This is a genomic window from Gemmatimonadaceae bacterium (assembly GCA_035533755.1).
Classification (GTDB): domain Bacteria; phylum Gemmatimonadota; class Gemmatimonadetes; order Gemmatimonadales; family Gemmatimonadaceae; genus JAGWRI01.
The window spans coordinates 57672-146320 of the sequence record DATLTC010000067.1; the positions used below are offsets into that span (position 1 = coordinate 57672).

68 protein-coding genes and 1 tRNA gene are annotated in these 88649 nt (G+C 70.6%); 28 read left to right on the forward strand and 41 right to left on the reverse strand.

Translation table 11 applies throughout. From position 1 onward, the window contains the following. Positions 1–3: 3 nt before the first annotated feature. Positions 4–174, reverse strand: a complete 171-nt coding sequence (locus tag VNE60_10640) for a hypothetical protein (GenBank protein HVB31972.1) — start codon at positions 172–174, stop codon at positions 4–6. 420 nt (positions 175–594) lie between these two features. Between VNE60_10640 and VNE60_10645 the strand changes: the two genes are divergently transcribed. The 4 genes from VNE60_10645 to galA all read left to right on the forward strand — a co-directional run bounded on the left by VNE60_10645 (position 595) and on the right by galA (position 7974). Then, positions 595–1134 (forward strand): Ig-like domain-containing protein, encoded by a 540-nt coding sequence (locus tag VNE60_10645; GenBank protein ID HVB31973.1) that lies wholly within the window; start codon positions 595–597, stop codon positions 1132–1134. Between the two features lie 106 nt (positions 1135–1240). Next, the gene (locus VNE60_10650; GenBank protein ID HVB31974.1) at positions 1241–3490 is read left to right on the forward strand and encodes a bifunctional alpha,alpha-trehalose-phosphate synthase (UDP-forming)/trehalose-phosphatase; all 2250 of its coding nucleotides are present in this window, start codon (positions 1241–1243) and stop codon (positions 3488–3490) included. A gap of 14 nt (positions 3491–3504) precedes the next feature. Beyond that, the gene (locus tag VNE60_10655; GenBank protein HVB31975.1) at positions 3505–5352 is read left to right on the forward strand and encodes a glycoside hydrolase family 15 protein; all 1848 of its coding nucleotides are present in this window, start codon (positions 3505–3507) and stop codon (positions 5350–5352) included. Positions 5353–5448: 96 nt separating this feature from the next. After that, the gene (gene galA / locus VNE60_10660) at positions 5449–7974 is read left to right on the forward strand and encodes a beta-galactosidase GalA (GenBank protein HVB31976.1); all 2526 of its coding nucleotides are present in this window, start codon (positions 5449–5451) and stop codon (positions 7972–7974) included. Positions 7975–7997: 23 nt separating this feature from the next. Here galA and acpA read toward each other — a convergent pair whose 3' ends face one another. The 3 genes from acpA to VNE60_10675 form a co-directional block, all read right to left on the reverse strand. After that, positions 7998–9323 (reverse strand): acid phosphatase, encoded by a 1326-nt coding sequence (acpA, locus tag VNE60_10665; protein ID HVB31977.1) that lies wholly within the window; start codon positions 9321–9323, stop codon positions 7998–8000. An 80-nt stretch (positions 9324–9403) separates the two neighbouring features. Beyond that, a complete protein-coding gene (locus VNE60_10670) occupies positions 9404–9847 on the reverse strand; it encodes a hypothetical protein (GenBank protein ID HVB31978.1) in 444 nt (147 codons plus the stop codon). A gap of 121 nt (positions 9848–9968) precedes the next feature. Next, a complete protein-coding gene (locus VNE60_10675) occupies positions 9969–11381 on the reverse strand; it encodes a pyridoxal-dependent decarboxylase (GenBank protein HVB31979.1) in 1413 nt (470 codons plus the stop codon). A gap of 95 nt (positions 11382–11476) precedes the next feature. On the opposite strand from VNE60_10675, the gene VNE60_10680 reads away from it, so the two are divergent. Next, entirely contained in the window at positions 11477–12034 is a 558-nt protein-coding gene (locus VNE60_10680; protein ID HVB31980.1) for a Uma2 family endonuclease, read from the forward strand. Positions 12035–12068: 34 nt separating this feature from the next. On the opposite strand, the gene VNE60_10685 is transcribed toward VNE60_10680, so the two are convergent. The 4 genes from VNE60_10685 to VNE60_10700 all read right to left on the reverse strand — a co-directional run bounded on the left by VNE60_10685 (position 12069) and on the right by VNE60_10700 (position 18069). Continuing rightward, on the reverse strand, positions 12069–13442 hold the full coding sequence (locus tag VNE60_10685; GenBank protein HVB31981.1) for an aminotransferase class V-fold PLP-dependent enzyme: 1374 nt from the start codon (positions 13440–13442) through the stop codon (positions 12069–12071). Positions 13443–13550: 108 nt separating this feature from the next. Then, entirely contained in the window at positions 13551–15044 is a 1494-nt protein-coding gene (locus tag VNE60_10690; GenBank protein ID HVB31982.1) for an Ig-like domain-containing protein, read from the reverse strand. 139 nt (positions 15045–15183) lie between these two features. Next, positions 15184–16641, reverse strand: a complete 1458-nt coding sequence (locus VNE60_10695) for a DUF2779 domain-containing protein (protein ID HVB31983.1) — start codon at positions 16639–16641, stop codon at positions 15184–15186. 15 nt (positions 16642–16656) lie between these two features. Beyond that, complete coding sequence (locus VNE60_10700) at positions 16657–18069, reverse strand: phospholipid carrier-dependent glycosyltransferase (GenBank protein HVB31984.1); 1413 nt, start codon at positions 18067–18069, stop codon at positions 16657–16659. A gap of 119 nt (positions 18070–18188) precedes the next feature. Between VNE60_10700 and VNE60_10705 the strand changes: the two genes are divergently transcribed. Together VNE60_10705 and VNE60_10710 are read left to right on the forward strand one after the other, a co-directional pair. Further along, positions 18189–20336 (forward strand): prolyl oligopeptidase family serine peptidase, encoded by a 2148-nt coding sequence (locus VNE60_10705; protein ID HVB31985.1) that lies wholly within the window; start codon positions 18189–18191, stop codon positions 20334–20336. 48 nt (positions 20337–20384) lie between these two features. Further along, a complete protein-coding gene (locus VNE60_10710) occupies positions 20385–23327 on the forward strand; it encodes a PAS domain S-box protein (GenBank protein ID HVB31986.1) in 2943 nt (980 codons plus the stop codon). A 9-nt stretch (positions 23328–23336) separates the two neighbouring features. Here VNE60_10710 and VNE60_10715 read toward each other — a convergent pair whose 3' ends face one another. Both VNE60_10715 and VNE60_10720 read right to left on the reverse strand, forming a co-directional pair. Then, entirely contained in the window at positions 23337–23735 is a 399-nt protein-coding gene (locus tag VNE60_10715) for a plastocyanin/azurin family copper-binding protein (GenBank protein ID HVB31987.1), read from the reverse strand. A gap of 82 nt (positions 23736–23817) precedes the next feature. Beyond that, entirely contained in the window at positions 23818–24282 is a 465-nt protein-coding gene (locus VNE60_10720) for a CHRD domain-containing protein (GenBank protein HVB31988.1), read from the reverse strand. A 249-nt stretch (positions 24283–24531) separates the two neighbouring features. On the opposite strand from VNE60_10720, the gene VNE60_10725 reads away from it, so the two are divergent. Then, a complete protein-coding gene (locus VNE60_10725; GenBank protein ID HVB31989.1) occupies positions 24532–26208 on the forward strand; it encodes an AarF/UbiB family protein in 1677 nt (558 codons plus the stop codon). A gap of 12 nt (positions 26209–26220) precedes the next feature. Here VNE60_10725 and VNE60_10730 read toward each other — a convergent pair whose 3' ends face one another. The 8 genes from VNE60_10730 to VNE60_10765 all read right to left on the reverse strand — a co-directional run bounded on the left by VNE60_10730 (position 26221) and on the right by VNE60_10765 (position 35045). Further along, positions 26221–26700: a CYTH domain-containing protein gene (locus VNE60_10730; protein HVB31990.1), complete on the reverse strand. Its 480-nt coding sequence runs from the start codon at positions 26698–26700 to the stop codon at positions 26221–26223. 141 nt (positions 26701–26841) lie between these two features. After that, complete coding sequence (locus tag VNE60_10735) at positions 26842–27519, reverse strand: hypothetical protein (GenBank protein HVB31991.1); 678 nt, start codon at positions 27517–27519, stop codon at positions 26842–26844. A 145-nt stretch (positions 27520–27664) separates the two neighbouring features. Further along, on the reverse strand, positions 27665–28966 hold the full coding sequence (locus tag VNE60_10740) for an MgtC/SapB family protein (protein ID HVB31992.1): 1302 nt from the start codon (positions 28964–28966) through the stop codon (positions 27665–27667). 35 nt (positions 28967–29001) lie between these two features. Next, positions 29002–30360 carry a sigma-54 dependent transcriptional regulator gene (locus VNE60_10745; protein ID HVB31993.1) on the reverse strand — a complete coding sequence of 453 codons (1359 nt, stop codon included), beginning with the start codon at positions 30358–30360 and terminating at the stop codon, positions 29002–29004. An 8-nt stretch (positions 30361–30368) separates the two neighbouring features. Further along, on the reverse strand, positions 30369–31622 hold the full coding sequence (locus VNE60_10750; protein HVB31994.1) for an ATP-binding protein: 1254 nt from the start codon (positions 31620–31622) through the stop codon (positions 30369–30371). A gap of 127 nt (positions 31623–31749) precedes the next feature. Next, positions 31750–32967 carry an ABC transporter permease gene (locus VNE60_10755; protein ID HVB31995.1) on the reverse strand — a complete coding sequence of 406 codons (1218 nt, stop codon included), beginning with the start codon at positions 32965–32967 and terminating at the stop codon, positions 31750–31752. Between the two features lie 3 nt (positions 32968–32970). Further along, a complete protein-coding gene (locus tag VNE60_10760) occupies positions 32971–33729 on the reverse strand; it encodes an ABC transporter ATP-binding protein (GenBank protein ID HVB31996.1) in 759 nt (252 codons plus the stop codon). 2 nt (positions 33730–33731) lie between these two features. Next, positions 33732–35045, reverse strand: coding sequence for an efflux RND transporter periplasmic adaptor subunit (locus VNE60_10765; protein HVB31997.1), 1314 nt, complete (start codon positions 35043–35045; stop codon positions 33732–33734). A 236-nt stretch (positions 35046–35281) separates the two neighbouring features. Between VNE60_10765 and VNE60_10770 the strand changes: the two genes are divergently transcribed. Together VNE60_10770 and VNE60_10775 are read left to right on the forward strand one after the other, a co-directional pair. Further along, complete coding sequence (locus VNE60_10770) at positions 35282–35779, forward strand: (2Fe-2S)-binding protein (protein ID HVB31998.1); 498 nt, start codon at positions 35282–35284, stop codon at positions 35777–35779. Continuing rightward, on the forward strand, positions 35776–37911 hold the full coding sequence (locus VNE60_10775) for a molybdopterin cofactor-binding domain-containing protein (GenBank protein HVB31999.1): 2136 nt from the start codon (positions 35776–35778) through the stop codon (positions 37909–37911). The genes VNE60_10770 and VNE60_10775 overlap by 4 nt, the downstream gene beginning before the upstream one ends. Positions 37912–37936: 25 nt before the next feature. On the opposite strand, the gene VNE60_10780 is transcribed toward VNE60_10775, so the two are convergent. Next, entirely contained in the window at positions 37937–39118 is a 1182-nt protein-coding gene (locus VNE60_10780) for a hypothetical protein (GenBank protein ID HVB32000.1), read from the reverse strand. 143 nt (positions 39119–39261) lie between these two features. Between VNE60_10780 and VNE60_10785 the strand changes: the two genes are divergently transcribed. From VNE60_10785 to VNE60_10795, 3 genes are read left to right on the forward strand one after another with little or no spacing between them, the layout of a single operon-like run. Continuing rightward, complete coding sequence (locus VNE60_10785) at positions 39262–39999, forward strand: DUF969 domain-containing protein (protein ID HVB32001.1); 738 nt, start codon at positions 39262–39264, stop codon at positions 39997–39999. Next, on the forward strand, positions 39996–40952 hold the full coding sequence (locus VNE60_10790; GenBank protein ID HVB32002.1) for a DUF979 domain-containing protein: 957 nt from the start codon (positions 39996–39998) through the stop codon (positions 40950–40952). The genes VNE60_10785 and VNE60_10790 overlap by 4 nt, the downstream gene beginning before the upstream one ends. A 2-nt stretch (positions 40953–40954) precedes the next feature. After that, positions 40955–41989 (forward strand): DUF2891 domain-containing protein, encoded by a 1035-nt coding sequence (locus tag VNE60_10795; GenBank protein ID HVB32003.1) that lies wholly within the window; start codon positions 40955–40957, stop codon positions 41987–41989. 30 nt (positions 41990–42019) lie between these two features. Here the strand turns inward: VNE60_10795 and VNE60_10800 are convergent, their stop codons facing one another. Then, positions 42020–44590: an Ig-like domain-containing protein gene (locus VNE60_10800; GenBank protein HVB32004.1), complete on the reverse strand. Its 2571-nt coding sequence runs from the start codon at positions 44588–44590 to the stop codon at positions 42020–42022. A 107-nt stretch (positions 44591–44697) separates the two neighbouring features. On the opposite strand from VNE60_10800, the gene VNE60_10805 reads away from it, so the two are divergent. Then, a complete protein-coding gene (locus VNE60_10805) occupies positions 44698–46152 on the forward strand; it encodes a hypothetical protein (protein HVB32005.1) in 1455 nt (484 codons plus the stop codon). Positions 46153–46192: 40 nt separating this feature from the next. Here VNE60_10805 and VNE60_10810 read toward each other — a convergent pair whose 3' ends face one another. Beyond that, positions 46193–48139 carry a CocE/NonD family hydrolase gene (locus VNE60_10810; GenBank protein HVB32006.1) on the reverse strand — a complete coding sequence of 649 codons (1947 nt, stop codon included), beginning with the start codon at positions 48137–48139 and terminating at the stop codon, positions 46193–46195. Positions 48140–48278: 139 nt separating this feature from the next. On the opposite strand from VNE60_10810, the gene VNE60_10815 reads away from it, so the two are divergent. The 10 genes from VNE60_10815 to VNE60_10860 are packed head-to-tail and all read left to right on the forward strand — an operon-like array spanning position 48279 to position 60841. Continuing rightward, entirely contained in the window at positions 48279–50138 is a 1860-nt protein-coding gene (locus tag VNE60_10815; GenBank protein ID HVB32007.1) for a hypothetical protein, read from the forward strand. Between the two features lie 43 nt (positions 50139–50181). Further along, positions 50182–50898: a helix-turn-helix domain-containing protein gene (locus tag VNE60_10820; GenBank protein HVB32008.1), complete on the forward strand. Its 717-nt coding sequence runs from the start codon at positions 50182–50184 to the stop codon at positions 50896–50898. 20 nt (positions 50899–50918) lie between these two features. Further along, positions 50919–51614: a PTS sugar transporter subunit IIA gene (locus VNE60_10825; GenBank protein ID HVB32009.1), complete on the forward strand. Its 696-nt coding sequence runs from the start codon at positions 50919–50921 to the stop codon at positions 51612–51614. Between the two features lie 4 nt (positions 51615–51618). Next, positions 51619–53619: a proton-conducting transporter membrane subunit gene (locus VNE60_10830; GenBank protein HVB32010.1), complete on the forward strand. Its 2001-nt coding sequence runs from the start codon at positions 51619–51621 to the stop codon at positions 53617–53619. Continuing rightward, positions 53616–55580 (forward strand): proton-conducting transporter membrane subunit, encoded by a 1965-nt coding sequence (locus VNE60_10835; protein HVB32011.1) that lies wholly within the window; start codon positions 53616–53618, stop codon positions 55578–55580. The genes VNE60_10830 and VNE60_10835 overlap by 4 nt, the downstream gene beginning before the upstream one ends. Continuing rightward, positions 55577–56500: an NADH-quinone oxidoreductase subunit H gene (locus VNE60_10840; GenBank protein HVB32012.1), complete on the forward strand. Its 924-nt coding sequence runs from the start codon at positions 55577–55579 to the stop codon at positions 56498–56500. Before VNE60_10835 ends, VNE60_10840 begins: the two co-directional genes overlap by 4 nt. Positions 56501–56502: 2 nt before the next feature. Continuing rightward, positions 56503–57141 (forward strand): NADH-quinone oxidoreductase subunit K, encoded by a 639-nt coding sequence (locus VNE60_10845; GenBank protein ID HVB32013.1) that lies wholly within the window; start codon positions 56503–56505, stop codon positions 57139–57141. Next, positions 57141–58580 carry a proton-conducting transporter membrane subunit gene (locus VNE60_10850; protein ID HVB32014.1) on the forward strand — a complete coding sequence of 480 codons (1440 nt, stop codon included), beginning with the start codon at positions 57141–57143 and terminating at the stop codon, positions 58578–58580. The genes VNE60_10845 and VNE60_10850 overlap by 1 nt, the downstream gene beginning before the upstream one ends. Further along, the gene (locus VNE60_10855) at positions 58577–60088 is read left to right on the forward strand and encodes a hypothetical protein (protein ID HVB32015.1); all 1512 of its coding nucleotides are present in this window, start codon (positions 58577–58579) and stop codon (positions 60086–60088) included. Before VNE60_10850 ends, VNE60_10855 begins: the two co-directional genes overlap by 4 nt. Before the next feature lie 33 nt (positions 60089–60121). Further along, positions 60122–60841, forward strand: coding sequence for a hypothetical protein (locus VNE60_10860; protein ID HVB32016.1), 720 nt, complete (start codon positions 60122–60124; stop codon positions 60839–60841). Here VNE60_10860 and VNE60_10865 read toward each other — a convergent pair. From VNE60_10865 to VNE60_10885, 5 genes are read right to left on the reverse strand one after another with little or no spacing between them, the layout of a single operon-like run. Further along, positions 60813–61439: a DedA family protein gene (locus VNE60_10865; GenBank protein HVB32017.1), complete on the reverse strand. Its 627-nt coding sequence runs from the start codon at positions 61437–61439 to the stop codon at positions 60813–60815. The two genes, VNE60_10860 and VNE60_10865, sit on opposite strands and share 29 nt — an antisense overlap. Further along, on the reverse strand, positions 61436–62122 hold the full coding sequence (locus VNE60_10870) for a metallophosphoesterase (protein HVB32018.1): 687 nt from the start codon (positions 62120–62122) through the stop codon (positions 61436–61438). Before VNE60_10870 ends, VNE60_10865 begins: the two co-directional genes overlap by 4 nt. Then, complete coding sequence (locus tag VNE60_10875) at positions 62119–62871, reverse strand: lysophospholipid acyltransferase family protein (protein HVB32019.1); 753 nt, start codon at positions 62869–62871, stop codon at positions 62119–62121. The genes VNE60_10870 and VNE60_10875 overlap by 4 nt, the downstream gene beginning before the upstream one ends. Next, positions 62864–63574 (reverse strand): 1-acyl-sn-glycerol-3-phosphate acyltransferase, encoded by a 711-nt coding sequence (locus VNE60_10880; GenBank protein HVB32020.1) that lies wholly within the window; start codon positions 63572–63574, stop codon positions 62864–62866. Before VNE60_10880 ends, VNE60_10875 begins: the two co-directional genes overlap by 8 nt. Next, positions 63571–64713 (reverse strand): glycosyltransferase family 4 protein, encoded by a 1143-nt coding sequence (locus VNE60_10885; protein HVB32021.1) that lies wholly within the window; start codon positions 64711–64713, stop codon positions 63571–63573. Before VNE60_10885 ends, VNE60_10880 begins: the two co-directional genes overlap by 4 nt. 332 nt (positions 64714–65045) lie before the next feature. On the opposite strand from VNE60_10885, the gene VNE60_10890 reads away from it, so the two are divergent. After that, positions 65046–67526, forward strand: coding sequence for an ABC transporter permease (locus tag VNE60_10890; protein HVB32022.1), 2481 nt, complete (start codon positions 65046–65048; stop codon positions 67524–67526). A gap of 10 nt (positions 67527–67536) precedes the next feature. Here VNE60_10890 and VNE60_10895 read toward each other — a convergent pair whose 3' ends face one another. Next, complete coding sequence (locus tag VNE60_10895; GenBank protein ID HVB32023.1) at positions 67537–68706, reverse strand: alkaline phosphatase family protein; 1170 nt, start codon at positions 68704–68706, stop codon at positions 67537–67539. A 348-nt stretch (positions 68707–69054) separates the two neighbouring features. Between VNE60_10895 and VNE60_10900 the strand changes: the two genes are divergently transcribed. Next, positions 69055–70677: a DUF6600 domain-containing protein gene (locus VNE60_10900; protein ID HVB32024.1), complete on the forward strand. Its 1623-nt coding sequence runs from the start codon at positions 69055–69057 to the stop codon at positions 70675–70677. A gap of 18 nt (positions 70678–70695) precedes the next feature. Here the strand turns inward: VNE60_10900 and VNE60_10905 are convergent, their stop codons facing one another. From VNE60_10905 to VNE60_10915, 3 genes are all read right to left on the reverse strand, one after another. Next, positions 70696–72423 (reverse strand): hypothetical protein, encoded by a 1728-nt coding sequence (locus tag VNE60_10905; protein ID HVB32025.1) that lies wholly within the window; start codon positions 72421–72423, stop codon positions 70696–70698. After that, positions 72414–73667 carry an MgtC/SapB family protein gene (locus VNE60_10910; GenBank protein HVB32026.1) on the reverse strand — a complete coding sequence of 418 codons (1254 nt, stop codon included), beginning with the start codon at positions 73665–73667 and terminating at the stop codon, positions 72414–72416. The genes VNE60_10905 and VNE60_10910 overlap by 10 nt, the downstream gene beginning before the upstream one ends. 184 nt (positions 73668–73851) lie before the next feature. Beyond that, the gene (locus VNE60_10915; protein ID HVB32027.1) at positions 73852–74391 is read right to left on the reverse strand and encodes a hypothetical protein; all 540 of its coding nucleotides are present in this window, start codon (positions 74389–74391) and stop codon (positions 73852–73854) included. 167 nt (positions 74392–74558) lie between these two features. Between VNE60_10915 and VNE60_10920 the strand changes: the two genes are divergently transcribed. Next, positions 74559–76616 (forward strand): prolyl oligopeptidase family serine peptidase, encoded by a 2058-nt coding sequence (locus VNE60_10920; protein ID HVB32028.1) that lies wholly within the window; start codon positions 74559–74561, stop codon positions 76614–76616. A 62-nt stretch (positions 76617–76678) separates the two neighbouring features. On the opposite strand, the gene VNE60_10925 is transcribed toward VNE60_10920, so the two are convergent. From VNE60_10925 to VNE60_10940, 4 genes are all read right to left on the reverse strand, one after another. Continuing rightward, positions 76679–76752: transfer RNA gene (locus VNE60_10925), tRNA-Pro, on the reverse strand. 258 nt (positions 76753–77010) lie between these two features. Then, entirely contained in the window at positions 77011–77289 is a 279-nt protein-coding gene (locus VNE60_10930; protein HVB32029.1) for a hypothetical protein, read from the reverse strand. A 66-nt stretch (positions 77290–77355) separates the two neighbouring features. After that, positions 77356–77865, reverse strand: a complete 510-nt coding sequence (locus VNE60_10935; protein HVB32030.1) for a GNAT family N-acetyltransferase — start codon at positions 77863–77865, stop codon at positions 77356–77358. A gap of 128 nt (positions 77866–77993) precedes the next feature. Continuing rightward, positions 77994–78509: a plastocyanin/azurin family copper-binding protein gene (locus tag VNE60_10940; protein HVB32031.1), complete on the reverse strand. Its 516-nt coding sequence runs from the start codon at positions 78507–78509 to the stop codon at positions 77994–77996. Positions 78510–78740: 231 nt separating this feature from the next. On the opposite strand from VNE60_10940, the gene VNE60_10945 reads away from it, so the two are divergent. Continuing rightward, positions 78741–80504, forward strand: coding sequence for a chloride channel protein (locus VNE60_10945; GenBank protein HVB32032.1), 1764 nt, complete (start codon positions 78741–78743; stop codon positions 80502–80504). Here the strand turns inward: VNE60_10945 and hemQ are convergent. The 7 genes from hemQ to VNE60_10980 form a co-directional block, all read right to left on the reverse strand. After that, the gene (gene hemQ / locus VNE60_10950) at positions 80501–81334 is read right to left on the reverse strand and encodes a hydrogen peroxide-dependent heme synthase (protein HVB32033.1); all 834 of its coding nucleotides are present in this window, start codon (positions 81332–81334) and stop codon (positions 80501–80503) included. The two genes, VNE60_10945 and hemQ, sit on opposite strands and share 4 nt — an antisense overlap. Next, complete coding sequence (locus tag VNE60_10955) at positions 81334–82596, reverse strand: aminotransferase class I/II-fold pyridoxal phosphate-dependent enzyme (GenBank protein HVB32034.1); 1263 nt, start codon at positions 82594–82596, stop codon at positions 81334–81336. Before VNE60_10955 ends, hemQ begins: the two co-directional genes overlap by 1 nt. After that, the gene (locus tag VNE60_10960; protein HVB32035.1) at positions 82593–84113 is read right to left on the reverse strand and encodes an amidohydrolase family protein; all 1521 of its coding nucleotides are present in this window, start codon (positions 84111–84113) and stop codon (positions 82593–82595) included. The genes VNE60_10955 and VNE60_10960 overlap by 4 nt, the downstream gene beginning before the upstream one ends. A gap of 93 nt (positions 84114–84206) precedes the next feature. Next, entirely contained in the window at positions 84207–85079 is an 873-nt protein-coding gene (locus VNE60_10965; protein ID HVB32036.1) for an FkbM family methyltransferase, read from the reverse strand. Between the two features lie 25 nt (positions 85080–85104). Then, positions 85105–85578, reverse strand: coding sequence for a cupredoxin domain-containing protein (locus tag VNE60_10970; GenBank protein HVB32037.1), 474 nt, complete (start codon positions 85576–85578; stop codon positions 85105–85107). A gap of 78 nt (positions 85579–85656) precedes the next feature. Beyond that, positions 85657–88257: a magnesium-translocating P-type ATPase gene (gene mgtA / locus VNE60_10975; protein ID HVB32038.1), complete on the reverse strand. Its 2601-nt coding sequence runs from the start codon at positions 88255–88257 to the stop codon at positions 85657–85659. A gap of 88 nt (positions 88258–88345) precedes the next feature. Beyond that, the coding region (locus VNE60_10980) for a hypothetical protein (GenBank protein ID HVB32039.1) at positions 88346–88649 on the reverse strand (304 nt) is incomplete at its 5' end.

Here is an 88649-nt window from a genome sequence, read left to right on the forward strand (position 1 = left end):
GGATCAGGCGCGCGGAGGGGGAGGCTCGGGAGCGCGCACGATGCTCCGCAGCGTCTGCACGCGCATCACCTGCGCGCCGTTCACGACGGGCCACAGGGGCGACGGGGCAGCGACCGACGACGCGAGCGCGGTGACGCCGCACACGCCCATCGCGGCGCAGGCGCCGCAGGGCATGGACGACGGACATGGCGCGCCGTGCGATCCGCCCGGGACCGTCGCGGCCGGGCTACCGGGCGCCGGGGCCATTCCGCCCATCGCGCCCATGTCATTCGCGTTCATCGGACACGCACACGGCCCCGCCGCCGCCAACCCAAGACCCTGGGTGCAGGCGAAGACGAGCATGAGTGCAATGGCACGGCGAACGCGGCGTGGATGCATGGCTGACAATCAATATGGTGGATCCGCGTGCGCGATGTCAGGGAATCTCCGGTGGATGGTCGGGGAGTTTCCGCGACGCCCGACGCCCCGATCCCCGACTGCGCCCGGATCGCCCATGTCCATACGTGCTGGCAACTGATCGTCCATCGGTTGCATGGGACTCGCGGGCCGGCGTCGGCTCCTCCGATCCCGCCACCACTCGAGAGGATGAATTCGATGCCTCGCTCGTCCGTATCGTTCCTGATTGCCGTCGCCGCGGTGGTGGCTTCCGCGTGCAGCGGGGGTTCGTCGTCCACGTCCACCACCGCGCCGCCGAGCGCGACGGCCACCGAAGTCCGCGCCGTGGTTCCGGCCGGCGGCGCCACCGGGGTGAACCCCTCGGCGCCGATCGTGCTCTCGTTCACGCATGCCATGCAGACCGGCATGGCGGCATACGTGTCGCTTCATGAGGGCACGCTCACCGGCGCGACGGTAGCGGGAGTGGCCACCTGGTCCACCGACCGGATGACCCTGACCTTCACCCCCACCACGGCCCTCAAGGCGCACACCACGTACGTGCTACATATGGGCGGCGGGATGGTGGACGCGAACGGCAAGACGGTGGACCTGAGCACCTGTCCGCAGTTCGGCGGCCAGCTCGCGACCGGGCAGATGATGGGTGGCGGCGGGATGATGAACGGCGGCGAGATGGGTCAGGGGTGGCAGACGCCCGGCGGGGCCGGCTATGGCATGGAGTTCACGTTCACCACGGCGTAGCGCGCTGGGGGGAAGGCGCCGGACGAGGGGTCGGCGACCGGCTGAACGACAAAGACTAGGCCCGGCGGGTGCCGGGCCGCCGCCGGATGGTCTAGCTTGGGACGGCATGGACCATGAATCCCGATCTCGGACACGGGACAGGCGGGAGGTCGCCGTCGACCGGCTCGTGTTGGTGAGCAACCGGCTGCCGTTCCGCGCCGAGCGCCGTGGCAATGCGGTGACGCTCACGCGGTCGCCGGGCGGGCTGGTGAGCGCCATCGAGCCGGTGCTCCACGAACGCGGCGGGGTATGGATCGGGTGGCCCGGAATCGGCCGGGAGGAGCTGGAAGCCGCAGGCGGGCTGAGCCTGCCGCGAGCCAAGGGCGTGCGTTACGAGGCGGTGCCGCTCACCGCTCATGAGGTGTCGCTCTACTACGCCGGATTCTCCAACCGCACGCTGTGGCCGCTGTTCCACTACTTCGTGGGGCGCACGGCGATCGACGCGAGCACGTGGCGCGTGTACGACGCGATCAACCAGCGATTCGCGGAGACGGCGGCGCCGTTCGCCAGGGCCGGCGAGCTGGTGTGGGTGCAGGATTACCAGTTGCTGCGCACGCCGCACCACCTGCGGCAACTCGTACCCGGCGCGCGCATCGCGTCGTTCCTTCACATCCCATTCCCGGCGACCGACGTGTTCCGCGTCCTCCCGTGGTCGCGGGATCTGCTCCGCGGCATGCTGGCCGCCGACGTGGTGGGCTTCCAGGTGGACAGCTACGCCGATCACTTCCTGACGAGCGCGGCGCGTCTGCTCGGGTGTGAAACGGACCGCAACGCGCGCCTCGTGCGCTTCGAGGGGCGCACCGTGACCGTGGTCGCGAATCCGATCAGCATCGACGCGGATCTCGTGGCCTCGCTCGCTCAGGCCACCGGTCCTCGGACCAGGAACGCCGCGCGGGTACGCGACATCCTCGGCGTGGACCGGCTGGACTACACCAAGGGCGTGCACGAGCGGCTGCTCGCGGTGGAGCGGCTGCTCGAGCGGTGGCCCGAATACCGCGGCCGGATCGTGTTCACGCAGCTCCTCGTGCCGAGCCGAGAACGCGTGGCCGAGTACTCGCAGCTCAAGCGGGAGATCGACGAGACCGTAGGCCGCATCAACGGCCGCTTCTCGCAGGCCGGCTGGACGCCGATCCGCTATCTGGTGCGGTCGTTGCCGCCCGAGGAGTTGGTGCCGCTGTATCGCGCCGCCGACGTGGCGCTGGTGACGCCGCTCCGGGACGGCATGAATCTGGTGGCCAAGGAATACGTGATGGCGCAGGCCACGCTGAGCGGCGTGCTCGTGCTGTCGGAGATGGCGGGGGCGGCCGAGGAGTTGCAGGAAGCGGTGGTGGTGAATCCGTTCGACGTCGACGCGGTGGCGGAGGGGCTGCACCGGGCCCTCTCGATGCACGAGCACGAGCGGCGCTCGCGCATGTCGGCGTTGCGTGACCGCGTGCGCACGCACGACGTGCACGCGTGGCTGCGCGGGTTCCTGGCCTCGGCCGACGGCGCCGCCGGCCGCGAGGCATCGCAGGAGTCGCCGGTGGACCAGGTGCGCAGGAGCCTCGCCCCGTGGCTCGCCGCGCGGCCGGCCACCGTGCTCTTCCTGGACTATGACGGCACCCTCACACCGATCGTCGACCGGCCGGAGGATGCCGATCTGTCGGCGCGCACCCGCGCCGTGCTGCTGCGCGCGGCGCGCAATCCAGCCCTGGAGGTGGTGATCGTATCCGGACGCGCGCTCGAAGACGTGCGTGAGCGCGTGGGCGTGCCGGGCATCACCTACGTGGGCGACCACGGATTCCAGATCGACGGCCCGGGGCTGTCGCTGCACCACGAGGGGCTGGAGCGGTATCGTGACGCGCTGGATCGCACGGTGGTGGAACTCGAGGGCCTGGGCGTGCCCGGCTCTCAGATCAAGCGCAAGCCGGCCACGATCAGCTACCACGTACGCCACGTGGCCGTGGACGACCGCGACGACGCCGAGCAGGCCGCGGTGCGGATCATGCGCCGGTACCGGCTGCGGGTCACGCGCGGCAAGCGGGTGGTGGAAGCTCGCCCGCCCGTGGATTGGCACAAAGGCCAGGCGGTGCTGTACGTCCTCATGCACCGCTACGGCGCCGACTGGCCGGCCCGCGTACGGGCCCTCTACATCGGAGACGACGTGACGGACGAGGACGCTTTCGCGTCGCTGCGCGGCATCGGCCGCTCGATTCGCGTGGGGGCGGGCGCGACTCCCGGCCCGACGAACGCGGAGTACCGCCTGCCCGACCCCGCCGACGTGGTGCAGCTCGTGCGATGGCTCGCGGCGGGTGGATTCGGCGGCACGCGTTCCTGACCCACCCCCGACGCATGCACGAGATCCGCATCGGCGACCACGGCATCATCGGCGACCTGCACACGGCGGCGCTGGTCGGCCTCGACGGCACGATCGACTGGTGGTGCACGCCGCGCTTCGATTCGCCGAGCATCTTTGCCGCGCTGCTCGACGCCGAACGCGGCGGACACTGGCGCATCGCGCCGGACGCCGGGCTCGCGCCGTGGACGGCCGGCCAGCGCTACGTGCCACGCACGAATGTGCTGGTGACCACGTTCCAGTCGGACCAGGGCACCGTCGAGCTCACCGACTTCATGCCCGTGGGGCCGGCGCGCGGACCGGCCCCGGAGATCCACCGGCGCGTGCGGTGCGTGCGCGGCTCGGCCCGCATGGACGTGTCGTACGCGCCGCGGTTCGGCTACGCGCAACGACAACCCGTGTTCGTCCTTCGGCGCCACGGGCTCATGGCCTGGGATGGCTACGACGACGTGCTGTCGCTTTCGGGGCCCGCCGACGTCGAGTGGAACATGGACGGGCACACGGCGACGATGGCGCTCGACCTGCGGGCCGGGATGTCGGCCTGGTTCGTCCTTCGGGCCGACGACGACGAGGTGCATCCCGTGAGGGACTACCGTCCGTCGCAGAAACTCGAGATGACCAAGCGCTGGTGGACGCAGTGGGCGTCGCAACTCGTGTACGACGGCCCCTACGGCGACGCGGTGGAGCGGAGTGCGCTGGCGCTCAAGCTCTGCTCGTACCATCCGTCGGGGGCGATCGTGGCCGCGCCAACCACCTCGCTCCCGGAATCGCATGGTGGGCACCGCAACTGGGACTACCGTTACGCCTGGCTGCGCGACTCGGCGTTCGTGGTGTACGCGCTGGACCGGCTGGGATTCGACGGCGAGGTGGTGGCGTTTCTCGATTTCCTCAAGCGCGTGGCACGCCGCCGCACGAGCCAGCACATCCAGATCATGTACGGCATCGACGGCCGGCGCGACCTGCCCGAGTCGACCCTCGCTCACTTGCGCGGCTACCACGGCGCGTCACCGGTCCGCATCGGCAATGCGGCGGCCACGCAGTTTCAGCTCGACGTGTACGGGGAGCTGCTCGAGACCGCGAGCATCTGGGCCCGCCATCACCCGCTGAGCGAGGGCCTGTGGAAGGTCCTGCGCGATCTCGTCGACTGGACGGCGCATCACTGGCGCGAACCGGATTTCAGCATCTGGGAGGCGCGGCAGGTACCCAAGCACTACGTGTACAGCAAGGTCATGGCGTGGACCGCGGTGGACCGCGGGATCAGCATCGCCCGGACGTGCGGACTCACCGCCGACGTCGACGGCTGGCGGAAGGCCGCCGACGAGATCCACGCCGACGTGCTGGAGCGCGGGTGGGATGCCGAACGGCAGACGTTCGTGCAGGCGTACGGCGAGCGCCAGCTCGACGCCGCGCTGCTCGTGATTCCTAAAGTGCGCTTCCTCCCCGCCGACGACCCCCGCGTGCGCAGCACGGTGCAGGCGGTGCGGCGCGAGTTGGGGGCGGGCGCGCCCGATCTGCTCTACCGCTATCGCTCGGAGGACGGACTGTCGGGCGACGAGGGCGCATTCATCGTCTGCTCGTTCTGGCTTGCCCAGGACCTGGCGCTTGGCGGAGATCTGGACGCCGGCGAGCAACTGTTCCGCGACCTGTTGCGGCGAGTGAACCACGTCGGCCTGATGGCCGAGGAGATCGATCCGCACACCGGAGAGCAGCTGGGCAACTTTCCACAGGCCCTGTCCCACGCCGCGCTTCTCAACACGGCATACATCCTCGAGCGCATGCGGGCCAGACTCGGCGCCGCGGCGCCGGTGCGTGACGCGCCACCGGACCAGGGAACCATTGTCTGACGCCGGACTTTGCGTTATACCCGGTGAGCGGGATGAGCGTCCGCAGATGCATTTCCACTCCTCACCAGGCGCGGCGCGGCCGCGCGGAGCAGCACCATGCGCAAGTGGAGCCGGCGGGACGTACTGAAAAGTGGCGTGATCGCCGCCGGCGGCGCGTTGCTCGGCGGCAAGGTGGGCCGGTTGGACGGAATGACGGTGGACGCCGATCCGCCGTTGTCGGTCTTGTCCTCCAACCCCCCTACCGCCCTACCGTCCTACCCCCCAAACACCCGCGACCGCCTGCTCCTCGACTTCGACTGGCGCTTTCACCTGGGGCACGCCAACGACCCAACGCAGGACTTCGGGTTCGGCGAGGGCGACGATGGCATCTTCGCCAAGACCGGCCGCATGTTCGCGCCGGCGCGCCCCAACTTCGACGCCAGCGCGTGGACCACCGTGGATCTGCCGCACGACTGGGCGGTGGAGCTGCCGTTCGTGGACGCGCCGACGCTCATGTCGCACGGGTTCAAGCCGCTCGGCCGCGACTACCCGGCCACGAGCATCGGATGGTATCGCAAGGTGTTCGCGATCCCGGCGGCCGACCAGGGGCGCCGGCTGTCGCTGGAGTTCGACGGCGTGTATCGCAACGCCATCGTCACGCTCAACGGGGCGTATCTCACCACCGCATTCAGCGGCTACGCGCCGTTCCGCGTGGACATCACCGACTTCGCCAACGTCGGCGGCGACAACGTGCTCGTGGTGCGCGTGGACGCCACCGAGAACGAGGGCTGGTTCTACGAGGGCGCGGGCATCTACCGGCACGTGTGGCTGGTGAAGACGCACCCGGTGCACGTGCCGCAGTGGGGCACGTACGTGACCAGCGACGTGAAGGGCGCGCGGGCGCGCGTGCGGCTGGAGACCGAGGTCGCCAACGAGAGCGACGCCGACGCGACCTGCCGCGTGGTGTCGCGCATCGTCGACGCGTCGGGCGCCGTGCGCGCCACCGTCGCCACGGACGGCGTCGTGGTGCCGGCGTGGAGCGCCGCCACCGTGACGCAGTCGGCGACGGTGACCGATCCTACGCTCTGGTCGCCGGAGACGCCGTACCTGTACCGCGTGGTCACCACGATCGAGATGGCCGGCGCCGCGGTGGACGCGTACGAGACGCCGCTCGGCATCCGCACGATGCGATTCGACGCCGACCAGGGCTTCTCGATCAACGGCAAGCGCGTGGAGCTCAAGGGCACGTGCAACCACCAGGACCACGCCGGGGTGGGCTCGGCCCTGCCCGACGCGCTGCAGGACTTCCGCATCGCCAGACTCAAGGACATGGGCAGCAACGCCTATCGGACGTCGCACAATCCGCCCACGCCCGAACTGCTCGACGCCTGTGACCGGCTGGGCATGCTGGTGCTGGACGAGACGCGCATGCTGTCGTCGAGCCCCGAGGCGCTGTCGCAATTCGAGCGGCTGCTCCGGCGCGACCGCAATCACCCGAGCGTGTTCTGCTGGTCGATCGGCAACGAGGAGCCCGTCCAGGGCACCAGCGAGGGCGCGCGCATCGCGACGTCCATGAAGCGGCTGGCGCGCCGGCTCGATCCGTCGCGTCCGATCACCGAGGCGATGAACGGCGCCTGGGGCACGGGGCTCTCGGCCGTGGTGGACGTGCAGGGCTTCAACTACGGCGACGGCGCGCGCATCGACGCCTTCCACACGCAGTTCCCCAAGCACTGGACGATGGGCACCGAGGTGGCGAGCACGGTGTCCACGCGAGGCATCTACGCCAACGACAAGACCCGCGGTTACGTGGAGGCCTACGACACCCAGAAGCCCCCCTGGGGCGCGACCGCCGAGGCGTGGTGGAGCACGTACTCGACGCGCGCGTTCCTGGCCGGTGGGTTCGTGTGGACGGGCTTCGACTATCGCGGCGAGCCCACGCCCTACGCGTGGCCGTGCATCAATTCGCACTTCGGGATCATGGACACGTGCGGATTCCCCAAGGACAACTTCTTCTATTACCAGGCATGGTGGGGCGCCAATCCCGTGCTGCACCTCTTTCCGCACTGGAACTGGGCGGGCCGCGAGGGCCAGGAGATCGAGGTGTGGGTGCACAGCAACCTCGATCGCGTGGAGTTGCTGCTCGACGGCAAGAGCCTGGGCGTCCAGACCGTGGCGCGCAACGCGCACCTGGCGTGGAAGGTGCCGTATCGCGCCGGCACGTTGGAGGCCCGCGGGTTCGCCAACGGCCGTCAGGTGCTGCGCACGACGCGCGAGACCACCGGCGCGCCGGCGGCGATCGCGCTCGTGCCCCATCGCGCGGGGATCGCTGCCGACGGCGAGGACGTTGGCGTGGTGGCCGTGCACGTGGTGGATGCGCAGGGGCGGGTGGTACCGGTGGCCGACAACGAGATCACGTTCGCCGTGTCGGGCACCGGGCGCCTGATCGGCCTGGGCAACGGCGACCCGAGCGATCATGGGGCGGACAAGGGCGCCGCTCGCCGCGCGTTCAACGGCGTCTGCATGGCCATCGTGCAGGCGTCGAAGACGCCCGGCGCGCTGCGCGTGGACGCCACGTCGCCGGGCCTCACCGGTGCGTCGCTCGTCATTCAATGCCATGCCGCGATGCCGCGCCCCTCGGCGTGAGCGCGTGGCGTGCCGCCTATTGCCTACCGTCCAAATGCATTTGCCAGATCCATCGCCTTGCCGTCGCGCGCCGTGAGCGGCGCCAGCTTCCATCGGTGCTCGATGGTGGCGAGGATCGACGCGGTCTCGTAGGTGGTGTGGTCCACGTAGCCCTTGCGGGCGAGCGGCGAGATCACGATCGCCGGCACGCGCGTGCCCGGCCCCCAGCGATCGATCTTCGGCGGCGACACCTGGTCCCAGAACCCGCCGTTCTCGTCGTAGGTCACGATGATCGCCGTGTCGTGCCAGTCGGGTCCGTTGCGCACGGCGTCGATGAGCGCCATCGCGTGCTGCTCGCCGCGCAGGAGGTTGGTGTATCCCGGATGTTCGTCGTCCGCGCCCGACGGTTTCACGAACGACACCGCGGGCAGCGTGCCGGCCCTGGCGGCGGCGATGAAGTCGTTCTCGTCCAGCAGATGCTCCGCTCGGGCCTTGGTGCCCGGCGCATACGCCGCGAAGTACGCGAACGGCTGGTGATGGTACTGGAAGTCATCCGGCGGATGCCCCGCCTCGGCGGCCTTCCAGCCCCCCGCATACCACGCCCATGAGAGCCCGGCGTTGGTGAGCCGGTCGCCGATCGTCGCCATGGTCTGCGCCGGCACGAGTTGATCGGCGGGCACCGACCTGGGATACGGCCCGCCGGCCGGGAAGGCCGTGTTCACCACGTATCCATCGGGCGTCACGGCGCCGTCGCGCCGCAGGCGTCCCGCCGAATCGACCGCGGCGATCATGGCCTCGGGCGCGTGCGGGAACACCGGCGTGGCGGCGGCCACGAGCCATACGTGGTTGAGAAAGGATCCACCGAACGCCGAGTGGAAGAACCGGTCGCAGAGCGTGTACTGCGCGGCGAGTCTGGCCAGCGGCAGGCTGTCGGTGCGGTAGTAGCCCATGGCCAGCCCCTTGGCGTCGCTCACCTGGGCAAAGCGGTCCATCGTGCCGCGGTCGATCTGCTCCTGCTCCTGGTAGAACCGGTGCACGAGATCGAGCGTTGGCTGGTCGCGGGCAATGAACCGCTCGATGGCGAACGGCGCGTTGGGCAGCGTGTCGGGGAGGCCCGAGTTGGCCGCCTGCGGCAGCGTGGTGTACACGTGACCCTGGGCGTCCACCTGCGGCGGCGCGTACGTGGCGTCGGCCAGTCCGATCGCGCCGGGAAACTGCCCGTACAGGTTGTCGAAGCTGCGATTCTCGAGGTAGATGACGACGAAGTGATTGACGCGCCCGAGGGCCGCATGGCGGTCGACCGGAGCCTTGGACCGGCAGGCGGTCGCGGCCACGGCGAGGGCGAGGATGACGAGTGTGGTCTTGCGCACGAGCACATCTCCAAGAAGCGCGGGCCGGGAAGCGAGGTGCGCCGCCCGGCCCGCGTGTGTGTTCCCCGGAAGGGGCGCTGCTAGGCGGCGGCGCCGTCTTCGGAATACATGCGGCATCCGATGTAGCCCGCAATGAGAAACTCGATGAGCGCGGCGATGGCTGCGACGCAGACGAGTTCGATGGACATCAGCCGGTCGAGATAGAACGAGCCGTACGCCAGCGAGGACACGAACCAGACGAACGCGGCCGCGCACATCCCCGTCTGGGCGCCGGCCCCGTACCGGGGGCGGATGGCCGCGTAGCACCAGACGATGCTGATGCCGAACAGAAGGTCCGTGCCGAGGCTGCCCACCATGGCCCGCTTGGAGTTCATGACGTCGGCCAGCACCCCGCTCATGGCGCCCGCCGTGCCGGCGGCCCACGGGCCAAGGACGTACGTCCATACGGCGTAGTCGAGCACCATCAGCACGATACCAGCCACCACACCGCCCACGATCACCTTCTGTCGGTTCATGGATGCCATGACCCCCTCCGGCCTCGGGTGGACTGCTCGGCACTGCAGACTCGTGATCCTGACGCGCCTCTACAGTAGGCCCAACCGGCCGTTGGGGCCAGAGGACGCCATCCGGGCGCCCCGGCGCCGCTCAGCCGTCCACGGCCTCGCGCATCACGTGCCAGAGCGCGGCCACGTGCTCGTACTCCGTGGCCTCGGCGCCGATGGACACCCGGGCCATCCACCGGCCGTCGAGCATGGACGGCGTGAGGTACGCTTCGCCCGACCGGTTGATCCGGTCCACCCAGCCCAGCGTGTGCTGGTCCAGCGCCTGGCCCGAGAGTCCGGGAGGCTCGTGTCGCACGCACACCGTCTGGAGCACCACCGGGGCGAGCACGCGCCAGTGCGACTCGGCGCGCACCTGGGCTTCGAGCCACTTCGCGTTGTCCATGTCCCGCCGGATGCGCGCCTGCAGCCCGCGCACCCCCTGGTCGCGGATGAGGAACCAGAGCTTGAGCGCGCGGAACCGGCGGCCCAGCGGAACGCCCCAATCGCGATAGTTCTTCACGCGGCCGTCCGCGGCGCTCTGCAGATAGCTGGGGTTGGTGGACATCACGCGCACCAGATGCTCGGGGTCGCGCACGTAGTACAGCGAGCAGTCGAACACCGCGCCCAGCCATTTGTGCGGATTGAGCACCAGCGAGTCGGCGGCCTCGACGCCGTCCCACATCCAGCGCAGCTCGGGCACGATCATCGCCGAACCCGCCATCGCGGCGTCCACGTGCAGCCACATGCCGTGCGCACGGGCCACGCGGGCGATGTCGCGCACCGGGTCCAGCGCCGTGGTCCCGGTGGCGCCCGTGGTGGCCACCACGGCGCACGGCACCCGGCCGGCGGCGAGGTCCTGGGCGACCAGATCGCGTAGCGCGTCGGCGCGCATCGCGTAGGCGTCGTCGTGCGGCACGATGCGCACGTTGTCGCGCCCGAATCCGGCGAGCAGCGCCGCCTTGTCCACCGAGCTGTGCGCGTGGGCCGACACGTACACCACGAGCGGCGCCGGTTGCCCCTGCAGGCCGCCGTGCGCGAGCGAGTAGTCGGTGGCGCGCTCGCGGGCGCAGACCAGCGCCACCAGGGTGCTCGTGGACGCCGTGTCCTGGATGACGCCGCTCCAGGCGTCGGAGAGGCCCACCATCTGGCGCATCCAGTCGGTGACCACTTCCTCGAGTTCGGTGACGGCCGGGCTCGCCTGCCACGACAGCCCGACCACGGCGAGCCCGCTGCTCAGGTAGTCGCCGAGCACGCCGGCCAGGGAGCCGGCGCTGGGGAAGTAGCCGAAGAATCTCGGCGACTGCCAGTGCGAGATGCCGGGCATGATGATGTCGTCGAAGTCGCGGAGCATGGCATCGAACGGCTCGCCCTGCTCGGGCGGCGCCGGCGGGAGCTTGGCTCTGATCTCCCCCGGCGCCGTCTGCGCCATCACGGGACGGTCGGCGATGCGCGCGCGATACTCGGCGACCCAGTCGGCGACGGCCTTGGCATGGGCGCTGAAATCGGAAGGATTCATGGGGCGTGCCAATGATGCCGGGGAACGCGGGCGGGCGCGCACCGTTCCCGCATGTGGACTTGCACTCTCGCCGCCGAGGGAAACATAGTATGGGCATGCCCGCCACAACGAGCCACTGGACCGTGGAGATGCGCAACGCGCTGCCCGACGACGGCCAGCGCTACGAGGTCATCGACGGGGAGCTGTTCGTGACGCCGGCGCCCCGGTGGGCGCATCAGGAGGCGGTGGGCCGCCTGCACTTGCTCCTCGCGCCGTACGTGGCCGCGCAGGCGGTGGGCCACGTCATCCTTTCTCCCGCCGACGTCGAGTTCGCGCGCGACACCGTGGTGGAGCCCGATCTGTTCGTGGTGCCGTTGGTGGACGGGCGCCGCCCGCGCGATTGGCGTGAAGCGGGGCACATGCTGCTGGCCATCGAGGTCCTGTCACCGACCACGGCGCGGCTGGACCAGGGACGCAAGCGCGCGCTGTATCAGCGGCAAGGCGTGGACGAATACTGGATCGTGGATGTGGACGGCCGGGTGATGCAGCGTTGGCGGCCGGGGGACGACCGTCCCGAGGTCCTGAGCGAGCGGTTGACCTGGGCGCCGCCGGGCGCCGAGTCGGCGCTGGCGATCGACCTGGCAACATTCTTCGCGGACATCGCGGGGGAGTAGGCCGGCGGCGGGACGTATGCCGCGGGCGTCCGCCCTACTCCGCAAACTCCTGCATCACCGCCACGCACCGGCGCACGTCGTCGGCGTTGCTGGCCATGCCCACCGACGCACGCAGCGCGCCCACGGCGACGTCGGGGCCCATGCACTGCGCGAATCGCTCCAGCGTGAACCCCTGGGCCGTGTCGCGCATGCAGCGCGCGGCGTCGGTTGCCGCGAAGCCGAACGCCCACTCGCCCGCGCCCGGATTGCAGAAGCAGCCGCCGCGCACCGAGACGCCGGCCTCGCGGGCCCGCCGCTCCACGATACCGTACGGGATGGGCCGGCCGGCCGCGTCGAGCAGATTGAACGCCACGGTGCCGCCTCGCGCGTCCATGGTCCGCGGACCGTAGATCACCACCACGGGCGCGCCGTTGCCGTGGGCCAGGCTCTGCAGGCCGTGCAGCATCTCACTGGTGAGCACGCGCACGTGCGCCGACAGGCGGTCGATGTCGATCTCGCGCATGAATGCGAGGCCGGGGGCGATCCCCGCCACGCTCAGGAAGTCGGGTGTGCCGTCCTCGAACCGCTCCGGACCGGCGCGGAGTTGGTGCATGTCGTTCTGCACCGAGACAAAATCCACCGTCCCACCGGCAAACCACGGACGGCGCAACCTGGCCAGCGCGTCGTGCCGCGCCACCAGCGCGCCGACGCCGGTGGGGTAGCCGAAGACCTTGTAGAACGACACCGCCACGAAGTCCGCCGGTACGGCGCGCAGGCTCAACCGATTGGCGGGCACGTACGCCGCGGCATCGAGCAGCACGTCGTAGCCAAGGCCGCGCGCGCGCTCCACCAGATCCAGCGGGTGTTTGACGCCCGAGAAGTTGGACTGCGCGGAATAGGCGAACAGCCGGGGGCCGGTGCCGAGGCGCGCCGCCGCGTCGAGCGCCTGGTCCACGCCGGGCATCCGCAACTCCTCGTCCAGCGGCAGGTAGGTCACCCGCGCGCCGGCGCGGCGCGCGAATTCGCGCACGCCGTTCACGGCATTGTGGTTGTCGGCCGACAGGACGTAGGCGCCGGCGCTCGTGAACGGGTAGCTCTCCGCCACGAGCTTGATGGCCGCGCTGGCGTTGGCCGTGAAGACCACGGCGTAGTCTGCGGGATCGGCGTCGAGGAAAGCCCGCACCGAAGCCCGGGCCTCCTCGATGATGGCCGTACTCGCCAGCGATGGGTCGTGCGCGGAGTGCGGATTGCCGAACACGCCGTCGCGCAGCCGCTCGAAGTGCGCGCGCACCAGCCGCTCGGGATAGAGCCCGCTCCCCGTATAGTCGAGATACGCCTGCTGCCGGCGCTCCAGACGCGCGAATTCGCGGCGGCGCAGTTCCGCGAAGAACGTTTCGGTCTGGACGGTGGCTTCGGCGAGGGTGAGCATCTCCTCGGGAATATACGACGCGCGGGCGTGTGTGGCGTGCCCGGGCAACACGAAGCGAGGGGCGGCCCCGCAGGACCGCCCCTCGCCACCTCGGCTACCCCACCCCGGCTATTGCGTGGGCACCACCACTTCTTGCGGCGTCACGCTGTAGCCGCCGGGAATGGCATCGCCCAACTCGCCGCTGTCGTTGTAGCCCCAGCAGTATGCGTTGCCGCTCGGCGTGCGACCGCACGTGTGGAACGAGAGGCCGGCGCTCACCGAGGTGAACGTCAGCCCACCGCTCACCGGCACCGGGGTATTGCTGCCGGCCGTGGATCCCGCGCCCAGATCGCCGAAGCCGCCGTCGCCCCAACAGTAGGCGATGCCGGCGGGAGTGAGCGCGCACGTGTGGATCTCGCCCGTGGTGATCTGGGCAAAGGTGTGCCCTCCGGCCACGGCCACCGGCACCGAACTGCTCAGCGACGTCACCCCGTTGCCGAGCTGCCCGTTGGCGGCGTCGCCCCAGCAGTACGCGGCGCCGCTCGTGGTAACTCCGCAGGCGTGAGACACGCCGGCGCTGATCGCCGCGAGGTCGAGCCCGCCTACCACGGCCACGGGCGTCGCGCGATCGGTGGTCGTGCCGTCACCGAGCGCGCCGTACGCGTTGGATCCCCAGCAGTACGCGGCGCCGCTCGTGGTGATGCCACACGTGGCCACCCCGCCCGCGCTGATCGACGCGAACGTGAGGCCGCCGGACACGAGCACGGGCGTCGGGCTATCCTGCCCCACCGCGCCGTTGCCCAGTTCGCCGCTCTCGTTGGCTCCCCAGCAGTACGCGGCGCCGGCCGTGGTGACGCCGCAGGTGTGCGAATAACCCGCGCTCAGCACGGCGAAGGCGAGGCCGCCGGCCACGGGCACCGGCGTGGAACTGGTCGTTCCCGACGTGGCATTGCCCAGCTCGCCGGATTCGTTGTCGCCCCAGCAGTAGGCCGCGCCCGCGGCGGTGAGGCCGCAGCTGTGCGAATAGCCCAGGGCGAGCGAGGCGAAGGTGAACCCGCCCGACACCCGCTGCGGAAACACCGACTGCGTCGTGCTGTCCACGCCGAGCTGTCCGGAGGCGTTGCTGCCCCAGCAGTACGCCACGCCGCCGGCCACCAGCCCGCAGCTATGGCTGAACCCAGCGCTGACCGCGCTCACCGACGCCATCGCGGTGGTGAGCGGGAGCTTCACCGTGACCGTCGCGGTTCCGGAAATCGCGCCGCTCGTGGCGGTGATGGTGGTCGAGCCCGTGTCCTTGGCCGTGACGAGGCCCGAGTCGCTCACCGTGGCGACGGTGGAATCCGTGCTCTTCCACGTCAGCGAAACGGTCGTGTAGATGACGTTGCCTTTGGAGTCGTAGGCGTTGGTGGAAAATCGGATCGTGTCGCCCACGATCATCGGCACAACTGAGGGCACCATGGTGATCGAGGCCACGGGGCCGGTCGTGGGCGCCGTGGAAGTCGCCGACCGTTTGCTGCAGGCGCCGACGACGACGGAGGCCAGGAGCAGCGCGAGGATCGCGCGCGACCGCGCCGAACGGCCCTCGGCTCCGCTCGCGGACTGAGGGGGGATCTGGACGGACATGGGGGACCGGTTGTGGCGCGCCCTTGGGGGGGATCGTGCCGTCCGGCGCTGCAGCCGGACCCAGAATTTACACGCGGGACCAGCCGGCGTTCCGTGCCCGCCGCAGGACGTGGCCCGGCCGACGCCGCCCCCCTTGGGGTCAGCCCGCGAGGCCGGCCAGCGCGTCGTGCAGCCGCACCATGGCCAGCGTGTCCACCTTGCAGTACTCCAGCAGGTGGCGGCGATGCAGCGCCCATTCCGCGTCGTCGATCCGCCCCATGGCCCGCAGCCCGCTGATGCCCGTGGCGTCGTCGCCGTTGCCGATGGCGAGGTCGTCGTAGCGCAGTTCGGGCACCAGCACCGGGAGCACCCGCTTGATGGACAGGCTGCCGTGGAATTCGGGGTGCGCCACCGACGCCTGGACGATGGGCAACAGGTCCACCAGACGATCCGCAACCCGGTCGAGCGCGCGCGTCATGGCCGGAAGCCGCGCCGACAGCCAGAGCAGGCGATGGCGCTCGAACGACGAGTAGACCACGATCGATTCCAGGCCGTCGAGGCTCTGGAGCAGGTGCCGCGCGAACTCCTCGATATCCGGCGCGCGCGGGTCGAGCAGCAGCTCGCGATGCTCGGCGTCGCCCTGGCGCATGCGCCGGTGGAGCGAGTACTGGATGGGAATCACGTCGTACGGCGCCATGCCGGGAAAGGGCGGCAGGGCCAGCGACAGGGTCTCGAAATCCAGATAGCCCGTGGGCGCGCGCACCTGGGCAAGCTGCGCCAGCCCGGCAGCCTCGGTGACCAATCCGCCGGCGATCACGGCGCGCCGATGCAGCTGCTGGATGGGCGTGAGCTTCTCCCCTTCGGGCACGTGGGCGATGCGCGCGATGCCGCCGGCGATGAGGGCGTCGGCCTTCCTGCCGAGGATGCGCGGCAGCTCGAACACCGGGTCGCTGGGTCCGTCCAGATGGCAGGGCGACCGCAGGAACTCACAGTTCTTGCACACCGACTTGAGCACGGCGAGCGGCGCCGTGGGCGCCGACACGGCCCGATGCACCGGCTCGAACAGCGGCGCGAACTCGGTCGCCCGCGCCAGCGCGGCGTCGGTAACGTCGTGGGCGAGCAGCGCCGGCAGGTCGTTGTCCACCCGCCAGTCGGGATTGACCAGCGCGAGCGAGGCTCGCACCACGGCCAGGCCGGCGCCGCACACCACCGCCACGGTGTAGGCGAGGTCGTCCACATCTTCGGCCTTCACCTGCTTGGCCGATTTCACCTCGATCACGTGCCAGCCGCCGGGCTCGCGCACCAGGATGTCGGGACGCGCGATGGCGTGCTGGGCCACCAGCGGCACCTCGAACGCCGTGGACGTGGCCGGATCGGCGACCACAGTGCGGCCCTGCGCCAGCCATTCGGCGGTGGAGGGGCCGCGCAGGTCGAGGCCCGGCGCATACATCTGGCGGGCGAGGTCGCCGATCGCATTGCCCTGCGTGAACCGGAACTGCTGGGCGAAGCTGCGCGAGCCGGCGGGTTGGTCGGGATTGTGCAGTAGCCAGCCGCGCCGCTCGCACGCGAGCGCCTCGAGAAACACCTGCTTGGTGAGCGGGCGGTCGCGTGGCGTCATCGGCGTCTCGTCCATCTAGAAGTGCCGCTGTACGAGCCAGAACCGCATCTGGAACGCCTGCGGCGTGAGCGGCCAGCCATACGTGATGGGGGCGTAGTAGAGGAAGCTGACCGCCGCCAGCGCGATCAGGCCCCAGTACAGCGCCGCCGACCGCCGCGACGGGAACGCCCATGGCCGGGAGTCGTCGCCGTCCGCGGCCCAGCCGGCCACGATGCCCACACCGAGCACGGCGAACGCCAGGCTGTACACGAACGCCATGAAATACGAGTACTGGTACATCACGCGCTGGATGAGCGCGAACGGCAGGAAGTTGGCCACGTAGGCCACGGCGGTGAGCGCCAGCGGCGCGCGCCAGGCGGCAAACCGGTCGCGCCGTCGCAGCCAGGCCACCCCGATCACCCCGAAGCCGACGAGAATGCCGTACCACACGACCGGATTCCCGGCCAGGAAGATCGTGGCCCGCCGCCCATCGGGCTGTGGCGCGCCCGCCCAGAACGTCATCGCGTGCTTGATCACCGGCCAGCTGTACCAGGGCGACGCGCCGACGTTGGCGGTGCCCACGAGGGCCGCATCGGACCGCCGCATGGCGCGATTGACCTCGAAGAACTTGTCCAGGAACGCCATGTGCGCGCCCGGCGTGTACTTCGCGTCTCCCTGGAGCGTGGCGCGGAATGCCGCCGACATCCACATGTCGCCCGGGCCGCCGCGCGTCATGCGCGCAAAGTGGACGGCGAATACCGACAGGTAGACCGCCACCGGAATGACCAGGAGCATCGCGCCCTCGGCGGCCAGCCGCCGCCATGGCGTGCGGCGCCGGATGCCTTCCACGCCCCACGCCAGCGCGATCAATCCCAGCGCTGAGAGGCCCGTCCACTTGATGCTCACGGCGAGTCCGGCGCACAGCGCCGCGGCGGCCAGCACCAGCCACCGCGCGGCGCCGGTGCGGCGCCGCGCCGCGAGGTATACCGTGAGCGCCGTGAGCGCGAACAGCACGAGCATGCTGTCGGGCACGATCACCCGCGATTCCGCGAGCAGCGCGTTGTCGAGCAGAAGCAGGGCGCCGCCGAGCGTGGCCAGGCGGCGCGGCGCGCCGAGGCGCCGCAGGAAGAGGTAGAACACCGGGATGATGAGGGTGCCGGCCAGCGCCGGCACGATCCGCAGCAGCGGCTCCGGTTCGGGACGCCCGAGGCTCAGGTACGGGATGCCGAACAGCCGGGCCGTGAGCGCGAAGATCTGATTGGCGAGCGGCGGGTGCACGTCCAGGTAGAACACGCGCGCCAGGTACTCGGCGGTGAACTTCTCGTAGTGCACTTCGTCGAACACCACGGCGTGCGGCTGGAACAGCCCCCAGAAGCGCGTGAACGCCGAGAGTGCGGTGAGGATGAGCAGTTCGGGCCGCCGGGGCCACGAGCGAACGCGCGCCAGCATGCAGCAATTCTAGCCCAGTCGCGACCGGGCCACATGCCCCCGGACCGGCGGGGTGACTGGCGCCGCGCGTTCGGGGTCACGACTTTATGGTAGGAACCCCAACCCACGGGAGTCTAAGGATGTCGCTTACGGTCCATCGCCAGCTCACGCTCGCCGTTTCACTCCTCGCGCTCTGCCTGACCTCCGCGGCCGCGGCCGCCCAGCAGGCGCCCCGCTATCCCGTCACGCGCAAGGACACGGTGGTGGACGACTACTTCGGCACCAAGGTGCCCGATCCCTATCGCTGGCTCGAAGACCAGAACTCGCCCGAAGTGGCGAGATGGGTGGAGGCGCAGAACGCGGTGACATTCGCGTATCTGGACAAGATCCCGCTCCGCGAGGTGTTCAGGCAACGGCTCACCGAGCTCTGGAACACGCCGAGCGTGGGCGTGCCGAGCCGCGTCGCGGGCCGGCTGTTCTACCGCATGAACACCGGCCTGCAGAATCAGTCGGTGCTCTACGAGCAGGCCGGGCTGGCCACCGCGCCCACCGTGCTCATCGATCCCAACACCCTCTCGGCCGACGGATCGGTGGACCTGGCCTCGTCGTCGCCGTCCCCGGACGGCAAGTACCTCGCCTTCGGGCTGTCGGTGGGCGGATCGGACTGGGAGGAGTTGCATGTTCGCGATCTGGCCACCGGCCGCGCCACCGCCGACACCGTGCACTGGGTGAAGTATTCCGGCATCGCGTGGACGCGGGACGGCAAGGGATTCTTCTACACGCGGTTCCCCGCCCCACCCAAGGATCAGGTGCTCACCGCCGCCGCGGTGAACGGCAAGATCTACTATCACGTGGTGGGCACGCCCGACTCGCAGGACCGCATGATCTACGAGCGCCCCGACCGGCCCACCTGGTACGTGGGCGCGTCGGTGACCGACGACGGCCGGTATCTGTTCATCACGCTCCACCACGGGACGAATCCCGAGAACCTGCTCTACTACGCCGACCTCGCCGATCCGATGCACCCGAACATCGGCGCCGCGATCGAACCCGTGAACACGTCCAACGACGCCGAGTACGCGGTGATCGGCAACCTCGGACGCACCGTGTTCATCCAGACCACCAACCATGCGCCCAATCGGCGGATCATCGCCGTCGTGCTGCCCGACACGGCGCACTGGCGCACCGTGGTGCCCGAGACGAAGAACAACATCGAGGCCGCGCTCGTGGCCGGCGATCGCGTGGTGGTGCAGACGCTGGAGGACGTGCAGAGCCACGTGCGGATGTACGACGCCGCCGGCAAGCTGCTGGACACCGTGAAGCTCCCGGGCATCGGCGCCGTGGAGGGCTTGAGCGGGCGCGCCGGCACCCCGGAGCTGTTCTACAGCTTCGCGTCGTACCTCGCGCCCACGATCGTCTACCACTACGACTTCGCGTCCCGGCGGACGACCGTGTTCGGCCCGCCGCGGCCCAAGCCCCCGTTCGACGCCGCGCCGTACGAGACCCGGCAGGTGTTCTATCGGTCCAAGGACGGCACGCGCGTGCCGATGTTCATCACCGCCAGGAAGGGCGTGACGCTCGACGGCTCGCACCCCACCATTCTCTACGCGTACGGCGGGTTCGACATCGCCACGCTGCCCAGCTACAGTCCCACGGTCGCGATGTGGCTGGAGCATGGCGGCATCTATGCCGTGGCCAACATCCGCGGCGGCAGCGAATACGGCGAGGCATGGCATCATGCCGGCCGGCTGGACAAGAAGCAGAACGTGTTCGACGATTTCGCGGCCGCCGCCGAGTACCTGATCAAGCAGAAGTACACGTCGCCCAAGCACCTGGCCATCCACGGCTATTCGAATGGCGGCTTGCTCGTGGGCGCCACGGAGGAGCAGCACCCCGAGCTGCTCGCGGCGGCGTATCCCGGCGCCGGCGTCATGGACATGCTGCGGTATCAGAAATTCAGCGCCGGCATCGGCTGGGTGCCCGAATACGGGTCGTCCGACAACCCCGAACAGTTCAAGTATCTGATCAAATATTCGCCCGTGCACAACGCCAGGGCGGGCACCTGTTACCCGGCCACGATCGTGACCACGGCCGACCACGACGACCGCGTGGTGCCCGGGCACTCGTTCAAGTTCACGGCGGCGATGCAGGCCGCCCAGGGGTGCGACCGGCCGATCCTGATCCGCGTGGAAACCAAGACCAGCCATGGGTACATGCCCACCGACAAGCGGATCGCGCAGCTGGCGGACGTGTGGGCATTCACGGGCTGGAATACCGGGATGCGGTAGCCGGTGAAGCCGGTAGCCACTGCGGCAGCGCCAGGGCTCTCCCTTGGCGTGAAGTTGCCGCTGCTCATCGGCGCGTTGCTCGTCGTCGTCATCGGGGTGAACACCTGGGGCGACTACCGCAATCACACGCGCGCCGAAGAATTGATCACCGAGACTCGGCTGGGCCAGGTGGCAGAGGAGCTGAGCCTCGCGTTCGATCGCACGAGCGGGCAGCTGCTCCAATCCACCGCTGCCGCCGCCCGCGCCAGCGCCGTCCGGGCGTATCTGGAACACCCCGCCACGCGCCTGCGGGAGGCGGCGCTCGGCGCGCTGTTTCGCGCGGAATCCGGCCCGCAGACGGTCACCGTGCAACTCTGGGATACCGCCGGCCACGTGCTGTTGAGCACCGAGCCGGACCGTCGTGCCCGCGCGCCCCAGGATGAAGCCCCGCTGCTCCGCCGCGCCGCGATCTCCCCCGCGGGCGCCGTGGGGCGTTTCCATGTGATCGGCGATTCGGTGGTCTTCGCCGTGGTGTCGCGCGTGCGCCTGCAGCGTCGCGTGGCCGGGTACGTGGTGCACTGGCGCATGATCTCCTCGTCGCCCGACGCGCGCCGCGCGGCCAGCCTGCTCATCGGCGCCGGCGGGCGCATCCTCGTCGGCAATGCCACCGACAGCGTGTGGAGCGACCTCCAGACGGCCACCGCCGCGCCGCCGGTCAACCTGTCGCGGACTCGCGGCGTGGTCACGTACCAGCGTCCGCGCATCGGGCGCGTGCTCGCCATGCCGCGGCGCGTGGCCGGCACGCCGTGGACCGTCGTCGTGGAGTTCCCGTACGACTCGATCATGGCCCCCGTGCGGGACGACGTGTCGCGACTCCTGCTCATGGACGCGCTCGTGCTGCTCCTGGGGCTGGCGGGGGCGTGGGCCCTGAGCCGGGCGCTCACGGCGCGCCTCTCGCGGCTCACCGCCACCGTGGAATCGACGGCCGCCGGCGGAACGCCGTCCCGCTCCCCGCATCCCGCCGGCGGCGACGAGCTGGTCCGCCTCGGCCACGCGTTCGACGCGATGGTGGCCCGCGTGGATGACGCGCTTGGCGCGCGGACGGCATCGGAGGAGCAGTACCGCCGGCTGTTCGAATCGGTGCCGCTCCCGGTCTATGTGTTCGACGTCGAGACCCTGCGCTTCCTGGAGGTGAACGGCGCCGCCGTTCGGCACTACGGATATTCCCGTGAAGCATTTCTCACGATGACGCTGCGGGACATCCGATCCGCCGAGGACATTCCGCGCATGGAGGCCGACGTCCACACCCTGAACGATCGCCCGCAGGCGCGAGGCATCTGGCGCCACCTCAAGCACGACGGCACGCCGATCGACGTCGAGGTGGTCTCCCACATGATCAACTTCAACGGCCGGCACGCGGCGCTCACCGTGGTCACCGACGTCACCGAACGCAACGTCGCCGCCGAAGCGCTCCGGCGCTCGGAGGAGCGGTATCGCTCGCTGTTCCGCGAGGCCCCGTTCGGCATCGCGCTGTCGTCGGTCGAGGGACGCATCGTCGATGCCAATCCGGCGCTGGCGTCGATGCTCGGCTACCCCTCGGAGCGCGAGATCGTGGGACGACACGTGGCCGAGCTGTACGCCAATCCCGACGATCGCGGCGAGATCTTTGCCGAGCTGCAGCGCGCCGGGCACTGCCGGCGCGAAGCGCTCCAGTGGATGCGCCAGGACGGACGACCGATCACGGCGCGGTTCACGGCCCGCGTCGTCTCCGACGCGCGCCACCCCAACGCCTACGTGGAAGCGATCGTCGAGAACGTGACCGAGCGCGTGCGCCTGGAGGAGCAGTTCCGCCAAGCCCAGAAGATGGAAGCCATCGGCCGGCTCGCCGGCGGCATCGCGCACGACTTCAACAACCTCCTCACGGTGATCCTCGCCACCACGGAACTCCTGCTCGACCGCAGCCCCCCGGCGGGACCGGAGCACGCCGAGCTGGAAGACGTGTATCGCAGCGCGCAGCGCGGGGCCGATCTCACCCGGCAACTGCTCGCCTTCAGCCGGCGCCAGATGCTGTCGGTGCGGCCGTTGAGCGCGAACACGCTCGTCCGCGGCACCGAGAGCCTCCTGCGACGGCTGATCGGCGAGGACGTACGCCTCAACGTCATCCCGGCCGCCGGCCACGACACGGTGCTCGCCGACGCGGGACAGCTCGAACAGGTGCTCATGAACCTCGCCGTGAACGCGCGCGACGCGATGCCCGACGGCGGCGCGCTCACGATCGAAACCCAGGCCGTGGAACTCACCGAGGACCAGACCGAGCACAGCGTGACCATGCCCCCGGGGGCCTACCTGGTGATCGCCGTGAGCGACACCGGCGTGGGCATGGACGCCGCCGTGCGCGCGCACATCTTCGAGCCCTTCTTCACCACCAAGGACAAGGACAAGGGCACGGGGCTCGGCCTGGCGACCGTGTACGGCATCGTGAAGCAGATGGGCGGGTACATCTGGGTGTACAGCGAGGTGGGCGTCGGCACCACGTTCAAGATCTACCTGCCGCGCGTGGCCGAAGCCCCCCGCGCGCGGGCCGCCGAGCCGTCGGGCGGCCGCGCCCACACCGGCACCGAGACGTTGCTCGTGGCCGAGGACGAGCCCGGCATTCGCAACCTCCTGGTGCGCGTGCTCACCGCCAGCGGCTACACCGTGCTCGCCGCGGCGAGCGGCGAGGAAGCCACCGAACTCGCGCGGGGCCACGCGTTGCCCATCCATCTGCTCGTGACCGACGTCGTGATGGCCGGCATGCACGGGCCCGACCTGGCCCGCCACGTGGCCGAGCTGCACCCGGAGGCGGCGGTGCTCTTCCTGTCCGGCTACACCGACGAAGCGGTGGTCCAGCACGGCGTGGACACCGGACGGGCCGCGTTTCTCCAGAAGCCGTTCACGCACCACGAATTCCTGGCCAAGGTGCGGGACGTCCTCCACGCCGCGGCCGGCGGGGAACACCGCCGGCCGGAGTAGCGCGCGCGCCTACTGCGTGACGACCACCGTGCCCACGAATCCGGGATACCGCGCCGGTGGATGGAGGGTGCAGTGATAGCGGTACGTGCCCGGCTGGTCGAAGGTGTGCTGGAACGCCCCGCCCTTGGTGGACCCGGCGGCCGGCGGCGAGAGCGTTCCGCTGTCCCAGATGCCGTCGTCGCTGGTGGTCGTGTGCGGCACCGCGCCCTGGTTCGTCCACCGCACCGTGCCACCCACCCGCACGGTGACCGTGAAGGGCGTGAACACGAAGTCCTTGATCTGCACGTCGGTGACCACGCCGCCCCCACCGCCACCGCCGCCTCCACCGCCGTCGCTCAGCGGCGCCGTGGCACTGCAGCCGGCGGTCATCGTCATGGCCGCCAGCAAGAGAATGGTCGGAACGCGCACGAGTGTGGAATGCAGAGGGTGAACCGGTGGATCGGTGGGTCGATGCGCCGGACCCCGCGCATCGACCCACCGGCGCACCACGTTACTGTTTCTCGATCTGTCCGCGGATCTCCCCGCCCTTGTTCGCCGCCGTATGGACGTTCACGTACGCGTCGCCGCCGTTGATCAGCGCCATCAACGAATCGCCGGAGACTCCCTTGCTCACTTCCTTGGCGAGATCGATGAACCCGGACGCCAGCCCGCCGGACGCCACGTGCTTGATCGTGAACGAGTACACCGGCGGCCCGCCCACGCCCACCTTGCCCACGTGGATGTGCGCCATCGTCGCCGCGCCCGTGAGGCCCTTGACGGTGATCGCGTAGCGCAGGCGCATGCCCACCAGCGTGAAGTGGGCCGTGCCGGTGCCGGTGGTGGTGTTGGCCGGCGTCTCCGCGGCGCCGGTCATCTGGGCCACGTACTTGACCGCCTGCGGGCGCGGGGCCGACGGGCCGGTCCAGCCCGCGACCAGCGCGACGGATGCTGCGATGCCGAGGATACGGAAATGCATGGGACGATCTCCAAGGTGTGAGACGGGGTGCGTCACCTGCCGACCGGATGCCGGCCTCGGCTCCGATCGCCCTGCCATGGGGAAAACACTCACCACAATACGGGAAAACCGCTCGCCGCGCTGCGGCGGGGGCCCGACAGACCGGCGATCGCGGGTCGCGTAGGATGCGGCATTGGCCCTTGTCGGCCACGCCGCCCCCCGGAACCCGAGACCCGGACGGCGCGCGATCCGTCATCCCGGGAGCTCCGGATGCCGACGTCCACCGTGCCCAGTACCCCGTCCGTCCCGTCAGGTGCCGCCGGCACCGCGGGGGCGCCGCCGCGGCACCTGCTCGCGTTCGGGCCCGGCGCCGTGGCGCGCCGGACGCCGCGAATGTTCGGCATCCTGCGCGTGCTGCGCCGTCACGGCATTCTGGGCGCCCTCCGCGGACGCCGCCACTGGCCCGAGCCCACCGAGGTGCGTGCGGCCCTCGAGGAACTGGGCGTGGTGTTCCTCAAGTTCGGCCAGGTGCTGGCGGTGCGCCGCGACATCCTGCCCGACGAGTACACGCGCGAACTCGAACGCCTGCACGACCGGCTGCCGCCGATGCCGTTCGCCGACGTCGTGGCCACCATCGAGCACGATCTGGGAGGCACGCTGCGCGACCACTTCGCGTCGGTGGACGAGCGCCCGATCGCCGCCGCCACCATCGCGCAGGTGCACCGGGCCACCCTCCCCGACGGTCGCCAGATCGTGCTCAAGGTGCGACGCGCGGGCCTCGAGTCGCGCGTGGCCGAGGACACCGCCATTCTCGCGTACCTCGCGGCGCTGGCCGAGCGGTATGTGCCCCGCCTGCAGACGTTCGACCTCGTGGGGATGATTCAGGAATTCCGATACGCCCTGCAGCGCGAGATGGACTTCCGCCTCGAGGCGCGCACCATCCGCCGGTTCCGCGAGGCCCTGCGCGACGTGGACGGCGTATGGACCCCGGACATCGTGCCCGAGTACTGCGGCCCGGCCGTGATCGCGATGGAGTATTTCAGCGGCGTGCGCGTGGATCGGTACGCCGTGAGCCATCCCGACGAGCGCCCCCGCCTGGCCCGCGGCATCGCCACCCTGCTGCTGCACCAGATCTTCGAGAACGGGCTGTTCCAGGCCGACCCGCACCCCGGCAACATCGCCGTGCTCGCCGACGGCCGCCTGTGCCTGCACGATTTCGGCATGGTGGGCGAACTCGACGCGGCCATGCGCGACAGCCTCACGTCGCTGCTCGACGCGGTGGTGCGCGGCGACGTGCGCGACACCGCCGACGCGTATCTGGAGTTGGGCCTCGTGGGCGCCGATGTGGACCGTCCCGCCCTCGAAGCCGACCTCAGTGCCCTGCTCCGCCGCATCCACGAGCAGGACATCGCCGAGATCTCGGTGGGCGACGCCCTGCAATCGTTGCTGCGGGTGGGCACGAGCCATCGCATCCGCAATCCGGGCGCCGTCCTGCTGCTCACCCGCGCCTTCCTGCTCGCCGAAGCGGTCATGCGCGACCTCGACCCCGCGCTCAGCGTGGCCGCGGCGTTCCAGGACGAGATGCAGCGCGTGGCGATGCGACGGTTCACGCCGTCGCGGCTTCTGGACGACGCGCGCCGCGCACAGCGGGAGATCGAGAAGCTCCTGGGCAGCGCGCCCGCGGATATGCGGCGCACCCTGCACCGGCTCTCCGAGGGCGAGTTGGGCCAGGTGCGCATTCCTGCGCTCGAGAGCACCGAACGCCGCGCCAGCCGCGGCATCGAGCGCCTCACCGGCGCCGTGGCGTCGGCGGCCCTGTTGATCGCCGGCGCCCTGCTCGTCGTGGCCGGCGGCTGGCACCGTTATCTGGGCGACGTGCTGCTCGCGTTCGGCGCCGTGGACACGGCGATGGTCGGGATCGGCGCCTGGCGGGGCCGCGCCCGGTAGCGGCCGCGCGCCTCAGTGGGCGTCGGGCCAACGCGTGTACGGGAGTCGCGCGAGGTTGGAATTGAAGTACCGCGGGTCGTCCGACACCTCCAACCCCACCCACGGCGGAAGCTTCACCACCGCGTTGGCCGCCGGCAGTTCCACCTCGGCGAGGACGAGTCCCGCATTCTCCCCCTCGAACACATCCACCTCCCATACCCGCCCGTCGAAGGCCACGCGGTGCCGCACCTTCTCGATCAGCGGCGCCGGACACAGCCGGTCGAGCATCACGTCGGCGTCGGCCACGGGGATCGGATATTCGAACTCCAGCCGCTCGATTCCCACCGTCGCGCCCTTGATCGTCAGAAAGCCCTGATCGCCCACGGCGCGCACGCGCACCACGTGCGCCGCCTCGGTGGACAGGTACCCCTGGCGGAACCGCTTGCCCGCCGCCGCATCCGGGCGCCACATGTCGTGCTTGACCAGGAACTTCCGTTCGATCTCGATCGCCACGGGATCCTCAGCGTGCCGGTATGAACCGCATCTGGAAGATGTTGAACTTGCCGCCAGGAACGAATGGCGCCACCCCCAGGACTGGCCATGCATTGTGGTCGTCGATCATCCATGCGGGGTTGAGCGCCCTGCGTGTGCGGCCTACCACGCGCTCTCCATGGACGGGGAGGACGAGTGATCGTGCAGCCCGAGAATGCGCTTCAGCGCCCGCGGGCAATTCTCATTCGCGGTCGGATCGAGCTTGAGCTGTTCGAGCGCCCCCAGCACTCGCATCGGATCGGCGTCCGCGAAGGACACCGTGTTCCAGCGGTGCGTACCCATCGTGATCTGCGCGCGCTCGCCGCGACACCCCGCCACGGTCATCGGCCGGCGGCGCTTGGTGAGCGTGACGATGCGGAGGTCGCGGTGCGGCACGACCACGTTGCGGAGCAGGTCGGCCAGCGAGTGCGGGGGCGTGCCGGGAGCCGGCGCCGGGAGGGCCCAGGCGTCGAACGCCGCCGACAGCGCGTCGGCGGCCAGGGGGAATTCTGCCGTGATATCCGGCCGCCAGAACTCGAGGTCGCCCGCGCCGGCCCGCTCCAGCCGCTCGATGTGGAGCCGGCCGTCGCAGATCTTCACGTTGTGCGGCGACAGCAGCGAGAGCACATGCGTTTCCTCGCGCTCCGCAACGTCCGGCGCCTCGGTTACCTCGCCGCCGCCCGGCGGGGCAACGAACGTACGCTCGAACGCCCGCCATTCCCACCGCGGAACGCCGGCGGCGTGCCCCCCGGCTCCCCCGTCGGCGATCGCCGGATTGCTGACCCGCCCCGCAAATTCCACCGCTCCAACTCCTCGTGCAGACTCGCGAAGAATCGGCGTTCGGGGAGAGCCGCCCTATCGGGAAAACCCTCGCCTCGGGTCGGGCGAAGCGCGTACGTGCCCGCCCGCTTTGCCCACAGATCCGTACGGGAACCCAACGGACCGGCTAGACGCGCCCGCCGAGCCAGAGCCCCAGCACGGCTGCCGCCGCCAGCGCGAGAAACCCGGGCGCCACGGCGCGCCGGAACCTGGGCGATCCGAGCCCCAGCGCCACGCCAAGCTTGAGCAACGTATTCGAGAGCACTCCCACCACGATGCCTTGCGCCGCCAGCCCGCTGCTGGCGCCGTCGGCCACCGACCGGCACATCGACACGGTCAGCGCGTCCACGTCGGTGAGACCGAGTACCGCCGCCGAGCCGAGCACGCCCACGGAGCCCCACAGCTCGCTGGCCACCGACAGCGCCATCATCGCCAGTTGGAACACCAGCGCCAGTTGGATGGCCGACCAGAGACGCAGCGGACTCTGCCGTTCCGGCTTCACCTCGCTCGACGCGGCCGGCGAGGGACGCCGCAGCAAGATGGCCACCAGCCCTGCCCCCACGATGGCCGACGGGAGCAGCATCGGAACCAGCGCCCGCGCCACACCCACATTGAGGATCGCCGACGTGGTGAATACCCGCGCCACGAGCACGGTGCACGCCCCGATGACGCCGAGCGCCAGCGGGCCGCTCAATTCCGCGCCGTTCCGGCTCAGCCGCGAGAACTGGAACGTGACGGCCGTGGACGAGACGAGGCCGCCGATTATTCCCGTGACGCCATACCCGCGCTCCGCGCCCACGGCGTGGCGGGCCACGTGCCCCGCGAAGTTGAGCCCGGAGAACAGGAGCACGATCGTCCACAGCATGCGCGGCCGGATGCCACCCAGCGGTCCGAACGGACCTTCGGGCAACAGTGGCAGCACCACCAGCGCCAGCACCGCGAACTGCAGCGCGGCGCGCATCTCGCCCTCGCCGATCTTCCGCACCAGCCAGTGCAGCCGCTCCTTCTCGCCCAGCGCCAGAACCACCACGGCCACGGCGCCCGCAGCCAGCGCCATCTGTCCGATTCCCGCCAGGGCGCCCAGCGCGAGGACCACGAGCGCCGCCGCCTCGGTGGTGCCATCCAGGTCCATGCCGGGCCGGCGCACCGCCATGGCGTAGGCAATGGCCACAAACACCACGCCGCCGGCCAGCAGCACGGCGGTGGCAGCAACGTAGCCCCACCAGAGCAGCAGCCCCGCCGCGCCGCCGAGGATGCCCAGGAGCAGAAAGGTGCGCACCCCCGCGAAGCGCGCTTGCGGTCCCGACGCGTGTCCCGACCACTCCCGCTCCGTGCCCACGGCCAGCCCCACCAGCGCGGCCATGCTCAGCCGGACGGCAGCTTCGAGGGCGGGCGGCACACCCGGGAACAGTTCAATGATCGTTGTCATGACCATGCAGGATCGCACCGCCGAACCCCGCAGCGCTAGTCGTCGCCGTACCCGTCGCCGATCCGGTACCGCTTGAGCTTGTCGTACAGGGTGCGCAGTCCGATGCCCAGCCGGTCGGCGGCCTCGCGGCGGTTGCCGCCGGTGGCGGTGAGCACCTCCTCGATCGCGTTGCGCTCCAGATCGGCGAGCGTGTGTGGGGCCTCGAGCTTGGGGCGGAGGCCGTTGCGCAGCGCGCCGTCGCCCGCCGGCTGGATATCGGCGGCCCGGATGCGATGCCCGGTGGCGAGAATGGCCGCGCGCTCGAGCGCATTGGCCAGCTCCCGCACGTTGCCCGGCCACGCCGCCTCCTGGATGCGGCGCTTGGCGTCGTCGTCGAGGGTCAGATGCGACCGTCCGACATCGGCCCCGATGCGCAGCAGCAGGTTCTCGGCCAGAGGCAGGATGTCCCCGCGCCGCTCGCGCAGCGGCGGCAGACGGATGGGGAACACGGCCAACCGGTGATAGAGATCCTCGCGCAGTCCGCCCGACGCCAGCAGGTCGGCGGGCTCGCGATTCGTGGCGGCCACCCACCGCACGTCGGCTTCGATGGTGCGCGTGCCGCCCACGCGCTCGAACCGGCGGTCCTGCAGCACGCGGAGCAGCTTGGCCTGGACCTCGGGCTTCATCTCGCCAATCTCGTCGAGAAAGAACGTGCCGCCGTCGGCCAGTTCGATGCGTCCGCGCCGCGCCGCCGTGGCGCCCGTGAACGCGCCCTTCTCGTGCCCGAACAGCTCGCTCTCGAGCAGCGTCTCGGGAAGCGCGGCGCAGTTCACGGCCACGAACGGCCCGTGGGCGCGGGCGCTCCAGGCGTGCAGCGTGCGGGCCGCCACCTCCTTGCCCGTGCCGCTCTCGCCGATCAGGAGCACCGTGGAGTTGGTGGGCGCCACGCGGCGCAGCCCGTCCACCACCGCCGCCATCGCCGGGTCGCCGTACGTGAGCGGCGGCAGCGGCGGCGCCTCGCGCGCCGCGCGATCGCGCGCCGCGAGCAGCGTGCGCCGCTCCAGGGCCCGCGACGCCAGCAGTCGCAGTTCGCGCGGACTGCTGATCGGCTTTTCCAGATAGTCGAACGCGCCGAGCTTCATCGCTTCCACGGCCGATTCCACCGATCCGTGCGCCGTGAGCAGGATGACCTCCATCTCCGGTTGCTCGGCGCGGGCCCGCCGCAGCAGCTCCAGCCCGTCCATTCGCGGCATCCGGAGATCGGTGATCAGCAGATCGAAGCTCTCGCGGGCCAACCGCCGCGCCGCCTCTTCGCCGTCGGCGGCCGAGGCCACCGAGTGCCCGTCGTCTTCCAGGGCCTCGGCGATGAACTCGCGCAGCCCCTGCTCGTCGTCCGCCACCAGGATGCGTGCCATGGCCGGGTTCAGCCCGCGGGAATCGAGATGCGGAACACCGCGCCGCCGCCGGCGTGATTGACGGCCGTCACCGTGCCGCCGTGCATCTGCGTCACGCGCTGCGCCACCGCGAGCCCGAGGCCGGTGCCCGTGGTGCGCGTGGTGTAGAACGGCGCGAAGATCTTCTCCTCGTCGCCCGGGGAGATGCCGTCGCCGAAGTCGCGCACGGCGATCTCCAGCGCGCCCCCGCGCTGGCGCACCGTCACTTCGGGACGCGTGCCGGCCGCCGTGGCCTGGAGCGCGTTGCGCAGCACGTTGGTGATCGCCTGGCGCATCCGCGCGTCGTCCAGCGGCCAGCTGCGCGGCGCGTCGTCCAGCGCCAGCGAGAACCGGCCCGGCGCCACCTCGTCGGCGCCGGCGCGCACCAGCGCCACCGGGTCGGTGGGCCGGATGTCGATCGGGCCCGAGCGCACGAAGTCGAGCAGGTCGCTGGTGAGCGCCTCCAGGCGCTCGGCCTCCTGCACCACGCGCTCGGCCTTGCGATGGTCGGCTTCGCGCGACGTGAGCCGCTCGGCCAGCAGCTGCGCGTGCCCCTTGAGCGACGCCAGGGGATTGCGGATCTCGTGCGCCATCACGCCGGCCATCTCGCCGAGGGCGCTGAGGCGCCGCTGTTCCTCCATCCGCCGCTCGGCCAGCTCCTGCTGCGCCGACAGCCGCCAGAAGATGAACGCGGCGGCCAGCAGCGCGGCGGCGACGAGCGCCGAGAGGATGAACGTGCTCAACGATTCGGCGGCCATCTGCTCGGCGGCCACCGGTTCGAACTCGATGGCGAGCAGCCGGCGCGGCCCTTCTTCGGCCCCGTCGGGCGTGCCGCGGGAGAGCGGCGCCATGGCCGTGATCCGGATGCGCGATCCGACCGTCTCGACCACCGGCGGCCGCCGCATCACGCGCGTGGAGTCGAGCGCGGCGGTGTCGGCGGCCGTCCCCGCCTGCGCCAGCGCGTGCCCGCCGGCGTCGAACAGGCCGACGTACCGCAGCCCCGCGTCCTCGCGCATCCGCAACAGCGAGTCGAGCTGCTGCGCGGTGGGCACCGTGGGCAGCGCGCGCACCAGCTGGCGGGCCGATTCGAACAGCACGCCGGCCTGCCCACGGTTGAGCGTGGACGTGGCGCGCACCACGCGGCGATGGCTCATCCAGGACATGGCGAGCAGCGCAGCGGCCATGGCGACCGTCGTGGCCAGCCATCCCCAGCGCGCCCAGCGGCCAATTCGAGCAGTGCGCATGACGTCCCCGGCAACGTGGGCCCGAACGCGAGTGTTCGGGTCCGTGTCGCGAATATACGAGGCCGGCGGAAGCGGGGCGACCAAGGTGTCCGCCGGAGCCAACCGCCGGGGCATGGCGCGATCTCCCCTATTCGTATCGCAGGGCTTGGATGGGATCCAGCGCCGCCGCCTTGCGCGCCGGATAGTAGCCGAAGAAGATCCCCACCGCCGCCGAGAACCCGATCGCGATGCCCACCATGGCCGGCGCGATGGCCGTCTGCCACCCCGTGGCCTGTTGCAGCACCGCCGAGCCCGCGTAGCCGAGCGCCACGCCGAAGAAGCCGCCGATCACGCTCATCACGATCGCCTCGACCAGGAACTGGGTGAGCACGTCGCTGCCGCGGGCCCCGATCGCCATGCGAATGCCGATCTCGCGCGTGCGCTCGGTGACCGACACGAGCATGATGTTCATGATGCCGATGCCGCCCACGAGCAGCGAGATGCTGGCGATCGCCGCCAGCAGCAGCGTCATCACCTGCGTCGTGCCCGACGCCGCCTGCGCGAGATCGGTCTGGTTACGCACGGTGAAGTCGTCGGGATCATACGGCGCCAGCTTGTGCGTATCGCGCAGGATCTGCGTGATCTCCTGCTCGGCCGCCGGGATCTCGTCCTTGGTGGACGTGCTGACCAGGATCTGGGCGATGAACTGGTGGTTCGAGAGCCGCGTCTGGACCGTGGTGTACGGCACGAGGATCACGTCGTCCTGGTCGTTGCCTTCGGCCGTCTGGCCCTTGGCCGCCAGCACGCCGATGATCTTGAACGGCACGTTGCGGATGCGGATCGGCTGGCCCACCGGATCCTGCCCGGGCCAGAGGTTGTCGGCCACCGTCTTGCCGATCACGGCCACGCGGGCATTGGACCGCTGGTCGGTGATGTCGAAAAAGCGCCCCGAGGTGGTCTTCCAGTCGCGGATGGTGGGGTACTGGACCGACACGCCCTGCACGCCCGTGCGCCAGTTGCCGGTGCCGCCCACGATCTGTCCGAACGCGATGATCACCGGCGACGTGTTGGTGAGCAGCAGCCCCTGCTGGGCCAGCGTCTCGTAATCCTTGATCGTCAGCCGATTGGACGTGCCGGCGCCCTGGCTCACGCCGCCGGTCTTGAACGCGCCCTGCGTGATCACCAGCATGTTCGTGCCCAGATTGTCGATGCGGTGCTGGATCTCCGACTTCGCGCCCTGCCCCACCGCCACCATCACGATCACGGCCCCCACGCCGATGATGATGCCGAGCATGGTGAGCAGCGTGCGCATCTTGTTCTTCAGGATGCTCTTGGTGGCGATGTTGATGAGTCGTGAGGATTTCATGGGTCAGTCCGCCACCGGTTCGGGTTCCAGATGCATCAGGTCCTCGGCGGCGACGTGCCGGTCCACCACCGCCTCGTCCCGGATGATGTGCCCGTCGCGCAGTTCGATCACCCGTTTCGTGTACCCCGCGATGTCGTGCTCGTGCGTCACGAGCACCACCGTGATGCCCTGCTCGTTCAATTCCTGGAACAGCGCCAGCACTTCCACCGACGTCTGCGAGTCCAGGTTGCCCGTGGGTTCGTCGGCCAGCACCATCGCCGGCCGCGTGACCAGGGCCCGCGCGATCGCCACGCGCTGCTGCTGGCCGCCCGACAGCTCGCTCGGCTCGTGGTCCAGCCGTTCACCCAGCCCCACGCGCTCCAGGGCTTCCCTGGCCAGCTGCTTGGTGTCGAGCTTGCGGTTGCTGCGATCGTAGAGCAGCGGAAGTTCCACGTTCTCCAGCGCCGACGTGCGCGCCAGCAGGTTGAACCCCTGGAACACGAACCCGATCTTGGCGTTCCGGATGTCGGCCAGTTCGTTCTTGCTCAATCCGTCCACGCGGACCCCGTCCAGCATGTAGCTGCCGTGCGTGGGCTGATCCAGGCAACCGAGGATGTTCATGAGCGTGGACTTTCCCGAGCCCGACGCGCCCATGATCGCGATCATCTCGCCGCGCTCCACGGTGAAGTCCACGCCGCGCAGGGCGTGCACCTGGGTCTTGCCCGTGGCGTACACCTTCTTGAGCCCTTCCACGCGGATGACGACGTCCTTGACCTCGGCCATGGCTAGAACCCTCCGCGGAATCCGCCTCTACCACCCTGCGTGTTGCCCTGGAACGGATTCGCCGTCGCCGAGCCCGATGTGGAGCCGCCCGTGACCGCGGCGATGATCTGCATCCCTTCCTTGATCGTGGGACCGGTGATCTCCGTTTCCTGGCCGTCGGTGAGCCCGGTATGCACGCGCGCTATGGCAAGCTTGCCGCTGCTGTCCAGGTACCAGAGCGCCGCCACGTCCGGCAGGCGCTGAGCACCCGCTCCCCCTCGGCCGCCAGGACCGCCCCGGCCGCCGCCACCGCCGCCGCGCTGGAACCCACCGCCGCGGCGACCGCGCGCCGCGGAGTCCGCGCCGCCGCTCCGCCGCCCGGAGTCACCGGACGAAGCGTACTGCTGGCGCATCTGCGCGATCATCGCCTGCGTGGGCCGGAAGCGAATCGCCGCATCCGGGATCTTGAGAACGGCGGTCGCCTTGGCGATCTCGAAGTTCACCGTGGCCGTCATGCCGGGACGCAGCGCGCCGTCGGGATTGGGCACGTTCACCACCACGGGATAGTCCACCACGTTGTCCACCGTCGTCGACTGCAGCCGCACCTGCCGGACGATGCCGTGGAACACGCGATCGGGGTATGCTTCGACCGTGAAGTCCGCGATCTGTCCGTCGTGGATCTGCCCGATGTCGGCCTCGTCCACCGACGCGATGATCTGCATGTTCTTGAGATCGCCGGCGATGAGGAACAGCTCGGGCGCCGAGAAGCTGGCGGCCACCGTCTGTCCGGGATCCACCGTGCGCTTGATGACGATGCCGTCGATGGGCGAGTAGATGAACGCGTAGGCCAGGTTCTGTTCCGCCTCGGTGAGGGCCACGGAATCGGACTTGAGAGTGGCGATCGACATCGCGTAGTTGGCTTCGGCGGTTTCGTAGTCCGACTGCGTCTCCGCCTTGTTGGTGAGCAGCCGCTCGATTTGCTGCACCGCGAACATCTTCTGCTTGAGGTCCGCCTCGCCCTGCGCCTCCGACGCCTTGGCGCGGTCCACGGACAACCGCAGCACCGTGGTATCGATGCGTGCCAGGAGTTCGCCCTTGCGCACGTGATCGTTGAAGTCCGCATAGAGCGCGTCGATGCGCCCGGACACCTGCGTGCCCACCTGCACGGAATCCACGGCGGTGAGGTTGCCCGTGGCGCTGACCGTGGATTCCAGGTCGCCGCGCGTGATCGGAACGAAGAGATACGACGTCGTGCCGGCCGAGGCCTGACGCCGGAAGTAGGCGGTGGTGCCGGCCACGGCGATGATCACGACCAGCCCGATGATGATCCGTTTCATGCGATTCGCTTCCCTCTGGAGTTGTGCACTTCGCGCCGGAGCGCGCTACGCTGGCCCTCCATAGAGCAATCCCCGTGCCATGGGCCACGCGTAGGCCCCGCAACGAGTTAGCCGCAGCGCACGGGCGCCGCCCGTGCCAATCCCGCACCAGCCACTGCGGATTCCGCACGCCGCCGTACGCGACTCCGGACACTTCCATATATTCGAAACACCACGCGTCTGAGGAGAAGCGAGCCATGCGCATCGAGCTCCAGGTGAACGGCCGAACGCACACCGTGGACGTGGATCCGAGCCGGAGCCTGCTGAGCGTGCTCCGCGAAGATCTCACGCTCACGGGGCCCAAGTACGGCTGCGGCGAATCGCAGTGCGGCGCGTGCACCGTGCTGCTCGACGGACGGTCGGTGCACTCGTGCGTGACGCCGGTGTCGGCGGCGGTGAACGCGCCGGTCACCACGATCGAGGGACTCGAACGCGACGGCCGGCTGCACGTGGTGCAGCAGGCGTTCCTCGACGAGCAGGTGGCGCAGTGCGGCTACTGCACGGGCGGGATGATCATGGCCGCGATCTCGCTGCTCGCCGCCACGCCCAAGCCGTCGCGCGACGAGATCGTGCGCGCCATGGACGGGAACGTCTGCCGCTGCGGCACCTACCCGCGGATCGTGACCGCCATCCAGCGCGCCGCCGGCCAACTGGCGCAACCGGCAGTCCAGACCTTCCGAGAGGTCCAGCCATGACGAACTCGCGCCGCGACTTTCTCAAGACGCTCGGCAGCGGCATCGCCATCGCGCTCGTCACCGGCGACGCCACGGCTCAGGGCCTGCATCGGGCCATCCATCCCGGCGCGAGCGGCGGTGCGCCCGCGCCCACGGATCAGATCGCGGCGTGGCTGCACGTCGGCGCCGACGATTCCGTCACCGTCTACACCGGCAAGGTCGAGGTCGGCCAGGGCATCCGCACGTCGCTTGCCCAGGAGCTGGCCGAGGAGCTGCGCGTGCCGCTGGCGTCGGTGCACATGATCATGGGCGACACCGACCTCACGCCGTACGACATGGGCACCTTCGGCAGCATGTCCACGCCGCGCATGGGGCCCATCCTCCGCAAGGCCGGCGCGTCGGCGCGCGAACTGCTCATCGACCTTGCCGCCGCCAAGTGGCGCGTGGGCCGCGAGACGTTGACCGCCCAACTGGGCGCGGTCGTCGACCGCGCGCACGGCCGCCGCGCCACGTACGGCGAATTGACGGCCGGCCGCCTGCTGGTCGAGACGATGCGCGACGACGCGCCGCTCACGCCGGCCTCGGCGTGGATGACGGCCGGACACTCCCTGCCCCGCGTGGGCGCGCGGGACGTCGTCACCGGCCGCCATCAGTACCCGTCGGACATCACCCGTCCGGGCATGCTCCACGGCAAGGTGCTGCGCGCGCCCTCCATCGGCGCCACCATGCAGTCCGTGGACGCGAGCGACGCCGCCTCGGTCAACGACGCGATCGTCGTGCAGGACGGGCAGTTCGTGGGCGTGGCGGCGCCGCGCACGGCCGACGCCGAGCGCGCGCTGATCTCCATTCGCGCCACGTGGGCGCCCGCGCCGGGCCCGCAGCCGTCGTCGCTCGATGTCTACGACTATCTCAAGCGCACGCGCCCCGCGCCGAGCAGCGGGCGCGGCGGCGGCGAGGGATTCGGCGGCGGCGAGCCCTTCGTGCAGGGCGACGTGGACGGCGCGCTCAAGTCCGCGGCGCACACGCTGGCGCGCACGTACACGGTGGCGTACATCGCCCACGTGCCGCTGGAGCCGCGGGCCGCCGTGGCCGAGTGGACCACGGACGACAAGGGCCCGAAGCTCACCGTGTGGACGGGCACGCAGCGCCCATTCGGCGTCAAGGAAGAACTGATGCGCGCCTTCGACCTGGCCGACGACCGCGTGCGCGTGATCATGCCCGACACGGGCTCGGGGTACGGCGGCAAGCACACCGGGGAATGCGCCGTCGAAGCGGCGCGCCTGGCCCGTGGCGCCAGGCAGCCGGTGTCGCTGGTGTGGACGCGCGAAGAGGAATTCCGTTGGGCGTACTTCCGGCCGGCCGGCGTGATCGACGTGAACGCCGGCATGACCGCCGACGGCACGCTCACGGCGTGGGCGTTCGACAATTACAACTCCGGCCCGGCCGCCATCCGGCCCATGTACGCGATCACCAACCAGCGCGTGGAGTACCACCCCAGCGAGTCGCCGCTGCGGCAGGGGTCGTATCGCGGCCTGGCGGCCACGGCCAACCACTTCGCGCGCGAGATGCATGTCGACGAGATGGCGCGCCTGGTGGGCATGGACACGCTGGCCTTCCGGCTCCGGAACCTCGCGGACGAGCGCCTGCGCGCCGTGTTCCAGACCGCGGCCGACAGGTTCGGCTGGGGCAAGCCGCGGGCCGAGGGGCGCGGCGTGGGCATCGCCGGCGGCTTCGAGAAGGGCGGCTACATCGCCACCGCGATCGAGGTCGCGGTGGACCGGACGAGCGGATCGGTGAAGCTGGTGCGTGGCGTGAGCGCGTTCGACTGCGGCGCCGTGGTCAATCCCGACATCCTGCGCAATCAGATCGAGGGCGCATTCATCCAGGGCATCGGCGGCGCGCTGTTCGAGGCGATCGATTTCGACCATGGCGTGATCCGCAACGCGCACCTGGCGCAGTACCGGGTGCCGCGCTTCTCCGACGTGCCCGACGTCGAGGTCGTGCTCATCGACCGCAAGGACCAGACGCCGATGGGCGCCGGTGAGACGCCGATCTTCGGCGTGGCGCCGGCCATCGGCGCGGCGATCTTCGACGCCACCGGCATCCGCGTGCGCCAACTGCCGATGGCGCGGGGCGGGCTCCGGACGAGCTGAAGGTCGGCGCCCGCCCCGCGGCGCGTCAGCGAACGGCGAGCACGATCTCGATGATGATCAGCAGGATGATCATCGTCTCGAGCATCTCGCTACGCCGCGACTGCGCCTCGGCGTTGAGCATCCCGTAGGTCTCGCGGATGATGGCCAGCTTGCGATCGATGCTCGACCGCCAGGCGCGCCCGCGGAACACCTCCATCGCCGCCGTATACACGCGCGCCAGATACACGTCGTCGGTCACGCTCAGCGCGTTGTCCACCCGCTCCACCGTCTCGGTGGTGTCGGCGAACAGTTCGTACAGCCGCGCCAGCACGCGGGCGAATCCGGTGGTGAAGAACGCCCGCGCGCCGCGCCGGGCCCGCGCGATGTCGTCGTACATCCGCGGCAGCGCGTCGTCGAGCGCCGCGCTGTAATAGCGCAACTCGAGCAGCTGCGCGTTGGCGAACTCCAGCACCCACTCCACGTCGCTCTCCTCGGCCGGCTCGCCGCTGAGCGCCAGCGCGTGCTCCCAGGTGAGTACCGTGAGATCGTCCTCGTAGTAGCTCAGCCGGTGCGGCAGGAGTTCGCGGCGGGCGCTCTCGCTCAACGGCTGCTCCTCCTGCAACAGCAGAGGCGTGAGCAGTTGGTCGTGGAGCGCGGCGGGGGGCACGCGTTCGCCGGCCGCGTCCCACAGTCCGGTGAGCCGGAATACCGTGTAATCCTCGGTCACTGCGGCCACCCGCGGCCGCGCGATGGCCGGCGCGAGCATGGCGGTGAGCGCGCGAAGGGCCGGCTCGAAGATGTCCCGTTCGCGGAGGGCCCGCTCCACATCGCGGCCGAATCGCGAGAACGCCGTCCACGGCAGCCGCTCGGCGCCGGGCCGGATACGGGCGCGCAACGCGATCGTGCCGAAGTCGTACAGCCGCGCCGAGAGCTGGGCCGCCACGCCGTCGAGCGGGGGGCCGAGCGGCACGGGCCCCACGTTCACGAGCAGCGGCGGATTGGGAATGCGCAGGGCCAGCGCCTGCGCGCTGAGCGGCGACAGCCGCACCGTGGCGCCCGCCGGCGCCAGCGCCGCGGCGCGGTCCAGGTCGATCGCGTACCCCACATCGTACAGGCGGTAGGCCACGGCCCATCCGCTGGTCTCCAGCGCCGACGCCGCGGCGCGCGGCCCGGTCGCCGCGGCGCCGGCGCTTGCACTGGTTCCGCTCGATGACTCGATGACGCGCACCGTCGACCTCCGCGGGGCTGGCCCTCTCCTGCACCATGGCCCCGTGCGCGAGCGCCCGCCGTCGGGGCTTGCCCCACGCCGCCTCAGGGGTCTTCCCGCCACCGATTGCCGCCGCGCCCGGACCGCCCGTACCTTATGCCTCCATGCTCGCCCTCCTCGGCGTCCTCGTCGTCATCATCGGATTCGCCCTCCGACTCAATGCGCTCCTCGTGGTCACCTGCGCCGGCATCGTCACCGGCCTGGCCGGCGGCCTCGGCCTCCACGAGGTGATCGCCGCGTTCGGCAAAGCCTTCACGCAGAATCGCTACGTCGCGATCGTCTGGATGGTGCTGCCGGTGATCGGCCTCCTCGAACGCAGCGGCCTCAAGGAGCGCGCCCGCGAGATGATCGCGCGCATCCACGCTGCCACCACGGGCCGCGTGCTCATGGTCTACCTGGCGCTTCGCCAGATCACCTCCGCGCTCGGCCTCACCTCGCTGGGGGGACAGGCGCAGATGGTGCGGCCCCTCATCGCCCCGATGGCCGAGGGCGCGGCGGAGAGCCGCTACGGCGACCTGCCGGACGACACGCGATTCCGCATCCGCGCCTTTGCCGCGGCCACGGACAACGTGGGCATGTTCTTCGGCGAGGACATCTTCATCGCCATCGGGTCCATTCTCCTGATCAAGGGATTCCTGGCGCAGAACGGCATCACCGTGCAGCCGACGACGCTCGCCAAATGGTCGGTGCCCACGGCGCTGGCGGCGTTCGCCATCCACGGCACGCGCCTGGCGCTGCTCGACCGGCGCCTCAAGCGGGAGTTGGGAGCGGGAGCGCCCAACGGTCGAACCGCTCCGCCGGCCGACGCCCCCGCGGGGCCGCACGCCGAGGACGGGCGATGATCGGCCTCGAAGCGATCTACCTGCTCATGGGGCTGATGGTCGGCGGCATCGCCCTCGTGAACCTCCTCGACGCCAAGGACGCCAAGCGGTACAACAAGACCGCGTTCTGGGGGATCTACGCCGTCACGTTCCTGTTCGGCACCCACCTGCCCGACTTCGTGAACGGCTGCCTGGTGATCGGCATGGTGCTGGTGTCGAGCATCGGGGGGTTGGGGCGCGGCGGTCCCGAATCGGTCACGCAAGAACAGCGCGCCGCCAGCGCGCGCCGGTGGGGCAACCTGCTGTTCGTGCCGGCGCTGCTCATCCCCGCCGTGACGCTGCTCGGCACCACCGTGTTCCAGGGCATCCGCATCAACGGCGTGCCGCTCATCGATCCCGCCCAAGTGACCGTGATCTCGCTGGGCCTGGCCACCGTGGTGTCGCTGGCCGTGGGGATGGTCATGCTGCGCGCGCCGCTGCGGTCGCCGATCGTCGAGGCGCGGCGGCTCATGGATTCCGTGGGCTGGGCGGCGGTGCTGCCGCAGATGCTGGCGGCGCTCGGGGCGCTGTTCGCCATCGCCGGAGTGGGCGGCGTGGTGTCCACGCTGGTGAATCGGTGGATTCCGCTGAACACGCCCGTCGTCGTGGTGATCACGTACGCCGGGGGCATGGCGCTGTTCACGATCATCATGGGCAATGCGTTCGCCGCCTTTCCGGTGATGACCGCGGGCATCGGCCTGCCGCTGATCGTGCACCGCTTCGGCGGCGACCCGGCGATCATGGCGGCCCTCGGCATGCTCTCCGGCTATTGCGGCACGCTGATGACGCCGATGGCCGCCAACTTCAACATCGTGCCGGCGGCGCTGCTGGAACTGCCCGACGAGCACGCGGTCATCAAGGTGCAGATCCCCACCGGGATCCTGCTCCTGGCCACGAACATCCTGCTGATGTACTTCCTCGTCTTCCGGTACTGAACATGTCCAGCCGTCTCGATCCCGATCGTGACGCCGCGCTCTCGGCGAGCGTGGCGTCCCACTTTGCCGGGCTCGCCCTGTCGCACGTGGAGCGCGAGTACCCCAACAAGCTCGATCACGTGATCAACGGGCCGGACGACGTGCGGGGGCCGCGCGCGCTGCACCCGATCTTCCACGGCAGCTTCGACTGGCACTCGTGCGTGCACGGTTACTGGCTGCTCGCCCATCTGTATCGCACGGTCCCGTCGCTCGACGCGGCGGCGCGCATCCGCGAGCTGTTCAACCGGCAACTCACGCCCGACAAGGTGGGCGGCGAGCTGGCGTATCTGCGCCAGCCCTCGCGCGCCGGGTTCGAGCGGCCCTACGGTTGGGCCTGGCTGCTGATGCTCGCCGGGGAGCTGTCCCGGCACGCCACCGACGAGGGCGCGCGCTGGGCGGCCGCGCTGCAGCCGCTGGCCGGTGCGTTCGCGCAGCGGTTCCGCGACTTCCTGCCCAGAGCCACATATCCGGTGCGCGTGGGCACGCATTTCAACACCGCGTTCGCGCTCACCCTGGCGCAGGAGTACGCGGACGCGGTGGGCGACGCGGCGTTCACCGATCTCCTGCGCGAGAAGGCCAACGCCTGGTACGGCGACGACGCGGACTGTCAGGCGTGGGAGCCCGGCGGCGACGACTTTCTGTCATCGGCGCTCATCGAGGCGGAGTGCATGCGCCGCGCCCTGCCCGCGGCAGGATTCGCCGCCTGGCTCGACCGCTTCCTGCCGCGCCTCGCGCAGCGCCATCCGGCCACCCTGTTCCGGCCCGCGCACGTGAGCGACCGCAGCGACGGCAAGATCGCCCACCTGGACGGCGTCAACCTGAGCCGCGCCTGGTGCTGGCGCGCGCTGGCGCGCGCGCTCCCCGACGGCGATCCGCGCCGCGCGCTCGCTCGCGAGACCGCCGACCTGCACCTCGCGGCGAGCCTGCCGCACGTGGCCGGCGACTACATGGGCGAGCACTGGCTGGCCACGTACGCGGTGCTCGCACTCGAATCCTGACCCCTCCTACCCTCCTACCGCCCTACCCTCTCATTCCACCCGCACCACCACCATGCGGAGCGTGTGCCCCAGCGGCAGCACCGCGCCCGACACCGCGTGCAGATCCAGCAGCTGCCGGCCGGTCAGCGATCCGCTGATGTCGAAGATCGACCCCGACCCGCCGGCCAGCGAATCCACCTCGGTACTGAACGTGCCGAACGCCGTGGCATGCGCCGCCAGCGGCCAGGAGGCGAAGTTATATGGAAAATCGTATGACAGGCCCTGGAAGATGTCGCGCAGGTTCCAGCTCGGGACGATGTAGCGCGCGTTGGCCGGCGCGGTGGATCCGGGGTACTGGTCGGCCGCGTACGCCATCGTGAAATAGCCGTCCAGCTCGTCCCACGACCGGCCGGTCTTGTCGGTCACGTTGGCGATGCCCGCCAGCGTGGCGTCGGCGATCAGCGGCTTGAGGATGTCGGACTCCTGCGTCGAGTACTGATCGAGCATCCAGCGCGAGAACAGCCAGGCGCTGCCGTAGATGTCCGGATCGGCCGTGCCCGCGGACAGGAACGACTTGGTCTCGTTGTGCTGCATGTAGTCGTACAGGTCCAGGAACGGCGACGTCATGATGTACGGCGTGACGTTGCGCACGTCGTAGTACACGCTCTGGTTGTACCCCACGTCGCCCTTCCACGCCGTGCCGTAGATGGCGCGGCCGTACAGCTCCACCGCGATCTGCGCCGTCCCTTCCTCCAGCCAGCTCTCCTCCAGCTGCGTGCCCACGGGATCGGCGAATCGCTCGGCGGTGGCCGCGATGTGCTTGGTCTCGTGGATCAGCGTGGCCGGCATCAACGCGTCCCACACCGAGCGCACGTGCGCGTCGCTCGTGCTGCCGGTGGCCAGCGTCGGCACCACCGCGTAGAACATTTCCGTGTGATTGCTCGACGGGACGTCGGCATCGAACGACGTGGGGAACAGGTCGCACGGCGTGACCCAGCCCAACTCTCCGCCGCCGCCCGCGGCGTTCGCCAGCGGACTGAACAGCATCGTCACCTTGCCCACGCGCGTCAGCGAATCGTCGAACGCCATCGGATCGCCGAAGTACTGCGTGATGATCGGATACTGCAGGCTGTCGTAGTGCTGGCCCAGCGCCACGTAGTCGGCGTCCATCGTCCTGGCGAGCGGCGCGTTCACGTCCTCGAGGATGATGCTGTGCGAGCCCACGTACACCACCCGGGCCTGCACGCTCACCCACGTCTTGCACTGATCGCCCTGCGACACGGTGTCGATCTTCACCGTCGCCGTGTCCCCCACCGTCTGCGGGATGGGCGGGTTGAGCGCCGCCGCCGCGTCCAGCCCGGCGCGCGGCCGCCGCGCGTGCGCCTTGAGTTGCGCCAGCAGCGGCCGCACGTACGCCGACCGCTGCGCCAGCTGCAGCGCGTGCCCGTCGCGCATGTGCGCCGCGGCGCCCGCCATGAGCGCCAGCGCGCCGGCCGGGACAGGCGCCGCCTGCATGCGCGGCACCATCGGCACCATCGGCGCCGCCGCGATGCCAGCCGGAGCCCTGGTCCCCGCCAACGCGCCGCTCGCCGGCCCCACGGCGCCGCGCAACACGAAGGCTGCGATTCCGCTCGGCACGCGGCTGTCGTTGTACACGTCCACCAGATAGTGGGCGCCGCCCGTGAGTTCGGTGCAACCCACCTGATTGGGATCGGTGATCAGCGCCGACTGGCCCACGCCCAGCGCCAACTGATTGGCCACCTGCACCGCGTGCTGTGCCGTAGCCGGCGTCGACCCGACGATCACGGCCGCCGCGCCCGTCTGGCCGCCGCTCGACGCCGTGACCGTGACGGTGCCGATGCTGTTGGCCACGGCGAGCGTCGTGTTGCCGGTGGCCACGCACGGAAACGCGGTGGGCAGCGTGAACGTGAGCGTGGTCGCCGAGGTGACCGTGGCCGGCACCGGCGTGCCCGCCACGGTCACCGAAACGCCCCCACTGCCCACGGCAAAGTTCGCGCCGGTGACCGTCACCGGCACCCCCGGCGTGATCGTGGCCGGCGCAACGCTGGCGATCTGCGGCGCGACCGCCGAGCCAAGTCCGGTCACCAGACCCGCGGCCGACACCGCGGCTTTGCTCGTGTCCGACGACACCCAGGTCACCGTGGCGCCCGGCACCACGGCGCCAGAGTTGCTCTTCACCACCGCGCTCAACTGCACCGTGCTGCCCGCCGCCAGGCTCACCGTGGACGGCGTCACCACCACGCTGCTGATGCCCGCCGCCACCACCACCAGCGACAGCGTGCCCGACACGCCACCCGCGGTCGCGCCCACCGTCACGGTGCCCGGCGCCACACCGTTCACCAACCCCGTGGCCGTTACCTTGGCACGCGTGGTGTCGGAAGAGGTCCAGACGATCGCCGGATTCGTCACCACGGCGCCCGCAGCGTCGGTGACGGTGGCAACGAGCTGCAGCGTCTCGCCCACGCCCACCGCGGCGCTCGACGCGGTCACGGTAACCTGCGCCACCTGCCCGCTGCCAGCCGGCTCCGTCCCCGTGGGACTGCAGGCATACAGGCCGAGGACGCCCACGACGAGCGCGGCGAGACGTACGCGGTGCGACATCAGGTACTCCAGGCGGCAGGGGGCTTGCGAATCCCGAACAATACCCGGCGTGCGGGGGTTCGTGCCACAGCGTATTGTTGTGCAGATTCCGCCGAGGCGATCTCCGCATGCGCCGCACATACCGTCGCTCCTTCGCCGCATTCGCCGCCGTCCTGCTCGCCGGCGGCGGGCGCCCTGCCGCCGCGCAGGCCGTGGATACCGCGTTCCAGGGCACCGTCCTACCCCGGCTCACCGCGCGCGCCGATTCCGCGTTCCACTACGCCGCGTTCATCCCCAAGCGCTACCACGGCGCCTCCCCCGCGCCGCTGCTCCTCGTGCTCGACCCCGCGGGGCGCGCCGTGCCGGCCATCGTCCGATTCGCGCCGGCCGCCGAGCGACTCGGGTGGATCGTGCTCAGCAGCTACGACACGCGCAGCGACGATCCCAAGGCGCCCAACGAGCGCGCCGTGAACGTCATGCTCGCCGATGCGTTCGGCGCCTTCTCCATCGACACCTCGCGCATCTACCTGGCCGGATTCTCGGGCACGGCGCGCGACACGTGGGGCTTCGCGTACGGATCGTCGGGCCATGTGGCGGGGATCATCTCGGCGGGCGCGGCGATGCCCACCGACACCGTGTGGCGGCGACTGTTTCCCGGCCCGCCGCCGTTCGACGTCGCGATGGCGTCCGGCGCGCGCGGCATCAATGATGAAGAGGTCGTCTCCACGGCCAGCGCGTTGCGCGCCGCACGCCCCACGACCCCCACGCACGCCGCCCTGCGCGTGGATGTGTTCCCCGGCACGGACCAGTGGCCGCCCGAGCCCGTGCTCGCGCGACAGCTCGGCTGGCTGGACGTGCGCGCCATGGCCCGCCGCCTGCGTCCCATCGACCAGGCGCTGGCCGATTCCGTGTTCGCGCGCGACTCCGCCGACGCCGCCGCGCTGGCCGCGGCCCATCAACTTGGCAACGCCGCCGACCGCTGGGCCGAGATCGCCGCGGCGTGGGCCGGCGCGCACGACGTCACGTTCGCCGCGACGCGCGCCGCCCAACTGGCCGCCGACCCCGCGGTGCGCCCGTGGCTTGCCGAGCGCGACTCGCTGGTGCGGGCCACGCCGGACTATCAGCGCGGGATCATCAAGCCGCTGTCGGATCTGCGCCGGCGACCGGGCGTTCCAGATCTTCGCCGGCTCACCCAGGAGCTGAACATCGTGGCCCTGCAACAGTGGGCCGCAGACGCCAACGACTCCCTGCGCGCCGACTGGGCCGCCCGCCGGTTGAGCGACGTGTACGAGCAGGTGTCGCTGTATGAACCCGAGGCGTACCTGGCGTACAACGACCCCGACCGCGCCCTGGCCCTGCTGGCCGTGGCCGAAGAGATCCAGGGCGATACGCCCCGCATCTGCCGGGAACGCGCGCGGGCCTATGCCGTCCGGCACGACGCCGATCGCACGCTCACCGAGCTCAAGTGCGCGCTCGCCGGGCATCTGATCGACCTCCCGGAAATCCGCACCGATCCGCGCTACCAATTCATGCGCGGGCTCGATGCGTTCAACGATTTGATCGCCCCCACGCCCGGCCACTGAGCGCTCCGGGCGCCGTCCGCCGCCCGGAGCGCGCCGGCCCCTACCGCTTCACCACCGAGATCTGCACCTCCGAGGGGTACATCGCCGAGTGGTGCACCGCGTTGTGCGCCACGAGCCCCGTGGCCTCGTCGTAGTTGTGCCCGCCGGTATTCAGATTGCGGTCGAACCGCGGGAAGTTGCTGCTCGACACCTCCAGGCGAATGCGGTGGCCCGCGGGAAAGTAGTTGCTCGTGTTCATGGGGCTCAACGCCACCTTGTACACCTTGCCCGGCTGCATCCACACTTGCTTGTCGTACCCCTCGCGATAGCGCACGCGCTGGATGGTCTCGTCCAGGTTGTACGCCGTGCCGTCGGGATACACGTCGATCAGCTTCACCGTGAAGTCGGTGTCCTTGCGATCCGACGACACGTACAGCGTGACCTCGATCGGCCCGCTGACCTCGGTGTTCTCGGCGAGCGGATCGGTGCTGTACACCAGGATGTCGTTGCGCGCTTCCATCTTGCGCTGGTCGAACGCGCCGCCCTGCACCGCGTTGCCCGTGCAGCACACGTTGCCGCCGTACGACGGCACCGGGTTCATCGGATCGTACACGAAGCCGTCCGGCCGGTCGGCCGCCGGCGCCTTGGCCACCAGGCGGCCGTCGCCGTTGAGCGAGTTCGCGGCGCCGCCGCTGGCCAGGTAGTACGTCTCCATCCGCGCGCCGCGCGGCGGCCAGGTATCCGACGTCTGCCACTTGTTGAGCCCCATCGTGAAGTAGCGCACCCGGGGCAGCGTGTCGAGCAACCCGTTGTTCTCTCCCTTCAGGAAATGGTCGAACCAGCCGTAGGTGAGCGCGTCGTAGTCCAGGCGCGCGTCGCCCATGTTCCGCTCGCCCACCACGGTCTGGGCCGTGGCGCGCTTGTAGCTGCAGTGGAGCGTGGGGGCGATCACCGCGTACTGCTCCCGGGCCACGGCGGGAGACGCCACCTGCTGGGCGTGGTGGAACATCGCCAGGTTCGGCCCGATCGACACGTCGTACCACGACATGAAGTACAGCGCCGGCACGTTGAACGGCATGTTGTCGTGATAGAGCCCGCCCTTGTACCATGCCGGATCGTTGGGCGCGCGCTCGATCATCGCGCCGCCGGTGGGCACCGGCATCGTGTCGGCGAAGATCCCGCGCGGACCGTCCACCGCCTTGATGATGTCCATCTCGGGCAGATGCCAGAGCGCCTTGGCCCAGTCCACGAGCGGGGGCTGCTGCGCCAGATCGAACGCGCGCGACGCCTGGATCAGATCGTGGGCCGACGTGCCGGCCGGGAACATCGGCCGCACCTGATTCTGCTCGCCGTACAGCCAGGCGATGAACAGCATCTGCACCGCGCCGCCGCGATACCAGTTGCCCTGCTCGAAGTACGGCGCCACCCGCCCCACGCCGGCGCCGAAGCCCTGCGGATTGATCGCCGCCAGCGCCGGGTTCCCCACCGACGCCACGCCCATCTGCCACTCCGCCGTGGACGAGCAGCCCACCAGCCCCACCTTGCCGTTGGACCATGGCTGGTTCGCGATCCACGAGATCGCGTCGTCGCCGTCGGTGAGCGGCGGGCCGAGGATGTCGTAGTTGCCCTCGGAGAAGAAGTGCCCGCGCTCATTCTGCTCCACGTACGCGTAGCCGCGTTTCACCGCGTCGTACACGGCCGTCATGTCGCTCGGCGCCCCGAGTTTCACGTCCCAGTAGTTGAAGTTGTACGGCGTGCGCACGAAGATCGTGCCCACGCGCCCGCCGTCCTTCGGCACGTAGACGTCGGTGGCCAGACGCGTGCCGTCGCGCATCGGCACCATGAGCTTGCGGTGGATGGTCGCGATCGATTCGAGCGCCTGCTCGGTCTTCTGGCGCTGCGCGATCAGCGCCGTGTTGGGATTGGCCTGCGCGCGCAGGACGAGCGGGCACGCGAACAACAGCGCGCCGGCCGCCGCGAATGCCGCGAGGCGCATGGGTTTCCGCATGGGGGGTGCTCCAGGATCTGGACGTGGGGTGTCGCGAGCCCGGCCGGGAATGCGCGAGCTCGCCGCCCAGGATCATGCGCGCCGAACCACGGTCCCGCCAGCGCCGGGCGCGAACGGCGCCGCCTCGCCATCTTCAAGGATGACCGCTACCACCGCCGGCGTCGTCTCCTTCTATAGGAACAGCGCCGCCACGCTCCGCGCCCGTCGCGCCGTCCAATCGCGCCTCGTCGATCGCCTGGGTAACGGCCGCCTCGCCGCCTTCGGCCTCGCGCTCCTGCTCGCGGCCCGATGGGCCACCGCGTCCGGTGGGCGGACTGCCTGGCTCGCCGCCGCGATCGCCGTCACCCTGGGGTTCGTGGCGCTCGTCTGGTGGAGCAACCGCGCCAAGGCGGAGCTCCAACGCACCGACGATCTCGTCACGCTCGCCGACGAGGGCGCCCACCGCGCCGCGCGCCACTGGAGCGAACTCCCCGTGCGCGACTGGGAGCCGGCGCCCGCGTCCCATCCGTACGCCGTGGACCTCGACCTGTTCGGCACAGCCTCGCTGGCTCAGCTGCTGCCGCCCATGAGCTCGGCGCCGGGACGCACCACGCTCCGCTCATGGCTCGTGGCGCCCGCCGCGCCGGCCGTGGTCGAGGAGCGCCAACTCGCCGTGGCGGAGCTGGCGCGGGATTCCGCCTTCCGCGACGAACTCGCGCGGCGCGGCATGCGCATCACGTCATCGGCCCAGTCGCTGGCCGAGCTCGAGGCGTGGGCGCGGAGCGACGGATGGCTGCGTGGGCGCCCCGGGCTGCTCGCGGCGACGATCGCCATTCCGTGCGCCACGCTGGGACTGGCGGCCGCGCAGCTCGCCGGCGCCGTGGCCCACTCGTACTGGATCGCGCCCGCGCTCATCGGCTGGGCGCTCACCGCGCGCCACGGCAAGGCATTCGCCGGGAGCTTCGCGCCCGTGGTGGGACGCTCCAACACGCTCCGCCGCTACGCGCAGATGGCGCACCTGGTGAGCGAGACGCGGTTCACCGGGCCCGCGCTCACCGGCCTCCAGGCGCGCCTCGCCGCGGGACCGCGGCCCGCGCACGCGAGCATGCGCGCCCTCACCGCGCTCGCCGACTGCAGCGAGTTGCGGCTGTCGCCCATGCTCTACGTGATCGTGAACACGCTCACCCTCTGGGATTTTCACGTGGTCCACCTGCTGGAGCGGTGGCAGAAGGCGTCGGGCCGCCACGTGGGCCAGTGGCTGGGGGCACTCGGCGAGATCGAGAGCTTGTCGGCGCTGGCCACCGTGGCCCACGACAATCCCGACTGGACCTTCCCGCGCCTCGACGCCGGCGCGCCGGTGATCCTCGAGGCCAGGGCGCTGGGGCATCCGCTCCTGTCCGACGACGAAGGGGTGCGCAACGACGTGACGGTGGGCCCGGCCGGCACCATCCTCGTGGTCACCGGCTCCAATATGGCGGGCAAGAGCACGCTGCTGCGATCGATCGGCCTCAACCTGGTGCTCAGCCAGGCGGGCTCCGTGGTCTGCGCGCGCGAGCTGCGGCATCCGCCGGCGATCCTGCACACGAGCATGCGGGTGCAGGATTCGCTGGCCCGCGGCGTGAGCTACTTCATGGCCGAGCTGGAGCGGCTCAAGTCGGTGGTCGACGCCGCCGACGCCGTGCCGCCGCAGGCCCCGCGCGTGCTGGTGTACCTGCTGGACGAGATCCTCCACGGCACCAATTCGGCCGAGCGCACGATCGCGGCCCGCCACGTGCTCACCCATCTCGCGGCCAGCGGAGCCATCGGCGCCGTCTCCACGCACGACCTGCAGCTGGTGGACGTGCCCGAACTCGCCGCGGTGGCCCGGCACGTGCACTTCCAGGAGACGTTCTCGCGGACGGATGGGGTGGCATCCATGAGCTTCGACTACCGGCTGCGCCCCGGCAAAGCCACCTCGAGTAACGCCCTCAAGCTCCTGGAACTGGTCGGGCTTCTTGTGCCACCATATGACAACAGTTGACAATCGGGTCTATTCGAGGCCATAATTCTCTCGAATCTGTCCATTGGTTGCCACGCTGACCGACCTGCTCAGCCCCAAACAGCTCGCCGAATATCTCCAGCTTTCCCAGCGCACCGTGTACCGGCTGCTGGAGCGCGGAGACCTGCCCGCCGTGAAGGTGGGCGGCCAGTGGCGCTTTCGAAAAGCCATCGTGGACGAGTGGCTCGACGTCAACATGCAGCGCCTGGACACCGCGTCGCTGCATGCCCTGGAGAGCGACGACGAATCGGGCCCCCGCGCCCTCAGCATTGCCGGTCTGATCGCGTCCGGCAATGCGCGCATCGACGTTCCGGCCGGTTCGCGCGACGGGGTCGTGCGCGCGTTCCTGGGTGAGGTGAGCTTTCCGGAGCCGGTGTCGGTGGACCTCGTGTGCGAGCGGGTGCTGGAGCGCGAGCGGCTGTGCAGCACGGCGGCGTCGGGAGGGGTGGCGCTGCTGCACACCCCGCGCAGCCGCCCGCGCGTGCTCAACGCCCACGACCTCGTGGCCATCGGACGCATCCAGTCACCGGTGGACTTCGGCGCCCTCGACGGGACGCCCACGCACACGCTCATCCTGCTGCTCGCGCGGAGCGAGCGCGACCAGTTGGCGCTGCTCGCCAAGCTCACGCGGCTCTGCCAGGAGCCCGGCTTCCTGGCCCAGCTGCACGACACACGCACCGCCGATGACGTGATCGCGCTGGTGCGCGCGACCGAATCCCGCATCTTCGTCTCCACCCACTGACGGCTCCCGTTCACCCCGCCATGCAACTCACGCTTCGCCAGGTCGCGTCGTACCTCGACGTCCCGGACTCCACGGTGCGCCACTGGATCACCAGTCGCGACCTGCCGGCGCACCGGGTGAACGAGCGTCTGTACTGCAACGCGATCGAACTCTGGGAGTGGGCGGTGGAGCACGGCGTCCCGGTGTCGAAGAGTCTGCTGGAGCAGGCGCAGCGCGCGCCCGACGCCGTGCCCCCGCTGTCCACGCTGATCGCCGAAGGGGGCGTGCACCGCGACGTGCCCGGCGCGACCAAGGCCGAGGTGCTGCGCCAAGTGGTCGCGCGGCTTCCGCTGCCCGACGATGTGGACCGCGAGTTCCTGATCAGCGTGCTCGAGGCCCGCGAGGCCATGGGCTCCACGGGCATCGGCGACGGCATCGCCATTCCGCACGTCCGCAATCCGATTCTCCTGCACGTGGCGCGCTCGTTCGTGGCCGCGTGCCTGCTCACGCATCCCGTGGAGTTCGACGCCGTGGACGGCAAGCCCGTCCACGCGCTGTTCCTCGTGGTGAGTGCCACGGTGCCGGCGCACCTGCGCATTCTCGCGCAACTCGGCTACACGCTGCGCGACCCCGAGCTGCGGCGCCTGCTCAGCACGGCCGCGCCCACGGCGGCCATTCTCGAGCGGATCGCCGCCGTCGAGGCGTCCACGTCCACGCCGTCGCGCGCCAACGGATGACCCCGTGATCGCGCTCGGAATCGCCGCCGCGTGCTGGACGCTGGGCGCGGGCGCCGCACTCGCCTTCCGGCGCCGCGCGATCGGCGCATCGCTCGGAGCGGCCGGCGCCGTGGTCGGTGGCGTGGCCGCGGCCGAAGCCGCGGTGCGCGCGCTCGGCGCGCCGGCGGGGCTGCACTGGTCCATGCCATGGAGCGTGCCCGGCGGCGCCGTCGCGCTCCGGCTGGATGCGCTGGCCGCGGCGTTCCTGCTCCCCGTGGCCGTGGTGGGCGCCGCGTGCGCCCTCTATGGCGTGGCCTACCTGCGCCACCACGCCGGCCGTGGCCACGGCGGCGCGTCGATGGCCGCCTACAATCTGCTGCTGCTGGCGATGGCGCTCGTGGTCACAGCCGACAACCTGGTGCTGCTCATCGTGGCGTGGGAGCTGATGACGCTCAGCTCGTGGGCGCTGGTGGTGAGCGATCACGATCAACGGTCGGTGCGCGCCGCGGGGCTGCAGTACCTCGTGGCCGGCCACCTGGCAACGGCCGCGCTGCTGCTGTTCGCCCTCCTGTTCGCCACCGCCACCGGCGGCTACGCCATCGCGCCGCTGGGCCCCGCAACCACGGCGAACGCCGGCCTGCTGTTCACGCTCGCCCTGATCGGCTTCGGCACCAAGGCCGGCCTCGTCCCGCTGCACGTCTGGCTCCCCGACGCGCATCCCGCGGCCCCATCGCACGCGTCGGCGCTCATGTCGGCGGTGATGATCACGATGGGGTTCTACGGATTGGCGCGATTCATCCCGCTGCTTGGCGCGCCGGCGCTCTGGTGGGCGTACACGCTGATGGGATTGGGCGCGGTGGGCGCGGTGGCCGGCATCGCCTTCTCCATCGCGCAGCGCGATGTGAAGCGCGCGCTCGCATATTCCACCGTCGAGAATGCCGGTCTCGTGGCCCTCGCCATGGGGGTCGGCGTGCTGGCCACGGTGCTGCACCGCCCGGTGCTGGCCGGGCTCGCGTGGGGCGCCGCGCTGCTCCATCTGTGGAATCACGCGCTGGCCAAGAGCCTGCTCTTTCTGGGATTCGGCGCCGCGGCGCAGCGCGCGGGCAGCCGCGACCTCGACGCGATGGGCGGCCTGCTGGCCCGATGGCCGGTGGTGGGCGGCACGCTCGTGCTCGGCGCCGCGGCCATCGCGTCGCTGCCGGGGCTCAACGTGTTCACCAGCGAATGGCTGTTGTTGCGCGCGCTGCTGGCCGGCGCGCTCGACCTCAGCGGCGTGAACCGGATCGCGCTCCTGGGCGGGATCCTCGCCGTGGCGTTCACGGGCGCGCTCGCGGCGGCCGCGTTCGCGCGCCTGGTCGGCGTGGGACTGCTTGGAACGCCGCGCACCGCGGGCGCGGCCAACGCCGCGCCCCCCGAACGCGCCATGCGCCTGCCGATCGTCGCCCTCGGCGCCGGCTGCGTGCTCGTGGCCGCGATGCCCCATCTCGCGCTGGGCGCGCTCGCGCCCGCCGTGCGCGTGGTGGCGCCGGCGGCCGACCTCGGCGCCGCGGAGGCCATGCTCCGGCCCATCGCGCTGCTGCTCCCGCTGCTCGCCGCGATCGTCCTCCTCACGCTCGGCCTGCGCGCCGTGGCCACGCGCCGAGCGATGGCGCGCCGCGGGCCCACGTGGGGATGCGGCTACCCCGCGCCCACGGCCGCGATGCAGTACACGTCCACCTCGTTCGGCGGGGCGCTCACCAACGTCCTGCAACCGCTGCTCCACGTCGAGACGCGGCGCCAGATGGTTGCCCGCCAACTCCCCATCACCGGAGAGCGCGCGGTGTGGCCGCTGTCGGCGTCGTGGGCGTCGTCCACCGCCGACCGCGTACTGGAGCGACTCTACACGCCGGCGTTCGCGAGCATCGCGCGCGCCGCGCAGCGGCTGCGTTCCCTGCACCGCGCGCGCGTGACCACGTCGCTGGTCTACATGGTCGTGGTGGTGGTCGTGCTGTTGGGCCTGCTCGTGCTGCCCGGACTCAACCGATGATCCTCGTGACGTTGAGCGTCGTGCTCATGCTCATCGCGGGCGTGGCGGCCGTGGCGCTCTCGGCGCGGCGGGCGCTGGCCGAACGCGTGTTCCGCACGTGCCTCGTGGCCGGCGCGATCGCGGGATTGGTGCCGGCCCTTCGCGTCCTTGGCGGGGGGACGGTGGCCGACGTGTCCGTGGCCTCGCACGTGCCGGGCGGCCCGTGGGTGTTCGGGCTGGACAGTGTGTCGGCGGTGTTCCTGCTCGCGGTGCTGTTGGCCGGATCGGCCAGCGCGTTCTACGGCGTGACGTACCTGCGGCGCGACGCATCGCGCCGCGGCGTGGCCGTGCCGCACCTGCTGATGACCATGCTCCTCGCCGCGATGACCCTCGTCGTGGTGGCGCGGGCGGCGGTGCCGTTCCTGATCGCGTGGGAAGCGATGGCGCTCACCTCGTACGCGCTCATCGTCACCGACCACGACCGCGCCGAGAACCGCCGGGCGGGCATGCTGTACCTGGTGGCCACGCACGCCGGCACGCTGGCGCTGTTCGCGCTGTTCGCGGTGTGGGGGTCGGGCGGGGGCGACCTGTCGTTCGGGTCGCTGGCGGCGCATCCCCCCGTGGGCCCGGCGCAGGCCGCCGTGCTCGTGGCGGCGCTCGTGGGGTTCGGGATGAAGGCCGGCGTCGTGCCCCTGCACTTCTGGCTGCCCGAGGCGCACGCCGCGGCGCCGTCGCATGTATCGGCCGTGATGTCGGGCGTGGTGATCAAGATGGGGATCTACGGCCTGATGCGCGTGGGCATGCTGCTCGGCGTGCTGCCCGCGTGGTGGGGGTGGCTGCTCCTCGCGCTGGGCGCCGCGTCCGGCGTGCTGGGCGTGTTGTGGGCGCTGGCGCAGCACGATCTCAAGCGACTGCTCGCGTTTCACAGCGTGGAGAACATCGGGATCATCCTGCTCGGGCTCGGCGCCGGATCGCTGGGCGTGACGTACGACCATCCGCTCGTGGCCGTACTTGGATTCGCCGGCGCGGCGCTGCACACCTTGAATCACGCGCTGTTCAAGTCCCTGCTCTTTCTGGCCGCCGGGTCGGTGGCGCATGCCACCGGTACGCGCGAGATCGACCGCTTGGGCGGCCTGGCTCGGCGGATGCCGCGCACGGCGATCGCGTTCCTGATCGGCTCGGCGGCGATCGTGGGCCTCCCGCCGTTGAACGGCTTCCTGAGCGAGTGGCTCGTCTTCCGTTCGCTGCTGCAAGCCGGCCTCACGCCCGAGTCCCTGCGCATGGCGGTGCTGGCCGTGGCCGCGCTGGGGCTGATCGGCGCGCTGGCGTTGGCCTGCTTCGCCAAGGTGATGGGCGTGGTATTTCTGGGATCGCCGCGCGACGCGGGCGTGGCCGCGGCGCACGAATCGACGCCCGGGATGATGCAGCCGATGGCGTTCCTCGCCGCGGCCTGCGCCGCGATCGGGCTGCTGCCGGCGCTGGTGCTGCCGCCGCTGTTCCGCGTCGGCGCGCTCGTGGCCGGCGCGTCCCTGCCCGGCGTGTGGACACTGGGCGTCGACCCGGCCGTCCGCACCATCACCTGGTTCACGGTCGCGCTCGCGGCGGCGCTCGCCGCCGCATGGGCGGCGCGATCGCGGCTGCAGCGCCGCCGCGCATCGCGCGCCGCGGATACGTGGGGTTGCGGCTTCTCGCCCGTCACGCCGCGCATGCAGTACACCGCGTCGTCCTTCGCCACGCCCGTACTCGACGCCTATCGCGCCGTGGCGGGCGTGCGCGTGCACCGCACGGCCACCTCGTTCGCCACGCACGCCGTGGACCCGGTGCTCGACGCCGTGGTGCTGCCGGTGTGGCACGGCGTGCAGTCCGCGGCGGGCAGGGTTCGCCCGCTCCAACGCGGCCGGCTATCGCTCTACCTGATCTACATCGTGGCCGCGCTGGTGGGCGTGCTGCTGTACCTCGTGCGCTGGGGACGGGCCTCATGATGCCGGTGGTGGATCCGCGCGCGGTCGCCGCGCTGGCCGTGTTGCTGGTGCTGGCGCCGGCCCTGCCCGGCGTGGCCGTGAAGACCAAGTCGTGGCTCACCGGGCGGCGCGGCGCGCCCGTGCTGCAGCTCTACGCCGATCTCGCCAAGCTCGTCCGCAAGGGATCGGTGTACAGCACCACCAGCACGTGGGTATTCCGCGCCGGGCCGGTGGTGACCCTGGCAGCGCTCGTCGCCGCGGCGCTCTTCCTGCCGCTCGACGGCCGCCAGGCGCCGGCGCACTTTGCCGGCGATCTCGTGGCGTTCGCGGCGCTGCTCGCGTTGGCGCGGTTCGCGCTCGTCCTTGCCGGACTCGACACCGGGTCGAGCTTCGAGGGCATGGGGGCCAGCCGTGAGGTCACGTTCGCCAGCTTCGCCGAGCCCACGCTCTTCCTGTGCTTCATCGCGCTCGTGCTCGCCACGGGGCATCTCTCCATGAGCGGCATGTTCGGCGCGCCCGTGGCCGCGGCGTGGGCCGGGGCCGCCGCGCCGCTCAGCCTGGTGGCGATCGCCCTGTTCGTGCTGCTCCTGGCCGAGAATTCGCGGGTGCCGGTGGACGATCCCGCCACGCACCTCGAGCTCACGATGATCCACGAGGTCATCGTCCTCGACCACAGCGGCCCCGATCTGGCGCTGATCCTGTACGGCAGCGCGCTCAAGCTGGCGATCTTCGCGGCGTTGATCGTCGGGTTGGCCGTTCCGCGCGCCACGCGCTCGCTGCCCGAGGCGTTGCTGCTGCTCGCCGCCGGGCTCGTGGCGGTGGCCGTCGCTGTGGGCGTGGTGGAATCGGTGATGGCGCGGCTCCGGCTCACGCGCGTCCCGCAACTGCTCGTCGGCGCCGGCGCGCTGGCGCTGTTCGGCATCATCCTCCTGCTCCGCTGACCATGCAGACCGCCGCGCAGATCGTACTACTCCTGGTGGTACTCACCGACTTCGCCGTGCTCGGCACGTCGCGGTTGCGCACGTGCATCCGCGCCCTCGCCGCGCAGGGCCTCCTGCTCGGCCTGCTGCCGATCGCGCTGGCGCCGCAGCTCACCATCCATGCCGTGACGCTGGCCGCCGGCACCGTGCTCGTGAAAGCCATCCTGCTGCCCTGGTTCCTGACCTGGGCCATTCGCGAAGCGGCGGTGCGCCGCGAGGTGGAGCCGGTGGTGGGCTTCATCGCCTCGCTGCTCCTCGGCGCGGCGGCGCTCGCCCTGGCGTTCGCGATCACCGCGCGGCTGCCGCTCGCCGAGGTGCGCGAGCCGCTGCTCGTCCCCGTGGCGCTGGCCACCGTGATGATCGGCCTCATCGTGCTCACCACGCGGCGCAAGGCGCTCACCCAGGTGGTGGGCTACCTGATGCTCGAGAACGGGATCTACCTGTTCGGCCTCACGCAGATGGAGAGCGTGCCCTTCCTGCTCGAACTCGGCGTGCTGCTCGACGTATTCGCGGGCGTGTTCATCATGGGCATCGTCGTCTTCCATATCAACCGCGAATTCGACTCGCTCGACTCGGCGCGGCTCACGGAGCTCAAGGACTGATGCGCCTGATCGCGCTCTGCCTGCTGCCGGCGCTCATCGCCGCGATCACGATGGCCGCGCGGTCGCCGCGCGTGGGCCGCTGGCGAGTGGTCGCGCTGGTCGCCACGGCAGCCGCGCACCTGGCGCTCACGATCTCCCTCTGGGTGTCGCCGGCCGACGCGACGGTCAATGGGTGGTTCGGCGTTGACGCCCTGGGCCTCCTCGTGCTGACCGTCATCAGCATCATCTTCTTCGCCACGGCCGTGTACACGGTGGGCTACCTGGCCCGCGAGACGCCCCGCGGCGGACGCGCGTTCGTGGGCGGGCTGCTGGGATTCCTCTCCGCCACCACCATCGTCTGCGTCAGCCAACATCTCGCCATGCTCTGGGTGGGTATCGAGGCCACCACCTTCTCCGTGGCCCCGCTCATCTATCACCGGCACGACCGCCGCTCGCTCGAGGCCGTGTGGAAGTATCTGCTCATCTCGTCGGTGGGCATCGCCCTCGCGCTCCTCGGCACGTTCTTCCTGGCCAGCGCGCAGCGCGATGCGCCCGGCGCGCCGCTCATCCTCGGCGACCTCATCGCCCACGCCCACGAACTCCAGCCCGCGTGGCTGCGCGCCGCGTTCCTCTTCCTGCTCGTCGGATTCGGCACCAAGATGGGGCTGGCGCCCATGCACACCTGGAAACCGGACACCTACGGCGAGGCGCCTGCGCTCGTCGGCGGCCTCATGGCCGGTGGGCTCACCAGCTGCGCGTTCCTTGGCGTGGCCCGCGTCACCGAGATCGCGATGGCGGCCGGCATGGCGCCGTTCATCCAGCCGGTGCTGCTCGGATTCGGACTCCTGTCGCTGGCCGTGGCCGCCGCGTTCGTGATCGGACAGCGCGACCTCAAGCGCCTGCTCGCCTATTCGAGCGTGGAACACATGGGGCTGCTCGTGCTCGGGCTCGGGCTGGGCGGCGTGGGCGCGTACGGCACGGTGTTGCACCTGGTCAACAACGGCCTCTCCAAGGCGTGGCTCTTCCTCGTGACCGGTAACGTCGTGCTCGCCATGGGCACGTCGTCGGCGGCGCGTGTCCGCGGCCTCGTGCGCGCGCTCCCGGTGTCGGGCGTGCTGCTCGTGCTCGGACTGTTCGCCGTCACGGGGTCGCCGCCGTTCGGACTCTTCATCAGCGAGTTCACGATTCTCCGCGCCGCCGTGGCCGGCGGCCATCCGTGGATCGCCGCCGTGGTGCTGCTCCTGCTCGCGATCATCTTCGTGGGCATGGCCGCGCTGATCCTGGAGATGGCGCTCGGCGAGCCCGAGTCCCCCGTCCCACCGCAGCGGGAGAGCGCGTGGCTCCTCGCCGGCCCGATCGCGCTCGCCGCCGCCGTGCTCATGCTCGGCGTCTACATCCCGGCACCGCTGCAGCACGTGCTCGCGCAGGCCGCCGTGGCGCTGGGCGGGAGGACGCCGTGAACGCGTTCAACGAGATCGGGCTCCGCAACCGGCGCGCCGTGTCGCTCGCCTCGGTGCCCGTCGAACCGGTGGACGCCTGGCGCCGCACCGTGATCGACGCCGTGGCCGCCGAGTGGCGCATCGTGGCGTTGTTCGGCATGCCGGAGGCGGCCGACACCACGCGCCTCGTGGCCATCCTCGCCAACGACGCGCGCGGCGAGCTCGGCGCCACCACGGCCCTCGTGGGCGACCGCTATCCCGCGCTCACGCCCGACTGCCCGCAGGCCCACGCCTTCGAGCGCGAGATCGCCGAGCAGTGCGCCGTACTGCCCGAAGGCCATCCCTGGCTCAAGCCGCTGCGGCGCCACCTGCCCGACCATCGGCCGCCGGCGCGCAGCAACGTGGTGCTCGATCCCGCCGTGTATCCGTTCTTCCGCGTCGAGGGCGCCGAGGTGCACGAGGTGGCCGTGGGCCCCGTGCACGCGGGCATCATCGAGCCCGGCCATTTCCGATTCCAGGCGCACGCCGAGGAGGTGCTGTTCCTCGAGATCATGCTCGGGTATCAGCATCGCGGCGTCGAGCGCCTGCTCGAGTCGGCGCCGGCGGACCAGCGCATGCTGGTGGCCGAGTCGATCGCCGGCGATACCGTGATCGGACACGCCGGCGCGTACTGCGGCGCGATCGAGGCCGTGTCCCGCTGCCGCAAGTCCCCGCGCGCGCAAGCCATTCGCGGCATCGCGCTCGAGATCGAGCGGCTGGCCAATCACATCGGCGACCTGGGTGCGATCGCCGGCGACGTGGCGTACCAACCGGCCGCCGCCTACTTCGGCCGCATGCGCGGCGAGTGCCTCAACCTGCTGATGCAGCTCTCGGGCAATCGCTACGGACGGGGCCTCATCCGCCCGGGCGGCGTGACGTTCGATCTGCCCGCCGACATGGCCGGCGAGATGCGCGCGCGCCTGGAGACGCTACGCGACGAACTGGAGCCGGTGGCGGCGCTGATGTTCGAGACCGCCTCGGTGCAGGCGCGGCTCGAAGGCGTGGGCACGGTGTCGCGCGAGCAGTGCGTGGCGCTGGGTTTCGTGGGTCCGGTGGCGCGGGCCTGCGAGGTGGCGCGCGACGTGCGCCACGATCACCCCTACGGGATCTTCCGCTTCGCGCACATCCCCGTGGCCACCGGCTGGGCGGGCGACGTGCACGCCCGCGCGCTCGTGCGGTGGCACGAAGTGCGCCGGTCGCTCGAGTTCGTGCTCGAACAGCTGGCCGCCCTCCCCCGCGGCGAGGCCCGCGTGTCGTGCGGCGCTTCATACCCGGGCCAGCTGGCCGTGGCGCTGCAGGAAGGATGGCGCGGCGAGATTGCCCACGTGGTCATCACCGGCGCCGACGGCGCGGTGCGCCGCCACAAGGTGGTCGATCCGTCGTTCCACAACTGGACCGCGGTGGCGGTGTCGCTGCCCGGCAACCAGATCTCCGACTTCCCGCTCTGCAACAAGAGCTTCAACCTCTCGTATGCCGGCCATGACCTCTAGCCGAGCGCCGCGGGCGCTCCGGACGCACAGGCGATGCTCGACTTCCTGAAACAACGGATGCGCCAGGGCATGCGCACGTCGTCGTTCCCCGACGGCCCGGTGGACTTTCCCGAGCGCTTTCGCGGGCTCCCCGTGCTCGATGCCACGCCCGGCGCGCCGCCGCTCGACGTGGGCGCCTGCCTGTTCAGTCCCGAGGAGGCGGGCGCGCGCCCCGAGGGCACGCTGACGTTCTCGCGCGACCACCGCATGGCCGCGTCGTCGCGCCAGGCGCTCATCTCCCCCACCGGACAGGTGGAGCTGGCGCGCGCGCTCGACGCCGAGATGCAGCGCCTGTTCAAGCGGTCGCTGCGCCTGCGCTCGGTGGTGGCCGGAAGCTGCGGCGGCTGCGAGGCCGAACTCAACGCGCTCGGCAACGTGGTGTTCGATCTGGCGCGGTTCGGCGTGCAGTTCGTGGCGTCGCCGCGCCACGCCGACGGCCTCATCCTCACCGGAACCGTGAACCGCAACATGCTCGACGCCGTGCGCAAGACGTACGAGGCCATGCCCAGCCCGCGCCTCGTCATCGCCGTGGGCGCGTGCGCCATCGCCGGCGGCCCATTCCGCGGCAGCGCGGAGATCGGATTCCCCAGCGACCTGCCCATCGATCTCTACGTGCCCGGCTGTCCGCCGCACCCGCTCACCGTGCTCGACGGCCTGCTCCGCCTGCTCGGCCGCCTCCCCTCGCCTACCGGGCCTGCTTCCGCCGCCACATGATGGTGCCGGCCACCGTGGCCGCGGCCACCACGATCGTCACCACCAACACCGCCACCACCTCGGGATTGTGGATCGCGCGGCCGGCCGCCCCCTCGAGCACCTTGGCCACGCCGGCGCCCAGCGCGAAGCCCAGCCAGTAGTAGATCGCCGCCCAGAGAATCGACGCCACCGCCGCGCCCACGAGAAACACCAGACGGTTCATCCGGAGCGAACCCGCCGCCACCGTGAGCAGGATCCGGAACCCCGGCACCAATCGTCCCAACGCCACCGCCACGGCGCCATGGGAGTTCAGCCACTCCGCGGTGCGGTCCGCGCGCGCGTCGCTGAACCCGAATCGGTGGCCCATGCGCCGCAGGAGCGGTTGTCCCAACCGCCGCGACACCTCGAACAGGATCGCGCTTCCCGTGACCGTGGCCGCGAACACCACCACCGTGGTGAGAAAGAAGTTCGCGTGGCCCGCGCGCCCCGCCGCGCCCAGCGCGGCGATATACACGTCGCCCGGCACCGGCAGCGGCACCCCCGATTCCTCCACGAAGATGCCCACGAACGCGCCCACGTACTTCCAGCGCGCCAGGAACGCGAGCACGGTCGCGATCACGACGCGGCGCCCGCCCCGGCCATCGCGTCGCGCAGGTCGAACTCGCGCAGGACCGCGCCGCTGGCTTCGAGCGCCAGATATTCCAGCCGGCTGCGGCGCATGCGCCCCGCATTCGCGTACCGGTCGCCGCGCACCAGGTACCGGCGGTGATTGTGCCCGAACACGCCCAGCGCGCACCGTTCGCGCTCCACCATCGCCAGGCAACGCCCGCGGTACATGCGGTCCACGCGCGCCGCCACCGTGCCCGCCACCACGGCCTCCGCCATGCTCGCCGCACCGCGCACCAGCCACAGGTGGCCGAATCGCCGCGAGATCCCGTCGCCGAAATTTCCCACCGACGAATCGTGCATCGGATCCACCACGTGGCCGTGCGCCACGAGCACCCGCCCCACCGCGGCGTGCTCGAGCACCAGCGACCGCGCCCCCGCCCCGGGATCGTGGTTGCCCTCGAGCCGCGCCAGCTCACCGGCGCGGGCCATCGCCGCGATCAGCGCGCTCAGCGCCGGATGCGCCTGCTCGGCGCGCGACACCGGTTCGAACAGCCCCTCGAAGATGTCGCCGTTGAGCACCACGAAGTCGCCCGCGTCCCGCGCGCGCTGCAGGAACGCCAGCGCGAGTTGCGCCTGCGCCGGCGCGCTGTAGCTGCCCAGATGCCAGTCGCCCGCGATCACCGTGCGGCTCACGGTGCCGCCCCGCGCTGCCGAGCCATCAGCGTGTCGTAGAGCGCCTGCGTGGCGCGCCGCGCCTGCTCCTGCAGGGGCTTGAGCACCGCGAGGTCGCGGGCGCGCTCCGGATCCTTGGCCACCGCGATCGGCGTGCCGATGGCGATGTCCATGCGCACCGGCAGCGGCACCGGACTCCAGAACGAGAGCCTGCCCAGCGAGAACCCGGGATACGCCGCGAACCCGCCCACCACCGCCAGCGGCACCACCGGCACGCCCATCCGCACCGCCAACCGCGCGAAGCCGTACCGGTCGTCCCACCGCAGGCGATAATCGCGCGACCGCGGGCTCGACTCGCGCCGCCCACCGGGCGTGATCATGAGCTGGTCGCCGCGCTCCAGCACCCGCAGGCACGACGACTCCGACGGATCGATGAGCCCGGCGTCGCGCTTCAACGCCGCCAGTCCGGGAATCGCCCGCTCCAGCGGATTGCCCTTGGACGCCGCGATGCGCAGCGTGCGCAGCGCGCCGCCCCGCTCGAACCAGTCGCGCCACGCCAGCTGGTACACGGCGATCCCGAGATCCACGTTCAGGTATCCCGCGCCGTGGTGGGTGACGTAGATGCACGGCCCCGTGGGTGGCGTCCCCTCCACGCGCACCCGGTGATAGCGCGACATCCAGCGCGCCAGGCGCATGTAGCCGAATCGGTAGCGCCACTGACGCGGGTCGAGCGCCGGCACCTCCCCCGGCCCGGCGGCCGCTTCACCCATCGGAAGTGCCGCCCGCGATGAGTGCACGCACGGCCGCCTCCACGCGACCCGCGAACGCCGCCGGGTCCGCGGCATCCGCGCTCGCCGCCGCCGGCGGCATCATCGGATGGCCGAATCGGTATTCCAGCCGCACCGGCAGCGGAAAGGGCGGCAGCCACAGACTCGCGCCGCGGATGGACAGGCGCCCCAGATGCTGGCGGTCGGCGCCGGCGATGGCGAACGGCAGCACCGGCACGCCGGCTTGGATGGCGAGCCGCGCGAACCCGGTGCGCCCCTTCCACCGCAACTCGTCGCGCGGCCCGTACAACTCGCGCGTGCCGCCCGGAAAGATCAGCAGCGACTCGCCCTGCGCCAGCACCGCCAGCGCGTGCGCCTCCGTGGCCGGCACCGCGTTCACGTTCCGGCGCATCCATCCCAGCACGGGCGTCTTGTGGATGGACGTCCCGGTCTTCTCCAGCACCCGGATCGCCGGGCGGGCGGTGTCCCAGAACGTGAACAGCGCCAGCATCACCGTTTCCAGATATAGAAACGTCTGCGGATGCTTGGCCACGTAGATCACCGGCTGGTCGGCGGGAATGCGATCCTCGCCCACCGAGCGCGCGCGAAAGTAATAGCGGGACAACACCCGCACGCCGGGGATGATGACGCGGGAGAGCCCGCCCTCCCGGCGGAACCGGCCCGTGGAGACTGCCGGCTCGGTCACGCCGGGACGCCGATGGCGTCGCGCCGGGCCGTGCCCGTCGCCGCCGCTTCCTCGTACAGCGAAGTGATCGTGAGCGCCACGCGGCTCCATGCCAGCTGGTGCGCGCGCTGCCACCCCTGCCGCACCACGTGGTGCCGCAGCCGCTCGTCGTCCGCCGCCCGCAGGATGGCCGCCGCCAACGACTCGGCGTCCGCCGGCGGCACCAGGATCGCCGCGCCCATCGTGGCGTCGCGGTAGCCGGGAATGTCGCTCGCCACCACCGGCCGGCCGCTCGCCATCGCCTCGATCAGCACCACGCCAAAGCTCTCGCCGTGCGTGGACGGCGCGCAGAACACGTCGCACCAGCGGTACATGTCCACCAGCCCCTGCTCGTCCACGCGGCCCAGGAACTGGGCGCCCGCGCGGCGCGCCAGATCGCCGAACGGCGCCGGATCGCCATGCCCCACCACGCGCAGCTCGAGCACGCGTCCCCGCTCCCGCAGCAGCGCCGCGGCCGCCAACAGGTGCCGCAATCCCTTGCGCGGCTCGTCGAAACGCCCCACGAACAGCAGGCGCAATGGCCCCGACTCGCGCGGCTCCACCGCCACGTTGTCCACCCCGTGCGGCGCGTGCGGCGTGGCGAACGTGGTCGGGTCGATGCCGTTGGGCACGATGTGGATGGGGCCGTCGAACACCCGCCGCGCGAAGTCGGCCGCCGACTCCGACACCGCGATGCCGCACTTCAGCCGGCGGAGCGGCCGCGCCAGCGCCCGCCGGGCCAGCGTCATCACGCCCCGCTCCGACTCGGAGAACGTATGGAACGTGGCCACCAGCGGCGCCGTGGAGCACTGCACCGCGTACCGCGACGGGCCCGGCACCCAGGGCTCGTGCACGTGCACCAGGTCGAACCGTCCACGTTCCAGGTACCGGCGCACCGCCGCCTTGGACACCAGCAGCCCCACGCGCGCCCGCGAGCCGTTGGCCCGCACCGGCACCACGCCGGGCAGGCTGTCGCACCGCGGCGGCGTCTCGCCGCTGGCCGGACCGAGAATCCGCAGATCGTGCCCCTGCCGGCGAAGCGCTTGGGCCAGCGTGATCACATGGCGATTGACGCCACCTTCATGAGAAAGATCGTATGGCGTCACCAAACAAATGCGCATGTCAACAGGGTTGGAAGGCCGATCGGACAGACGAACCGCGAACGGAGACTTTCTCCCTGGATTCGTGCCTTGCGCCCACCGCGGCAGGGCTGCCGAGGCGCTCCAGAGGGGGGTGCCGCCCCAAAGTATAAGCCCTGTCTCCGGGGGATCAATCGGGAGTCCACCATGGACCCCGGGCCGCCATGCAAGACTTTGCGCCATCTTGACTTGGCGCGGGCGCCATCCGGCCCCCTGACCGTCCCCGGCACACCGGCCCTTTCGGCAGGGCCACCGCGCGCGCCATGCTTCCCCATACCCCGGTCGTTCGCCGCCACGCTTCCACCGTACCCCGAATGTCCCTCGGCTCCGCCCTCGACGCCGCTCGCCACGACTTGGCCTACGCGCTCCGCACGCTGCGCCGCGCGCCGGCATTCACCCTCATCGCCGTCGCCACCCTCGCCGTGGGCATTGGCGCCACCACGGCCGTGTTCAGCATCGTGAACGGCGTCCTGTTGCGCCCCCTCCCCTACCGCAATCCGTCGCACCTCGCGATGGCGCTCGAACTCAACAAGGACGGACGCTACCGCTCGCCGTCCTACCCCACCTACCGCGACTGGCACGACGCGGCGCCCGCCCTGCGCGGCGCCATCGAGGGCATCGCCTGGGTCAAGGGCAACAGCGGGACGATCGCCACCCCCGAGGGGCCCGAGCGCACCGTCGTCGCGTACGTGACGCCCAACTTCTTCTCGGTGATGGCCGTGCGCCCGATCCTCGGCCGTACCTTCACGACGGACGAGGCCCGATCGGCCCCCACGAGCGGCGTCGTGCTGTCGTACGACACGTGGCGCGAACGCTACGGCGGCGACAGCGCCGTCATCGGCCGCCAGATGAATCTCAACGGCGCCCTCGCCACGATCATCGGCGTGATGCCGCCCGACGCCTATCCCACCTTCGCCCAGCTCTGGCAGCCCATCGGCGCCATCGAGACCACCGATTCGTCGCTGCAGCGCCGCGGCGCGCTGGCCGACAGCCGCACGGTGGTGCGCATCGCCGACCGTGCCGATTCGCTGCGCGCGACCGCGGCCCTCAACCCCATCGAGCAGACCCTTGCCGCCGAGTATCCCGCCGTGTCCGGCGGGTGGACGTCGGCCGGCCTCTACCCCATCCGCAACGAGATGCTGGGCGACGTCGGGCCCACGTTGTACCTGCTCGCGGGCGCCGTGGCGCTGGTGCTCCTCCTGGCCTGCGCCAACGTCGCCAACCTGTTCGCGGTGCGCGCGGCGGGCCGCGCGCGCGAGCTGGCCGTGCGCTCGGCGCTGGGCGCGCGGCGCGGGCGCATCGCGCGACAGCTGCTCACCGAGAGTCTGCTCCTCGCCCTGCTCGGCGGCGCCCTGGGCACCGGCCTGGCCTTCTCGCTCGTGGACGCCGTGCGGCGCGTCGCGGCGCGCCAACTGCCGCGCCCCGACCAGATCGTGGTCAGCGGCGGCGCCCTGGCGTTCGCGCTCGGCGTCTCCATCCTCGCCGCCCTGCTCGTGGGAATCGCCCCCGCGCTCGGCGCCACGCGCGCCGATCTCATCCAGCGGCTGCGCGGCGGCGCGTCGGGTGCCGTGGGCGGCGGTCGCGAGGCGCGCGTCCGGAATGGGCTCGCCGTCTCGCAGCTCGCGCTCGCCCTCGTGCTGCTGGTCGGCGCCGGACTCCTGGCCCAGAGCTTTCGCCGCGCCGCGCAGGTGCCGCTGGGCTTCGACCCCGCCGGCCTCATCACGATCAACGTCGGAGTCCCCGGCCAGACCCTCGATGCCGCGCAGTCGGCGGCCATGTACGACCGCCTCGAAGCGGCCGTGCGCGCCGTGCCCGGCGTGAGCGACGCGGCGCTGGTGAATCACGTGCCGCTGAGCGGCGCCGGCGTGCCCACGCTGGCGCAGATCGACAACGCCGGCGGCGGCGAACGCAGCGGCGTCTCGGCGTGGTATCGCACCGCATCGGCCAACTATCTGCGCACCATGCGCATGCACATGGTGCGCGGCCGCTGGCTGAACGCCGACGACATGCATGCCGGCGCGGCCAACTTCGTGGTCAACGAGACGATGGCCAGACGCCTCTGGCCCGGAAAGGACCCCGTGGGGCAGCCGCTCACCGTGCACCGCGCGGCGCAGGGCCGGCCCGATTACGGGCAGCCGATACCCGGTCAGGTGGTGGGCGTCGTGGCCGATGTGCACCAGACGGCGCAGGACGTGCCCGTGGAGCCCGAGGTGTACGTGCCCTACACGCTCGAGGTCTGGACCGGCATCACCGTCGTGGCGCGCGCGCGCGACCCCGCGCGCGTCATCCCGGCCCTGCGCACCGCGGTGCACGAGGTGGAGCCGTCGGCGCCGCTCACGTCGCTGGGCGGTCCGTCGGCCATTCGTCAGATGTCGAGCACGCTCGCCGAGAGCCTGGCCAGGCGCCGGCTCGCGGTCTCACTCGTCGGCGCCTTCTCGGCAGCGGCGCTCCTGCTGGCCGTGCTCGGGCTCTACGGCGTGGTGGCGTACGGCGTGGCGCAGCGCACCCGCGAGATGGGGGTGCGGGTGGCGCTCGGCGCCACCCGCCGCCAGATCCTTGGCTTGGTGCTCGGCCACAGCGCCAGGCTCGTGCTCGTGGGCCTGCTCGTGGGCACCGCGTGCGCCGCGGGGCTGTCGCGGTTCATCCGCGCGATGCTGTTCCAGACGCCGGCCGGCGACCCCGTGGCCTACGCGGCCACGGCGGCCGTGTTGGCGGCCGCGGCGCTGGCCGCGGCCTACATCCCGGCCCGTCGCGCCGCCGGCGCCGATCCGACGATCGCGATGCGGGCGGAATAGCCGCGGGCGGCTACCGGGCGCCGCCCGCCTGCGTGTACACGTCGGCGCCGAACCCCACCAACCCCTGCTGCCCCGCGTACCCCAGATACGGAAGTCCGAATATGTCTTCCACGCTCTTGAGCATCGAGTAGTGGTTGTACGGCACGTCCGACACCGTGCCCGGCTTGATGAACGGCGAGATCAGCACCGTCCCCGTGCGGCCGCCGCCCGGCCCGTTGAACCCGGCCTGCGCCACGTTCGGGCCCGAGGGCTCGTGACAGCACGCCGACGCATCGATGCTCAGCGCCTCGTCGAACGTCACGATCAGCAATCCGTCTTTCCTGAACGCCGGCGAATTGGTGATCAGCGGCACCCAGTGCTTCAGGAACTCGTTGGCCGACACCAGCCCGCCCGGTTCGCCGTCGCGGCACGGCCGGTCGTGGCCGTCGTGGCACAGGTTGGGCACGATGAACGAGTAGTTGGGCGTCTGGTCCGCGGAGCGCAGCGCGGCCTCGAGCGCGGTGAGCGGCACCACGTGCTGAGCGCACGACGCCGAGTCGATGATGGCATGGAAGTACACGAACGGATCGTGTTTGGCCGCGTACTGGTCGTTGGGCGCCGCGTGCTCCGTGGCGTCCGGCCCCCCGATCGCCACGTGGCCGCAGGTGGCGGGCTCGCGCGACGGATCCTTGCCCATGTCCTCCATGTAGCCCTTCCACGTGAGGTGCTTGGCCATGAGCTGGTTGGCGATCGTCTGCACGTGCACCGGATAGATGCACCCGTTGCCGATGGGCTGTCCGTCGGGCGCGGTGCCCGTCTGCACGAACTCCTCGTACCGCGGGCAGTCCAGCTGCGTCTTGGCGCTCGGCGCGATGCCGCTCACCATCGAGATGTAGTTGTCCAGACTGTAGTGGCCCGTGCCGTAGTACTCGTGCAGCACCGCGCCCGCCTTCACCATCGTATCGGCCAGATACGGCGCCGGCGTGGCCGGCCCGAACGTGGTGTCGTAGCCCTGATTTTCCAGGACGATCACGAACACGTGCCGGATGGCCGGCGGCGCCACGGCCGGCGCGGTGGCGCCCATGGCCACGGCGGTCGTGTCGGTGGCGGCGGGTTTGGCCTTCGACCTGCACGCGGCGGCGAGCAACGCCGGCAGCGCGAGGAGAACGACGGCGGAAGAGCGGCGAATGCGGGTTGGCATGGCGGTGCGAAGGGTTGCGGATGTGAACGGTGACCGGACGCTCCCACGATCTCACGGCTGGGCTTCGGTCGGGCGACGAATCGGTCTCGGCTGTGTCGCGACCGCGGGCCCGAACGGGGAGCCGGTTCCCGGAGGCGGCGCCACAGCCCCTAATCAAGCATCGCGCTCGCGCCGGCGCCAACGCCACGCCGGCGCGGCGTCCCGCGCCAAGGGAATCCCTACGGGCCGACGGGCAATGCCGGACACCACGCGCCCCGGCGGGCGGGCAACGTGCGGGCGTGATCCGGCGCCTCGGAACTCTCCGAGCATCCGCGGTTACTGATAGCACCGATATGTGTGGAGCGTCCGATGACGCATTTGCGAATTTCCATCGGCGCCGTGCCCCGCGGCACGCTGCGCCGTCTGTTCTGGCCCGCGATGGTTCTGTGCCTCCCGCTCCAACTGTGGGCGCAACAACCGTCCACTCAGGAGTCCGGCGATGCGCCCTCGCGCGTGGCGCGCCTGAGCGCGGTGGAGGGCGCCGTGTCGCTGCTGCCTGCCGGCGTGAGCGACTGGAGCCTGGCCCCGATCAACTATTCCATCACCACGGGCGACCGGCTGTTCACCGCGCAGGACGCGCGCGCCGAACTCGAGGTGGGCCCGTTCACCGTTCGCCTGGCCGACAGCACCGATCTCACCGTCACCGCGCTGGGCGACCACTATGCGCAGTTCGGACTGTCGCAGGGCACCATGCGCGTGAGCGTGTACCGCCTGCTCGCGGGCGACACGATCGAAGTGGACACGCCCAACGGCGCGTTCGTCGTACGCGCGCCCGGCACGTATCGCATCGAGATCCCGCTGAACACCGACTACACGCTGGTCAGCGTGGAGGAGGGCAGCCTCGACGCCACCGGCCCCGGCCTCGAGCAGGCGGTGGCTACCGGGCAGGCGGTGAGCTTTGCGGGATACAACCCCATCCGGGCGCTGGCAGCCCCGCGCCCGCCGCGCACGGCGTTCGACGCGTGGAGCGCCGAGCGCGACCAGCGCGTCGTGGCGTCGTCGTGCTCGCGATACATGAGCAACGACATCCCGGGATGCGCCGATCTCGATCAATACGGCCGCTGGGTGGTGACGGCGGAGTACGGCACGGTGTGGTATCCGTCGTCCGTCGCCGTGGGCTGGGTGCCGTATCGCTACGGACGCTGGGGCTGGGTGGATCCGTGGGGCTGGGTGTGGGTGGAAGACGAGCCGTGGGGCTTCGCGCCCTTCCACTACGGCCGATGGGCCATGGTGGGCCGGGCGTGGGCGTGGATTCCGGGACCGATCGTCGCCCGGCCGTACTACTCGCCCGGGCTGGTGGTGTTCGTGATGGGGCCGGCATTCGGCGGCGGCGTGCAGGCGTGGTTCCCACTAGGCCCGCATGAGCCGTTCTTCCCATGGTATCACTACGGGCCGCGGTATCTGCGCGCCGTGAACGCCACCAACGTGCGCGGCGTGACCGACATCGACGTGTTCGTTCGCGTCAGGAACATCCAGACCGTCCGCTGGGCCAACCGCACGCACGGCTTTACCGCCGTGCCGAGCGCGGTGTTCCGCAACGGGGAGCGCGTGGACCGCGGAATGGTGCGCGTGCGCCCCACCGACGTCGAGCGCGCGCGCATCGCCGCGCATCCCACGGTGCTCCCCACGCCACGCGCCGCGGCGGGCGGCCCCCCGTCGCCGCGGCCCCCGGCCGCCAGGCCTCAGCCGCGCACCGCGGTGCCGCGGCCGATCATCACCAAGCGCGCGCCGCCGCCGGAAAATCCGCCCTTTGCCAAGCGCGAAGAGGCCATGAAGGCAAATCCGGGCCGTCCGCTCGAACCGCAGCAGGTCAAGAATCTGCGCGAGGGAAGGCCGGCCGGTCCGCAACGTGATTCCGCGCACCCGGCGCAGAAGCCGGCTGCGGGCCGGAAGGCGGTCCGGAAACCGGGCCGCGGGGGCGGCGGCAACTAGCCCCGCCCGCGCGGTGTGTCAGCCGCGCCGCGGCGTGGCGGGCGCGGGCTTCTTTGCCGGCGCCGGCGCCGGCGGCGGCGGGCGCAGCGCGGCCATGGCCTGCTCGGCGGCGGCAATGCCCGCCGTGTCGTGCAGCGCCTGGGCCACGTTCAGGGCGCGCTTGATCAGCGCCTCCGACGGCGGCACGTGCGGCATGATCGAATCCACCAGGACGCGCGCTGCCGCCGGCCGGCCCTGGGCCAGCAGCGCGTCCACCACGTACAGGCAGGGGCTCGGAAACTCGATGCTGCATGAAGCACGAGCCACCTGCTCCGCCTTGGGCCAGTCCTTGATCAGGACCAGCGCGTAGGCGTAGCTCTCGCCGATCACCGGGTAGGGCGCCAGCGCCCACGCCTTCGCGTAGTGGCGCACCGCCTCGTGCGGATGTCCCGCGTGCACGGCCTCGTCGCCCAGGTAGGTCTGCGCGTAGAACGACTCGGGGTGGGCCGACGCGAGCTGCGTGAGCACCGTGTCGGTGGTGCGCCACACGGGAGTTCGCGTCCACGTGCGCGCCACGCCCAGCGTCAATGCCAGCGCCGCCACCGCCACCGCCAGGCGCGGACGGCGACGGCCCAGCTCCACCAGCGGCACCGCGGCGAACGCCAGCGCGACGGACGGCAGATACAGCGTGCGCTCACCCAGCAGGATTCCCACCGGCACCACGAGGTTGGACACGATGAAGATGCCGGCCACGAACCAGGCCACGGCCGCCGTCCACCAGGGGGAACGCCGCCGGAGCAGCACCGCGCTCCCGATCACGACGACGCCGAGGACGAGGCTCATCCATACGATGGGCTCGCCCCAATGGGCCACCACGAGCACGTTGGGCCCGTAGTCGGCCACCAGATCGCGCGGATACACCAGCAGCCGGAGGTACTGGGGCCAGACGCTGATCGCCGTCGCGATGCGCGTGGACGCCGACGCGCCGCGCAGCGCCGGCGTGAGCGTGCTGCCGGAGAACACGCCGAGCACCGCGTAGCGCAGTCCCATGTAGCCGCCGAAGATCGCCGCCAGCAGCAGGTAGAGCGGCGCGTCGTCCCACACCGTGCGCCAGAGCGGCTTGCGGCGCTCGGGATCGAGCCCATCCACGATGATGAGCAGCAGGGGGAGCGCCACGGCGCTCTCCTTGGTGAGCAGCGCGGCCAGAAAGCACACCGCGATCCCCACCCACCGCGCCACCACCGGCCCCCGCCGCCACAGGTGCAGAAAGCAGGCGAGCAGCACGAACAGGGTCATCACCACTTCGGCGCGGCCCACGATGCCCGCCACCGCTTCCACGTGCACCGGATGGATGGCGAACAGCACGCCACCCACCGCCGCCGCCAGCGGCGGCGCGCCCAGCCGGAGCACCAGCAGCACCACCAGCGCGCTCACCACGGCGTGAAGCACCACGTTCAGGGCGTGGAATCCCATCGGTTGGCCATGCCAGAGCGACCACTCCACCGCATACATGGCGATCGTGAGCGGCCGGTAGAGCCCCATCTGGAACGGCATGTTCGGCCAGTAGGCCGACACCCAGATGTCGCGCATCGCCGCCAGGTGGTGCACGAGGGGGTTCTGGTCGACGATCACCTTGTCGTCGAGCGCGAATCCGTTGTGGAGGGCGTTCAGGTACACGGCGCACGCCACGAGGGCGGCGATCCAGGGCGCGAGTCGGCGGAGCCATCCGCGCTCCGCCGCTACGGGTGCGGGGGGCGTCAGATCCATGCCAGCCCCGCCAGTCCCACCACGGCCAGGCCGAGCAGCAGCAGCAGGCTTCGGCGGCCGGTCACCCGGTCGCCGAAGCTCCGCGCGTAGACGGCCTTGACCACGTTGTTGCTCGATGCCGCGATGATGATCGCGGTGGCCGCCACCGGCAGCGAGATCGCCGTCGCGTTGGCCTGCGTCAACCCGAGGATGAACGGATCGACGTCGGTAACACCCATCATCGCCGCCAGGGAATAGAGTCCGGTGCGCCCCAGGTATTGGCGCACGAGCGTGGTGACCACGAGAATCGCCACGAACGCGGCCGCGAACAGGAACGCCGCCTGCAGTTCCAGCGGGTTGAGGCTCGGCTGTTCGGGCGCCCCCGAATCTGCGGCGCCGTCAGCCCGACGCGACACATACCATCCGCCGCCCACGCCCGCCAGCGCGCCCAGGGCAAACCCCGGCAGGAGCATCCGGGCCAGCGTCAGATTGAAGAACGCGATCAGGATCAGGAGCCGCACGTACATGACGCCCGACGCGGCCAGGATGCTCCCCGCGAACAGATTCGGCCGGCGGTGGTCGCGCGACCGGCGGGCGAGCACCACCGTGGCGACGGTGGACGAATAGGCGCCGCCGAGCAGCGCCGAGAGCATGATGCCGCCTCGGCCCTTGAGCATTCGCTGCAGAACGTAGCTGCCGAACGACACGCCGCTCACCGCCACCACCACGAGCCAGGTGCGGAACGGGTTGATGGCGAAGCTCGTGAACGGGCGGTCGGGCACGATGGGCAGGATCACCACCGTGAGCACCAGGAACTGGGCCACCGTCGCGATCTCGCCCGAGGCGACGTGCTTGGTGAGTCCCTCGAGGCCCTTCTTCAATTCGAGCAGGAGCACGCAGAGCACCGCGATCGTGGCCGCGATCCAGTACAGTTGGCGGTACACGAGGCCGGCCACGAGGTAGGTGACCAACCCGCTCATCTCGGTGGTGATGCCCGCCTGTTCCGACGCCGCCAGTTTGCGGTTGTACGACAGGAGCATGAAGCCGCCCACCACCGCGAACCCGAGCGTCCAGGCCAGCAGATCGGCGCCAGACAGCAGCGCCATCGCGTAGCTCGCCAGCCCGATGAGCGGGAAGGTGCGCACCCCGCCGAACATCCACGCGCCTTCGGCCTTCTTCCGTTCCTCCCGCTCCAGGCCGATGAGGAACGAGAGCAGGAGGACGAGGGCGATCTGGGTGGCGTCGGGCGGAATGAGCGGCGGCATGCGGTGAACGAGTTGGGGGAACCGGCACGCCCGGCGGCGCCGGGCGCGGGTCCCTGTGACGAAGGACGATTTCGCGCGTGCCGCGAAACGCGGCGGGGTACTGCGGAATCAATATTCGAACCCGCGACCCCCTGACCCCCATCAACGGGCTAGGTCTCGCCTGAAACCGTCACCGGAGCAGGCGCTACTCCGACTGCTTGACCCCGACGCCGTCCAAGGTGGTCGTCCAGTGTTCGTTGTCCGGCGACACCTCGATCTTCACGGTCACGTGCGTCGGAGAGGAGTAGACGTAGCTGATGCGCTCGTACGTTGTCTTGCCGCCGCGGATCTCCGTTCCGAGCTCGAGCCACGTGTCGCCCTGGATGGTCATCTTCGACGCAAACGGCTTCTCGCCGCTCGCCCCCACGGCGAACATCTCGTAGTGCCAATAGGCCTTGTCCCGGCTGTTCCAGGTATCCACCACCAGCGACTGCACCTTCTGGCCGGACCAGTCGTTGTCGAAGCTGCACATGAGGAAGAGCTGGTCCGCGGACCAGCCGCAGTGCTCGTCCCAGGTGAACGTACCGGGCTTATCGCCCGCTCGGCGCGGCGCGGTGGTACCCCGGTAGACCCAGTGCCCGGACTGAACGTCCAGCGCCTTGAACTGCGGCGCGCGGGGCTGCTGGGCGCCGGCGCCGAAGGCGGAAACGGCGAGGAGCAGACCGCTGAGGACGGCGAGGCGCACAAGTACTCTCCTTGATCGAGAATCGTCACCCGCGGGCCGACGGTCCGCGGAGCGCGACGGCGTGACAAGTATACGCGCGACGGACGCGCTCTGCCTCGGTCACGCGAGCCAACTGGACAGGCGGGCTCTCCGGGCGGAAGTTTGCCACTCACGAGGAGGAGTCCCCGATGTCGAAGCCGTCCTGCCGCACCCATGTTCCCGAGTTCAAGGCGAAGCTCGCCTTGGCCGCGTCCGCGAGACGCGCTGGTACGTCCTGGTTGTTCCTGTTCCTCTTGTTCGCGGTGCCTGCAGGCGCACAGCGCCTGACCATCCCCGCTGTCGTCGGCATCAAATACCCATCCGCCTGGCGTTGGTCGCGTGATGGCCGAAGCCTGATGTTCACCTGGGATTCAGGCGGCGTCTACGGCCGTTACCGCGTCAACGCCGAAGAACCGGGTACACCCATGCTGGTGCCCGGCGCGCCGGCCGGTGAACCCGGCGGCGGTGTCGGCGGCGCCGCGCCCTCGCCCGATGGCCGCTTTCTCGCCCGCGTCGAGCGCCGGGCCGGCGATTTCGAGCTTGTCGTCACGCCGCGCGACGGCGGCGCGGGGAGCAGCGTCGCGAGCGCTTCCGAGAACATCGGCGGCCTGCGATGGTCGCCCGACAGTCGCCGCCTCGTCTACACCGTCGGCGCGCATGCCGTGCCGCACGACACCACCTTTCCGGAGGTCGGCGACAAGCTGATCTTCGCCCGCGGCGAGTTCGTGTCCGGTCAGCTCTACGTCGCCGCGCTCGCCGGCGGCGCCCCGGTGGCGGTACAGGGGCCGAGCGGGGGTTACGGCGCGCCGAGCTGGGTCAACGCCACCACGCTGGTGGTCAGCCATGTGGCGCCCGACTTCAAGAGCCGCACCATCTACTTTCTCGATGCCAACGGCGGCCCGGCGCGCGCGGTGCACGTGGACCATGAGGACAAGTTCTGGAGCATGATTGACCGCGGCGCCACGCCCCAGGTATCGCCCGACGGCAAATGGATTCTCTTCGCCAGCGACACCAGTGGCTGGGATCAGCTTTACGTCATGCCCGCCGACGGCGGGCCCGCCGTCCAGGTCACCCGGGGCGCCTTCGATTCCTGGCGGCCGGTGTGGTCGCATGACGGCGACCGTATCGCCTTCGACGCCAATGAACCCGGCCGCCCCGGCGACCGCCAGATCGGGGTCGTCGACCTGCACGGCTCACCCGCCCACGCCACCGTCGCCTGGCTCACCCACGGCCGCGGCACCAACATCGATGCCGTCTGGTCGCCGGACGATGGCCGCATCGCCTACCAGCACACCGACGCGCAACAGTCGCCCGACCTCTATGTCGTCGCCTCCACCGGCGGCACGCCACTGCGCCTGACCCACTCCATGCCGGCCAGCATGAATGGCCACGACTTCGTCGCGCCCACGCTGATCCATTATCGCGCCGCCGACGGCAAGTCCGTGCCCGCCTGGCTCTTCCTCCCTCCGCATCTCGACAAATCGCGCAAGCACGCCGCGATCGTCTGGATCCATCCCGATGGCGTGAACCAGAACTACGACGGCTGGCACCCCGACCGGAGGGAAGGCGTCTATTACGCCTTCCATCAGTATTTGCTGCAAGAGGGCTATATCGTCATCGCGCCCGACTACCGCGGCAGCATTGGGTACAGCCGCGACTGGCGCGAGGCCGTCTACCACGACGTCGGCGGCCAGGACGCGACCGACGCCCGGCTTGCCGGCGCGTATCTCAAAACCCTCCCCTACGTGGACCCGCAGCGCATCGGCGTCTGGGGCCTGAGCTACGGCGGGTACTTCACGCTCACCGCCATCACGCGCGAGCCCAAGCTGTTCGCCTGCGCCGTGGACGTCGCCGGGCTGGTCAATCCGGGCTACTACTACCTCGACCCGTACCACTCGGGCTGGATGCAGCAGCGCATGGGCACGCCGCAGGAGAATCCGGACATCTACGCCCGCGCTGCCGTGACGACCCGCATCGCGCGGCTGCAGGACCCGCTGCTCGTCCTCGCCGGCACCGCTGACGTCAACGTGCCCTTCTGGGAGACCGCGCTGCTGCTCGACTCGATTCTCAAGGCGGGCAAGGGAGACCTCGTGCAATTCATGATGTACCCTGGGGAATTTCACTACTTTGACCGGGCGTTTGTGCTCGAGGACGCCTGGCGGCGCGTGGACCAGTTCTTCGGCGAGCATTTGCGGCCCGGCGAGTGAGCACGGGCTAGATGCAGAAAGGCCTCCAACGCCAAAACGTTGGAGGCCTTTCACTTATCATATCGGGACGGCGGGATTCGAACCCGCGACCCCCTGAACCCCATTCAGGTGCGCTACCGGACTGCGCTACGTCCCGTCCGTGTCTCCGGATGTCCCTGTGCAGCTCACACCACTACTACGCTGCCACCCGGCTCCAACGGCAGAACGCGAAACCTAACCCCAGCACCGCGGTCATACAACCACGGCGCCGCAGTCCGGTCGAACAGGCCACCCTGGCGAAATACCCGCCCCACGTCCACGCAGATACCCCACCCAGCCAACCTGCCCCCCCAAACACACCGGGAGCGCCACCTTCCGTACCTCTGACCCGCCGCTCCCGCCCAGGGTTCCCAACTCACGGCGCCGAACTGCGCTCCCGCCCAAGTCCTAGCAGATTCTTCACCAGCCAGAACACCACGAACACCGGCAGCACCACGAACAGCGCCAGCTTGAGCAGCCCGATGGCCAGCCCGAACACCACCGCGAGCAGCACGAACGCCACGATCGCAATCACGAACATGATGATGAATGGCAGCCCGAGCAGGAACAGCACGCCAAGCACCACGGCGCCGATGAGCCCGATCACTGCACTGAACAGCGTGAACATCTCGCGAGCCTCGAGGAGTATAGGCACCCCTCCCTACGGCCCGCGCGTCAGCCGCGTTTCACCGGCCGCCGCGCGCCCCGCGCCACGCTCCGCTCAGACGTTCTCCGCGTCCCCGCCGGCGGCGGACGTGCCCGCCAGGTCCAGCGTGTACCGGCAATACTGCTGGTCCGCCCGGTAGCCCACCGACTCGTACACGCGCCGCGCGGCGCGATTGCCGCGCGCCGTGAGCAACTCGATGTAGCTGGCCCCGCTCCCCGCCGCCATCGACCGCGCCGCCCCCAGCAGCAGATGCCCCACCCCCTGCCGCCGGCAGTCCGGACGCGTGTAGAAATCGTTCAGCACCCACATCCTTGCCATGCGCAGCGACGAGAAGCTCGGATACAGCTGCACGAACCCCACCGCCCGCTCCGCCGCGCCGCTGCCCTCCAACGCCATGAGGATCAGCGACTCCTCACCGCGAATGCGCTCCAGCAGAAACTCGTGCGCCCGGCGCGAGTCGGTGGTGCATCCGTAGAACTCCCGGTACGCCGAGAACAGCTCCGCCAGAGCCGGGAGATGCGCGCGCGTCGCGCGCACGATGCGAATGTTGGCGAGGTCAACCATATGCGTGGGAATCGGAGTCCGAACCGCTGCCACCCAGGGCGCCGCAAGGCAAAGCGCCCCGCCACCGGATCGCCGATGACGGGGTGCCTGCTCACTGCCTACCGCCTACTGCCTACTGCAATCCGCCGTTACTGCACCGTGATCTGCGCGACCATGCCCATCGCGAGGTGCGGCGTGCAATAGTACTTGTACAGACCGGCCGGAACGCCCGCGAACGACACCGTGTAGCTGTCGTTGGGGTTGATCGTCATCGGCGCGGTGAGCGGCGCCGTGGAGTTCTGCATGTTGGCCGTGAGCTGCGATACGGCGGCGCTCGGGATGCTGTCCGCCCAGAACGTCACGTCGTGTGGGCCGCCCGACACCATGATGAACTTCACCGCGTCGCCCACCTTGATCGTCAGCGCCTTGGGATCGAAGCGATAGCCCTGCGCATCGCCGATCATCTTCACTTCCCACGTCTTGCCCGTGGGCGCCATGTACGTGGCGCTGCCCGCTGCGGGCGTCGCTGTAGCCGCAGGCGCCGCGGCAGGCGCGGCAGCCGTCGTATCAGTCTTCGTGGCGGCACCCTTGTCGCCACCGCCGCATCCCACGATCACCAGCGACAGCGCGGCCGCAGCCGCGGCCAGTCCAAAACGAACCTTCATTTCAATGCCCTCCCCAGGGTTGAACGGGCCGGTAGGCCCGATTGGCACCGGCGTGCAGCAATCCGATTAGATTGGAGCACACAGGTCATCTCAGCCTTAGTAATCTAACGATCGGCGGCGCCTGGCGCCGCACGGCCGCACCCAGTTCTCCCGTCGATGCACCAGCCGGCCTCAGACCCGGAAAAATCTAGCGGTCGCGCGCTCGCAGGCCAACGGATCCGCCGCCTCCTCGTGGCGGGCCAGATCGGCTGGGACGAATTCGTCCGGTGGTTCAACGCCAGGGAGTTCAGCGAGAATTCGGTCCTCCTCGGCTTTGCCGTGGCCGTCGGCATCCTGGCCGCGCTGGGAGTGGTGGGCTTCTACGAGGGCATCGACCTCGCCTACAACGTGTTCTACCGTTGGCCGAGCAGGTACGTATCGCCGGTCACCGTGCAGACGTACCGGCCGGTCATCACCGCCCTGGGCTTCGCCGGCGCATGGTGGATCATGCACCGCATTGGCCACGACCACGACGGCATGAACGTGCCCGACGTGCAGCTCGCCGTGGTGCGCCGCGGCGGGTACATCGCGTCCCGGCCCGCCCTGGCCCGCACCGCGGCCAGCGCCGTGACCCTGGGCAGCGGCGGCTCGGCGGGCAGCGAAGGGCCGGTGGTGGTGCTCGGAGCCGCCATCGCCTCCTGGCTCGGACGCCGGTTCCGCTTCGAGCCGCGCCGCGTCACGGTCCTCGTGGCGTGCGCCACGGGCGCCGCGATCAGCGCCGCCTTCAACGCGCCGCTCGCCGGCGCGTTCTTTGCCCTCGAAGAAACACTCGGCGCGCTCTCCGGCGCCGCATTCGCCCCCGTGGTGGTGTCGAGCGTGGTGGCCGCCGTGGTGTCGCGCGCCGTGTTCGGCAACCATCCGGCGTTCGCCGTCCCGCAAGAGTACGGCTATGGACGGGTGAGCGAGGTGCTGGTGTTCTTCCCACTGCTCGGGGTGATCATCGGTATCGTGGGGGCCGGCTTCGTGCGCGGCTATTTTCGCGCCGGCGAGATCGTCGCGCGACTCAAGCTTTCGCCGGCGATGACCGCCGCACTCGGCGGCCTGCTCGTGGGCATCCTCGTGTCGATCTCGCACGGACGGCTGGCAGGATACGGACACCTGGCCATGCGCGTGAGCGTGTTCGGCCAGCTCACCTGGTACGCCCTGCTCGCGCTGGCCATCGGCAAGATCCTCGCCACGAGCATCACGCTGAACTCCGGCGGCTCGGGCGGCGTTTTCACGCCATCGCTGTACATCGGCGTGGCCACCGGGGGCGCCGTGGGCAGTGCCCTCGCCGCGGCCTGGCCGGCCGGAGGGCTCCACCCCGAGGCCTACGCCATGGTGGGCATGGGCGCGATGATCGCCGCCGCCACCGACGCGCCCATCACGGGCATCCTGCTGGTATTCGAGATGACCAATGACTACGCGATCATGCTGCCGCTCATGCTCACGGTGGTGATCGCGCACGTCGTGGCCCGGCGCATCGAGCCGGACTCGCTCTACACGGGATGGCTGCGCCGGCGCGGCGAACGGCTGGAGCACGGCACCGACCGCGACGCGCTGGCCGGATTGCGCGTGGCCGACGCCTACGACCGCGCGGCGGCGGTCCTCGCCGAGGGCGCCGTGATGCTCGATTTTCTGCACACGCTGGGCCGGGGCGACCAACTGGTGTTCCCCGTGGTCGACGACGAGCGGCGCCTGATCGGCGTGGTGGCGTTGGCGGACCTGGGCGAGGTGGCGGCCAACTCCGGCAACCTGGCCCAGCTCATCCTGGCGGCGGACCTGGCGCGCCCCACCGAAACGGTGACGCCGCAGGACTCACTGCTCGACGCCGTGCGGAAGATGGGCGTGCGGGGCGCCGACGCCGTGCCCGTGGTGGACGGCCCGGCCGGCGCCTACCTGGGCCTGATCACGCGCAGCCAGGTGCTCAGCCTGTACGAGCGCGCGGTGACCAGATCCCGGATGGAAGCGAACTAGGCGCGCAGTGCCCGGGCCCAGACGTCGGGCGCGGCGATCCGGCCCACATAGAAGTTCCCGAATTCGCCGTACTTCGCGCTCGCCTCGTCGAACCGCATCTCGCTCACGATCTTCTTGAACTCCAGCGGATCGGCGGCGAACAGGGTCACCGCCCACTCCCACACGTCGAGCCCGATCGACCCGCTGATCACCTGCAGCACGCGCCCGGCGTACTTGCGACCGGTGAGGCCGTGCCACTTCATCAGTTCGCTGCGTTCGTCGATGGGCAGCGCGTACCAGTTCTGCCCGGTCTCGCGCTTCTTGTCCATGGGATACACGCACACGTACGGCATGCGTTCGCCCGGCGGCAGCGGATACAGCCGCCGCTGCACGTGTTCGGTGGCCAACTCGGCGTCCACGCGCTTCTTCAGCTCCTCCTTGTAGACGTCGTCCCCCACCTTGCCGCCCCGCGCCACGGCGTCGCGCGCCAGCTGCGCCGTCAGATAATACAGCCCGGCCTCGGTGACGCTGAGAAAGAACTCCACCGGCGTGAGAAAGTCCGCCAGGCGCGTCTGCGCCACGCGGGCTTGCGCGGCTCCCACGGCGTCGAGCGTGGGCCGGAAGTGCATCACCAGCACGTCGGCTCTCGACCCGACGAGGGGCGCGAGCGCGCTCCACCCATCCGCGCCGTCGCCTCCGGCAAGCTCGGCCATCACGGCGGCGAACTCGCGCCATGCGGCATCGAACTCCGCGTCGGGCAGCCGGCGCAGCGCCGCGCGATCCACGGCGAACGCCTGCTGCAACACGTACCAGCCCTCGAGCGTCTCGGGCGCCAACGCCTGCGCGGGCATCAGGCCAACGCGTGCAACGCGTGTTTGAGGCGCGGGATCAGCTCCCGCACGTCCTGCGGCGACACGGCCCCCGCCGAGAGCCGGAACCAGCCCGTCTCCTCGTGCTGCCCGAACGCCTGGAAGGGCACCGCCGCCAGACCCGCCGCATGCAGCAGATACCGGCGAATGGCCTCGTTGCTGCCCAGCACCTCGCCCTCGGGCGTGCGCTTGCCGTGCAGCGCGAACCGGGCGCTGAGGTAGATCGCCCCCTGCGGCGTGGTGCTCTCCACGGGAAATCCGTCGCCCTTGAGCTGCTCGATGCCACCCGCCAGGAGCGACAGCCGCTCCTGGATGCCGGCCAGCATTCCGGCGTGATACACCTTGATGTCGTCGGGGGCGCACAGCAACTCGCCGGTGGCCATCTGCTCCGGGCGCGGCGCCCAGGCGCCGATGTGCGTGAGCAGGTCGGCCATGCTCTTTATCACGTCGGACGGCCCCACGCCCCAGCCCACCCGCAGCCCCGTGGCCGCGAACGCCTTGGAGATGCCGTCCACGAAGATCGTGTACCTGGCCATCTCCGGCCGCAGACTCACCGGATTCACGTGCCGGCCGCCGCCGAAGGTGAGCATCCAGTAGATCTGGTCGTACAACACGTACAGCGGCCGGTCGTCGGGGCCGCGCCGCGCGTTCTCCTCAAGCACCAGATCGCAGATGTCGGCCAGCTGCTCGGCCGAGAACATCGTGCCCGTGGGGTTGGACGGCGAATTGAGCGACAGCAGCGTGGCGCCCCGCACCGCCGCCTTCAACATCGCGGCCGTGGGCAGGAAGTTGGTGTCGGCCCCGCACGCGATCTCCACCGCCTGGGCACCGACGATGCTGGTGTAGTGGTTGTTGTTCCAGCTCGGCACCGGATACACCACGCGGTCGCCCCGATTGACCACGGTCTGGAAGATGCCGTGGATCACCGGCCGCCCGCCCGACGTGATCACGATGCCGTCCACCGGGTAGTCGAGCCCGAGCCCGCGCTTGTAGAACGCCGCCACCGCCTTGCGCAGTTCCAGCACGCCGTTGGACGGCGGATAGTTGGTCTGCCCCTTGGCCACGTAGTCGGCCACGCCCCGCGCCAGCCGCTCGGGCACCTGGAACTCGGTGGGCGAGAAGTCGCCCACCGTCAGGTTGCAGAGCGGCCGCCCCTGCGCGACGAGCTCGCGCACCTCGGCGGCGATCTTCAGGATCTCGGACCCCACGAGGCCCTGGGCCAGCTGCGACAGACGCACACTCATCGACTCTTCTCCCCTGCGGTGTTGGCCCTGGCCTGGCGCACCATGGAGCGCACGTCAGCCAGGAGTTGATGGTCGTCGAACACGATGCCCTGCTTGATGGTGTACCGCACGCCCCCACGGTGCACGAGCTTGCCGTCCGGACCCGGCACGTCCATGCCCAGGGCGTACAGCACCTTCATGTTGTGCAGCGGATTGCCGTCCACGATCGCGAGGTCGGCGTCGAACCCGGTGCGCACCACGCCGGTGCGCGGCAGCCCCAGCAGCTTGGCGCCGTTGGAGGTGGCGTGCTGGATCACCTCCAGCGGGTGGAACCCCGCCTCCTGCTGCATCTCCATCTCGCGAATCGTCGTGAACCCGTACAACGCATAGATGAACCCCGCGTCGGAGCCTACCGTCACGTTGCCGCCGCGCGCCGCGTACTCGCGCACCCAGTGCATCCAGATGCGGTAGTTGTTGCGCCACATCACCTCGTCGGCGGTGGTCCAGTCGGCCTGGTAGGAGCCGTGGGCGCCGGGGTTCGGCTGGTAGAACTTCAACATGGCCGGCAGCGCGTAGTCCCTGAACCAGGGTTCGTTCTGCGCCTTGCCCAGATCCCGGTTCGCCTCGTAGATCGCGAACGTCGGGTCCCAGGTCACGTGATGCGCGAGCATGGTGTCGAGTACCGCCGACAGCCGGGCCGGATCGGCCTGGCGCCAGATGTCGCCGCCCCAACGGAAGCGGTCGGCCTCGTTGTCGTAGTTGTAGTAGTCGGGAAAGTTCTGCGGGCCCGGCGTGGCCGCGTCGGGAATGCCGTACCAGTGCTCGATGGAGGCCACCCCGAGCTGCGACGCCCGGATGGCGTCGGTCTCCTGGATCTTCATGTCGGTGGCGATGGGCAGCCCCAGCTTGTGGGCCTCGTCGGAGATCGCGTCCCACACGTCGGGCCGGTTGATGAACACCTTGAGCCCCTTGCCGCCGATGGCCTTCACATGGCGGACCTGGGCCCGCACCGAGTCGGGGTACTCCGACTGCACCACCACGTACGGGATGATCGTCGGCGCCGAGATGAGATTCTCGTCCGAGAGCTTGGCGTAGTGGACGATCGTGTCGGGGCCCTGCATCGAACCGGGATCGCGGATGGTGGTGATGCCGTGGGCGAGCAGCAGCTTGAACTCGTAGTCGTGCGGCATCGGGATGCCGCCGCGGTCGAACTGGATGTGCGAGTGCACGTCGATGATGCCCGGCATCACGTACATGCCGGTGGCGTCGATCACGCGGTCGAAGTTGCCGCCGTCCAGCGTGGGCATGGCGCTCCCCGACTCGGCCACCGGGTGCGCGGCGTACACGCCGGTGATCGTCTTTCCCTCGACGACGATGTCCACCGGGCCGCGCGTGGGGTTGCCGGCGCCGTCGATGAGCAGCGCGTTGCGGATGAGCAGACGATGGTAGCGCACGCCGCTGGAGGGCGAGTAGGTCTGGGCGCCGGCCGTGCACACGAAAGCCAACGCGCCGGCGAGCGCGATGAGGGAGGAACGCATGAGGGGACCCGGGGGCGGAGGGTGAGGACGGCATTCGGAAAATGCGCAATCCGGGCCCGCGATGGAAGCGGCGGCGGCCGCCGCGCCAAATGTCTACCGCGCCGAGGCCGGCCGAGCCATGAACCGCATCACCGCCCGTGCCGACCCGTACACGTCGCGGGCCGACAGGCGCCGGCCGGTGGTGCTGAAGAAGCCGTAGCCGCGACGCTCCAGGCCGGCCAGCAGGTCGCGGGGGCGAACGCCGCGCTGCTCCAGCAGATCCAGGTGAAATTCCAGCAGCAGGATGGGCGGGTGCTCGGCCAGCAGGCGCTCGGCGCCGGCCAGCGCCTGGTCCTCGAACCCCTCGATGTCGATCTTCACGACCTCGGGGCTCACCCCCAGCCGGTCGCATTCGGCGTCGAGGGTGGTGAACTCCACGGGGATCGCGGCGGCGGGAGTTGGCGCGTCGCCGAACGCGATCAGCCCGTTGCCATCCACGTACCCGGCCACGCGACACGACCGGTCGCCAATCGCGTTGGCGCTCAGCACCAGCCGGTCGTCGAGACCATTGAGGGACCGGATCTGGGCCGCATCGCGCCGGAGCGAGGGCGACGGCTCGTAGCTGATCGCGCGGTTCCGCGGCGACGCCAGGCAGAACAGTTCGGACAGCAGCGACTTGTGGCCGCCCACGTCGAACAGGAGCCCGCCCGGCTCGCGCGCCACCTGGAGCAGGTTGGCGATCTCATCCATGGATTCGCCGTTGTCCACCAGATGGTACCGCACGTCGGGCAGCGCGCTGGCCGGCACCCGCAGCTCCACCGAGCCGTTCACCGTCACGATGCTGCCGCCGGCCGCCTCGTGGATGGCCGCGCGCAGCGCCGAGCGCGCGGGGACGAAGCCGTACAGGCGCCCGCGCAATGGACGTTTGATGAATTCCGGGAGGATGCGCCGGAACCGATCGCGGAGCCCGCGCGACAGGAACATCATGCGCGGCGACTCCGCCGGACGGACGTCACTGGGCGCTCACCGCGGACGGACTCAACACCACCAGCTGGCCGTGCATCATCGGCAGGTGAGCCGGGATGGCGCACGCAAAGTCGTAGATCCCGGGCGCCCGGGCCACGTAGGTGGTGTCCACCACCGTCTGGCCCGGCAACTTCACGAACAGATCGTGCAGCACGAAGTTGTGTTCGTCGTCTTCCGGATTCACGAAGTGAAAGTGGATCGTGTCGCCGGCCACGACGGTGATCGTGCTCGGCTCGAAGCCGTACACCTCCTTGCCGTCGAGCACTCCGCCCTTGGCAAAGTCCTTCTTCAGGAATGGCAGGACGCCGGCGTCTTCCTTGACCATCAGCGCCACGGTGGTCACCGTCACGTAGCGCGCGTGCGGTGCGTAGGCCGGAGGGGGCGGCGCCTTCGGCTCCGCGGCGCAAGCCGTGAGCGCGGCGGCAACGAACACCATGAGAACGGGACGGACGGACGGCATGATCGCGCTTCCGGATCTGGACGAGACAACACTACCCTCGGGACGCGTACAGACAAGGCCGCCTGCCGGCCGCCGGCGCTAGATCCAGCCTCTGCGCGCCAGCAGGGTCTTGGCGCCCTGCGTCACGCCGAGGTAGCACACCAGCGTCACCGCCAGATAGCCCCAGTACGCCGACGGCAGCCGGGTCAGGCCCAGCGAGGCCGCGAACGGCGACACCGGCAGCCACGCCCCGATCGCCATCACCAGCAGCGTCGTGGCCATCAACTGCCAGCTCGCGCGGCTCTGCAGGAACGGGATCTTGCGCGTGCGAATCACGTGGATGATCAGGGTCTGCGTCATCAGCGACTCCACGAACCAGCCCGTCTGGAACAGGGCCGCGTGCGCCCCGTCCCGCGCCCCGAACACGAACCACATCACGGCGAACGTCGTGTAGTCGAACACCGAGCTGATGGGCCCGACCACCAGGATGAACCGCCGGATCCGGTCCACCGACCACGGATGCGGCGCCACCACCTGCTCCGGGTCCACGTGGTCCCCCGGAATCGGCACCTGCGAGACGTCGTAGAGCAGGTTGTTGGTCAGCACCTGGATGGGCGCCATCGGCAGGAACGGCAGCACAGCGCTCGCCCCGATGACGCTGAACATGTTGCCGAAGTTCGAGCTCGCCCCCATGCGCACGTACTTGAGGATGTTGGCGAATACCTTGCGCCCCTCCTGCACGCCGTCGTCGAGCACGAGCAGGCTCTTCTCCATGAGGATGATGTCCGCCGATTCCTTGGCCACGTCCACGGCCGAATCCACCGACAGGCCCACGTCCGCGGCGCGCAGCGCCGGCGCATCGTTGATGCCGTCGCCGAGGTATCCCACCACGTGCCCGCGCGCGCGCAGTACCTGGATGATCCGCTGCTTGTGCGCCGGCGACAGATGCGCGCAGACGCTGGTCCGCTCCACGGCCGCGCCGAGGGCGTCGTCGCTCATCGCATCGATGGCGGGCCCGAGCAGCGGAGCCTCGGCGGGCAGCCCCACCTGGCGGCACACGCACGCCGTGACGACTTCATTGTCGCCCGTGAGCACCTTGACGGTCACGCCGTGCTGGCGGAGGGCGGCAATCGCGGGGCCGGCGCTCTCCTTGGGCGGATCGAGAAACGCCACGTACCCCACGAGCACCAGGTCGCACTCGTCCGCCGTGGTGTAGTGCTCGCGCGCCGGCACGTCGCGCGTCGCCACCGCGAGCACGCGGAATCCGTCGGCGCTCAGCCGTTCGTACGCGCCGCGCACCTGGGTGAGTACCGTCTGGTCGATGGGCGTCACCGCGCCCGCCGCCTCGAACGCCGTGCAGCGCCCCAGCACATCGTCGGGGGCGCCCTTCACGAGCAGCCGGCGCGTGCCCTCGGGCGTGGCCACGAGCACCGACATCATCTTGCGCACGAAATCGAACGGCAACTCGTCCAGCAACGCGTAGCCGGCGGGGATCTTCGTGCCGTGCTCGTCGGCGAATCGCACCACCGCCCGGTCGAGCAGGTTGCGCAGCCCGGTCTGGAAGTGGCTCACCAGCAGGGCATCGAGCAGCACCCGCTCGCTCTCCTGGCCGGCCACGTCGCAATGGTGCTGCAGGGTCACAAGGTCCATGGTGAGCGTGCCGGTCTTGTCGGTGCACAGCACGTCCATGGCCCCGAAGTTCTGGATGGCGGCCAGCCGTTTGACGATCACCTGCTTGCGCGACATCGCCACCGCCCCACGCGACAGGCACACCGACACGATCATCGGCAGCATCTCGGGCGTGAGCCCCACCGCCACGGCGAGCGCGAACACGAAGGCCTCGCGCCACCCATGCCCGGTCACGCCGTTGATCAGGAACACCAGCGGCACCATCACGGCCATGAAGCGGATCATGAGCCAGGTAAAGCCGCTCACGCCGCGCTCGAAGCTCGTCTCCTCCTCGGGATCGGCCAGCGCGCCGGCCAGGCTCCCGAAGTACGTGCGGGGGCCGGTGGCCGCCACGACGCCGGTGGCGGCGCCGCTGGCCACGCTCGTGCCCAGAAAGCAGAGATCGGGCCAGTCCACCGCCGAAGCGGACGCGGTCCCGGCCACCACGGGGGCCGGGAACTTCTCCACGGGCAGCGACTCGCCGGTGAGGCTGGCCTGGTTCACGAACAGATCGCGGGCCGTGAGCACGCGGAGGTCGGCCGGGATCATGTCGCCGGCCGCGAGCTGCACCACGTCGCCACGCACGATCTCGCGCAACGGGATCTCACGCGCCTCGCCATCGCGGACAGCCGTGGCCGTCACGTGGATCATCGCCTTGAGCGCGTCGGCCGCGCGATCGGCCCGCGCCTCCTGCACGAATCGCAGCGAGACGCCGATCACGATCATCACTCCGATGATCGACGCCGCTCGCGGATCGCCCGTGGCCACGGACACCGACGCGAGCACGGCGAGCAGGATGACGAGCGGATTGCGCAGCGCGCGCAGCACCCGCTGCCACCAGGTGACGTGCTCGGACTCGGCAATCTGATTGGGCCCCTCGGCCACGAGGCGAGCCGCCGCCTCCGCTTCGCTCAGTCCCTGCGAATCGCTCCCGAGGCGAGCCAGGGCCCCGGGAGCATCCAGCACCGCTACCTCGGCGAGGAGCGGCGCGATGTGAATGGCGGGCGGTGCGTGCTTACTCTGGGGGCTCACCCTGGAGGCGTCCTACCATACCGAGCGGAGTGCGCGCGTGGCATGGATAGTAGCATGAACCCCGGGGGCCGTCACGCGCCCGGCGGGACTATGGGGTGCCCAGGAGCAAGATCCGCCACCCGATCGTCGCCGAGACCTTGGGCGCCGATTCGGTCAGCCCGAAGTTGACGCCCGCCGTGAGCGACTGTGCCGTCGAATGACGATACCCCAGGCTCACGCCGGCGGACACCGGCGGATCCACGTTCCTGATCACCTGGCTCGAGCCCGACGCCGAGGCGAGCACCGACCACCGGCCCTCGCCCAACGACGGGCCCAGCCCCCGACCGTAGGTCACATGGTCCATCAACTCGAGTGCGGGCATGTCGCCCAGCACCCAGTACGAGGCATCGGCG

What these genes read in the sequence shown, in the direction of transcription:
- VNE60_10940 (HVB32031.1), bottom strand. Translation starts at nt 78,509, where the DNA reads ATGAAGGTTCGTTTTGGACTGGCCGCGGCTGCGGCCGCGCTGTCGCTG.
- VNE60_10960 (HVB32035.1), bottom strand. Translation starts at nt 84,113, where the DNA reads ATGCGTTCCTCCCTCATCGCGCTCGCCGGCGCGTTGGCTTTCGTGTGC.
- VNE60_10745 (HVB31993.1), bottom strand. Translation starts at nt 30,360, where the DNA reads ATGGCACGCATCCTGGTGGCGGACGACGAGCAGGGGCTGCGCGAGTTC.
- VNE60_10810 (HVB32006.1), bottom strand. Translation starts at nt 48,139, where the DNA reads ATGCGGAAACCCATGCGCCTCGCGGCATTCGCGGCGGCCGGCGCGCTG.
- VNE60_10970 (HVB32037.1), bottom strand. Translation starts at nt 85,578, where the DNA reads ATGCCGTCCGTCCGTCCCGTTCTCATGGTGTTCGTTGCCGCCGCGCTC.
- VNE60_10685 (HVB31981.1), bottom strand. Translation starts at nt 13,442, where the DNA reads ATGCTCACCCTCGCCGAAGCCACCGTCCAGACCGAAACGTTCTTCGCG.
- VNE60_10965 (HVB32036.1), bottom strand. Translation starts at nt 85,079, where the DNA reads ATGATGTTCCTGTCGCGCGGGCTCCGCGATCGGTTCCGGCGCATCCTC.
- VNE60_10920 (HVB32028.1), top strand. Translation starts at nt 74,559, where the DNA reads ATGTCGAAGCCGTCCTGCCGCACCCATGTTCCCGAGTTCAAGGCGAAG.
- VNE60_10675 (HVB31979.1), bottom strand. Translation starts at nt 11,381, where the DNA reads ATGAATCCTTCCGATTTCAGCGCCCATGCCAAGGCCGTCGCCGACTGG.
- VNE60_10775 (HVB31999.1), top strand. Translation starts at nt 35,776, where the DNA reads ATGACGAACTCGCGCCGCGACTTTCTCAAGACGCTCGGCAGCGGCATC.
- VNE60_10765 (HVB31997.1), bottom strand. Translation starts at nt 35,045, where the DNA reads ATGAAACGGATCATCATCGGGCTGGTCGTGATCATCGCCGTGGCCGGC.
- VNE60_10740 (HVB31992.1), bottom strand. Translation starts at nt 28,966, where the DNA reads ATGACAACGATCATTGAACTGTTCCCGGGTGTGCCGCCCGCCCTCGAA.
- VNE60_10860 (HVB32016.1), top strand. Translation starts at nt 60,122, where the DNA reads ATGCTCGACTTCCTGAAACAACGGATGCGCCAGGGCATGCGCACGTCG.
- VNE60_10845 (HVB32013.1), top strand. Translation starts at nt 56,503, where the DNA reads ATGCAGACCGCCGCGCAGATCGTACTACTCCTGGTGGTACTCACCGAC.
- VNE60_10725 (HVB31989.1), top strand. Translation starts at nt 24,532, where the DNA reads ATGCCGACGTCCACCGTGCCCAGTACCCCGTCCGTCCCGTCAGGTGCC.
- VNE60_10700 (HVB31984.1), bottom strand. Translation starts at nt 18,069, where the DNA reads ATGCTGGCGCGCGTTCGCTCGTGGCCCCGGCGGCCCGAACTGCTCATC.
- VNE60_10670 (HVB31978.1), bottom strand. Translation starts at nt 9,847, where the DNA reads ATGGCATCCATGAACCGACAGAAGGTGATCGTGGGCGGTGTGGTGGCT.
- VNE60_10785 (HVB32001.1), top strand. Translation starts at nt 39,262, where the DNA reads ATGCTCGCCCTCCTCGGCGTCCTCGTCGTCATCATCGGATTCGCCCTC.
- VNE60_10805 (HVB32005.1), top strand. Translation starts at nt 44,698, where the DNA reads ATGCGCCGCACATACCGTCGCTCCTTCGCCGCATTCGCCGCCGTCCTG.
- VNE60_10815 (HVB32007.1), top strand. Translation starts at nt 48,279, where the DNA reads ATGACCGCTACCACCGCCGGCGTCGTCTCCTTCTATAGGAACAGCGCC.
- VNE60_10840 (HVB32012.1), top strand. Translation starts at nt 55,577, where the DNA reads ATGATGCCGGTGGTGGATCCGCGCGCGGTCGCCGCGCTGGCCGTGTTG.
- VNE60_10720 (HVB31988.1), bottom strand. Translation starts at nt 24,282, where the DNA reads ATGCATTTCCGTATCCTCGGCATCGCAGCATCCGTCGCGCTGGTCGCG.
- VNE60_10650 (HVB31974.1), top strand. Translation starts at nt 1,241, where the DNA reads ATGGACCATGAATCCCGATCTCGGACACGGGACAGGCGGGAGGTCGCC.
- VNE60_10825 (HVB32009.1), top strand. Translation starts at nt 50,919, where the DNA reads ATGCAACTCACGCTTCGCCAGGTCGCGTCGTACCTCGACGTCCCGGAC.
- VNE60_10640 (HVB31972.1), bottom strand. Translation starts at nt 174, where the DNA reads ATGCCCTGCGGCGCCTGCGCCGCGATGGGCGTGTGCGGCGTCACCGCG.
- VNE60_10760 (HVB31996.1), bottom strand. Translation starts at nt 33,729, where the DNA reads ATGGCCGAGGTCAAGGACGTCGTCATCCGCGTGGAAGGGCTCAAGAAG.
- VNE60_10690 (HVB31982.1), bottom strand. Translation starts at nt 15,044, where the DNA reads ATGTCCGTCCAGATCCCCCCTCAGTCCGCGAGCGGAGCCGAGGGCCGT.
- VNE60_10795 (HVB32003.1), top strand. Translation starts at nt 40,955, where the DNA reads ATGTCCAGCCGTCTCGATCCCGATCGTGACGCCGCGCTCTCGGCGAGC.
- VNE60_10905 (HVB32025.1), bottom strand. Translation starts at nt 72,423, where the DNA reads ATGGATCTGACGCCCCCCGCACCCGTAGCGGCGGAGCGCGGATGGCTC.
- VNE60_10680 (HVB31980.1), top strand. Translation starts at nt 11,477, where the DNA reads ATGCCCGCCACAACGAGCCACTGGACCGTGGAGATGCGCAACGCGCTG.
- VNE60_10705 (HVB31985.1), top strand. Translation starts at nt 18,189, where the DNA reads ATGTCGCTTACGGTCCATCGCCAGCTCACGCTCGCCGTTTCACTCCTC.
- VNE60_10835 (HVB32011.1), top strand. Translation starts at nt 53,616, where the DNA reads ATGATCCTCGTGACGTTGAGCGTCGTGCTCATGCTCATCGCGGGCGTG.
- VNE60_10770 (HVB31998.1), top strand. Translation starts at nt 35,282, where the DNA reads ATGCGCATCGAGCTCCAGGTGAACGGCCGAACGCACACCGTGGACGTG.
- VNE60_10755 (HVB31995.1), bottom strand. Translation starts at nt 32,967, where the DNA reads ATGAAATCCTCACGACTCATCAACATCGCCACCAAGAGCATCCTGAAG.
- VNE60_10900 (HVB32024.1), top strand. Translation starts at nt 69,055, where the DNA reads ATGACGCATTTGCGAATTTCCATCGGCGCCGTGCCCCGCGGCACGCTG.
- VNE60_10850 (HVB32014.1), top strand. Translation starts at nt 57,141, where the DNA reads ATGCGCCTGATCGCGCTCTGCCTGCTGCCGGCGCTCATCGCCGCGATC.
- galA (HVB31976.1), top strand. Translation starts at nt 5,449, where the DNA reads ATGCGCAAGTGGAGCCGGCGGGACGTACTGAAAAGTGGCGTGATCGCC.
- VNE60_10695 (HVB31983.1), bottom strand. Translation starts at nt 16,641, where the DNA reads ATGACGCCACGCGACCGCCCGCTCACCAAGCAGGTGTTTCTCGAGGCG.
- VNE60_10790 (HVB32002.1), top strand. Translation starts at nt 39,996, where the DNA reads ATGATCGGCCTCGAAGCGATCTACCTGCTCATGGGGCTGATGGTCGGC.
- VNE60_10895 (HVB32023.1), bottom strand. Translation starts at nt 68,706, where the DNA reads ATGCCAACCCGCATTCGCCGCTCTTCCGCCGTCGTTCTCCTCGCGCTG.
- VNE60_10935 (HVB32030.1), bottom strand. Translation starts at nt 77,865, where the DNA reads ATGGTTGACCTCGCCAACATTCGCATCGTGCGCGCGACGCGCGCGCAT.
- VNE60_10885 (HVB32021.1), bottom strand. Translation starts at nt 64,713, where the DNA reads ATGCGCATTTGTTTGGTGACGCCATACGATCTTTCTCATGAAGGTGGC.
- VNE60_10655 (HVB31975.1), top strand. Translation starts at nt 3,505, where the DNA reads ATGCACGAGATCCGCATCGGCGACCACGGCATCATCGGCGACCTGCAC.
- hemQ (HVB32033.1), bottom strand. Translation starts at nt 81,334, where the DNA reads ATGCCCGCGCAGGCGTTGGCGCCCGAGACGCTCGAGGGCTGGTACGTG.
- VNE60_10910 (HVB32026.1), bottom strand. Translation starts at nt 73,667, where the DNA reads ATGCCGCCGCTCATTCCGCCCGACGCCACCCAGATCGCCCTCGTCCTC.
- VNE60_10750 (HVB31994.1), bottom strand. Translation starts at nt 31,622, where the DNA reads ATGCGCACTGCTCGAATTGGCCGCTGGGCGCGCTGGGGATGGCTGGCC.
- VNE60_10890 (HVB32022.1), top strand. Translation starts at nt 65,046, where the DNA reads ATGTCCCTCGGCTCCGCCCTCGACGCCGCTCGCCACGACTTGGCCTAC.
- VNE60_10955 (HVB32034.1), bottom strand. Translation starts at nt 82,596, where the DNA reads ATGAGTGTGCGTCTGTCGCAGCTGGCCCAGGGCCTCGTGGGGTCCGAG.
- VNE60_10645 (HVB31973.1), top strand. Translation starts at nt 595, where the DNA reads ATGCCTCGCTCGTCCGTATCGTTCCTGATTGCCGTCGCCGCGGTGGTG.
- VNE60_10875 (HVB32019.1), bottom strand. Translation starts at nt 62,871, where the DNA reads ATGGGTGAAGCGGCCGCCGGGCCGGGGGAGGTGCCGGCGCTCGACCCG.
- VNE60_10800 (HVB32004.1), bottom strand. Translation starts at nt 44,590, where the DNA reads ATGTCGCACCGCGTACGTCTCGCCGCGCTCGTCGTGGGCGTCCTCGGC.